The following is a 114,270-nucleotide window of genomic DNA, read 5'->3' as shown; positions in this document are numbered from 1 at the left end:
CGGGCGTCGGCTCGACCGGCGGAGTGGTCGGCTGCGGCTCCACCGGCGGCGCGGGTTCGCTCGGAGGAACCGGCTCGGGCTCGATCGGCTGCGACGGCTCCTGGTCGGGCCGGGAGTCCCGGTTGTCGGGCTCTTCGGTCTCCACAGGCAGTGCGCGCGTCACGGTGACGGGAGCGCTGACCCTCACACCGTCGCCGTTCTCCGCAGTGACGGTGTACACGGTGGCCTCGGAGCCGCACGCGAAGGGAACCGCTCGATCGGTGAGGTTGGCCGGCAGCGCCGCTGCGATCGGGAACTCGAGCGCATCGACCTGAGCGTCGCCTGCCGCGATCGCGACGCTCTCGGCATCGTCGATCTGCCAGCTCAGCAGCACCTGTGCTTCGGCTTCCTCTGAGGCGCATTCGACCGTCGCCGTGTTGGCGGTGAAGCTCTTGATCACGGGGTCCGCGGCGGGGGCCGGGGCCGAGGGGGTCGGACGCACCGAGGGCTCGGGGTCAGCGGGCGCCGCGACGCTGCTGAGGGTGCCGATGATCGCTCCGGCTGCGACCGCGAGCAGCAGCGCGACTCCGGAGAGGACCATCAGCAGCACGCTGCGCTTTCTCGTACGCTTCTCGGCGCGACGATGGCGCTCACGACGGGCGAGAGCGCGCGGCTCCTCAGCTCCGGACGAGAGTGCGGATGCGGCATGCGTTCCGCCTCCGGACCGACCGCTCTGCAGATGCTCGCCTGCGTCGAACCCGACGGCGACCGGCGCGTTCTTCGTCGCCGGCTTCGCGGCGGAGGCGGCTCCGACAGCACTCGACCCGGGGTTCTTGGTCCAGGCGACATACTCGGCGATGACATCGTCGCTGGGTCCGTCGGCGATGAGCTCGCCCTTGTGCACCCAGAGCACTCTCTCGCAGGTCTGCTTGAGCGAACCGGTCGAGTGGCTGACGATCATCACGAGGCCGGCGCTGTCACGCAGTTCGTTGATGCGCTTCTCGCTCTTCGCGCGGAATCGCCTGTCCCCCACGGCCAGCGCCTCATCGATGAGGAGGATCGAATGCGCCTTCGCCGATGCGATCGCGAACTTGAGTCGCGCCCCCATGCCTGACGAGTACGTGCGCATCGGGTGGTAGATGAAGTCGTTGAGCTCCGCGAAGTCGGCGATCTCGTCGACGCGCGCAGCCGCTTCCTCGGGGCTGAATCCCATCGCCAGCAGTCCGAGCCTGATGTTGTTCTCGCCCGAGAGCTCCGGGACGAGCGCAGCGTTCACACCGAGGAGCACGGGGCGGTCACGAGCGTAGATCGCGCCCTCGGAAGGCGGGATGAGTCCGGTCATCGCCCGGAACAGCGTGGACTTCCCCGAGCCGTTGTGGCCGACGACGCCGATCGACTCGCCCTCCGTCGCCGTGAAGCTCACTCCTCGCAGCGCCGGGACCGTGTGGAGGTCTCGACCGCCTCGGAAGGAGCGCAGACTCGTCAGCGATTCGCGCGTCGTCATCCGCTTGCCGGATGCGTACACGCGATAGTTGACGTGCACGTTGTCGGCCACGATCATCGGCCGTGGCGAGGTGTCGAGCGAGTTCGCTCGCGTGTCCGGGAGCAGAAGATCAGTCACTGAGGCCATACCTCGGCTCGCCCTGCCAGAAGAAGATCGTCCCCCCGACGATCGCCACCAGTGCCCAGATCGGCGCAGCGATCCATGCGAGGAGCGGCGCGGCATAGCCGTCCAGCATCACGTCGCGGGCCAGGGCGATGAATTCATACGTCGGCAGAAGGTGCGCGATCGTGAGCAGCACCGGGTACCCCCCGAGCGCGCCGTCGATGTTGAAGAAGATGCCGCTGGCGTAGAAGAGCACGCGGTTGATGATCGGGACGAGCTGCTGGATGTCACGCGTGCGCACCGAGATCCGCGCGACGATGAGAGCGATGCCCAGATTGAACACGCCCATGACCGCGAGGATCGGGATGATCAGGAGCCACGACCACGCCACCGGCTCGCCCAGGATGAGCAGCAGGATGCCGAGCAGCAGCACGACGGGCACCATTCGCATCGCCTGCTCCGCGATCACCGAGATCGGCAGGAGGATGCGCGGGAATCCGAAGCTCTGGACGAGCTTGGAGTTGCTCGTGATCGCCTTGGATCCGCTGCCGAAGCAGCCGGTGAAGAACTCGAAGACGAACACGCCGACGATGAGGTACGGCACGAAGTTCGCCGGCCGCGCGGCGCCGGCGAGGATGAAGTTGAAGATCGTGCCGTAGACGATCGCGAGGGAGAGCGGTTTGAGGACCACCCACAGCACACCGAGACGGTTCGGCAGCAGTCCCGCGATCAGACGGCTGCCAGCCAGCCGCAGGGCGAAGGTGCGAAGCTGCCAGGTGTCGGCGAGGTAGTCGCCGAAGCGAGGACGCGTCCCGACTTCGCTCAGACCGGAGGTCGCGGGCACAGCAGTCGCTCCCATACCGAATCCTCTACCTCTCTACCGCGTCGCACGATGCGCATGCACGAAGCCGGCATATCGGATCATGCTACCCCACCGGGTGAGTCCGTCGTCTGGACCCAGGCTCAGTCGCGACCATAGATGTCGCGGGTGTAGATCTTATGGACGACGTCGTCGAGCGCATCCGTCGAGCGGTTGGCGATGATGACATCGGCCCTGGACTTGAACTCGTCGAGATCGCGAACGACCTCGGAGTGGAAGAACTCGTCCTCCTCGAGCGAGGGCTCGTACACGACGACTTCGACGCCCTTCGCCTTGATGCGCTTCATGATGCCCTGGATCGACGACGCGCGGAAGTTGTCCGACCCGGACTTCATGACGAGGCGATAGACGCCCACGGTCCGGGGCTCTCGGGCGAGGATGTCGGAGGCGACGAAGTCCTTGCGGGTGCTGTTGGCATCGACGATCGCCGCGATGAGGTTCTGCGGCACCTTCGAGTAGTTCGCCAGCAGCTGCTTGGTGTCCTTCGGCAGGCAGTATCCGCCGTAGCCGAAGGATGGGTTGTTGTAGTGCGACCCGATGCGCGGGTCGAGTCCCACTCCCTCGATGATCTGCTTCGTGTCGAGCCCGTGCACCACTGCGTAGGTGTCGAGCTCGTTGAAGTACGCCACGCGCAATGCCAGGTAGGTGTTGGCGAAGAGCTTGATCGCCTCGGCCTCGGTCGACTCGGTGAGCAGCACGGGCACGTCGGTGGCGATCGCCCCTTCGAGCAGAAGAGCGGCGAATGCCTCGCCGACGGGGCCGCGATCGCCGACGACGATGCGCGACGGATAGAGGTTGTCGTGCAGCGCGCGTCCCTCTCGCAGGAACTCCGGAGAGAAGACGATCGTCGCCTGTCCATGCTCCGCGTTCATGCGCGCGGTGAATCCCACCGGCACCGTCGACTTGATCACGATCGCGGCGTCCGGGTTCACTGCGAGCACGGTGTCGATGACGTTCTCGACCGACGAGGTGTCGAAGTAGTTGGTCACCTCGTCGTAGTTCGTCGGCGTGGCCACGACGACGAAGTCGGCGTCCCGGTAGGCCTCCTCGGCGTCGACGGTCGCCGTGAGATCGAGCTCGTGCGTGGCGAGATAGTCCTCGAGCTCGACGTCGGCGATGGGCGAGACGCGGCGACTGAGCAGCTCGACCTTCGCAGGGTCGATGTCGACGGCGAACACCTCGTGGTGCTGGGCGAGGATGACGGCGTTGGACAGGCCGACGTATCCGGTCCCGGCGATGGCGATCTTCATGCCCTCAGGCTATCCCGGCCCGCGGATAGACTCGTGCGCGATGACACCGCGCCCTCTGCTCTCCATCGTCATACCGGTCTCGGGTGACGACGCGACTGTCGCGACGGCTCTCGAGAGCGCCCTCGCGCAGAGCCTCGTCGACATCGAGATCATCTGCGTCGATGACGCCTCGACCGACGGCACTGCCGGCGTGCTCGAGCGATTCCGCCGACGGGACCCGCGAGTGCGCGTCGTGCGACACGAACGCAACCTGTCGGCCTTCCAGGCTCGCCGCACGGGGATCCTCGCGGCGAGCGCCGATCGCGTGATGTTCCTCGACGGCGACGACGAGCTGACCCCGGATGCCGCCGCGGTCGCGGTCGCGAAGGCCGAGGAGACGGACGCGGACATCGTCGGGTTCGGTGTCACGGTGATCGAGCGCGACGGCCGCACCGGCAGCCCGTACGAGGTGCGCCTGCAGCCGCCGCAGCATCCGCACGCCGGCGATGACGTGCTGCGCGCCCTCTTCCCGGTGGGAAAGCCTGCTCAGGGTCAGCTCTGGCGATTCCTCTTCCGCACGAGCGTGCTGCGCGAGGCGTACTCCCTCGTCCCCGACGACCTCGTGCTCCCGCGCATAAACGACCTGCCGCTTCTCTTCCTCGTGGCCATACTCGCCGAGAGCTACGCGGCGGTCCCCGACAAGCTGTACCGCTATCACTTCGGTCGCGGTGGCAGCGGGCACCGGGTCGACACCCTCGAACGGGCGCGGTTCTACACGGGGGCGATCCGCTCGGTCGACGCGATCGGATCGGCTGTCGAGGCACTCGCAACCGCACATGCCGATCCGACCCTCGTCCGCGACACCTACGCGTCGGTGCGCTTCTCGATCATCGGATACGTGTGCTTCCAGCTGGTCGAGCACAGCGACGAGGGCATGCTCGACGGCGCTCTCGCACATCTGCACACGGTCGTCAGCGGCCCGGACATCATCCATGCCGCTGCGCGGTTCTATCCGGCGACTCTCAAGGCTCTCAGGTTCCACACGACGTGGCAGGGGCTGCCTGACCGGCCCGCACGCAGCATCCTGCTCGTCACGTCGACCCTCCGTACCGGCGGCGTGTCGGCCGTGCTCACCTCGCAGGCACGCTATCTGCATGAGGCGGGCTACCGGGTGACCGTCGTCGCCCGCAACGGCGGCAGCGACGCGACCGTTCTTCCCGCCGGCATCCCGTTCGTCGAGCTGACCTCACGTCGACTGCCCGCCCAGCTCACGCAGTGGGCCGAGATCTGTCGCGCCCACGAGGTCGACGTGGTCATCGACCACCAACTGCTCTACACCGACACCTGGCCCGAGTTCGCGCTCGTGGCACGAGCCGAGGGCGCGGCGACGATCGGCTGGCTGCACAACTTCGTCGCTCGACCGGTCTACGACGGCAACGATCGGCTCACCCTGATCGAGCGCTGCAGTCCGACGCTCGCTCAGCTCATCACGCTGTCACCGCTCGACGTCGCCTACTTCCGCCTGCGCGGCATCGAGAACGTGGCGTACCTGCCGAACCCGCCCTCGCCGTTGATGCTCGAGTCGGCGGCTCGCACAGGTGCGAAGACGCCGCCGTCCGACCGTCTCGAGCTGGTGTGGTGGGGGCGACTCGAGCAGCGGACCAAGCAGGTGCGGGAGCTCGTCGAGGTCGGAGTGCAGCTGCGCGCCCTCGGCGTGCCTTTCACACTGCGGATCGTCGGCCCGGACTGGGATGACGTCACCGCGAAGAAGCTCAACGCCCTCGCGCGTCGTCGCGGCGTCGGAGATGCCGTCGTCGCCGTCGGGCCTCTGCGAGGGGCTGCGCTGGTCTCGGCCATCGACTCCGCGGATGCCTTCGTCTCGACCAGCATCATCGAGGGGTATCAGCTCACGATCGCCGAAGCACAGGCCCGAGGGCTCCCGGTCTTCATGTACGAGCTCCCCTGGCTCACGCTCGTGCAGGACAACCAGGGTGTCGTCGCCGTGCCCCAGGGGGACGCCCGGGGGCTCGCCGCCCGGCTCGCCGAGACGCTCGCTGATCCGGAGGGCTATCGTCAGCTGTCTCTGGCGTCGGTGGATGCCGCGAGACGGGCGCGCGACCAGGACTTCGCGCAGCTGTATCGCGAAGTGGTCACCGGCGAGCTGTCGCCGATGTACTCGCCCGAGCCGACGCTCGACGATGCCGGTCGCCTGCTCGGTCTGCTGGTGTTCTTCGCCCAGCGCGCGGATGGCCGCTCCGTCTCGTCCGCCGATTCGTCGACCTGGGGCCAGCGCGCCTGGCAGTCCGCGGCGCCACTCGGCCGCGCGACCCTGCGGCGGATCCCGGGACTCCAGCCGCTCGCGCACCGCGCGAAAGGCTGGCTCGGCGCGCGCTGACTCTCGAAGTCGGCGTTATGCCACGGCATCCATCGCCGCGTGGATGCGCGCGGTCAGGCGGACGATGTCTTCACGGGCCGAGTGGACCGCCGGCGCGAGCGACGGCAGGTGCGACTCGAACTGCTCGGCGAATTCGCCGAGCTGTTCGTATCGACCGACGAGGTCACCGAGTCCGACGGCTGTCAGAAGGCGTGAGATCTTGTGCGGGTCGCTGCCCGAACCTATCGGGTATGCCCCCTCGGTCGCACCGATGATGAGGCCGTGCGCCCGGTCGCTGATGACGGCGAGCGACTGCCGGTACACCGCGCGCACGTAGTCGTCGAGCACGTCGTGCCGCATGCTCGAGGGCATCACGTACTCACCGCCGAGAGCCTCTGCGAGCCGAACCGCTCGAGGCGCGTCGCGCGCCACCTGGGCGACGGTGACGATCCGCGTCTGAGTCGCAGCCGCGAACGCACGGACGTCCGCGAGCCACTGCTCACCGGGCCACGCCCGGTCGAAGCGCATGGTCACCGCGATGAGCGGTCGATCGCCGGCAGCAGCCCACTCGTCGACCGCTCGCCCCTCCGAGTAGGCCCAGTCCGGCGCGAAATCGCCGAATCCCGCACCGTCACGAGAACCTCGATCGCGCCACGACATCACCGAGGCGTCGCGCATGACCGGGTCGAACACCACGCCATGCAGCGTGTCGACGTTCTTGATGCCGATGCCGGCGAAGATCAGCGCCCCGCCCGCGTCGAGCACACGTGCGCATTCGGCCGCACGGCGTGGCACCGGGAAGTGCCCCGTACGCGGATTGATCTCCCCGGCGTTGAACGCGTGCACGGGACGAGCGGCCGCGGCCTCGGCCTGGGCCCACTCCCCTCTCGCGTCATAGAACGTGAGGTCTGACGCCGGTGTGAACCCGGCCGCGAAATCACTCGTCGCCTCACCGAGATAGACGTGCACGTGCCGCCCCGCACCTCTCAAGGCTTCGAGATAGGCGAGTCGCAGTGCGGAGTCGCCGAGGTTGTCGTCCTGCCCGCTGAGATGGGCGAACACATGCTGAGTCGGTTTCACAATCACTGCACCCCACTATATGGTGGCTCTGTGTTCTCCGTGCCCCTCCCCAGGACCGGAGCAGCGACTGAACCGGGCGCGACCGAGGCTTCCGTTCCGACGGTGCTCGTCACCTCGCGCCCGCCGCGGCATCGCGTCGACTACGTCGATGAACTCGTCGGCGACGACTCGGAGGGTCGTGCTCCGACCGGCGCCGTGCTGGAGTTCCGCACCGACCCGTTTCGGGCGCACGGCGTGGATGTGATCCACCTGACCGACATCGCGACGGTCATCGGCGGCCCCCGCACTCGCGACCGAGAGCGCACACGGCGGGCGAAGCGCTTCACGAAGATGCTCCGACGCCGAGGCATCGCCCTCGTGCGCACCGTGCGCGAGACGGAGGCGGATCGGTCGCGGTCCCGAGCGGAGGCGATCGTCGATGCGGCAGCGACGACCGTGACATCGCTCGATGCCGTGACGGCGGCGGACGGCAGAGCAACGGTCGTCATCGGCCACAGCCACCTTCGCAACCGGTTCCTCGGCTTCCCTCGGGAAGAGGCCGTCGCGGGCCGCGTGCTGATCACGGCGGTCAACACCCTGCATCCGTCGTCCCGACCGGCCGTGAGCGTCTTCGGAGTCGCTGACCTGCCCGGCTGGACGCTGCGCCTCGCAGGCAAGGTGCCGATCGACCTCGAGGACTCCTACGCGCGAACGCTTGCCGACCTCACCGACACGGTGTCGCTGCGCGACGAGCTCCTCTCCGATGCAGAATGCGTCTCGGAGATCAGCCAGGCGGAGATCGTGCTTATCACAGCGCCGACGAACCACAGGTCCCAGAGCGTCCTCATGCTCGCTCTGTCGCTGGATCGGCCCGTGCTCGTCGAGGACAGCCCGCAGACGCGGGCGCTCGCTGACGAGGTCGGCCCTTCATGGGTGCGGCGCCATGCCGGTCCGCTGACCGCCCAGACACTCGAGAACGAGCTCGCCGCATTGCGAGCAGATCCGCCCACCGGTCGCCCCCGCCTCGATGCGCGCGACCCCAACCTGATCAGCGAGCAGTACTTCGCGGTGTATCGCGCCGCGGCGGCCGCGCGCTGACGCCGGACGACTCTCATGCCGACGCCTTCGACTCCTCTCGTCTCCTTCATCGTCCCCGCCGACGCAGAAGCAGACTCCGTCGCGCACAGCCTTCGATCGTGTCTCACCCAGTCACTCGCCCAGATCGAGATCGTCTGCGTGCTCCCCGACGGAACCGGACTCGTCTCCGCAGAGGCGACCTCGGATCCGCGTGTCGTCACCATCACCCGACCTTCCGATTCCGCCCGCTCGCAGCTCCGGCGGGCGGGGGTCGAAGCCGCGACGGCGCCGTACGTGCTGCTGCTCGAGCCGGGAGACACCGTGGCTCGCGGCGCCGCGATGCGGCTTCACCGCTGCGCCGTGGAATCGCAGGCGCAGCTCGTCGGATTCGCCGTCCAGACGTCGCCCGATGACCGCAAGGGCGAGACGCACCCGGCTGAGTCGGGGCCTCTCCACGGACCCGACATCCTCCGCGCCCTCGTCCCCCGGGACACCGTCGCCGAGCTCGTGCCCTCGCGACACCTGTTCCAGACCGACCTGCTGCGACGGGCTTACGCGACGTCCGCAACCGACTCCGGCCCGCTCATGGACGACCGGGGCGCCGTGCTGCTGGCCTACGCATCCGCGGAGTCGTATGGAGCGGTCAGCACGGTCGAGTACCTGCGCCGATCGCAGCAGCGCGACATCGCCGCTGACCCGGTGCGCCTCGAACAAGCGATGCACCACGTCAGGTCGTTGCAAGCCGTCGAGCCGGCCGTCCGGGAGAAGGCCCGACACAGCGCAGACCCCGAGCCACTGCTCGACGGGTACACCACGGGCTATCTCACCGCGATCGGGGAAGCACTCGACGCCTTCGCCGCGCTGCCGCCGGAGGCGCGGGCCCACGCGCACGAGACGCTGCGATCCTGCGTCGGTGACCTCGACCTGATTGCGGCGGCCGTGACCTTCGCGCCCGACGCGATCCCCGCGCTCGTCGCGCACGGGGAACGTCTCGAACTCGGCCGCGCGCCGGTGCGGAGCGTGCTGCTGACGACCAATGTGCTGACCACCGGCGGGGTCTCGGGTGTGCTGCTCACGCAGGCGCGGTTCCTTCTCAGAGCCGGATACCGGGTGACGATCGTCACGCATCGCCCCGGGAGCGCCGAATCGCTCGTTCCCGAAGGCGCCACGCTCGTTCAACTGACCGGCACGAGCCGACGTCAGCGCGTAACGCAGTGGGCGCAGTTCTGCCGACGCTTCGCCGTCGATGTGGTCATCGACCACCGCATCCTGTATTCGCGCGACTGGCCTTCGTTCGCGCTCGCGGCCCGCTCGGCAGGGTCGGCGACCATCGGGTGGATACACAACTTCGCAGGCCGCCCCACGTACAACGGGAACGACCTCCAGACGCTGCTCCAGACCCATCTGAGCGCGCTCGCGCACCTGGTGGTGCTCTCTCCGCTCGATGTGGCGTTCTGGAAGCTCCGCGGCATCCGTCACGTGAGCTACCTCCCGAACCCGCCGTCGCCGTTCCTCCTCGCCGTCGGCGAACCGCGCAGCGGGAAGCCGGCGCCGGCGGGTCGCCGGCTGGAGCTCGTCTGGTGGGGGCGGTTGGAAGAGCACACCAAGAAGGTCACGCAGCTGGTGGAGGTGGCCGCGGCGCTCCAGCGGCTCGGGATCGACTTCCGGCTGCGGATCGTCGGTCCGGACTGGGCCGACATGAGCGCGGATCGGCTGCGGGATCTGGCCGCGACCCGAGGCGTGGCCGACCGCGTCGAGCCCACCGGTCCTCGGCATGGATCGGATCTCCTCGAGGTGATCGATTCGTCGGACATCTTCGTCAACACGAGCATCATCGAGGGGTACCCTCTCACCCTCCCCGAGGCACAGTCACGCGGTCTTCCGATCGCGATGTACGACCTGCCGTGGCTGTCGCTCATCCAGGACAACGCCGGCGTCGTCACCACGGCGCAGCAGGATCCGGAGTCGCTCGCCCAGGCGATCGCGGATGTCGCCGCGGATCCGGCCCGGTATGAAGCGATGTCGAGAGCCTCCGTCCTGGCCGCGACTGACGCCACCTCGTTCGACTTCGCCCAGCTCTACGAGCAGCTGCTGCATGGTGGCCTTCCAGCGGAGCTCTCTCCCGAGCCCACGCTCGACGACGGACGCAAGGTGCTCGAACTGCTCCTCTTCTTCGCCGAGCGGAGCACCCCGCCGCCACGAGCGGCGCCCTCTCGGTCGACGGCGCTCGCGCCCGCAGCACTCCGCCCTCGGTCGCAGCCGCGTACGTTCGGGGAGCGTCTCGAGCGAAAGCTGACCCCCATCGGCCACCGCGTCATCGATGCTGCTCCGTGGCTTCGACCGGCGGCGAACAAAGTCAAGCGCGTATTGCTGCGCCGATAGCGAGAGACCACATGCAAGCGACTCCCCTCGTCTCGATCGTCGTCCCCGTCTTCAACGATGCCGACGTGATCGCCACCGCTCTCGACAGCTGTCTTCGGCAGACGCTGGCAGCGATCGAGGTCATCGTGGTCGACGACGCGTCGACCGACGACACCGCCGCGATCGTCGAACGCTACAGCGCTCAGGACTCGCGCGTGCGACTCATCCGCCAGCAGCAGAACGCGTCGGCGTACCAGGCTCGTCGCGTCGGGATCTTCGCGGCGAAGGCCGATCATCTGCTGTTCCTCGACGGAGACGATGAACTCGCGGAGACGGCTGCCCGGGCAGCTCTCGAGAAGGCGACGGAGACCGGCGCTGATCTCGTGCAGTTCGGCGTCGAGGTCGTGCGTCTCGATGGGCGCACCGGGGGGCCGTTCGAGTCACGCCTGCAGCCGAAGCACCCCACTCTCACAGGCAGCAATGTCCTGCGCGGCCTCTTCCCGCTGGATCGCCCTGCCCAAGGGCAGTTGTGGCGCTACCTGTTCCGTACCCGCCTCCTCACCGATGCCTATGCGCTCATGCCCGCAGACCTGGTGCTGCCGAGGGTCAACGACCTGCCGATCTCCTTCCTCGCTGCGGCGCTGGCCGCTCGCTTCGAATCGATCCCGGACCGCCTGTACCGTTATCACTTCGGGCGAGGCGGAAGCGGCCAGAAGGTGCGCGACCTCAGCACCGCATCGTTCTACGCAGGAGCCATCCGATCCATCGATTCGATCGAGCCGGCCGTTCTGCGGGTCGCCGGCACGAGCATCGACCCTGACCTCGTGCTCTCGACCTACGCATCCGTACGACGCGCCATCATCGGATACACCACCCACTACCTGGCAGAGCACACACGTGCGGATCTGCGCGATGCGATGTTCGCCGACCTGTACACTCGGGCGTCCGCCCACGACATCGTGCAGTCGACCGCCCTGCACTGGCCGAAGGCGATGGACACGCTGGCCGCCTACGGCGACGCGATCGAGCTCGTCGCTCGACCGGTGCACAGCATCATCCTCGCAACGAACCATCTGCGCACCGGTGGAATCTCCGGCGTCGTGATCTCTCAGGCTCGGGTGCTGCACGACTCCGGCTTCCGCGTGACGGTCGTGGCCCGCGAGCCGGGCAGTGATCTCTCGAACCTTCCGGCCGGCGTCGGCTTCGCCGAGGTGTCGGCGGACACCCTGGGCGGCTCGCTCGCCCAGTGGGCCGAGATCTGCACGCAGCACGAGGTGGATCTCGTGATCGACCACCAGTGGCAGTACTCACCGTCGTGGCAGGCCTTCGCGCTCGCGGCACGCGCTGAGGGTGTCGCCACGATCGGGTGGTCGCACAACTTCGCCGGTCGATCGCTGCTGCTCGGTCTCGATCGGCTCGAATCCGCACCGCGATACTTCGCGCTGCTCTCGCATCTCGTCGTTCTCTCGCCACTCGACGTCGCGTTCTGGAAGCTGCGAGGGATGCCGCGTGTGTCCTACCTTCCCAATCCGCCGTCGTCTAACCTGCTCGCTGCCGGAACCGCGACCGCGCCGCGGCGCGCGCCTGCGGGGCGGCGCGTCGAGCTGGTCTGGTGGGGCCGCCTGCAGCAACGCACCAAGAGGGTGAGCGAGCTGATCGACGTCGCCGAGCACCTCGAGCGGATGGGCGTCGATTTCCGGCTCCGGATCATCGGCCCCGACTGGCGCGACATGACGGCGTCACGGCTGAACGGGATGGCGAAGGCGCGACGCCTCGCGCACCGCGTCGAAGCGGTGGGACCGCTTCATGGTGCCGCCCTCAGTGCCGCCATCGACTCGTCCGATCTGTTCGTGAACACCAGCATCATCGAGGGCTACCCCCTCACGATCCCGGAGGCACAGGCGCGGGGTCTCCCGGTCGCGATGTACGACCTGCCGTGGTTGGCCGTGACCGACGGAAACGGGGGCGTCGCGAAGACAGGCTGGGGGGATGTCGAGGCTCTCGCCCGACAGATCGCCGAGGTCGTCGCCGACGCCGACGTCTACACCCGCATGTCGGCTGCGTCGCTGGCCGCAGCCGAGCGAGAGCTCTCACACGATTTCGCGGTGCTGTATCGCCGGCTGGTCGAGGGCGCGCTTCCGTCCGAGCTGTCACCCTCACCGACAGTCGACGACGTCCGGCAGCTCATCGACCTCTCCATCACCTTCGCCGAGGAGCACGCGGCGAAGCGCTCCGGGCCGCAGCGCTCTCGCGGTGTGGCCGGAAGCACGCCCGGGACGCCGGCGAGGGTCGCGACGACGTGGCGGGCGCGCGCCACGCGGCGTGCCGCTCCGGCAGCGAGAAGACTCATCGAGGTCGCTCCCTGGATGGGTCCGATCGCTCGAAGGATCAAGCGCACGCTCACGTGACACCCCGTCGCGAGAGTTCGATGATCGACATCACAGCGGGTCGGTGACGGCCATCGCGCCGGGTCGGTGACGGCGGTTGCCGATCAGCCGCGCTTGCCCGTGATGCGCGACGCTCGGTGACCGACCCGCTCGACGATCGAGTCCCTCACACGGATCATGGAGCGGTTCTTGCCCGCGCTGGCCGCCGTCAGGCGCTGGAACCGACCGGGGAAGAACCGGTTGGCCGCTTCTTCGATCTTCAGGGGCGACCGGCGCATCCCGAGTGAGTCCTCATACTCGAGCTCGATCACCCACACCCCTGCCCGAGGGAAGAGCTCGGGGGAGATCTCTGCCGACCAGGTGCGATCGTCGAAGTCGAAGTGGCGGATCGGGAACCGGACTCGATCCCGGTCTCGGTACTGTCGAGCGACGAGACGCGTGACTCCCCCGGGTCGCAGTCCCGTCATCGCGCCTGACAGCGTGGTCCGCGCCCCGCTTCTCAGCGTGGCGGCGATGCCGGCGGACGGAGGACTGATCGACTGCCGGGCGAGGTCGACGTCATCTGACTCGACGATGGCACCCGCGAGCCGTTCTTCCAGACTGTGGGGAACGACAGCAAGGGGGACGTTCGGATCCAGAAGACGTCTCCGCAGCACCGGCAGGGCCGGCGAGAAGGCATCGGTCCGCCATGACGGATCACTGATGAACCGGCGCATCAGGTATTTCAGTGAGAGGCTGTCGATCGTGGCCCGAGGGATCGTCGGCAGCGCCTCGGCAGCCGACAGCGCACGGATGAGCTGGTCGGCGTTCAGCGTGGATGCCGACTTCTCGGCGCGCAGCATGATCCGCGCCTCGTTGAATCGACCGTCCGCGGCGAGCGCCCAGACGACCTGGTTCTCTGCTTTCAGTCTGCGGAGCTCGTTGCGGGGCGCACGCGAGAGCAGCTTCGCGATCTGTTCCGCGACCCGACGGTCCTCGGCGCGGTCGCCGGAGCGACGCTCGAGGAACTTGCCGATGTTCTGCCAGGCGTCGGCGTTGAGCACCATCGCCCAGTACTCGCGGGTCACCGGCGCCGACTCTCGTTGCTGGACCAGCGCGGCGCACGTCGCCTCTTCGCTGAAGTAGCTCACCGTGTAATCCGTCGAGCCCGCGCGCGAGGTCATGGAGCCCCCGCCCGGACGGTCTCTGTAGACGTACGCCGGCAGCGGGGACACCGCGATCGATCGCGCGCTCAAGAGGACGCTCGTCATCGCGACGATGTCGTTCGATCGCGGAACCCCGGGAAAGGGGAATGCGGTCTGCTGCCAGTGCTCGCGCCGGATGAGACGGTTCCACACCGCCCGGTGCCTGACCAGCTGGGGGTGGGTCTCGATCGTGACGTTCTCGAGAGGGAGCGCATAGGCCTGATTGAATCCGGTGCCCGCGTCCCACGTCGAGGTCGTGAAGAACTTCAGATAGCTGCCGTTGATGACATCCGGATCCGACCTGCGCGCGAGCGACAGCAGGTGCGCGTACGCGCGTGGCGGGACGACGTCATCACCGTCGGCGAACGCGAGGTACTTTCCGCGGGCGAGCTCGATGCCGGCGTCGCGCGCCTGTCCGCCGCCCGCCCCGGGCGACCTCACCAGACGCACCCGGGGGTCCGCGCGCTGATGCGCGAGGACTCTGTCCTGAGTCCCGTCGGTCGACCCGTCGTCGACGACGATGATCTCGATCCTGACGCCCACGGAGGCCCGGATGCTCTCGAGGAGCTCGTCCACGTAGTGGACCACGTTGTAGGTGGGGATGATGACGGAGATGTCGATGGCATCGGAGTCGGTGTCGGGGTCCCCCGATGTCGCCCCGGGTCGCGACACGAATCGATCGATGAACGCGTCCCGGAGGTCTTCCTCCCCGCGCAGCCCGAGCGGGGCCCAGGCGTCGACGAGAAGGGGGGTCGAATCGAAGCTCGGCACGTCGTCGACCCCGATGGGGCGGCCATCGGGCCGTGCGACGTCCACCAGGGCAGCATGGCCCATCGCGATCAGCGCGAGCTGCCAGCGCTTCCAGATCGTCAGATTCGACAACGAGGTCGTCGAGAGGTCTCGCGCGAGATCGTTGACGAGCTCCTTCGCATCGGGTCGTTCCTGACCGGCGGCGAGGAGATCGAGCGCTTTCGGGTTCAGCACGTCACGAGAGATCACCTCGCGGGCATACGACTGGCGCACTGCCAGCGGAGCAGCGGCGAGCGCAGCCCAGATGCGAGATTCGTCCGTGACCCAGCGTGAGGACATCGGCGCAGCCGGGCTCTTGCTCGGACGTTCCCGGCAGAAGACGACGGAACGCGAGACGATATCGACGCGGCCCGCAGCCAGATACAGCCGGGCTACGAGAAGCTCCTCGAGCCACGGATCCTCCGCGTGCACGAGCGAACGGATCAGATCGCGCCGCATCACCTTGCCGCACAGGATGTCATCCGAGACCAGGCCGGGCCGGTCCTCCAGCAGGATGCTCGTCGCGTCCGTGTCGAGCGCGCCGTCGACCGCACGACCGATCCGGTAGCGGTGCTTGGCGATCGACTCCGCGGTTCCGACAGCCATGTCCGATCCGGACGACTGCAGGCTGGCGACCAAGGCTCGGTAGCCGCCCCGGATCGAGAGCCCGTCGGCATCCGCGACCGTCACCCAGGAGGCTGAGCAGCGCTCGAGAGCAGCGGCGAGCGCTGCGCTTCGCCCCCGTGCGCTGTCCGCGTCGATCACGTGAACACGCGCATCAGAGCGCGCCGCCGTGCGCACGACCGAGGCGACGTCCGGGCTGCTGCGCCCGTCGACGACGACGACGACGTCCAGGGTCGGGGAATCCTCTCGCAGGGTCGACCACAGGAGGTCGCTCACATGCATGGGCGATTCGGGGAAGATGACGACCACGCTCAGATCAGCGACCTCGTTCATGGCACCTCCGTGGTCTGCGTGGAAGAGTCGGTCAGGTCCTCGATGATCGACACATAGTCCCAGGCCATGTGCAGCGTCGAGTATTCGGATGCGAATCGCGTCGCCGCAGCTCGCACGTCCTCCCTCACGGGGAAGGCAGCCGCGATCGTGTCCGCCAGGGCAGACACGGGATCGCGCCGGGTGTCGTAGAAGGTCACCCACGGCTGCGCGCCGTACTCCGCGATGAGATGAGGCTCGGCGGGCAGGATGCACGGTCGCGCGAACGTCGCCGAGAGCAGGACGCTGCCGGAGTTGAGCACGCGCTCATAGGGGAAGACCAGCACGTCGCACGCCGCGAACCACGCCGAGATGTTCGCGTCGCTGATGAACGAGTGCCGTCGCACGGTCGGCACGCCCGTCGGCAGCTCCCGTTCGATCAGAGCGATCTCCTCGGGTGCCGTCTTCCCGGCGAGCACCAGAACGAGATCGTCGACGTGGGATGACGCCTTCCCCACCGCGCGCAGCAGGGTCGGGATGCCCTTGTATCCGCGGATCTGCCCGACGAATCCGACCACCGATGCGGACGACGGTATCCCGAGAAGCTCACGAGCCTGGTCCTGGGAGGGCGGGTCGGAGTAGATACCCGCATAGCTGGCGTGCCTCAGGGTGACGATCTTCTCGGGTGGGAGATCGTAGAACTCCGAGACGGCCTCGCTGGTGCTGGCGTTCAGCTGGATGATCCGATCGGCGCGCTCCGCGAGGAGGCGCGCCAGCTTGACCTCCAGGTCCGGATACGGGGTGTTGTGAGCCAGCGTGTTGTGGACGGTCCAGATGATCCGCACGCCCGCCTTGCGCAGCCTCAGGAGGATCCCCGCGAAGCGCTTGAGGGAGCGCTCTGCGATGTCACGAGTGCCGTCCGAGTTCACGATGGGACTCGTCCAGTGGATGTGGAAGATGTCGCCGTCCGTCAGGCCGGGCAGAGCGTCGACCAGCGTCTCGATGGTCTTGGACCCCTCGACGCGCCATCCTTCCGAGCGTGCCCCGACATAGAGCATGTTCAGATACGGATTCTGCGCCCAGGCGGGGAAGACGTGGATTTTTCCGCTCACGCTGTGAATGTCCCATTCTGAAGACTGATGTCGGCACCGGCTTCCCGCCACGGCACGGAGTCCGCGAGCGACGGGTACCCCACGAGGGTGCTCTGGTCCTGGGTCCCCCGCATGACGGGGATCTGCGAGGATGACCCGTCCGCGTGGGTCACGCGGACGATGACCGAATCGATCTCGACCTCCGAGCCCATGGCGACGGATGCGGTGAGGTCGATCGACCATTGGCGGTGGTACATCGCGAAGACGGGCAGGTCGGCGGTGCTCTCCCTGCCGGCGTCATCCTGACAGACCACCTCGATGGCGGACACCTCGTTGGTGGGGGTCCCCACGCGCAGGGCTATCGAGAGGACGTGCAGCCCCTCAGCCGAGCGCACAGCTCGCATCAGTGCGTGCGGCCCTTCGCGCTCGAGCCAGAGTGCGCGGAGGAATCTGTCGGGGTCCCCTCCGTCGAGCGCCGCGAGCAGGCCTGCATCGGCCGTCGACAGGTCCGTGTGCTCGAGTCCGGGCACCAGCGCGATTCGGTATGCGTGCGCTTCCGCGAAGCTGCCGTCGAATGCACGACGAGACACGGAGCGGACCGTCCCGTCATCGCCCTCGATCAGGGCGCGGCCCGCCTCGACGACATGAGGGAACACCTCCTGCACGAAGTGGTCACGGCTCCCGGATTCGTCGGGTCCCGACGCGACACCCACGTCGGCCCACGCCGCGAGAATGACGTCACGGTCGTCGAAGACGGCGGGTCGCGCTGACGACGATGCACGACCCCACAGGTCGTGTGGGAATGCGGAGAGCAGGGCGTCGAGGTCGACGTCCGGCGCCGTGTGTCCGCCGAGGTCGATGGCAGCGGAGATGTCCCCCGAGATCCTCGTGAGCGGCCGACCGGTTCCCGCCAGATAGTCGCGGTACTTGAGTGCTCCCTCGGCGGCGGACACCACGAAGCGGGCCGGGATGCCGAGCGAATCCGCGATCGCGATGGCGTGCAGCGAACTCCCCACGACGAAGCCGCTCCCGGCGATCGTCCGGAGCACTGCGTTCAACGGCGCTCTCGGATCGAGCACTGTGTAGCCGAGCGAGGTCGCGGTCTGCGACATCTCCGCGAAGTCGTTGAGGTTCGGGGCGATGAGCATCCCGCCCGCTCCGGTACGGCCCCAGCTTCTCAGCTCCGGCATGAACCGCGGGAGCAGAAGCGCAGGATCGCCGAACACGGCCGGCACCCTGCCCCCCTTGGCCGTGATGAGACGGGCGGAGTGGGGACCCCGAACGCTGCGGATGTCGAGCGTCTCGAAGTGGGGCGGCAGCTTGGATGCGAGTTTGAAGTTCACCCCGGTGCCCCAGACGACCGCGCCCTCCGGTGCGAAGTGAAGCACCGAACCGATCGTGATCAGCACCGGCGCCTCGGAGGACTCCGTCGAAGACGCCCTCATGCTCAGGTCACCGAGTATCCGCTCCACCAGCAGAGGTCCGAGCAGATCTCCGAAGTTGTTGACCAGACGGCCGCCGGGTTCGCCCTCGGCCGTTCGCAGCGGGTTCCACGAGAGGACGTCGATGCCTCCGAGACGGGTCAGCAGAGCTCCGCTCGTGGCTGTCACGATCCTGCCTTCATCGGGTCGCCACTCGCCGGCGATTGGCCCGGCTCACCGAGCCAATCGTAGAATCCGGTCGCGAGGGCGGCAGCGAAAGACCTGTTCATGTGGTAGAAATCTCCACGGGAATAGAACGAATCGGCTCCGGTGTCGGAGGGATCGCCCATCGCGTAGACGTTCTCGGTGAAACCGTCGGCGGTGAGAGTCGGGCCGGGCTGCGAGAACACCCGCACACCCTCGTCCTCGAGCCGACGCACCTGTCGCGCGAAGTCCGAGCGCACTCTGTTCCAGTCGCCGCTCGACGCCAGGCGCCCGTACAGTGCGAACTTCTCGCCGTCTCTCGAAGACACCCACTCCGCGGGAGCAGGTTGCGGAATCACGATCACCTGCGCGGCTCCGACGTCCACCAGCAGTCGGGTGAGGCGCGCCATGAAGATCTGGTCGAACGCCGCATCGACATACGCGTTCCAGACCGCATCGCTGAGCGACGGCACTCCGTAGTCTCCGACGGCGTCGACGGGAGCGAAGCTCTGCCACAGCTTGACCATCTGGACCAAGGAGAAGTTGAGGCCGACCGCGACGACGGCGTCGGCGCGTCGCACATCGATCTCCGCGCCGTATCGCGGCGGATCCTCCAGCTTGATGAAAGGGAGCTCGACCGTGCCCGAGTCGCTGACGACGACCGCATCGACAGTCCCGTACGTTCGCGAGATGAAGTGCGCGACATCTCGATCGCCCCGCGCCTTCGTCAGCGCGGGCGCGATGGTTCCCAGGTGGGAGTTCCCCACGAATTCAATCCTCATCGGCGAAAGCCTCCAGAATCGCTTCCTCGCAGAAGACGCGCTCGTCGACGGCCTCATAGTCGGCCGACTTCGGATTTCGGCCGGCGGCCTCGGGGGACGCCGGAGGGGCGACCTGGTGTCCGGCATCCGCGTCCGCCTCGGCGCCTCGCGCCACATGCTCGGACAGGAAGTAGGCCATCACCTTCTCGACAGTCTCGGGCCGCACGTTTCGCCCGGTCTCGTCGAACGGCTCATTGCCGGGCGCGTGGGAGGTGACGATCTCGTAGGACGGGAAGTAGTCGATGTCATCGAATTCCGATGCCAGCATCCCCGCCGCTGCACGCAGTACGGCTTTGGAGTAGGTGGTGGCGACCAGGACGTTGTCGTCGGTTGCGGTCGCGGCGAGCGGGACGGGCGACACCGTCAGCAGGAACTTGATGCCGGGGTTCACGGTCCGCACGAGGGTGCGGAACTCGGTGAAGTCCTGCACGATCTCGGAGACGGTGAAATTGTGGAACCGGTAACGGTCAGGATCGTAATCGCCCGCGATGGTGCCGGGAGCGGTCGGGTAGATCGTTCCGGATCGGACATCCTCCCATCCCTCCGTGAGCCCCAGAGTGAAGACGAGGACATCGGAGTCCGTGAGGACCGATCTCACTGCGACGATGTGCTCGGCGCGCTGTCGTTCCACGTGTGCAGCACTGGCGAGGCCCTCGGGCTCGACGGCAGGACGGAGTGCGTCGAACCAGCGATCGCCCCGCTGCCAGGCGATGTCCTCGCGCACGGAGCCGAAGAACGCCTCCTGGGCGAGCTGCAGCAGTTGCCGGACGAAGTAGATGTTGCCGTAGCGGGCGGAGTAGACGCCGTAGCCGTGCTCCCGCAGCAGTTCGACATCGACGTTGCCGGGTCCGGGCTCGGCGTCCACGACGTTGTAGCCGGCCCCGCGCAGGTACCGGGAGATGTGCTGTGCGAAACAGCTGCCCGCGGTAGCCACGGAGGAGCTCGGATCGATCTCGAACTTCTTCGTGTAGATGCCCTGCAGGTCGGTGACATCTCGACCCGAGATGGACTTCTTCCAGAAAGTACGACCAGGCCGCCCCCGGTAGGGCGATCGCGCGACCGGTGTGCCTGACTGTGATTCGGTGCTCATCTGATATCCATCTCCCCCGATATCCTCTACTGCCATTTCGCTCGGCCCAGGGCCGACGTCGGGATGGACCCGACCTTCGATCCTGGGCCGTGCGCGCCTCATGTCACGCGGAGCCGGAGTGCTCGACTTCCTCGATCAGCTGGTCGCGGAGACGGTTCATGAAGGCCGTGGACCTCTCGCGCAGCATAGCCACCTGCTGCGGATCGATCGGAGCGGGGCCTGTCTCACCGAAGATCTCGATCAGCTTGTCGGAGTGGTGAGCCGCGACGAGCTCGCTCCGCCCGATGCGCTCCATGAACGCGCGGTTCTTGTTCGTGGGCACCAGGACGATCGACGGCACGCCGTACATGGTCGCGACGACTGTCCCGTGGAACTTCATGCTCGCGAGCACGGTGCACTCGCCGATCGCGCGGGTCAGGACGTCGAGGTCCTCGGAGTGCACGACCTCCTTGTCCTCGACCTGAAGCGCCGGAGCGTTCGCGAAGTCGCGCTCGCCCACCGAACCCGTGCCGAGGATGATGTGACGAATGCGGAATCCACGCCGCTTCGCGTGTGCGGCCAGCTCTTCGAGCTTCGTGTAGTCGTCAGGCGTGTCGACGCGCCGCTGGCGCGTGACGATTCCGAGAATGGGCTGCCCTGCGGGCTTCGTCACCTCGGGCAGGTCGAGCGAGCAGACGATGTCCGGCTCACTCGTCACCGGTGCGGTGGGCTCGAGCTTCTCGCGGATCCAGTTCGCACCGAAATCGTCGCGCATCCCGATCAGCTGAACGTTCTCGTGGCCGAAGAAGCTCCGCAGACGGTTGATGATGTGCGGCTTCTCCTTGTGCTTCTCGGAGCCGTGATAGATCGGCACTCCCACTCCGGCCACGTAGAACGGCTTCTGGAGGTAGGTGCGATCGAAGTAGCGCGGGTCGGTGTTCCACTGCTGGACGAGATCGCCGCCGCCCATCACGATGGCATCGACCTCAGCGACCTTCTCCTCCACGGGACGGCTGAAGTAGGGCTGGCGCTCGAGGTCAGGGATGATCTGGATGTCGAACGTCGGAGCGAGGAACTGCTGGAAGACATCGACGAACAGCTCATCACCGTAGTTGCCGTGACCGAAGAATCCGACGAGTCCGATCGACTTCTTGGTCGCCGAGGTCTGGGCACTGACCTGCTTCGTGGCGACAGGGGCCGGTGCGGTGACGGCCTTCGCTGTCCGCTGCTCGCTCGCTTTCGGGAGCGCGGGCGCGGCGGACGCGACCTGCTTCTCGAGAGACTCGCACAGCGCGGCGAGCTCGCTGTGCACGCCGGCCACCTCCGACTTCACAGCTGAGAGTTCCCTCCGGCTGAGTGAGATGTCGGAGACGAGACCTCGTGCGACGTCCGCCGTCTGATCCGCTGCGGTGCGGGCCGAGCGGGAGAGCTGGCCCAGCCGGCGGATGGCGCCTCGTCGACTGGCGAACTGAAGCTGGGCGAACACGCCGATCAGTGCAGCCAGGATGGCGACCACGGCGACCGCCCAGTCGGTCAACCCCACGAGCGCGAGGGTGGCGGCGATGCTGCCCCCCACGAGGAACACGGCGGCAGACGCGATATCGCGACCCGTGTAGCGGGACATAAAACTCCTTCAGAGCCCACGGGCGCGGGCCAGCAACTTCGATCGACGGTCAGGGGGTGGCGCGGCTGCACCGGATACGGCTGTGATCAGCCTACAGTCCTGGAGAATATCGGTCAGAACGGTGACCGTCCGAGATTTCCGACGACTCGACCTGACGCCTGCTCGCGCCTCAGACAGGGATCCGCACCGTAGGAGCGTCGCCCGTCTCCCAGAAGTCCGCGTCCAAGACGCGGGTCACCGGGTCGGGCTCCTCCGCCCACACCGCAGCCTGCCGTGCGCCCTCGGACGAGCGAGCAGCCGCTCGAGCCGCATTCTGGCGCTGCAGTTCGGCGGCGGCAGCGCGACGCTCCCAGAGCTCGCGTTCGATCATGGTGCGATCTCTGGCGTGGATCATCGCCCTCAGGATCATCGCGAGCAGCAGCCCCAGGTACCCGCCGACCGTGTTCGACAGCACGTCGAGAACGGTCGACACGCGCTCGTCCAGGGCGATGCCCTGCGTGAACTCGATCGCTCCGGAGAAAGCCGGCAGCAGGAAGATCGCGAGCCACCAGGCCTTGCGCGCGAGCGCGAGTCCGAGCAGGAATCCGAGCGGCACGAACATGCCGATGTTGGCGACGAACTCCAGCTCGTTGTAGCCGAACCGCTCGGGCACCCCGAGGTTGTGCAGTGCGCGGAGCACGCGCCCGGCGATGCTGTCGAACTCGAGCTGCTCGGGCTGCGGCCACATCGTCACCAGCAGCACGAAGGCGGAGTAGACGATGAGCAGCAGCGTCGAGATCCACAGCCGCGCATGGCTTCGCGGAGGCGGCGGTCCCACGTGGATCTGTGTCATGGTCGCGTTCCTCTCATGCCCGGGGCCGGGCGACGACGCCTGCGGACAGGCTCGGGCCATGCTATCGATCGTCGATCGCATCTCGCCGCGAAGTCACCGAGAAACCGCCCCGAGGCCCACTGCCCCGGGTACGACACAGGGGCCGGACCCGAAGGCCCGACCCCTGTGCGAGAAAGCAGATGCTTACTTGATGATCTTCGTGACCGTACCGGCGCCGACGGTGCGTCCACCCTCACGGATGGCGAAGCCGAGGCCCTCCTCCATGGCGATCGGCTGGATCAGCTCGACCGTCACGTCGGTGGTGTCGCCGGGCATGACCATCTCGGTGCCCTCGGGCAGCGTGATGACGCCGGTGACGTCGGTGGTGCGGAAGTAGAACTGCGGGCGGTAGTTCGTGTAGAACGGGTTGTGACGCCCACCCTCATCCTTGGACAGGATGTACGCGGTACCGGCGAAGTCGGTGTGCGGCGTGACCGAACCCGGCTTGACGATGACCTGACCGCGCTCGACGTCCTCACGCTTCGTGCCACGGAGCAGGAGACCACAGTTCTCGCCGGCCCATGCCTCGTCGAGCTGCTTGTGGAACATCTCGATACCCGTGACCGTGGTCTTGACGGTCGGACGGAGTCCGACGATCTCGACCTCGGAGTTGATGGCCAGCGTGCCACGCTCGGCGCGGCCGGTGACGACGGTTCCACGACCGGTGATCGTGAAGACGTCCTCGACGGGCATGAGGAACGGCTTGTCCTTGTCGCGCACGGGGTCGGGAACGTTGTTGTCGACGGCCTCCATGAGGTCGAGGATGGACTGGGTCCACTTCTCGTCACCCTCGAGTGCCTTCAGAGCGGAGACGCGGACGACAGGAGCGTCCTCGGCGAAGCCCTGCGAGGCGAGCAGCTCGGAGACCTCGAGCTCGACGAGCTCCAGGATCTCCTCGTCGTCGACCATGTCGGCCTTGTTCAGTGCGACGAGCAGGTAGGGGACGCCGACCTGCTTGGCGAGCAGCACGTGCTCACGCGTCTGAGCCATCGGGCCGTCGGTGGCGGCGACCACGAGGATCGCGCCGTCCATCTGAGCAGCACCGGTGATCATGTTCTTGACGTAGTCGGCGTGGCCGGGAGCGTCAACGTGCGCGTAGTGGCGCTTCGGGGTCTCGTACTCGATGTGCGAGATGTTGATGGTGATTCCACGCTGGCGCTCTTCCGGCGCCGAGTCGATGGAAGCGAAGTCGCGCTGCACGTTCGTGTCGGAGGGGTACTTGTCAGCAAGCACCTTCGAGATCGCTGCGGAGAGCGTGGTCTTGCCGTGGTCGACGTGACCGATGGTTCCGATGTTGACGTGCGGCTTGGTCCGCTCGAACTTGGCCTTAGCCACTTGGTCCTCCTCAGGACGTCGTGTAGAGGTCACCGGGCACTGGATTGCGACCGGATCTCTACGGGTTAGGTTCTCAGTTTAGTAGAGAGGGAATGTGAAGTTGTAGGGGACCTGGGAGCCGGGCGTGAACCCGGCTCCCAGGAAAGTGTTACTCGCCGCCGCCCTGGTGCTTCTGGACGATCTCGTCGGCCACAGCGCGGGGAACCTCAGCGTAGCTGTTGAACTCCATCGAGTAGACGGCGCGGCCCGAGGTCTTCGAGCGCAGGTCGCCGATGTAGCCGAACATCTCGGACAGCGGGACGTGTGCACGGACGACCTTGACGCCTGCGGCGTCCTCCATCGACTGGATCTGGCCACGACGCGAGTTCAGGTCGCCGATGACGTCGCCCATGTACTCCTCAGGAGTACGCACCTCGACCGCCATGAGCGGCTCGAGCAGCGCCGGGTTCGCCCGACGAAGGGCTTCCTTCATGCCCATCGATCCTGCGATCTTGAACGCCATCTCCGAGGAGTCGACGTCGTGAGCAGCACCATCGACGATGGTCGCCTTGACACCCACGATGGGGTATCCGGCGAGCACGCCGACGTTCATCGCGTCCTGGAAGCCGGCATCGATCGAGCCGATGTACTCGCGCGGGATGCGACCACCGGTGACCGCGTTGACGAACTCGTACGTCTTCTCGTCGTCGAGGTCGAGCGGCTCGATGTTGAACTGGATCTTCGCGAACTGACCCGATCCACCGGTCTGCTTCTTGTGCGTGTAGTCGTACTTCTCGACGCCCTTGCGGATCGTCTCGCGGTACGCCACCTGCGGCTTGCCGACGTTGGCCTCGACGTTGAACTCGCGCTTCATGCGATCGACGAGGATGTCGAGGTGCAGCTCGCCCATTCCCTTGATGGTCGTCTGACCGGTCTCGGGGTTGAGCTCCGTGCGGAAGGTCGGGTCCTCTTCAGCGAGCTTCTGGATGGCGACACCCAGCTTCTCCTGGTCGGCCTTGGTCTTCGGCTCGATCGCGACCTCGATGACGGGCTCGGGGAACGTCATCGACTCGAGGACGACCGGCGAGGCCGGGTCGGTGAGGGTGTCACCGGTGGTGGTGTCCTTCAGACCGATGACGGCGTAGATGTTGCCGGCGGTGACCGAGGGAACCGGGATCTCCTTGTTGGCGTGCATCTGGAAGATCTTCCCGATGCGCTCCTTCTTGCCCTTGGTCGAGTTGATGACCGCAGCGCCGGAGTCGAGCTGTCCCGAGTAGACGCGGACGTAGGTCAGGCGACCGAAGAACGGGTGCACGGCGACCTTGAACGCGAGAGCCGCGAACGGGTCCTTCGCGTCGGGGTGACGCTCGATGATCGTGTCGTAGTCCTTGGGGTCGTGCGCCTCGATCGAGCCCACGTCGAGCGGGTTCGGGAGGTAGTCGACGACGGCATCCAGCATCGGCTGCACGCCACGGTTCTTGAACGCGGAACCGCAGAGGACCGGGTAGATCTCGGAAGCCACGGTGAGCTTGCGGATCGCGCCCTTGATCTCGGCGACGGTCAGCTCTTCGCCACCGAAGAACTTCTCGAGCAGCGCGTCGTCGGTCTCGGCGACGGTCTCGAGAAGCTGCTGACGGTACTCGTCGGCCTTCTCCTTGAGGTCGGCCGGGATCTCCTGGATCTCGTAGGAGGCACCCATGGTGACGTCACCCTTGGAGTCACCCGCCCAGACGAGCGCGCGCATCTCGACGAGGTCGACGACGCCGATGAAGTCGTTCTCCGCACCGATGGGCAGCTGGATGACCAGCGGCTTGGCGCCGAGGCGGTTGATGATGGTGTCGACGGTGAAGTAGAAGTCCGCGCCGAGCTTGTCCATCTTGTTGACGAAGCAGATGCGGGGGACGTTGTACTTGTCGGCCTGACGCCACACGGTCTCGGACTGGGGCTCGACGCCCTCCTTGCCGTCGAAGACGGCGACAGCACCGTCGAGGACGCGGAGCGAGCGCTCCACCTCGACCGTGAAGTCCACGTGACCGGGGGTGTCGATGATGTTGATCTGGTTCTTGTTCCAGTAGCAGGTCACGGCGGCAGACGTGATCGTGATGCCGCGCTCCTTCTCCTGCTCCATCCAGTCGGTGGTCGAGGCACCGTCGTGGGTCTCGCCGAGCTTGTGGTTGACGCCCGTGTAGAACAGGATGCGCTCGGTCGTGGTGGTCTTGCCAGCATCGATGTGAGCCATGATGCCGATGTTCCGAACCTTGCTCAGGTCGGTGAGCACGTCTTGTGCCACAGGAGTGTCCTTATCTTTTGTGCAGTCGTACTGCGAAGAGGGGGGTGCCCGCCCCCGATGTGTGATCGGGGGCGGGCGAAGCTGTTTACCAGCGGTAGTGAGCGAACGCGCGGTTCGACTCGGCCATCTTGTGCGTGTCCTCGCGGCGCTTGACCGCTGCACCGAGACCGTTCGACGCGTCGAGGATCTCGTTCTGGAGACGCTCGGTCATCGTCTTCTCACGACGACCCTTGGCGTAGCTGACGAGCCAGCGCAGCGCGAGGGTGTTCGCGCGGTGCGGCTTGACCTCGACCGGAACCTGGTAGGTCGAGCCACCGACGCGGCGGCTCTTGACCTCGAGAGTCGGGCGCACGTTGTCGAGCGCCTTCTTCAGAGTGGCGACGGCGTCCTGACCGTTCTTCGCCTCGACGCCACGGAGGGCGTTGTAGACGATCGACTCGGCGAGGGACTTCTTGCCGTCGACCAGGATCTTGTTGACCAGCTGGCTGACGATCGGAGCGCCGTATACCGGGTCGTTGACGACGGGACGCTTGGGGGCGGGACCCTTACGAGGCATTGGACTCAGCCCTTCTTTGCGCCGTAGCGGCTGCGAGCCTGCTTACGGTTCTTGACGGCCTGGGTGTCCAGGGCGCCACGGACGATCTTGTAACGGACACCGGGGAGGTCCTTGACACGGCCTCCACGGACGAGCACCAGCGAGTGCTCCTGGAGGTTGTGACCCTCACCAGGGATGTAGGCGGTGACCTCGGTGCCGTTGCGGAGCTTCACACGAGCGACCTTGCGCATCGCCGAGTTCGGCTTCTTCGGGGTGGTGGTGTAGACGCGGGTGCAGACCCCGGCCTGCTGCGGGTTCGACTTGAGTGCAGGCGCCTTGGTCTTCGAGACCTTGGGCGAGCGACCCTTGCGAACCAACTGCTGAATGGTTGGCACGTTCTCTCCTCATAATGCTGCACGGTGACAGCGTGATGGGTTTCACATCAGTGACCCACCGGCACGCCGGAATCGACGAGCCTTTGTGGTGGTGGGTATGCCGTGGGGGCGGACCGGCATGGTGCCGACGCCCAGCGCGCACGTCGAGACGTGCACACACCTGATCAAGTGTAATGCCGCGTAACGTGGTGGTCAAATGAAGGCCGCTCAGCGGCGGTCGCTAGGCCTGGTCCGAGTCGAACGGGGAGTCGAGCGAATCGGTGAGCTCGGCGAGCAGCGCCTCGATCTGCGGCTCGACATGCTGCGAGATCGCGGCCTGGATGTAGATGCGGTGGCGCAGCAGGATGCCGCAGATCTCACGGCCGACCATGTTCGCGTACTCGTCGGCGAGGGCCACCTCCTGTCGCAGCGCCACCTTCGCCTCGTCGCTCAGCGGCGGCAACGGCGGCAGATCGTCGACCGCCTCGTCCGCCAGTCCCGCGATCGTGAAGAGGAACGGCGCACCGGGGACCGGCTCAGGATCGAGCGGGAGTCCGTCGAACTCCGGATCCAGCCCGTCGGCCGGACGGTAGCTGCGCGCCCGGTTCCGTGCGGCCTGCTGGTCGAGCTCGCGCTGGAGCATCGGGAGGTTTCTTGCGGTGTACTCGGCCACGGCATGGTCGACGATCGTCTTGATCCGAGTCGAGAGGCCGTGCTGCACGCCGTGCGGCGTGTTCGAGCCGATGCCCGCCGCCGACAGGATCGGCGAGCCCAGGCAACGCCGACAGGGCGCGACCCGACCACGATGCGTCGCCGGCTCCCAGCGCGGCACCCACCGCAACCAGGCCTCGACGGCCTGGTCGACCTGCGTCTCCAACGAGCGCTCCACACGTAGAGCGTACGGCGCGTGCACCGCTGCTGCCGAGATTTCGTCTCGACGGCGGGGCGTCATTCCTCGTCGTCGCGCTCCCACGGCCACTGCGGCTGCTGCGCGCGCGTGCGGCGCAGCGCGATGCCGCCCCAGGCGGCGATGGCCCCGGCGGCCAACAGCACCGCGCTCGCCCCGCCACGGACGAGATCGCCCGCGACGACCGTCGCGACGATCAGGTCACCGCTCGCGACCGCGACCGCGATCCAGAGGACGACCAGGTGCGCGAGCGCCGTGGCCAGCGCGACGGCGGGCGCCGCGAGGAACGACGGATGCGATCGCCGCAGCGACCCCCAGAGCGACAGCGCGAACGCCACCACCGCCGCGAGCATCCCGACCGCTCCCGGCACCTGCCCCAGGCCAGGGACGGCGATGATGTCCCGGTCGGTGGCCACGCTCAGCGCGCCGAGGCCGAACACCGCCAGGGCGAAGAAGCTGATCGTGGCGAGAACCAGAGCCAGGATGGCCGAAACCCCCGGGGACGCGGGTCCACGGGGGTTCGGCGATGACATGTTCGTGATTACCTCGAGAGCGTCGGACCGGCCTCGAGCGTGCGCTCGTACTCACGCTGCGCCTCGGCGTTGAGCTCGGTCTTGCGCGCCCCGCTGCGGGCGACCCACGCGCCGAACCAGATGGTCAGCTCGCGGCCGAAGACGAACGCCGCGATGGCGAGCGGGTGGAAGAGCTGGGCTCCGATGAGCTCGCTCCCCTCCCGAGCCGTGAGCAGCCAGAACGGCGCCTCGAAGAGAGCACCGAGGATGTGTCCGCCGTAGGCGATGAGCCCGACGATGATGCCGAAGACCACCCAGAGTCCCCAGCGTCCGCGGTTGATGAACGCTCCGAGAAGCCAGAAGCCGAGGAAGAACACCACGACGGGGACCCAGAAGCCCCAGGTCATCAGCGGAGCGAGAGCCGCTTCGCCGATGTTCTCGCCCGTGATGTCACCCGCGACGGCACGAAGGCCGAGCGTCGCACCCAGGTAGAGGATCGCGAAGGCGACGGTCGCGAGCAGACCGATCGCACCGGCGGTGCCGCGGTTTCCCCGCTCGCGGGGCGGCTCGGGAGCCTGGACGAAGATCGGCTGCTGCTGGACCGGCGCGATGACCGGTTCGGCGGCGGCAGGCTCGGACGGGACGATCCGGGTCTCGGTGTGGTCGGCCGACGAGTACGCGGCTCCGGCGAGAGCGGACTGCTCGTGCGCGACCGGCGGCGTGTAGGCGGGGGGTGCGTCCGCATCCGTGCCGAACGACTTCGTCGTGTCCGCATCCGTGTTCCGCGACGTCGTCGTGTCGTCTGCGTCGAGGTACTTCGGGTCGTTGAGCTCGGGCGTCGCGAAGGTGCCGGGGTGATCCTTCTCGGCGGCTTCGAACGCGGCGAGATCCGGGTCGACGGCGGGCTGGGCAGGTGTCGGAGCCGACGTGTCGTGCGCAGCGTCCGCGGGCGTGCCATGCACGCCTGCACCCGCTGCGGCGGCGGCGTCGAGTCCAGCGTTCGCGCTGTCGACGACGTCGTTGACGTCCTTCGGCCGCTCGGGCTGGGGAACCTCGGGGTCACTCATGGGGGTGCGCCTCTCATCGGATGTGTGCATTGCGAGATTACCGCCGCCCGACCGCACCCCGAGGGAGGCGTGCCGACGTGTCGTGCAGCCCGTGATCGCTAGGGAAGCGTCGAACGGAGGGTGTCGCCGACGAACGATGCGACGACCGGCACGATCGGCATCGAGAACCAGACGAGAGCGCCGATCACGCCCGCGCACAGCACTCCGGCGACCCAGCTGATCGCCACGTTCCGCCCGGCCACACGCGTCATGTCATCACGTTACGGCCGCCGTCGTACGACGGGTGATCGCAACGCCGCGAACGCTGCGACCATGATCGCGGATCAGCCCTTCGTGGCGCCCGCGGTCAGTCCGCCGACGATGTACCGCTGCAGGAACAGGAACAGGATCATCACCGGGATGGCGGCCATCACCGCGCCGGCCGAGAAGGCCGACCAGTCCGCGTATCGCGGGTTGGCGACGAGCTTGGTGAGACCGACGACCAGGGTCTGCTGCTCGACATCGACGAGCATGACGCTCGCGATCACGTACTCGTTCACCGTGCCGATGAACGACAGCAGCGCGACGACCGCGAGGATCGGCGCGACCAGCGGCAGGATCATCGTGAAGAAGATGCGCGCGTGTCCGGCGCCGTCGATGCGGGCCGCTTCATCGAGCTCCATCGGCAGGGTGTTGAAGAACCCGTACATCAGGTAGGTGTTCACCCCGAGCGCGCCGCCGAGGTAGACGAGGATCAACCCCGTGTGCGTGTTCAGTCCGATCGCGGGGAACCAGTCCCCCAGCGTCGACATCAGCAGGAAGATCGCGACCACGGCGAGGAGCTGCGGGAACATCTGCACGACGACGATCGTGACGAGGCCGATGCGGCGACCCGCGAAGCGCATGCGCGAGAAGGCGTATGCCGCGAGGGCGCCGATGAACACCGTCACGGCTCCCGTGACCACGGCGATGACGAGCGTGTTCAGGAACCACAGCCCGTAGGGGTTCTGCGGGTCGCTCAGGATGCGCACGTAGCTGTCGAAGCCGAACGCCGAGAACAGCTGGTTCGATCCGGTCAGTGTTCCTCTCGGATTGAGCGAGGCCGAGACGACGTACAGCAGCGGGAACAGCGCGAAGGCGCTGACGACGATGGCGACCACATGGCGCCATCCGGTGTCGGCGAACCATGCGCCGAAGCTGCGGCGACGCGGCGCGAAGTTCTGTTCGACGGCGACGGTGCGGGCGGTGGTGCCGATGTCCGTGGTGCTCATGTCAGTTCAGCTCCTCGAGGGCCTTGGTCTTGCGGAAGCTGATGATCGAGATCGTCGCGACCACGATGAAGATCAGGATCGTGAACGCGGAGGCGAGGCCGTAGTCGCGGGACTGCCCCGTGAAAGCCACCTTGTAGACCATCGAGATCAGGATGTCGGTGTGCCCGACCGGGATGCTGACATCGTCGAACCGCGGCCCGCCCTTGGTCAGCATGTAGATCAGGTTGAAGTTGTTGAAGTTGAACGCGAACGACGAGATCAGCAGCGGCGCCACCGTGACGAGCAGCAGCGGAAGCTTGATGCGCCGGAAGACCTGCCACGGGTTGGCGCCGTCCATCACCGCGGCCTCGTTGACGTCTTCGGGGATGCCCTGGAGGGCGCCCATGCAGACGAGGAACATGTAGGGGAAGCCGAGCCAGAGGTTCACCAGCAGCACCGAGACCTTCGCGAGGTTCGGATCGGTGAGCCACGGGATGTCCGCTCCCCCGAAGATCACCTGGTTGATGAAGCCGAAGCTCTCGTTCATCATCCCGGCCCAGACGAGGGCGGAGAGGAACGCGGGGAATGCGTACGGGAGGATCAGGATGATCCGGTACCCGTTGCGGAATCGCATCCGTGTGTTGTTGAACACCAGCGCGAGGAGCAGGCCGAGGAAGAACGTCGTCGCCACGGAGAGCACCGCGAACACGAAGGTCCAGATCGTCACCGAGATGAGCGGGCCGCGGATGGAGTCGTCGGTGACCGCGCGCACGAAGTTGTCGAACCCGACGGTGGTCTGCCAGCCGGGGAGCAGCTCGGCGCCGTCCTCGGCGATGAACGACCCCTCCCCCGTGTCGGAGTACACCGCGCCGGTCGTGGTGTCGGTGATGGTGTCGGCATCCGCGTCGTACTCGAGCGTCGAGACGTACAGGTAGCCCTTCTGGCCGTCGGGCGCACGCAGGCTGCCGTCGTTGGGATCGTCGCTGAACGGCACCGAGAGCTTCTCCAGCTCTTCCGAGAGCGTGAACACCTTCGCGAGGGGCAGCGTGGTCCAGCCGTCGACGGCCACAGCCTGGTCGCCGTCGAACTCGGCGTCGACCTCCTCAAGGGGCTGCTCGGCCGTGCCGAGCAGCGCGTCGCCGGAGTCGGGATCGGTCACCAGCAGGCCGTAGGTGCCGAACTGCTCGACGACCGTGACCGGGTACGTCGGGGAGTCCTCCACGCGCTCCTGGGCGGAGGCGAGGAGCGACGAGATCGCCTGGTCCTTCGTGCCGTTGTGGCCGGTGCCGTAGTTGGTGAAGCCGATGTACCCGGTGTACAGCAGCGTGAACACCTGGAAGATGATCAGGAAGATGATGCCGGGCGTGAGGTACTTCGCGGGGATGCGCTTGCGCGAGAAGTAGATGTAGTTGACGAGCACGGTGACGGCCACGACCAGGCCGAGCACCAGCCACTCCTGCTGCCCGAAGAGGACGAACGCCGCATACAGCGCGATGGCGTCGACGATCGCCAGCAGCAGGATCTTCAGGAGCATCCAGCCGATCGGCCCGGATGCGGCCTCGGCGATGCCGGCGGCCTGGCGCTGGCGCTTGGTGAGTGGAGCCGTGGGCTCGGCGGTGTCTGTCATCTCGTCCCCGTCGTCGAGCTGCCGGGGCGGACGAGGTCCGCCCCGGCAGGGATGGTGCTGGGTGTCTTACTTGATCGCTGCGGTGACGTCGTCGACGAGCTTCTGCCACGTCGACGCCGGGTCGGAGCCGTTGATGATCGCGGCCTCGGCCACGCCCCAGAACTCCCAGACCGATCCCATCGCGGGGATCGCGGGCATCGGGACGGCATCCGCACCGACGGCCTGGAAGCCGGCGATGATCGGGTCGGAGGCGGCGGAATCGGCGGCGGCCGTCAGCGCGGGGAGGATGTTGCCGGCCTCGAACAGCTCGAGCTGCACCTCTTCGGTGCCGATGTAGTTCACGAGGAAGTCGTTCGCGGCGACCTTGTTCTTCGACTCGGAGCTCACGAAGAAGCCCTTGACACCGGCGAACGGCGACGCGGTCTCACCCGTGGGGCTGGGGATCGGGTCGATCGCGACGTTGATGCCGGCGTCGACTGCGGCGCCGACGTTCCACGGGCCGGTCAGCCAGAAGGACGCGGTGCCGTCGAGGAACTGCTGCTTGGCGATCTCGCCGTCGACGTCGGTGTTCAGCGTGCCTGCGGCGCCCTGAGCGGCGAGCCAGTCGGCGAAGGCCGTTCCGCCCTCGCTGCCGAGCTGCAGATCTGCGGAGTCGTAGCTGCCCGAGTCGTCGGTGCCGAAGACCGGAGCGCCGAACGCCGTCTGGAACGGGTACAGGTGGTACGGGTTGCCCTCGGTGCCCTGCTCGACGACGAACGCGCCCTTCGAGACCATGTCGTCGAAGCTCGTCGCGGCGGCGGGCACCATGTCGGCGTTGCGCAGCACGGCGATGTTCTCGACCGCGTAGGGAAGCATGTAGACGGTTCCGTCGTAGGTCGCCGCCTGAAGGGCGACGGGCAGGTAGTCGGCCGACGAGTCGCCGAGCTCGAGCGGGGCGACCACGCCGTTGGTCGAGAGCTCTCCGAGCCAGTCGTGCGCGCCCATGACCACATCGGGGCCCTTGCCGGTCGGCACCTGCTGGATGAAGTCATCCTTCATGTCGTCGACGGACTTGCCGACGAGCTCGACCTTGACTCCGGTCTTCTCCTCGTAGGAGTCGGCGGCGCTCTGCAGCGCGTCGACGCGCTCGGCGTCGACCCAGACGGTCAGCGTGCCGCCGTTCTCACCCTCGGATGCGTCGCCGCCGTCGGTCGCGGTCGAGCAACCGGCCAGGGAAAGAGTCGAAACGATCGCGATGACGCCGGCGGCGACGATGCCCCTCTTGTTCACCTTCATTGGTGTGTGCCTCTCTGAGTACTGGTGGCCTGCAAGGACTGCAAGCGCTTACAGTATGCATCGAGAACGACGGGAATCGCAATGCAAAAGCCCTTCGATATCAAGCTGTAACCGCGGATTGGTGCGTGAGAGTCGATGGAAGCGCTTCCAAGCGAGCGTGAAAACGGCGGTGTCGATACACTTTGCGTATGGCTGACAGTTCCTTTGACATCGTCTCGAAAGTGGATCACCAGGAGGCCGAGAACGCCCTGAACCAGGCGCGCAAGGAGATCGAGCAGCGCTACGACTTCAAGGGCACGGGCGCCTCCATCGCCTGGAGCGGTGAGCAGATCCTGATCATCGCCGGCACCGAGGAGCGCGCGAAGGCCGTTCTCGACGTCTTCCAGTCGAAGCTCATCAAGCGCGGCATCTCGCTCAAGAGCCTCGAGTCGGGCGAACCCTTCGCCAGCGGCAAGGAGTTCCGCATCGTCTCGACCCTCAAGGACGGCATCTCCTCGGAGAACGCGAAGAAGATCAACAAGCTCATCCGCGACGAGGGTCCGAAGGGCGTGAAGAGCCAGATCCAGGGCGACGAGCTGCGCGTGCAGTCGAAGAGCCGCGACGACCTCCAGTCGGTGATCGCGCTGCTCAAGGGCGCGGATCTCGATCTCGACCTGCAGTTCATCAACTACCGCTGATCCCACAACGCAGGGGACGGATGCCGCCGCATCCGTCCCCTTTTCTGTGCCCTCGGATCCCATTCCGATATATGGGTCGGAGTGACCGAGACTGGATGCAGTCGCGTCCCGATGCGACAGACGATGCGGCGATGCATGACGCGCTGCCGAACCACGGTTCCGCGCTTCGCGGATCGCGGTTCCCGCCTTGTGGGGACTGGGCGCAGTTCAGCTCCGTGCACGCCATCGTCTGTGGTCGGCGAGTGTCCCAACACTCGCCGACCACAGAATCACCCGTACTCAATCCTGCGACGACGCGCCGACGACAAGCGCCTGCGTGATCGTCGGAAAACTCGTCTGTGGATTATTGGCATCGCGATCCACTTCGTGATGTAGTGGCCGTCCGGGCACATCATGGGGAGCCCGGATCTGGAAAGCAACTGGGGGCAGTCCATGAACACCAACAACTCGATGACGAGTATTCGAGAAAGCAAGCAGCTCTTGGCGGAGGAGGTGTTTCAGCACATCGGCGCGCAGATCGTCGACGGTGTGCTGGAGCCGGGGTATCGCATCCGCGATGTCGACGTCGCCGAAGAACTGCATGTGTCACGGACTCCGGTGCGAGAGGCGTTACAGCGTCTCGAGCGTCTCGGGCTCGTGACGATGTACCCGAGCAGATACACCGAGGTCACCGCCGTCACGGCAGAGACCGTCGAGCAGACGCTCGAGTTCGCGGGGTATCAGGCGGGGATGGCCGCGCGGATGGGCGTCGCACGGATGAGCCAGCAGGACCGCGAGAGTCTCGCCGCACTGGTCGAGGAGATGTACACGGCGCTCGACGACGACGTGCACATCTCCAACACACGGTGGGCGGTGTTCTCGTTCCTCAGCGCGCGCAGTCGTAACGCGCAGCACCAGGTGCTGATCAACGACGCGAGCATGGCTCTCTTCCGCAATCTCCGCGGCTGGAGCGTGCCCGAGAACGACCGCGAGCGCATGCTCCAGGTCTACCGGGACTTCCACGACGCGGTGCTGCGCGGCGATGCCGACGAGGCCGAGCAGCAGGCACGTCTGATGCACTACGTCTGACCACTGGGTCGGACACACTGCGCCTGATCACTGTCGGCGCGCGGCCGTCCAGCCTCTGACCCATCGGTCGAGGCGGCGATACGCTTCCTCTCTGGCCCCATGCCGCGAGAGGAAGACGTCGTGCAGGGCTCCGTCGATGCGCTCGACAGTGACAGACGGACCGAGCTTCAGCGACGCCCGCGCGATGTCGTCGACGACCAAGACCGAGTCTGCTCGGGTGAGGTCCTCCGACCATCGCGTGGGCGTCGCTGAGCGCGCGGACAGCAGCACGCACACGGGCGCGTCGATCGTCAGCCCCGCCGCGACCTTGGCGTGTCCGGTGAGTATCGCGTGGAACCACCCCGCGTGGACGGCCATCGTCTGCGCCGGACGCCAGAGGAGGTTCACCTCGACCGGATCGTCGGGGTCGGCGACCTCCTGCTGCGCGCGGGTGTAGAAGCCGAGATCGACCTGCGGCGCGACCTCCCGAGGGGCCCACCTGGCCTGCAGCTCGGCGACCGGAGCGATGAGCGGGCGGGCGGAAGCGACCTGGAACTCGAGCCAGGGGCTGTTCAGGATCACGGCATCCGCTGTCTCGGGGTGCCGCGACGCCCACAGGCTCAGGGTGAGTCCGCCGGTCGAGTGGCCGAGCAGCACGAGCCGCCGGGGGGATGCCGCGGCTCCAGTCCCGTGCCCCATCGCGGACAGAGCCGCGGCGATGTCCTCGTCATACGCGACGAGGTCGGTGATGTAGCCGGGAGTCTGCCCATCGCGCAGACTCCGGCCGTACTTGCGCAGGTCGAGCGCGAAGAAGCGCGCCCCGCGAGACGTCCAGAAGCGAGCGAGCCGCTTCTGGAAGAAGTAGTCCGACCAGCCGTGCACATAGAGCACGTCGACATCGGCCAGCGGGAGGCTCTGCCCGCGCAGCCGGTCCCACCAGGGCCGGTCCCGCGGCACCGCACGCACGAGCGTGGCGACGAGCGGTCCCTCATCGTCCTCGCCGAGCTCGAGCGTGAGCTGCTCGAACTCGTCGCCGAGGACGTCCGGTATCCACTCAGGCATGCCGCCAGGCTATCGAAACGGTGTCGACTACTGGGGAGCGGTGTGTCCGCCCGTGAGGCTGCGCACGACCTGCTGCGCGAGTGGTGCCGGATCAGCGGCCCCGGCTCCGTTGTCGAAGGTCACCAGCCGGATCCAGTCCGGACCGACTCGCACGTCGACGATCTTCTCGCCGTTCGCACCCGTGCTCGCCGTGGCGGCATCGGCTCCCTCGAGTTCGACGGGGTCGCCGTCGATCTTCTCGAACGCCCATGCCCCGGCGGGAAGCGTCGTGAGCATCAGATAGCTGGATCCTTCGTACTCGCTCCCGGCCGACTTGAAATAGCAGATGCGCGATCCGTTGACGACCTCGTACACCTCCGCAGGGATGCCCCAGCCGCCGAAGTCCGAGAAGAGCGCGGCATCCGTCACTCCGAATTCGGCATTCACCTGCTCCGGTGTGATGAAGCGCTCGCACGGCGCACCGACGATGTCGCTCTCGACGTAGTCGACCTCGCGCAGGCTCGCAGCCGCTGAGGCGGCGATCCGACGCAGCGCCTCTTCGATCGGAGCGGTGTCATCCGCTCCCAGATCGGGGTCGACGACGGTGGCCGACAGCAGCACGTCTCCGTCGGGAAGCTCGAAGCCGCAGCGCCCGCCCTCGCAACTCGCCTGCTCACCCCAGAAGCCCTGACGCTCGGTCGCGCCGGCGATCACAGCCTGAGCATCCGGCACGATCGTGACTTCCCAGCTGCGCTCCGTGTCACCCGCGGAGCACGCGATCCCCCCTGCGCGCTGGAACATGTACTGCCCGGGGCCCGGCAGCCAGCCCATCGCAGACACCAGCGACAGCGCCGGTGCGACCGGCGTCGACGGCTCCCCCACGAGTTCGGCCATGGTGGCGGCGACGTCGTCGCACGTCACATCGAACGCCGCCGCCGGTTCGACGATGGGCGCCGGCGTCGGGGACGGTGTGCCGGTCGACGACGCCGTCACAGACGGCGACCCTGATGGCTTCGGCTCGGCGGCCGGCTCGGCAGTGCACCCTGACACCAGCAGCAGAGCGGCGGTGCCGAGGACGATCAGGGATCGCAGTCGCATCCCTTCACCCTACGGATGCCGCCCCGCAGGCGCACCGGGTGCCGACAACGATCCGGCGTCGGTCACTCTCCGCGGGAGACGCGCACCATCTCATCACGCGGCACGACCTTGACGCGCGCGCGCTCGTGCGGCGCACCGAGAGCGACCTCATGCTCGTCGAGCCGGTGCCAGCCTTCGAGGTCGGTCCACTTCACACCGCGCTCGAGCAGCAGGGCGGGGATCGCCTCTTCAGACGGGTCCTCCGGGTGCCACCACGAGCCCTGGTCGTTGATGATGTGCCGCACGGTCTCCATGGCATCCGACTTGGTGTGGCCGATCAGGCCCACCGGCCCGCGCTTGATCCACCCTGTCGCGTAGATGCCGGGCATCTGCTGGTTCGAGTCCTTGGCGAGCACCTGGCCCTCGCGGTTGGGGATGACGCCGTGCTTCTTGTCGAACGGAACGCCCGGAAGCGGCGAGCCGAAGTAGCCGATGGCGCGGTAGAGCGCCTGCAGCGGAACCTCGCGCATCTCGCCCGTGCCCACGGCTCCGCCCTGTCCGTCGGGCTTCGTGCGCTCGTAGACGAGGGCCGCGACGCGACCGGCGTCGTCCTTGCGGACCTCGACCGGGCGGGCCCAGAAGTGCAGGTGCAGACGACGCGATGCCGTGCCTCCCGCATTGTTGACCGAGTCGCGCTTGCGCCACGACTGCAGGATGCGGTCGATCACCATGACCTGCTTGTTGCTGGCCACCGCGTCTTTCGACGCCTCGTCGTAGTCGAAGTCCTCGTCGTAGACGACCATGTCGACGTCACGCAGCTCGCCGAGCTCACGCAGCTCGAGCGGGGTGAACTTGACCTGAGCGGGTCCGCGGCGTCCGAACACGTGCACATCGGTGACGGCGCTCGCCTTGAGACCCTCGTAGACGTTCTCCGGCACCTCGGTGACGAGCAGGTCTTCGGCGTGCTTCGCCAGCATGCGGGCGACGTCGAGAGCGACGTTGCCGTTGCCCAGCACACCGACGGATGCGGCGTCGAGCGGCCACTCGCGCGGCACATCGGGGTGGCCGTCGAACCAGCTCACGTAGTCTGCTGCCCCGTAGGCGCCGACCGCGTCGATACCGGGGATGTCGAGCGTCGTGTCACGGATCGCGCCGGTGGCGAAGATGACCGCGTTGTAGTGCTTCTTCAGGTCGTCGAGGGTGATGTCCTCGCCGAACCGCACGTTGCCGAACAGCCGGATGTCACCGCGGTCGAGCACATCGCGCAGCGCGTTGACGATGCCCTTGATGCGCGGGTGGTCGGGTGCGACGCCGTAGCGGACCAGGCCGTAGGGGGCGGGGAGCTGCTCGAAGAGATCGATGGAGACGTCGAACTTGCGCTCGGCCTTCAGCAGGATGTCTGCTGCGTAGATGCCGGCGGGGCCCGCTCCGACGATGGCCAGTCTGAGCTTGGTCATAAGGGGTCCTTTCGTATGCCGTCACGCCCGGCGCACGCGGCCGAGGGCCGCGATGCGATCAGCTGGAGCGTTCGACGAGGGTCTCTGCGAAACGAGTGAGCGCTTCGCGCACGGTGCCACGCGGGAGCGGGGCGAGCGCGTCGATCGCATCCTGGGTCCAGGAGTGCGCGAGCGCGAGGGTCTTCTGCGTTCCGACGTGGTCGCGGAGCTCGGTCAGCGGTCCGTCGAGGATCGCGGGGTCGGCCCCTTCGGCGATGCGCGCCACCCCGTCGTCGATGCGAGCGGCGAGACCGATCGAGGCATCATCGGCCTCGGCCTTCAGCAGCAGGTACGGCATCGTCGGAACCCCGGCCCGCAGGTCGGTGCCCGGCACCTTGCCGGTGTCCTCGGGCTTCGCCGACAGGTCGATCACGTCGTCGAGCAGCTGGAAGGCGACGCCGATCTTCTCGCCGTACACGCGCAGCGGCTCTTCGTACTCCGACGGTGCGTTGGAGAAGATCACGCCGCCCTGCGTCGCCGCGGCGATGAGAGAGCCGGTCTTGTCGGCCAGCACCTGGAGGTAGAACTCGATGGGATCATCGTCGGGCTGAGCGCCGATCGTCTCGTGCATCTGTCCGAGGACGAGGCGCTCGAAGGTGTCGGCCTGCAGCCGGATGGCCCGCTCGCCCAGACGCGACATCAGCTGGCTCGCACGGGAGAAGAGGATGTCGCCGGTCAGGATCGCGATGTTGTTGCCCCACACGGTCTGCGCCGCGGGCACTCCGCGACGGCGATCCGCACCGTCCATGACGTCGTCGTGATACAGCGAGCCGAGATGGGTGATCTCGAGCGCCTTCGCGACATCGATCACCTGATCGGTGTTGCCGTCGCCGAGCTGGGCCGCGAGCAGCGTCAGCACGGGGCGGATGCGCTTGCCCCCCGCCTCGTACAGATAGCGGCTGGCGGCATCGGCGAGCGGATCGGCCACACGCACGTCGTCGGCAAGACCGGTCTCGACGAGCTCGAGCCCGTCTTCGATCGCCTGTGCGATGCGTCGACCGGCGGTGCCGATGAAGACACGGTCGCTGAAACCGAGACGGCTCGCCAGTCGCGAACCCGGGGCTACGCGGCTCGAAGTCACGGTCTCAGCCTACCGTCGTCAGCTGGGCGGGTACGCGCGTCGCATTCACGCGGGCTTGAACGCCCGGTGCAGCGCGACGATACCGAACGAGAGGTTGCGGTATTCGACCTCGGTCCACCCGGCCTCGCGGATCCACGCGGCGAGCTTCTTCTGGTCGGGCCAGTCACGGATCGACTCGTTCAGGTAGTCGTAGGCGTCGCCGTTGGTGCCGGCGACGCGAGCCACCCGAGGAAGCACCTGCGAGTTGTAGAACCGGTACGCGGCGCGGAAGACGGAGCCCGGCGGGGTCGAGAACTCGTTGATCACCAGACGACCGCCCGGCTTCGTGACGCGCAGCAGCTCACGCAGCGCCTTCTTCGGGTCGTTGACGTTGCGCAGCGCGTACGACATGGTGACGGCGTCGAACTCGCCGTCGTCGAACGGCAGATCGGTGGCATCCGCCTGCACGAACGAGAGATTGCGGATGCTGCCGTGGCGGCGCTGCCCCTCGGCGAGCATGCCCGGCGAGAAGTCGGCGGCGACGACCTGCGCACCGCTGCGGGCGAGGGATGCCGACGAGGACGCGGTGCCCGCACCGAGGTCGAGGATCTTCTCCCCCGGCTTCGGGGCGACGGCCCTCGTCGTGGCCGCGCGCCAGAGCGCGTCGTTGCCGACCGTCATCGCCGTATTCGTCCGGTCGTAGCCCGCGGCGACCTGGTCGAACATGCCGCTGATGCGGGCGGGGTCCTTGCCGAGATCGGCGCGGTTGGCTTCGTTCGAGGTCACACGCCCAGTCTAGGCGCGAGGTGCAGCGCGTCGAGGCGGTCGAGCCACAGATCCGGCGTGGCATCGTCGAAAGGGGCGATGCGCTCGCGCACCCGCAGCTCGAGATCGAGGGCCAGAGCCTCGAGTCCGGTCATGATCTCGGCGGGGTATCCGTAGCTCACGCTGTGCTCGGCCCACTCGTCGCGGTCGTCGACCCATGTGCCGCGCGGACCCTCGACCCGCACGACGTCGAGGTCCATGTCGATGCCGACGGCGAGGAGCGGGTCGTCCGACCAGCGCACCTCCCATCCGATGTCGATGTAGATCCGCATGCCCTTCGGGTGGTCACGGTTCACGGTCAGGGCGAAGTCGGGCCGCCTCGGCACGAGCGTGACATTGGGGGCCTCGGCGATGTAGCCCGCGCCCGGTCGAGCGCTCGACCAGCCGACGGGCTGGCCGAGCCAGTCGCCCCATTCGTCGGCGCCGAGGTACACGCACTCATGACGCCAGTGCGGAGACCCGTCCCACTTGCGCCACTGGAAGATCATCTCGGTGCCGGGTGCGGGGCGGACGTCGCTCATGCACTCAGCGTAGGCGTGGCCTCTCACATCCCGGTCGACGGGTGACGAACTAGGCTGGAGGGGTGAGCAGCAGGCTGGTCGTGGAGACCCGTGAGATCGATCCGGTCGAGGATCTCCTGGCCTACGCCGACCCGTCGCGGCCTCTCGCCTGGCTGCGCCGCGGCGACGGCATCGTCGCCGTCGGCGACGCCATCGTCGAGACGGTCCGCATCCCCGCCGGCGCAGCGGCCCTGCGATCCGCTGCGATCGCTCGGGCATGGCGAGAGCTCGCGCAGGATGCCGAGATCGATGACGAGCTCGGTCTCCCCGGCTCCGGACTGGTCGCCTTCGGTGCGCTGACCTTCGACGAGGACTCCGCCGCCGACAGCATCCTCGTCGTGCCGGCGCTCGTGATCGGTCGACACCACGGGCGCACCTGGCTCACCCGCATCCGCTCGTCCTCGGCGTCGGCACCCGCGCCCGCGCCGCGGCCAGAAGCGGCGACGATCGCCTACGGCCCGCACTGGGCCGGCACCGTCGGCCCCGGTGCCCAGAGCCCGCAGGGCTATCAGGACTCGGTGCGCCAGGCACTCGAACGCATCGCCGCCGGCGAGCTCAGCAAGGTCGTGCTCGCACGCGACCTCACCGGCAGCATCCCGGTCGGTTCCGACCTGCGCCGGCTCGTGCGCGCGCTGTCGACCGGATACCCCGACACCTGGGCGTTCGCGGTCGACGGGCTGATCGGCGCGAGTCCCGAGACCCTCGTCACCGTGCAGCAGCGCACCGTCACCGCCCGCGTGCTCGCCGGAACGATCGGACGCGGAGCCGACGCGGATGCCGACACCGTCGCATCCAGCCACCTGGCCTCGAGCACCAAGGACCTCGACGAGCACGAGTACGCGGTGCAGAGCGTGCTGGCCTCGCTGCGTCCGCACACCCGCGCACTGGCGGCGAGCGAGCAGCCGTTCCTGCTCAAGCTGCCGAACCTCTTCCACCTGGCGACCGACGTCGAGGGCGAGCTGGCCGATGGCGGCTCGTCACTCGACCTGGTCGGGGCCCTGCATCCGACCGCCGCCGTGGCCGGCACCCCGACGTCTGCGGCGATCGCGGCTATCCGCGAGCTCGAGCCGTTCGACCGTGGGCGGTACGCCGGTCCAGTGGGATGGGTCGACGCGGCCGGCAACGGCGAGTGGGCGATCGCGCTGCGCTGCGCGCAGTTCACCCCCGCCGAGACCGACATCGCCGTCACCGCCTACGCGGGCGCAGGCATCGTCGCAGGCTCCGACCCCGAGTCGGAGCTGCTCGAGACCCGGGTCAAGTTCCGTCCGCTGGTCGACGCGCTCGCCTGACCCGCGCCCGGACCGCCCGCGGTCAGCTCGCCGCGAGGCGCTCCTTCTCCGCGTCGACATCGAAGTCGGCCGCCGGCCACTGCGGATCGATGCGCTGCAGCGCGTCGAGCAGCAGCTCCTGCACGGCGAGGCGGGCGAACCACTTGTGGTTCGCCGGGATCACATGCCACGGAGCCGGCTCGGTCGAGGTGCGCTCGAACATGATCTGATACGCCGCCATGTAGTCGTCCCACAGCAGTCGCTCGTCGACATCGCCCGGGTTGTACTTCCAGTGCTTGTCGGGTCGCTCGAGCCGCTCCATCAGTCTCGACTTCTGCTCGTCGGGCGAGATGTGCAGCATGACCTTGACGATGCGCGTGCCCGATGCGGCGACCGCGGCCTCGAACTCGTTGATCGCGTCGTACCGGCGCTCGATCTGGTCCGCCGGGGCCAGCGAACGCACCCGACCGATCAGCACGTCCTCGTAGTGCGAGCGGTCGAAGACGCCGATGAACCCGGGCTCCGGGAGGCGCCTGGACACACGCCACAGGAAGTCGTGCTCGAGCTCTTCGTCGGTCGGCGCCTTGAACGCCGTGAGTGCGACGCCCTGCGGATCGACCCCGCCGACCACGTGGCGCACGATGCCTCCCTTGCCCGCGGAGTCCATCGCCTGCAGGATCAGCAGCACCGAGTCCTTCGCCACGCCGACGCGGCTCTCGGCGAAGAGCCGCTCCTGCAGCTGATTGAGCTCGTCGAGGCCCGCCTCGAGATCGCGCTTGCCGTCGGCTTTCGCGCCGCTGTAGCCGGGTGTGCTCTGCGGATCGAGGTCGGAGAGGCGGAATCCGTCGCCGACCTGGAGGGCCTTGGCCCACTCATGCGCTGTCATGCGTTCATCCTGCCACTGCGCATCCGCAGCGGAGGCGAAGATCCTCAGCGGGACAGCGGGACCTCGATCAGCTGACGGCCACCGGCCGGGGTGGTGAGGGCCTGGTCGAGTGCCGTGCGGGTCGTCACGCGCTGGTACTCCCATCCGTAGGCGAGTGCCAGCTGCTCGAGCCGCACGGCATGGGGCGTGTAGAACGCGCGATCGAGATCGGCCCGATCCGCCGTGCCCGCGACCTCGAGGCCGTCGAAGATCGTGCCGCCGCCGTCGTTGCCCACGATGACCTGGATGCGAGGCTCGTGCTCGTCGGGCGGGAGCAGCAGGGCGCCGACATCGTGCAGGAAAGTCAGATCGCCGAGCAGCACGCGGGTGACCCCGGGCGCTCCCGCGGCCTGACTGGCGAGCGCGATGCCCGTGGCGGTGGCGATCGTGCCGTCGATCCCCGCGAGCCCGCGGTTGGCGTGCACCGGGACCTTCTTGCCACCGAGCACCGCATCGGCCACCCGCACGAGCCGCGACGAGCCGAAGACGAGTCGATCGTGCGGCCAGGTCGCCCGCCAGACGGCGTCGGCGAGCAACTCACGGTCGAGCGGCCGGCGCACCGCCGCCAGCTCGGCCTTCACCGCGTCGCGCCGCGCCGACGGATCGGTCGACGTGAGACCGTCCTGGTCGGGCGCCCGCTCGCTGAGATCGACGGCGTGAGCCGCGGATGCCGTGAGCCACGCACCGAGCCACTCGCGGTCGGCGACGCCGGGTGCGACCGACACGGACGCCGCGGCCGTCGTGCGGCCGTTGAGATCGAGAGCCTCGCCGCCACGTCGGACGGCGATCACGTCGACATCCGGCCGCGACAGCAGGCGAGCCACCTCACGGCTGAGCGTCGGGTGCCCGAGCACGACGGCGCGCTCGATGCGACCGCCCAGCTCGTGGTCGCCCAACAGCGCGCGATAGCCGTGCACGACCTGGCGGCCGAAGCGCGCACCGCTGACGATCTCGGCGATCAACGGCCAGGATCCGGCGTGCGCGATCTCTTCGGCATCCGGTCCCGCGTCGGCGCCGGCGATGACGACCGTGCGCGGCCCCCGCTCGAGCAGGAGCGCTTCTGCCGACACCGGTCTGGGCACGTCGCCCGGCACGATGTCGACGGTCGGGACGTCGCCCGACAGCGGCTCGCGCGACGGCAGGTTCAGGTGCACGGGGCCGGCGACACCCGCCAGACCGTGGGTGGCATCCGCGCCCATCGCCGCGGCGACGGCGCGCATCGCGAGACCCGCCCAGTCACCGTCGCCCGGCACGGGGGCATCGATCTGCTCGCGCACCCAGGAGGCGAACATGCCCAGCTGGATGGTGGCCTGATTGGCTCCCACTCCGCGCAGCTCGGGCGGCCGATCGGCCGTCAGGAGCAGCAGCGGCACCCCCGAGTGGAAGGCCTCCATCGCTGCGGGAAGGAGGTTGCCGGCAGCGGTCCCCGAAGTGCAGAGCACCGCCGCGGGCACACCCGTCTCACGCGAGAGACCGAGCGCGGTGAATCCTGCGACCCTCTCGTCGATGCGCACGTGCAGACGCAGCTGCCCCTGATTCGCGGCATGCACCGCGGCGAGCGCGAGCGCCTGAGATCGAGACCCCGGCGAGAGCACGAGATCGCGCACGCCGTGGCCGATCAGGTCGGCGATCAGGGATGCCGCAGCATCCGTCGCGGGCGATGACGTCACGGACGCGCGTCCGGCGCCGTACCGTCCGGTGCGGCTCCGTCGTCGGTCTCGTCCTCGAGACGAGCGAGCTCCTCCTCGAGACGGCGGATGCGCGCATCCTGCTCGCTCTTGCTGATGCTGCGGAGGAACTGGGGGTCGTCGTCGGGCGCGATGATCGTGATCGCTCCGCCGTTGTCGTTCGCGCGGCGTCGGCCGATCGTGAACCAGAGGATGCCCCCGATGACCGGGATGAGGATGACGATGGCGATCCAGGCGGCCTTGGGCACACCCCGGTGTCGCGTCGGCGGCTGCACTGCGCAGTCGACGATGCTGTACACCCAGAATATGGCGGCCAGGAAGCCGCCAACGATCAACAGTCTCGCCACCCCTCCAGTGTAGGCGGGTCTGTGTCGCGTGGATCTGCCTGGGCGCTCAGCGCGGGCGCCGATGCCCGATTGTTAGACTGCGCGGACCATGCCTGCCCCGTCGATGCCACTGCGTCACCAGGGCGTCGAGCGGATGCTGATCCTCCGGGTCGGTCTCGCCCTCGGCCTCGCCCTGCTGCTCGTGATCGGCGCGTGGTCGGCGTCGCACGGCAAGGCGGATGCGCACACGACGCTGTGCCTCGCTCCGGGCGCGAGCGTCGCGTCGGTCGCGGCGCACCACGACGAGACGAGCGTGGTCGAGTCCGCTCCGTCGGACGACGCCGGGATCGTCATGGTCGCGGCGCTCTGCTGCGTCCTCCTCGTGCTGCTCTCGTTGCGCTCCGTCAGAGGCGCGCCGCTGATCCGTCGCGCTGCGGTGGTGCGTGCATCGGCTCCGAGCCGCGCGGGTCCTCGTCTGCACGTCCCCGCACTCACCCTCGCTCAGCTCTCGGTCTCCCGCACCTGAATCAGGCACGCCGCTCGTCGGCGACCCCGGCCGCGCTCGTCGCGGCTCACTCACCCTGCCTGATCCGAACCGTTGGAGAACCCCATGAAGACCCCTGTCAAGGTGGCCCTGATCACCGTCGCCGCCGCGATCGTCCTCGCGATCGTCGGCGTCGCCTACGCCCTGTCGCAGCGCCCCGCAGAACCCCTGCCGCCCGAGGGCGAGAAGCGGCAGACAGTGCGCACCGACTCGCACGTCCTCGACGACGGAGGACCGGACGCCGTCACCGTCGTCGAGTTCCTCGACTTCGAATGCGAGGCCTGCGGAGCGTTCTATCCGATCGTCGAAGACCTGCGCGAGAAGTATTCGGGCGAGATCACCTACGTCGTGCGGTACTTCCCTCTGCCCGGTCACATCAACTCGACGCAGGCCGCTCTCGCCGCCGAAGCCGCGGCACAGCAGGACCGCTTCGAGGACATGTACCACCGCCTCTTCGAGACGCAGGCCCAGTGGGGCGAGAAGTCCGAGGAGACGCCCGAGGTGTTCCGGGGAATCGCGGCCGAGCTCGGACTCGACATGGCCGCCTACGATGCGGCGATCACCGACCCGGCGACGCTCGATCGCGTGCAGGCCGACAGGAGCGACGGCGAGCGGCTCGGAGTGCGCAGCACCCCCAGCTTCTTCATCGACGGCGAGCCCGTGGTGCTGGAGGCGTGGGGGGACCTCGAAGCGGCTCTGGAGAATGCCGTGGAGAAGTAGCCCGCAGAACCGTCGTCAGAGGAGTCCTCGGGCGAGGAGCGCCTCCTGGTACGCGCCCGCCTTCGCGCTGACGACCTGACGGCAGGCGATCAGCGTCTCGATCTGCGCGTCGAGAGAGCGCTCGTGCGCGCGCAGCAGGGCGAGACGCTCGGCCTCGTTGCCGCTGCCGGCGCGCACCAGGGCGGCGTACTCGCGCAGCAGGGCGATGGGTGCGCCGGATTCGCGCAGTCGCGCCAGCAGCGCGAGCCACGCGAGCGAGTCGTGCGCGTAGACCCTCCGACCGCCGGGGGTGCGCGGCACGTCGCGAGGGAAGAGCCCTTCTGCCTCGTACCAGCGCAGCGTGTGCACGCTCACGCCGGCCAGACGGGCGAGCTCGCCGATGCTGAACGTGCGCGTCGTGTCGATCACATCCTCCACGAGGACTCCTCCTTGACTTCGAGTGCACTCTAGATCGTACGGTCGGAGCATGACAGATGCACTCCCCCCTCTCGACATGATCGCCCGTCAGCAGCCCCTCGCCTCGGAGTTCGGCTACCGCTCCACTGCGGCCGAGGTGATCGCCGGGGTCGACCTCTCGGGCAAGACCGCGATCGTCTCGGGCGGATACTCGGGACTCGGACTCGAGACGGTGCGTGCGCTCGCGAATGCCGGAGTGCACGTGATCGTGCCTGCGCGTCGTCTCGACGCCGCGCAGGAGGCGCTCGCAGGGATCGACGCGGTCGACGTCCGCAGCGCCGACCTCGGCGACCTCGACTCGGTGGCAGCGTTCACCGAGACCGTCCGTCGCGACGGACGCCCGATCGATCTCGTGCTCGATGTCGCCGGCATCATGGCCACCCCGTTCGGTCACACCGCGCAGGGCTTCGAGTCGCAGTTCGGCACCAACCACCTCGGCCACTTCGCCCTGGTCAACGGAGTGGCCGACCTGCTGCCGGAGGGCGCTCGCGTCGTCTCCTACTCCTCGGGAGGGCACTTCCGTTCCCCCGTGCGATTCGAGGACATCGACTTCGAGACGACGCCATACGACCCGTGGGTCGCCTACGGGCAGTCGAAGACGGCGAACGCGCTGTTCGCCGTCGGGCTGGCCCGTCGTGGCGCGGCCCGCGGCATCCTCGCCTTCTCGGTGCACCCGGGCGGGATCATGACCGACCTGCAGCGGCACGTGCCCCGCGAGGAGCTGATCTCACGCGGCTGGATCGACGAGGACGGCACGCCGAACCCGCGCTTCAAGACTCCGGCAGAGGGAGCGTCGACGGGTCTCTGGGCCGCGACGGCTCCCGAGCTGGCCGATCGCAGCGGCGCGTACTGCGAGGACTGCTCGATCAAGGGCATCGTCCCGCCCGAGCACACGGACATGACGACCGGCGGCGTGAAGCACTGGGCGATCGATCCCGAGGCCGCCGAGCGGCTGTGGGCGCTCTCGGTCACCGCGACGGGAGTCGACGGCTTCGCCTGAGCGGCGGCCCGCGTCGGGCTACTGCCGTCAGTCGGCGGCGAGACGGAGGATGCGGTCGTCGCCGGGCGAGGGGCTTCCGCGTCCGTCGGTATTGTTCGTGAGCACCCAGAGCATGCCGTCCGGTCCGGCGACGACGTCGCGCAGCCGGCCGAGCTCCCCGACGAACCGCTCGGTGCCGGAGGTCAGGTCATCGAGTGGCACGACGCGCAGCCGCTCGCCGCGGAGCGTGGCGATCACGATGTCCGCGCCGACGACAGCGATGCCGCTCGGGCTCGCCTCGTCGGGCCTCCACTGCTGCACCGGATCGATGTGCTCGTCGTCATCGGCGATCCCCTCGACCTCGGGCCAGCCGTAGTCGCCGCCGGCCTCGATGACGTTGAGCTCGTCCCAGGTGTCCTGTCCGAACTCGCTCGCATACATCGTGCCCTCGGCATCCCAGGCGATGCCCTGCGGATTGCGGTGTCCGTAGCTGTAGACGGGCGACTGATCGAACGGGTTGTCGGGGGGCACCTCACCCGCGGGAGTGAGGCGCAGGATCTTGCCCGACAGCGCGTCGAGATCCTGCGCACTGTCGCGGTCGCCGGCATCGCCCGTCGTGACGTAGAGCATCCCGTCAGGGCCGAACGCGATGCGCCCGCCGTTGTGATTTCCCGCGGCGGGGATGCCGTCGACCACAGTGGTGGCGGGTCCGAGCGACAGCGCACCGGCGTCTCCGACGATCGGCCGCCGCTCGACCCGGTTCTCGTCGTCGGCGGTGACGTACGTGTAGAGCTCGCCGTCGTGCACCGCGAGCCCGAGCAGGCCTCCCTCGCCACCCGGCGAGACCCCGTCGATCACGTCGACCTCGCGCGCCTCGCCGTCCTCGGCGATCTCGAGCACGCGGGCGGTGTCGCGCTCGCTCACCAGGGGCACGTCGCCGTGGAATGCGATCGACCAGGGGGCGTCGAGATCCTCCGTGAACGACTCCGCCCCCGACGCCGACGTCGACGTCGGCTGCGCCACACAGGCAGCGAGCAGGGCGAGGCTCGCCGTGATCGATGCGATGGATGCGCGCCGACGTGTCGTCGAGGAGCGATCGGATCGGTGCGCGGGCATGACTCCATCCAACGCGGAATCGACGCCGAGCGACAGCGTCGATCTGGTGCGCGCCGATGAACCCATTTCGGAGAGTCGGATGCAGGAGCACAATACCGATATGAACGAGGGCGCTTCCGTGGAGCAGCCCGTGCCTGCGGAGGGGCCGGCAGGGCCGCACGACGATGTCGCGCCGCCACGGACGAGCGGGGAGTCGGATGCGGTGCTGGGCCGCCGTGCGCAGCTTCTCGCCACCGAGCACTGGGGGCTTCTCGCCGCCCGCAGCACCGCGCAGAGCGAGGTGCTGTCGCGCATCACGATCTTCCTGACCCTCGTCTCCGCCGGACTCGTGACCATCGGACTGCTGGGGCAGGCGTCGGACTTCGGCGGGTGGTTCGGCGGCGCGTCACTCGCGATCCTCGCGTTCCTCGCGGTCATCGGCTTCATGACCCAGGTGCGCGTGATGAACGTGTCGGAGGAGGACATGATGTACGTCGTCGCGATGAACCGCATCCGTGGCGCGTACGTCGACCTGGATCCTGAGGTCGCCGATGTCTTCCTCGCCTCGCCGCACGACGATGAACCGGGGATGAAGCGCACGTACTCGTTCCTCCGTCCCCGTCGCCTGAGCATCCTGCTCGGCAGCTCGGTCATGCTGCTGATCGTCGTGAACGCCTGCGTCGTGGGGATGCTGGTCGGCTCGGCCGTGATCGCGGGTGGCGGCGCTTTCGCCGGGGCGATCGCGCTCGGCATCGTCGCCGGACTGGTGCTCGCCGCCGGCTTCATGACGTTCGGCGGCGTCGGCTACCGCTGGGCATGGAGCCATCACGCGCCACGACGTTCCACTCCGGAAGGCGACGGTCGGTCGCTACGCTGAGCGCATGACCGAGGCGCGAACCCCCACATCGCATCCCGTCGCCGCCGTACTGCGGCGCATTCCTGCCACCCTCGCGATGGTGGCTGTGATCCTCGCCGTCGGCGTGATCTGGCAGGGCCTGTGGACCCCGTTCGAGAAGACCGACCTGTTCGGCACCGTCGCATACGGCCTGCCCAACCTCGCGCAGGGGATGTGGTGGACGCCGCTCACCGGCACGTTCTTCGTCAACGAGCCGTGGGTGTACCTGTTCACGATCTCGGGATTCTGGGGCATGGCGTATCTCGAATACCGACGTGGCACCAGGGTCGCCCTCGCGTACTACTGGGTCGGACAGCTCTTCGCGATCCTCGCCACCGCGCTCGTCCTGTTCGTCGCCTCGCAACTGCCCTGGGCCTGGGCTCAGGAGCAGGCCCAGGCGCTCGATGTCGGCGCCTCTGGCGGCACCATGGCGTGCATCGCCGCCGCGATCGGGCTCTTCCGCCCGCCATGGCGAGTGCGCGGCTGGCTCGTGCTGCTCGGTTTCGTGTTCATCGCGATGCTGTTCTGGGGTGCGGTCGCCGATCTCGAGCACCTGCTCGCGGTGCTGCTCATCCTCGTCGTCGACCGCACCCTGCGTGTGCAGCGGACCACGGTGCGAGAGCAGCGTCTGATCGCCGTGATCTCGCTCATGGTGCTCGGAGCGGTCGAGATCATCACGACTCTCGTCGCCACCGACGGCCCGTTCGGCCCGACCGAGCCCGCGTCGGGAGGGTTCATCGACCTCGCGCTCGACCTCGTCGTCATCGTCGTGCTCGTGAACGGACTCCTGCGCGGCCGTCGCTGGGCGTGGGTTCTCGTGATGCTGCTCGGGCTCTTCAACATCCTGGTCGCAGCTCTGGTCCTCATCCTCATCACGGTGTTCTCGCAGGCGCAGGTCGATCTGCGGTGGGACGGCGAGACGGAGCTCGCGCTCGCCAACGGCTTCCTCTGGGTGATCCTGCTCGTCTACCTGATCGCCGTGCGCCGCGCGTTCCGGGCGAAGCGCAAGTCTCTCCTCGGCATCCAGCCGGCCCCGACGGTCGACGACGTGAAGACCGAGCTGCGCGCGCACGGCGGGGGCACCCTGTCGTGGATGACGACCTGGGAGGGCAACAGCTACGCCCGCAGCGATGCCGGGATCGTCGCCTACCAGCGACGGGCCGGTGTGGCGCTCGCGCTCGCGGATCCGATCGGGCCGCCCGCATCCCGCGCGGTCGCCGTCACAGAGTTCATCCGCACGGCGGAGCTGGCAGGCCTCGTCCCGTGCTTCTTCAGCGCAGACGACGCCACCCGGGCCGCCGTGCCCGCCGGCTGGCGCAGCCTGGTCGTCGCCGACGACACCATCGTCGACCTGCCGGGTCTGGAGTTCACCGGCAAGCGCTGGAACTCGGTGCGCAGCTCGCTCAATCGGGCGGGGCGCGAGGACATGACCTTCCGGATGACGCGCCTGGCGGACGAATCGTGGGGCGTACGGCAGCAGCTGCGGGCGATCTCCGAGGCATGGGTCGGCGACAAGGACCTGCCTGAGATGCGGTTCACTCTCGGCACGCTGGATGAGGCGGAGGACCGCGAGGTGCGACTCGCTCTCGCGATCGCCCCGAACGGCGACGTCGACGGCTTCCTCTCGTGGCTGCCGGTCTATGGCGAAGGCGGCGTCGTGCGCGGCTGGACGCTCGACCTGATGCGCCGCCGCGACGGCGGCTTCGCACCCGTCATGGAGTACCTGATCGGTTCGTCCGCGAAGCAGTTCTCCGAGGAGGGTGCCGAGATCATGTCGCTCTCGGGTGCTCCGCTCGCGCACGACTATCCGCCGGACGCGGGCATCATCGCCGTCCTCAGCGAACGCCTCGCCGAAGCGCTCGAGCCCGTGTACGGCTTCGGCTCGCTGCACCGCTTCAAGCAGAAGTTCCACCCGCGGTACGAGACCATGTATCTGCTCTTCCGCGACGAGAGCGATCTCGCGGCGATCGGCACAGCGCTCACCCGCGCGTTCCTGCCGGATGCGACGCTGAGGCAGTTCGCGGGAGCGGGGCTGGAGCTGGTGCGCGGCAGCAAGGACTGAGGCCTCACCTTCCTGAGGCGATGATTCCGCGCTCGCCGAGACCGGCACCGCCAGGATGAAGCCATGACCGACACCTCCGTTCCCGTCACGTTCGCGAACTTCGCCGAGATCGAGACGGCCCGCATGTTCGCCGCGATCGCGGCGTCGGCCGACGGTTCCAACCGGTGGAACCACTATCGAGTGCCCACGCCGATCGACCAGCAGACCGTGATCAGGATGAATCGCGACACCCTCTACAGCGCTGCGATCATCGACATCTCCGAAGGGGCGACGATCACCGTGCCGGATGCCGGCGACCGGTACGTCTCGGTGATGCTGGTGAACGAGGGCCACTACATCGACAAGGTGCTGCACGACCCCGGCGTCCACTCGCTCTCGGCCGAAGACCTCGGTTCCGATTTCGTGCTCGCGGCCACTCGCATCCTGGTGGATTCCGAGGATCCTGATGATGTCTCGATCGTGAACGCCCTGCAGGACGAACTCGCTGTGAGCTCGACCGGCGCGCGAGAGTTCGCTGCGCCGGCCCACGACGAATCGAGCTTCGCCGAGACCCGCCAGGCGATCCTCACCCTCGCGAAGGGCCTCGGCGGTCTGGAGCGCTGCTTCGGTCGAGCCGAGGACGTCGACCCCGTGCGGCACCTTCTCGGGACCGCAGCCGCCTGGGGCGGTCTGCCCGAGAACGAGGCCTTCTACATCAACGTCGATCCCCGGCTCCCGGTCGGCGAGTACACGCTGCGGGTCGGCGATGTGCCGGTGGACGGCTTCTGGTCGGTCTCGCTGTACGACGCGGAAGGCTATTTCGCTCCGAACGACGCCGGTGCATACAGCGTCAACAGCGTGACGGGCGTGCGGGATCCGGACGGGTCGATCACCGTGCGCTTCGGCGGCGACCCCGCACTGCCCAACGTGCTTCCCCTCACGCAAGGGTGGAATTACCTGGTGCGTCTCTACCGACCTCGACCAGAAGTGCTGGACGGCACGTGGTCGTTCCCCGCACTCACAGCAAGCTGATCCCGAGCCCGAGGGGTGGCGCTACGGGGTCGAGCGGAGCGGCACCGAGACGTCGCCGCCCGCTTCCTCCGTCAGTCGCTCCCCCATCTGCACGAACGTCGGCTCGGCGATGAACCCCCCGGCGAAGAGGGCCTGACCCTGTGTGAAGGTCTGGGACCTGCGGATCGCCTCCTCCGGCGCGAAGCCGAACACCTCGGCCAGCTCCGCCAGGTCGCGCGGCGCGTTGACGCGCATCAGACCGAGGTTGTCGCACTGCGAGAGCACGTTCGGATGGATCTTCGTCGGCCGCTGTGTCGACAGGAACAGCCACAGCCCGAACTTGCGCCCCTCGGCGGCGATCTGAACCAGCTGCTCGGTGAGCGCCCGCTCGACCTCGGTGCGCGGGTCGGGAGGGCACAGATTGTGCGCCTCGTCGATCACGATGAGCAGGGGCTTTCGCTCCTCGCGACGAGACCACAGGTGCTCGAGCACCGCGAGGGCTGCGACCTTCGGTTCGGCGGGGTGGTCGAATCCGCCGAGGTCGAGCACCGTCACCCGCGGCCGCTGCTCGATCACGTCGACGACCGACGCCTCGCCGCGGGACCAGAGTTCCCACTCCAGCACCTGCAGGTTCTCCATGCGGTCGGCGAGTCGGTTGCGGGCGTCGTTCCCGCCGTCGCGCAGGTGGGGCACGATGCGATCCGAGCCGAGCAGCCTCGCGTTCTGATCGAGATGGAGGAGGACGTTGTACTCCTCTGCATCCTGGATCGGACTCATCCGCAGCACGGCTGCCTTGGATGCCGGCGATAGATCGATGTAGCGCACGCGCAACGGCTCGCCCTCGACGCGCCCCGAGCGGAACACCCGGATGTCGGAGTCCGCGATGCGCTCGGCGTGATGCGGGGCCGCGGACGGCCGCGTGCTCTGCAGCCGCACGAAGTCGGCGTTCGGGTCGAGGATCAGCATCGGCAGCTCGGTCTCGAGCAGGAGCTGCTCGAGCACGACGCCCAGCGCGTAGGTCTTGCCGCTGCCGCTCTGGCCGCACCAGAAGGTGTGCCGGTTGAAGCGCCGCGGATCGAGGGTGACGGTTCCGAGCCCGCTGTCGAGAGGCGTGCCGATGGTGAGTGCGGTCATGAACTCAGAGTGCCCGCAGAGGGCGGGGGGCGAAAGCGGACCTCACCTTGTCGGTGCGATGCGCGGGTCAGTCGCTCGGGCGCCTGCGCAGCTGCTTGACATCGGTGCGCCGCTGCTTCGCCTTGAGCCGCCGCTCTTTCGACCCTCGACTCGGCTTGGTCGCGCGGCGCTGCGGCGCCGGCGGACGTAGCGCCTCGGCGACGATGCTCGCGAGTCGTTCACGTGCAGCGTCGCGGTTGCGCAGCTGGGCGCGGTGCTCGGATGCGGCGATGGTCAGCACGCCGTTCACGAGACGCCCGCTCAGCCGATCGAGGAGGCGATCACGCTGGTGCGGGGTGAGCGTCGTGCTGCCCGCGGCATCCCACAGGAGTTCGACCCGCGAGTCCGCCGTGTTCACACTCTGTCCGCCGGGGCCCGACGACCGCGAGAAACGCCACGACAGCTCGGCCTCGGGGATCGTGAGACCCGACGAGACCCGCAGACCGGGGCGATGAGGACTGGGCATGTGTCCATCATCCCCCGGCTGCGGAGCCTGCGTCTCAGCTGCGGGCGTCGGTGACCGCGACCGGGACGTCCCTCGCGTCGGTCTCGACCTCGGCCCCAACATCGTGCGTCCGCGCGTCCTTCTTCGCCGTGTTCGCGATGTGCGCACGGGACACGACGATCACGGCGACGATCATCAGCGCGACGCCGAGCCAGTAGGGAGCCGCATGGCTGACCGTGACATAGAGCGCACCGGCGATCAGAGGGGCCGCCGTGTTCATCGCGGCGTTGAGCGACTGCGTCGCTCCGCCGAGCCAGCCCTGCTCGTCGTCGCCGACCGCGTTCGACATGGCTCCGTCCATCGCCGCGGTCGAGGCGCCCTGCCCTGCGGCGAGCATCAGCGCACCGACGATGAACACCCACGGCTGCGCGAAGATCGACGCGACGACAGCGAGCCCGGCCAGTCCGATCGCCTGCGCCACGATGCCGCTGATGATCACGCCCCGCTCGCCGATGCGAGGAAGCAGGATGCCGAGCAGCACGCCCTGGATGAGGATGTCGATGATGCCGACGCCTGCCGTGAGCAGACCGATCTGCGTCGGCCCCCACTGGATCGAGTCCAGCGCGAGCACGCTGAAGTTGTTGACGAAGAAGCCGAACGGAAGCGCCAGGAGGCCGAATCCGATCATCAGACCACGCAGCTCCTTGCGTCCGAACGCTTCCTTGAAGACGCCGAACGGCTGGATCTCGCGCACCGAGATGCGCTCGATCCGGTTCTCGGGCGCGAGGCTCTCGGGCAGCAGGAAGATGCTGAGGATCGCGATCACGAGGGCGACGGCTGCGGTGAGGAAGACCGGCAGCTGCAGGCTGACGGCCGCGAGCAGTCCGCCGATCGCGGGTCCGATCATCATGCCGATTCCCGAGAGCGCACCGAGCAGACCGAACCGCTGAGCGCGCTTCTCGGGCGGCGTGATGTCGGCGAGGTAGGCGAAGAGGGCAGGAAGGTCGCCGGCAGTCAGTCCCTGGATGACACGCGCGAGCACGAGCACCCAGACCGCTCCCCCGATGCCGAACAGCGCCATGGCGAACGCCGCTCCGAAGGCGGCGGCGATGATCACCGGTCGCCGCCCGAAGCGGTCGGACAGGCGACCGAGGAAGGGGGCGACCAGGAAGGCGCACAGGCCGTTGATCGCTTCGAGGATGCCGACCCAGATGGCGAGGTCGCCTTCGTGCGACACGTACTGCAGCACGACGAACGGCAGGACGGGAAGCACGACGGTCATGCCGACGACGGTGAGCATCGTCAGCACGATGAGCATGGTCCAGGCGCGCTTGTCGCTGCGCGCGAGCGATGTGTTTAGTGAAGTCACTCCGAAACTGTATCAATACCAGTTTTGTTGTCAAGCCAGTTCCGGATCGGGTTCGCGATATCGTGGACACATGACGAACGCTGAGCCGATCGGTCGCCGCGAGCGCAAGAAGGCCGCGACGCGCAAGAACATCTCCGACGTCGCGACGATGATGTTCCTTGAGCGCGGGTTCGACAACGTCAGCATCCGCGAGGTCGCGGATGCCGCCGACGTCTCCCCGACGACGGTGTTCGCGCACTTTCCGCAGAAGGAGGCGCTCGTCTTCGACGAGGACGACGAGCAGCGGGACCGGCTCGTCTCCGCGGTTCGCGACCGCGCCGCGGGCGTCACCATCAACCGCGCGATCCACGACTTCTACACGGCCGAGGTGCACGCGAACCTCGCCGAGCACGGCGCGGAGGTGTCGCAGGTCTTCTCGCGGTTCCTCAACGAGACGCCGGCGCTGCGTGAGTACGCCGCCCGGATGTGGCTGCGACACGAGGACGCGCTCGCGGATGCGATCGCGGTCGAACTGGGACTGACCCTGGCCACCCCGGAGATCCGCGTGTACTCGCGGTTCGTGCTGCAGATGCAGCTGCTCGTCAACGAGAGCGATGACCAGCTCGGGATCCTCGCCGCCGGATTCACCGTGCTCGAGAACGGATGGGCGCCGGTCGAAGCGCGGATCACCGGCGAGGACTGACTGCGTCACCGGTGAAGTGGACGCGACGGCGGGAGTCGAACCCGCAACGCCATCAGGTATGAGCTGAGGCCCGGGACCGCCCGGATCGCCGCGATGGGAATGACGCTACCCGGCCCCGACCGGGAAGACCAGGAACGTTGCGGGGATTGACAGAGTGAGTCCGCGCATGACAAGGACCGTCGCGGGGCGTCACACGTCGGCGTCGGCCCGGCGGTGTACCGTCACGATCATGGCAGCCGCAGACGCCCTCGTCACGACCGGACAGAAAACGCATCGCTACCTGCGTCTGGCGCTGGTTCTCATCGTCGTCGCGCTGATCTTCGCTGTCGTGCTGCAGAGCATCGTCGTGTCGTGGACACCCCTGATCTTCGGCTGGAACCCGCTGCCCTCGATCAGCCACGCCTTCTACACACCGGTCCGCGACATCTTCGTCGGCACGCTGATCGCGGCATCCGTGGCCCTGCTCGCGCTCTCGGGACGCAGTCGCGCGACGACCCTGCTCGACGTGTGCGCGGTGTTCGCGCCGCTCATCGCGATCGTTCCCGTGGGCATCGCCGATCCGCGCGCGGTCGACCGGATGCCGTGCCCGACGGCGCAGGAGTGCATCCCCGTCGACGCCGTCGCAAGCGCGAAAGCGGGAATCGCCGTCTACGCCGTGGTGGTCGTGGCGGTCGTGGTCACGATGGCGCTGATCCGTCGCCGCACCCGCACCCCGAATCGCTCGGCGACGCTCGTCTCGATCATCGCGCTCGTGACGGCGGTCGTGGTCGTGGCGCTCGCTTTCGCTCCGGCGGTCAACGAGCACTTCCCGTTCAACTTCTGGCCGGTCAACAGCATCCACTTCGCAGCGACCCTGTTGTTCTTCGGAGTGTTCGCAGCCGTCCCGATCCTCTACGCGGGAGGGCCGCTCGACCCGGACGAGACGCCGCCCACGCCCCGACAGCGCACGATCTATCGGTGGATCTCGGGGCTGATGATCGCCGACCTCGTGCTGCTGGTGGTGGCTCTGCTCTTCCGTCAGGCCTTCGGTGAGACTCCGGTCGTGCTGATCGGCGAGGCCGTCGCGCTGATCCTGTTCGCCACGTTCTGGTGGGTGCAGACCTTCCAGCGGTGGAACGACCCGAACCCGCCGTCGATCGCCGCGCCTCGACCGTCCGCCGCGTGAGGGCACTCAGCCGTGTGAGGGGTCGGCAGCGCCCTCAGCGCCGGATCGAGTCGTGGAAGGGGTTCGGCTCGAGCGTGAAATCGGTCGACGCGTCGGCCCAGGTGCCGCTGCCCACCGACGATCGACCCCGCCGCAGAGCGCCGAGCAGCGCCGTGGCGGGCACGCCGACGGCGAGCGCCGCGGTTCCGCGGAGTGTGCGGTCGTTCGCCCCGAGCACACTCGCGCGATGCCACGCCTCGTGCATCGCGCCACCGCGGGCCGCCGGCACGCGCTTCGCCGGGAGCCCCCCGGCGCGGCGCAGCGCGACGAGCTGTTCGACGTGCTCCCACCAGGTCGACTCGGCCGAGGGGTGGAAGTAGTTGTCACGCAGCCAGACGGGGTGCGGATGCCGGAAGCGCCCAGCCACGACCTCACTGCGCCCGCCCAGCAGACCGCTGCCGACGAACACTGTGTTCAACAGGCTCTTGCTCACTCCGAACGAGTCGAGGGCGATCACGGGCACCCCCTGCGCCACCGCCTCGACCGCCGCGGTGGAGCTGACCGTGACGAGTCCGGCCGCCGTCGACAGCGCCTGTGCCATGGATCCGTACGAGACGACGAGGTTCTCCGGACGCCTCGCAGGGAGCAGATCGAGGTACGCGTCGCGTTCGAGATGCGTCTCCGACTCACCGGGCCGCGACCGCAGCTTGACCACCACACGGCGGTTCGGGTCCGCTTCCGCCGCGCGCACGAGAGTGGCCGCGATCTCGGCCCGCTCCTCCCGGTCGGTGGGCACGAGGGCCTGGGCCGCGAACACGATGTCGGTCGCCGGCATCCGCACCGCCCGGGGCTCGGCCGGCCTCTCGGCGACGAGGGTTCCGGACGATCCTCCGGACTCGGCCGCGATCACCCGTGCCCGATCAGCCGCCACCATCCGCGATCGGGATCTCGCGAACGGCAGGGTCGCGAGCGCCGTCGGCACCTGCACGCCGATCCGGCGACCCAGCTCGGCGAACGCGCGCTCCTCCCGATGCGAGTGCACGACGAGCAGATCTGCGTTCCGCCGGTACTCGAGGGCACCGCGCTGTGCGGGAACGGCCATGCCCGGCAGTCCGGCGACGACGACCGGTCGCACGGTGAGCCCGTCGACGACCCGGCCCAACAGGCGCACGAACGGGCCGCGGCCGGCGAGCAGCACGACGTCAGGACGCTGCCCCTCGAGCCAGGCGCTCACGCGCGCGAAGGACAGGCGGGTCACATCGTCGGACAGCATCCCCGTGCCCGCCAGCGCACTCCGCTGCTGGTCGAGGCTGGCGGTCAGCGGCGTCTGCACGAGCAGCAGGTGCGGACGGATGCCGGGCACGCTGCCGAGCAGCGACGCCGACCATTTCACGAACGAGTCGGCGTCGGCGATCGCGACGACCCGCAGCGAACCGGATCCGCTCATGCCGGGATGCGGCGCAGCTTGGCCATCGGCGCCCGCTCGCTGTCGAACACGCGCTTGACGCCGTCGCCCAGGGCCATCTCGATCACGCGGATGTCGCGCACGAGGTGCTCGAGTCCGGTGGGTTCGAGGGATGCCGCATGGTCGGAGCCCCACATCGTGCGGTCGAGCGTGATGTGGCGTTCGACGGCCACCGCTCCGATCGCGACGGCGGCGAGCGAGATCTGCAGCCCCCGCTCGTGGCCCGAGTATCCGACCGGAACACCGGGGTAGCGGTCGCGCAGGGTGGCGATCGCGCGCAGGTTGGCCTCTTCGGGCTCGAGCGGATACGTCGAGGTGGCGTGCATCAGCACCACCCGGTCGGTGCCGAGGGTCGTGAGGGCGCGGTCGATCTGCTCGATCGTCGACATGCCGGTGGAGAGGATGACGGGCTTGCCGGTCTCGCGCAGCGCGACGAGCAGCTCGGTGTCGGTCAGGCTCGCGGAGGCGACCTTGTGCGCCACGACGTTGAGATCTTCGAGGAAGGCGACGCTCGGCACGTCCCACGGCGACGCGAACCAGTCGAGCCCGAGCATCGTGGCGTGATCGCCGATCGCGATGTACTCGTCACGGCCGAACTCGACGCGGCGGCGGTAGTCGAGATAGCTCATGGTGCCCCACGGCGTCTCGCGCGGAACATCGCGCATGTGCTCGGGGGTGGAGATCTCGGGGGTGCGCTTCTGGAACTTCACGGCGTCGGCTCCCGCCTTCGCCGCGACGTCGATCAGGCGCTTGGCGAGGTCGACGTCGCCGTTGTGGTTGAGGCCGATCTCCGCGATGACATAGGCGGGGTGACCGCCGCCGATCACGCGTGAGCCGATGCTGACAGTCATGGTTCCTCCGGTCGTCGAAATGGCCTTCTCTCCTGAGTACGCGCCGGGGGTGAACGCCGAACGACAGGAGGGTTACCGGCACCGGTCAGGCGGGCAACACCCGTTCGATCAGCTCGCGGACGGCGCCGTGGCCGCCCCGGCGCGTCAGCACGACCCTGGCGGCCTCGAGCACCAGCGGATGCGCGTCGGCCACCGCCACCGGCCAGCCGACGATGCGCAGCGCCGGCAGGTCGTTCACGTCGTTGCCCAGGTACGCGATGTCGGCCAGCGCGATGCCGACCTCCTCGGCCCACCCGCGCAGCGCGGACTCCTTGTCGTCGATGCCGTGCAGCACCGGAACGCGCAGCTTGTCGGCCCGAGCCCGCACCACCGCGTTGACCTCGGTGGAGAGGATCAGCATCGGGATGCCGGCCCGCCGCAGCAGCGACACCCCCATGCCGTCTTCCCGGCTCACCCGCACCCGTTCGATGCCGTCGGCGTCGACCGTCGCCGTGTCGTCGGTGTGCACGCCGTCGAAGTCGGTCACGATCGCTCGCACCGGCACCCGGTCCGGGCTCTCGTGAAGGGCGGCGAGCGCTCGGGCGATGCGGAGCTGCTGCTCGTCGTCGATCTCGATCGCCGTCCATTCGGGCACCTCGGCGACGCGGATGCGGCCGAAGAAGCGGTGCTCCGCCTCACGGAAGCCGTCAGCGCGGAAGACGTAGAACGCGCCCGTCTCGAGGTAGTGCGGCTCGCGATCCTGGCGACGCGGGCGACGCGCGGCGTCGTGGTTGAGTGCGACGGCTGCGTCGGCATCCGCGCTGCGTGCCCAGAGGAATCCGTAAGTCTCATGGGCCGCGAACACGCTGTCCGCCCGACGCGCGCTCACCTCGCGCACGGCACGAGACAGGGCCTCGCGCGGGATGAACGGCGATGTCGCCTGCAGGAAGGCCACCGCGTCAGCCCGGTCTCCCCCGGCGGCGAGCTCGTCGAGAGCATGCAGGATGGCCGACTCCGACGACGCCGTGTCGCCGGAGATCGCGGTCGGTCGCCGCACGACTCGCGCCCCGGCCGCCTCGCTCACCGCCGCGATCTCGTCGTCGTCGGTCGACACGACCACGAGGTCGATGCCCTCGGCCTCCAGCGCCGTGCGCACGGCGCGTTCGATGAGAGGCACACCGCCCACACGGCGCAGGTTCTTGCGCGGCACGCCCTTCGACCCGCCACGTGCCGGGATGATCGCGACGACCCTGCCGGCATCCGTCCTCTGCTGCTGCTGCTGCTGCTGCTGCTGCTCGATCATGCCGCTCGTCCCCTCGCCGTCATCGCCCGTCATCGTCCGTCATCGCCCTCTGAGCACGCGCCAGGCACGCGAGAGTCTGCGCCGCGCGGCGAGCACGGTGAGCCGCACCTGCTCGACTCGACCGATGCCGCCCACCGGGCGCAGCACGCGACGGATCGCCGTCTCGCGCGGCGCCCCGGGCAACCGCAGTTCGATCAGCCTCTCGGGCGCGAAGTAGCGATCGCGATCGGACGGGCGGATGCCGGAGAGCAGCTGCTCGGCACGATCGCGGAGGTGTGCGGCGGCGACGACGGGCTGCATGACGTAGCCGACCGCGTCGATCAGGAGCTGCATGCGCGCCGGATCGCGATACGGGGAGTCCGGCCTGGTCAGCGCGTCCACGATCGTCGCAGGCACCCGGTTGCTGTTCTCGTACGGGGTCAGACGTGCGAGCACGGTGTCGGTGCCCACCGCCTCGATCTCTCGACCGAACAGGGTCTGGACGGTCGGCAGCGCCGTCGAGAATCCGGCGATGACGGCCCTGGCATCGACCCGCTCGGCCAGCGCCTCTGCGGCGAGCGCGCCGCGGTACTCGCGGAAGTCGATGCCGTGGACCGCTGCTCGGTCGCGCAGCGCGTCGCTGAGCCGAGGCGGCGCCGACGGGTGCGGCTTGAAGACGATGTGCTGTGGTCGCCGGCCGGCCGCACGATCGATCATCTCCTTCTGCAGCGCGATCTCCTCGCGCTCGCCGACCAGGCCGAGGGCGGACAGGTACTGGCCGAGGACGAGCACTGTCGGCTCTCCGTCGAGCGCGCTCTCGAGCTCCGCCGTGTCGTCGACCGCCTCGGCGGTCTCGGCGAGCACCGCCCGGAACAGATCGGGTGAGACCGGCACCGGCGTCGCGACGGGCGAGCCCACCAGCGGTGTGACCCCCGGCACCACGTCGACGTGCACGACGCGGCCGATCCGAGCGGTGATCGTGTGCGGCATCCGCACCCGCATCGGCGAGTACGTCATGAGCCCGTCGCCGATGATCGTGAGATGCGCATGAGGGAAGATCTGCATCAGGACGCGCGCCGGGGCGACCTGCGGGCTCTGCACGAGCAGTTCGAGGTCGCCGGGGTCGATCCCCCATGCCCTCGTCAGCAGTCGCCGCAGCAGCGGCAGGTCGCCGGCATCCGGCTTCCAGGAGCTCGGATGCAGCGGACCGAGCAGCGCGTCGAGATCCTCGATCCGGTCGAACCGGTCGCGGAGGCTCGCGAGCGCCGGGTCGGCGACGATGCCCACGGACGTCTCGGGCACCCGCGAGGACACGAACGGCACGAGCACGCGCTCGCCATGCTCGCCGAGCAGCCCGCCGTCGAGCGCGGCGGCGACGGTGGCGAGCCCATAGGCGCTGTGCACCGCGAAGAGCTGGGTCATGCCGCACGTCCGACCGCACGCAGCAGCGGGGCGAGCACTCGGCGACGCGGCCCGTCGAGGCGCGACAGCACGGCCGTCGTCTCACTCTGGGGCAGGCGGGCCAGCAGACCGCGGAGGCCGGCGCGCATCTCGGCGCGCAGCGACGGCGTCATCCGCCTCGATCGCACCAGGTGCCGGGACGAGAGGGCCATCACGCTCCACACCGCCTTCGGGAGGAAGCGGTCAGCCTCGGCATCCGCCTCGACGATGTCGAGCACCTCGCCCATCGCCCGCACGAAGTCCAGTTGGCGGCGGTCGCGCACCTGGGTCAGCGATGTCGACACCCCCCGGCGGTAGAGCAGGGCAGGAGCGTCGACCACCGCGAACGACCGGGACAGCAGATGCAGACGCCAGATCCACGGACGATCCTCGGCGGTGAACAGGCCGGGTGTGAACCCCGCGATTCCCTCGTCGATCAGGCGACGGTGCAGGACGCCGGCCCACGCGAACGGATAGTCGACCATGGTCGGCTCGTTCTCGGGCAGGATCGCGTCGCGCGGGGAGCCGACCGCCTCGCGCCACGGGTGAGGCGCCGGCACCAGGGTGCGCACGCCGTCCTTCACCGTGACGTGATCGGTGCGGAGCATGTCGCAGCGCAGCTCATGCAGTCGGCGCACCAGCACCGAGAGCCGCCCCGGCTGCATCCAGTCGTCGCCGTCGAGAAAGCAGAATGCGTCGCCGTCGACCCGCTCGAGCCCCTGATTGCGGGCGCTCGCGAGCCCCTTCGGCCGGGCGTTGACGATGACCTCGGCGTGCGGGAAGCGCTCGGCGTATCGACGCATGAGCATGCCGGTGTCATCACGGGAGCCGTCGTCGATCGCCACCAGCTTGAGCGCGGCGGGATCGTCGAACTGCCGTGTCAGCGTCTCGAGCGTCGTGCCGATGTAGGCGCCTGCGTCCTTGGCGGGCAGGATGACGGTCACGAGCGGTGTGCGCACAGAACTCCCCCGGGTCGACGGTGTCGGAATGCTCTCAGGCGCTCCTTGCCGGTCGGCGGCCTGCGGGTGAACGCGCGGTGACGTGATCTCGGTCGACCCCGGCGTGGCGATGCCGGATTCGCACCGCGCCCGGGGATCGGCGACGATGGGAGCATGCTCTGGCCGTTCGGAACGACGTGGCGCCCGGTGCGGCAGAAGCGCCGCAGCACGGTCGACCTGCGGTGGCTGAGCGCGCGCACCTGGACCCGCCGCTGGTACCCGCAGGGCATCGACCTGGGCCTGTGGCAGGGGCGTCGGACTCTCGCCGTGAGCTGGTTCCGGCAGCAGCTCGACGGACACCACCTGGCATCGCGGGTCGCGTTCGTCGACCTCGAGCGCTCCCGACATCTCGACGTGCTGCTCGCGATCGACGAGGACGGCGAGCTCCAGCCCGCCCGGATCCACGCCGGCGGACTCGCGTGGTTCGACGACCGCCTGTTCGTCGCAGCCACCGGCCGTGGCATCTGGGAGTTCGACCTCGCCGACATCCGGCGCGTCCGCGGCCCGGAGGCGCGACGCCTCGCCGGCGCGCGGGGACGCGGTCTGCGGGCCACCGCGCTCGTCGCGGTGCGCACCCGCGTGCACCCGCTCGACCTCCGCTGCTCGTACCTCGGCCGCGTCTACGACGACGAGGGAGTGCCCCTGCGGAGGGTGCTCATCGGCGAGTACACCCGCGACGACGAGGGACGCATCGGCGAGTTCTCCGTGCCGGACGGCGATGGCGACGAGTTCCGCGAGATCAGCCGTTTCTCGCCAGGCATCACGCACATGCAGGGCGCCGTCCGCTGGGGTGACCGGCACTTCGTCTCGCAGTCGGATCACATGCGACCCGGCGTCCTGTGGACGGGGAACCGCGATTCGCTGGCACGCGACCGGGTGCCGCTGCCCGTCGGCTGCGAGGACCTCGCGCTCGACCTCGACGAGAAGCTGCTGTGGTCGCTCGGCGAGCACCCGTGGAAGCGCGTCGTTCGCGGCATCCCGTTCCGGACGCTGGGCATCGACGGCTGACAGCTGACCCCTCAGGTCGCGAACGTAGACTGGGCAGGTGAAGAACCGTGCACCTTTCCTCGTCTACACCGTGCTGCGTCTGCTGGCCTTCCTCGTGCCGCTGGCGATCATGTGGTTCTTCTTCCCGATCTTCCGCGAGTACTGGTGGCTCGCCGCGATCTTCGCCGCGCTCATCGGCGTGAGCATCTCGATGCTGTTCCTGCGCCGGCCGCTCACCGACGCCTCGGCCCGGATCGTCGAGCGCCGCGAAGGCAAGAGCTCCGCCGCGCAGAAGGACGCCGACGTCGAGGACGACGCGATCGACGGCGCCGAGAGGGCCTGACGCACAGCGCCAGCCGGTTCGATCGGCGGCTCAGCCGGCGAGGGCCCAGAAGAACGCACCGGCATAGAGGAGTGCGGTCAGCGATGTCAGCGCCAGGGCCGTGACGAGCTCCTTCGCCTGACGATAGGTCCAGACGATCAGGATGGCCGGGAGCCCGGCGAGCAGCGCGAGCAGCCCGATCCACGCGATCGGGTACAGCAGCGCGATGAACGCGAGGATGCCGAAGGGCACGATCACGAACAGCGTGAAGAGCACCTGGGTCGCGCGCTTGCCGATCAGCACCGTCAGCGTGCGCTTGCCGACCAGGCGATCCTGATCGATGTCGCGCAGGTTGTTGGCGAGGAGCACGGCGCAGGCGAAGAGGCCCGCCGCGATCGCCCCGAGCCACGCCTGCTGGGGCAGTTCGAACGCCTGCACCCACGTCGTGCCGAGCGTCGCGACGAGGCCGAAGAAGATGAAGACGAACACCTCGCCGAGAGCGTTGTACCCGTAGGGCCTCTTGCCGCCGGTGTAGAACCACGCGGCGATGATGCACGCGGCGCCGATGGCCAGCATCCACCACTGCTCGGTGCGGACCACGATCGCGACGCCGACCGCCGCAGCGAGTGCGAAGAAGACCAACGCGGCGACGAGCACGGTGCGGGGCTTCACCCGACCGGATGCCGTCAGGCGGGCCGGGCCGACGCGCACGGCATCGGTGCCCCGGATGCCGTCGCTGTAGTCGTTCGCGAAGTTGACGCCGACCTGCAGCAGCACGGCGACCGCGAGGCACGCGAGCGCGATCACCCAGTGGAACTCCGGACCGGTGCTGCGTGCGGCGCCGGTGCCGATGACGACGGGGGCGACGGCGAGCGGCAGAGTGCGCAGCCGTGCGGCGCCGATCCAGTCGCGGACTGTGACGGGCCCGGCGTCGATGGCGGTCTGGGTCGCCGGATTGCCGCTCGCCCGCTTCGCGGGATTGCCGCTCACACGGGGCTGATTCTTCTTGCGCTTCGAGGATGCTGCCACGCAGGGAATCCTACTGGGGGCGCCGATGGACGCCCCCTCCGCGCCTCAGTCTCGGCGGAAGTTCAGATGGATGACACCGCTCTCGGCCACCTCGGAATGCAGCTCGTAGTCGTTCTCGATGCCGCGCAGTCCGTCCCAGATGCGCTGCCCGCTGCCGATCACGAGCGGGTTGACCGCAAGGTGCAGCCGGTCGACCAGGCCCCTGCGCAGGAACTGCCGCACGACGTCGATGCCGCCGCCGACGCGCACGTCCCGGTCGCCGGCCACCGCTGCAGCCCGGGCGAGCGCCTCCTCCGGGGTCGTCTCGAGGAAGTGGAAGACTGTCCCGTTGGCGAACTCGATCGGCTCGCGCCGTGCATGCGTGAGCACGAAGACCGGGACCTCGAACGGCGGCTCGTCGCCCCACCATCCGCGCCACTCGGTGTCATCGGGGTTCTGGTGCAGACCGAACATCCCGGCACCCATGATCTCGGCGCCGACGCCCTCGAAGTACTCCTGGGCGTATCTCTCGTCGACGCCGGTCGTGCCGGCACCGGACGTGTCGCCGAGCACGCGGCTGCGGAACGTCCGCGTCGCGGTGTACGCCGCGACCAGGCGCGACCAGTCCTCGCCGAACGGATTCTCGGGTGATTGGTCGGTGGTCGTCGCCAATCCGTCGAGGGAGACGTTGAGATCGACGCGGACTGCCATGTGGGCTCCTCGGTGCGGTGTTCTGGGTGTTCTCGGTCGTGCGGTGGCGGGCGGGATCAGCCGTCGGGGTTGCTGTCCTTGCCGTCGAGCCAGAGGGTGTCGGACGCATCGCCGTGCGCGCCGCCCTTGCCGACGTGCTTGTCGCTGATCTTCGGCCCCTTGAGGATCACGTGGACCATCGCCTGGGCATGCCCGTGCCCGAGGCCGTAGTCCTGCTTGAGCCAGTTGAGGACGACGGTGGACTTGGTCGTCTCGTCGAAGCCCTGCTCCTTCGCCAGTTCGATGAACTGCCGCGGGGTGAGGCCGGTCTGCGTCTCGACCTTGTCGAGGTATGCCTGGAAGGACATGGGTGCTCCTGGTGTGTCGTGGGTCAGTCCTCGGAGAGGAAGGTCTGGATGATCGTGGCGGACGCATGGATGCCGATGAGGCGCAGCGTTCCGCGACCGATGTTCGTGAAGGAGTGTGGCACGAAGGCCGGGCCCGTGGCCGTGTCACCGGCGGAGGCGACGATCGTGTCCGCGCCCACCGTGATGCGCGCCGTGCCTTCGAGCACCACCCACGTCTCGGGGTAGGGATGCCAGTGCAGCCCGGGCCCGTCGCCGGGCTGATTCTCGACGTAGAAGTAGGAGATGGCCGCACCGTGATCCGCGCCGACGAAGCGTCGGCTGTTCCCGGTTCCGATGCGGATGTCCGCTGCGGCGACGGCTGCGAGAGCAGATGACGTGGTGTTCATGAGCCCAGTCTCGACAGGCCGTGACGAACGACCTAGAGTTTCGATGTGGATCGAAACTCCGTCGTCGCAGGTGCCGGCACGCCACGCGAGGGCGTCGAGCATCCCGACCACCGCGTGGAGTTCCTTCTGAGCCCCGGAGACATCCAGGCGGTGCGATTCGGCATCTCCCCCGGGCATGAGCTCGCCCACGCCGTGCGCGTGCTGCTGCGGCCGGCCCAGCATCCCCTGCAGTGGGGATGGCTGCGCGCCGTGCGCGATCGGCTGCCTCGCGAGAGCTTCCGCCTGCTCGCCGTCGTCGTCGGCGATGACGGCTATCTTCCCGACTTCTTCACGACCGCCCCCGCATGGGACATGACACCGGAGACCGAGCTGTCGGCGCTGCGCAGCGCACCCCTCGATCCACTGCGCGTCGACCTCGGCAAGATGGTCATCCGCTCGACCGGCGCTCGCCGACGCGCACTGCGCGACATGCAGCAGCAGCCCGAACGAGCGCGGGCGATGATCGCAGACGCCTGGTCGGAGATGTGGGATGCCGCACTGGCGCCGGTCTGGCCGCAGCTGGATCGGCTGCTGCGAGCCGACATCGCGGTCCGATCGCGAGTGATCGCCACGTCGGGGATCAGAGAGATGGCCGGGGGCCTCCACCCGAAGGTGACCTGGGGCGACGGGGCCGTGCGCGTCTCGCTGCGCCGCCACAGCGAGGTCGTCGACTGCCACGGAAGCGGGCTGGTGCTCGTTCCGTCGGTGATGTCGACATGGGGGTGCATGGTGCTCACCGAGCCGCCGGCGCAACCCACGCTGTTCTACCCGGCGCGCGGGGTGACCGCCGGCTGGTCGAGGGACGCCGCCGAGATCTCCGGGGCGCTGGGCGCGCTCGTCGGCCCCGCTCGCGCCGGCATCCTCCTGGGAACCGGCACGTCCCGCACGACCTCGCAGGTCGCTCAGGACGCGGGAATCGCGGTGTCGACCGCATCCCACCACCTCACCGTGCTGCGCGACGCAGGACTGATCTCGAGCGAGCGCGACGGCGCGAGGATGCTGCATCTGCGCACGCCCCTCGGCGAGGCGATGGTCGGCGCCGCACTGTGAGCACCGCGCGTCCGCGCTATGCGGATGCGTCCGGCGCGACCGAGATGATCGGCCGGTGCTCGTAGTAGGTCTGCAGCACGACCGTGGTGCGGGTGCTCACGTTCGCGGCCAGCCGGATGTCGCGCACGAGCTCTTCCAGCGCGCGGGGCGAGGCGACCCGCACGAACAGCATGTAGCTGGCGTCTCCCGCGATCGAGTGGCACGCCTCGATCGCGTCGAGGTGTTCGAGAAGCTCGGGGGCATTGTCGGGCTGCGCCGGGTCGAGCGGCGTGATCTCGATGAAGGCGGACAGGGGCGTGCCGACGAGTTCGGGGTCGAGGATCGCGCGGTAGCCGGTGATGATCCCGCGCGTCTCGAGGCGACGCAGACGTGACTGCACGGCCGACACGGAGAGGCCGACAGCATCGGACAACTGGGACAGTGTCGCACGGCCGTCTCGTGAGATCTCGGCCAGGATCGCGCGGTCGACAGAGTCATCCATAGATGTAATATTATCGTCAGGATTCCGTATATGCCGGAATCTTTCCGTCAAACTCTCCGATCGGAGGTCCCGATGTCCATCATTTCTGCCCACAGCACCGCTGTTCAGGCCATCGTCGGCGAACCCGAGGTCGTCGAGGACGCATCGATCGCCGAGCAGAGCGTCGCCTGGGCTCAGCTCAAGGACGCCGCGATCGCGATCCGCGAGATGCAGATCAAGGACGGATCGATCCCGGATGCCGCGCACCACGCCGCGGCGCGCGACCTCGTCGCCGCGATCACCGCCGGCATCCGCGCACTCGCTCCCGCCTTCCCGCACGACGCCGAGTACCTCGCCGCCTCCGTCGTCGACTTCGACCGCTGGGTCTCGGAGGGCTTCGGCGTGCCGGACTTCCTCGACTCGCTCCTGGCGTTCCAGCCGCAGCAGCACCGCGTCGACGGCATCCGCCACCTGGTCGTCTTCCCGATGTACACGCAGAACGGATCGAGCGACCGAATCGTCGAGGCGCTGATCGTCGAGACGATCTGGCCCGAGTTCATCGCCGCCCTCGAGGCCGGCGACTACGGCAACAAGCTGTTCGTCTCGCTGCGTCTGGTCGACTTCACGCCCGGCTACGACACCAACTCGGCCGTGCTGTTCCCCGAGACCGTCGCGATGCGCGAGATCCCCTCGTTCACATGGGGCGCGATCTTCCAGGACCGCGAGGCCGCACGCTACCGCCGGGTCACCCGCGCCGCTGCCGCGATCACCAACCTCGACCTGCCTGAGCGCGCGAGCGCGATGCTCGACGATCAGCAGGTGGCTGAGAAGACCTTCGTCATGTGGGACATCATCCACGACCGCACCCACATGCGCGGCGACCTGCCCTTCGACCCGTTCATGATCAAGCAGCGGATGCCGTTCTTCCTCTACTCGCTCGAGGAGATGCGCTGCGACATGACGGCGTTCCGCGAGTCGGTGAACATCGAGCGCACCCTCGCGGCCCGCATCGCCGCGGGTGAGGAGCTCACCGAGACCGAGCAGGAGATGCACGACTACGCGCACCTCGTGCAGTACGCGGTGATCTTCGACCGGATCTTCCGCTTCTCGATCACCGGCACCCGCACGCGCAACTACGACGCCGTCGGCGGACAGCTGCTGTTCGCCTGGCTGCACCAGCGCGGCGTGCTGCACTGGACCGACACGGCGCTCACCTTCGACTGGGACAACGTGCCGGATGCCGTCGTGGCTCTGGGCGACGCGATCGACGACCTGTACTGGCACTCGATCGACCGCCCGAAGGTCGCGCACTGGCTTGCCGCGTACGACCTCGTGCGCGGCACGCTCACGCCGCACCCGGCATCGCAGTGGGCCCGCGGTCTGTCGGACGAGATCCTCGCCGGCGCGCCGAAGGGTTACACGGATGCCGTGATGGACGACGAGTTCCCGCTGTCGATGTTCTTCGAGACCCTCGACAAGAAGATGAAGGCGGTCATCGAGTCGACCGTCGGCATCCGGGGCACCGACGACTGACTCGAATCGCGCATTTCTGGGGTCCGATCGTGTGGTGCGACCGGACGCAGCGTCTGCGGCCATTCCTGCCCGGGGTGGCCGCAGAACTGTTTCTTCACGAGAGTTGAGCACATGAGCGTCACCGACCGCACGATCCTCCTCGCCGGAGCCACCAGCCCGTCTGGCCTCGCCCTGGCGCGAGCACTCGTCGACGCCGGCGCGCGCGTCGTCGCCACCGGCCGATCTTCAGAACGGCTGCACGCGCTCGACGCACTCGGCGCACAGGTCGAGGTGGCCGACGCGACCTCGCTGGCGTCGATGACGGAACTCGCTTCCCGCCTGCAGGCGATCGACGCCGTGATCCCGCTGGTCGGCGGCTGGCGCGGCGGAGGGGGCCTCGCCGGGCAGACCGACGACGACCTGCACGCGCTTATGCCCGCGTTCGATGCGGTGCGCGCCACCAGCCGCGCCTTCGACTCCCTGCTGCGCGCCTCTGACGCCGGACGTTTCGCGATCGTCTCGTCGACAGCGGTCGGTCGCCCTCTGGCGGGAGGCGCGAACTACGCCGCCGTCAAGGCCGCGAGCGAGGCGTGGACGCGCGCGGTGGCGCAGGGCTTCGCGAAGGCAGCGCGGGATGCCGTCGAGCCCCTGCGCGCGGCATCGGTCGTCTTCCGCGCCAAGGCACTGGACCCGGACTCGCTCGCGCCGCAGGTGCTCGCGCTGTGGGATGCGGACGCCGCCGATCTCAACGACCGGATCATCACGCTCGACTGATCACCGCAGCCCGTTCCGCCGCCGACGCGTTCAGCTGGTGACGCCGTTCCGCTAGCGGCGCGCCTCCGGCACCTCAGGAGGGAGCCCTCGGAGCGGCGGCGGAGCATCCGCGACGCGCGCATCGACGCTGCGGTCCTCCGCGGAATCCACTCGGCCCTCGGCCACCGCGTCCGCGTTCCACTCGGCGCCGGCGCCCGTGCCGCCGCCCGTGTTCTCGCCTGCGTCGTCCGGTGCGCCGTCGCCGCCGCCGTCGGGTTCGCCGTCGCCGGGATTCTGCTCCGGCGCGTTCGCGTAGAGCTCGGTGAGCTTGCGATACGACTTCGTGAAGAAGGCCAGCGTCGCGGCGATCACCATGATGATGCCCGCGAACAGGCAGATCAGGGCGATGCCCCGAGCCTCACCCTCACCCAGCAGCCATTCCCACTGCTGCTGCCCCTCGGGCGTCCTCATGTACGGGATGATCAGGAACTCCGCGATCGGCGCGATGAGGAATGCCGTGATCGGAGCGGCTGCGGCCTCCATCGCCGCGGCGACGCCGAACACACGCCCCTGCCTGTCATAGCGGACGACCTTCTGGATGATGGTCTGCTCGGCCGCCTCGACGGGCGGCACGAGGGCCATGTAGATCCACATGCCGACGACGTAGAGCGGCCACCATTCGCGCAGCATGAACACCGACCCCAGGATGCCCATCGCGATCACGACGAGGAGCAGGGTGCGCATGGGTTTCGCCCCGAGGCCGAACTTCGCCACGAGCCCGCCGCCGATCAGGAACCCGGTCGACGCGAACGCCAGCGCGAAGCCCCACATCTGCGCGTCGAAGAGCGTGAGACCGTACGGATCCATCAGCGCCATGTACACGCCGCCGATGAGGTTGTTGAACGTCGAGAAGATGATCAGCGCGAACAGTCCGGGGGCCAGCCGGATCGCCGCCACACTGCCGCGGAAGTCGAGGGCGCTCTTCGCATCGGGGTCTGGCTGCGGCGCCCCCTCGGGGATGCGGATGAAGAGCAGGTGCACGAAGGTCAGCACCATCGCGCCGATCGCGATCGCGAGCGTCCACCCCATGCCCAGGAAGCCGATGGACAGCCCGGAGAAGACGCTGGTCACGAGGAAGGCCAGACCCTGCACCGTGCCGACCAGGCCGTTGGCGTTGGCCCGTCGATCTTCGGGGACGAGCAGCGTGACGGTCGTCGAGAGCGCGATGTTGCGGAGCTGCTCGATCACCCCGCCGAACAAGATGATCGCCGAGAACAGCCAGAACCACGGACCGCCGAGGTCGAGCAGCGCCGCCTCCGGCTGCCAGACGTAGAGAACGCCGGCGATCAGGAAGGCGACCGCCGAGATGACGCTCGAGAGCAGCATCACCGCGTGTTTGCGATTGCGGTCGACGATGGTGCCGAAGATCATCGCGAAGAAGGCGATGAACAGCATGTACGCGCCGCCGATGACGCCGGTCGCGAGCACGGACTGCGTCTCGATGTAGACCCAGAAGGTCAGCGCGAACCACAGAAAGCTCGTCGTCACGTTCGCGATGAGCGTGTTGACGAGGACGTTCGCGAAGGCGGTCTTCGCAGCGCTGCGCTCCATGAATTAGAGGGTAGGCGGGGCCTCGGACATTCGCTAGAGCGGTATGCCGGCCGGGGGACGCCGGGCTCGGCATCCGCCCGTAGGCTTGTGCGGTGACTATTCAGCATGACCCCGCGGTCCGGGGCTTCGCCAGCGACAACTATTCCGGCGTCCACCCCGAGGTCCTCGCGGCCATCGCAGCGGCGAACGGCGGCCACCAGGTCGCGTACGGCGAGGACGCCTACACCGCCCGTCTGCAGGAGGTGTTCCGCGCCCACTTCGGCGAGGGCGTCCAGGCGTTCCCGGTGTTCAACGGCACGGGTGCGAACGTCACCGGCCTGCAGTCGATGCTGCCCCGCTGGGGAGCCGTCATCGCGGCATCCTCCGCGCACATCAACGTCGACGAGGGCGGAGCGCCCGAGAAGATCGGCGGATTCAAGATCCTCGCCGTGCCGACCGACGACGGCAAGCTCACGCCGGAGCTCGTCGACCGCGAGGCCTGGGGCTGGGGCGACGAGCACCGCGCGCAGCCGCTCGTGGTCTCGATCACGCAGTCGACCGAGCTCGGCACCCTCTACTCCGTCGACGAGATCCGGGCTCTCGCCGATCACGCGCACGAACGCGGCATGACCCTGCACCTCGACGGCGCGCGCATCTCGAACGCGGCCGCAGCCCTCGACGTGCCGCTGCGCGCGTTCACCCGCGACGCCGGCGTCGACGTGCTCAGCTTCGGCGGCACGAAGAACGGCGCCATGCTCGGCGAGGCCATCGTGGTGCTGAACCCCGAGGCATCGAACGGACTGCAGTACTCCCGCAAGTTCAACATGCAGCTGTCGTCGAAGATGCGCTTCGTCTCCGCCCAGCTCATCGCGCTGCTCGAAGGAGACCTGTGGCTGCGCAACGCCCAGCACGCGAACGCCATGGCGCAGCGGCTGCGCGGGGCGATCGAGGCCGGCATCGCGGCCGGTGAGATCACCGGCGTCTCGTTCACGCAGCCGACCCAGGCGAACGGCGTGTTCGCGCAGCTGCCCGATGGCATCGCCGACCAGCTGCGCGAGAAGTTCCGCTTCTACGACTGGGATGCCGCGCGCAACGAGGTGCGGTGGATGTGCGGCTTCGACACCGAGGAGTCCGACGTCGACGAGTTCGTCGCAGAGCTCGCGCGCCTCACGACACGCTGAGCTGAGCGGAACCGAGCGGATCGGCTAGCGCAGCAGACCGAGGTTCGCGAGCGCCAGGCGGATGAGGGTGCCTCGCCCGCCCTCCATCTCGGCGGCGACGGCGTCCGATGCCGCGGCCTCGGGCGAGAACCAGGTGACCTCGAGTGCATCCTGGCGCGGCTCGCACGTGCCGGTGACCGGCACCACGAACGCGAGCGAGACGGCATGCTGACGGTCATCGTGGTAGGCGCTGACCCCCGGGATCGGGAAGTACTCGGCGACCGTGAAGGGCAGCGGCTGCGGCGGCAGCAGCGGGAACGCCATCGGGCCCAGATCGTTCTCGACATGGCGGAACAGCGCATCGCGGATCGTCTCGCCGAACCGCACTCGCCCCGAGACGATGGTGCGCGTCATCTCGCCCATGGGCGTCGAACGCAGCAGGATGCCGATCTCGGTCACCTGCCCGGAGCCATCGGTCCTCACCGGGATCGCCTCGACGTAGAGCATGGGCAGATGGCGTCTCGCCTCCGCCAGCTCGAAGTCGCTCAACCACCCCGGGTTGGAGTCACGCGAGGGCTGTGCGGCGCCGAAGCCCTCCATGCCGTCGTCGGGCTCGGGGTCGGGATCAGGTGTGCGGACGGCCATGTCTCCTTTCTACCAGCAGCGCCCTCCGGCGAACACCGACTTGAGGCCACGGCATACGATCCGATGATCGTCTCCTGCGGGTGTCGGACGGCGCTGGCAGGATGGGACCGTGAGCGAAGAACTGATGATCGACGGGCTCCTCACGCGCTGGTCGACGGAAGATCGCGCGGGGATGCCGCTGCTGGTGCTGCTGCACGGATACGGCGCCGACGAGCACGACCTGTTCGGTCTCGTCCCTTACCTGCCGGACGGCATCGTGGTCGCGTCCGTCGCCGCCCCGCTCGCTCCCCCGTGGCCGATGCCCGGGCGCTCGTGGTACGCCATCGAGGGTCTCGACGGCCGCAGCTCGGCATCCGTCACCGTCGCGGCAGAGGCGTTCCTGCGCTGGCTCGACGATGTCAGGGCCGACGCCCCTGCCGTGGCCCTTCTCGGGTTCTCGCAGGGTGCCGCCGTCGCCCTGCAGGCCATGCGACTCGCGCCCGGGAGCATCGACACCGTGGTGGCCCTCAGCGGTTACGCCGCGCCCGGCGAGCTGCCGGGCGACGATGCGCTGACCGAGGCGCGACCGCACGTCTTCTGGGGCCGAGGCACGAACGACCAGGTGATCCCCCAGGCGCTGGTCGCGCACACCGCCGAGTGGCTTCCGGCGCACTCCGAGTTGTCCGGACGCGTCTACACCGGGCTCACGCACAGCATCTCGGAGGAGGAGCTCCGAGACGTGCGCGCGTTCCTCACGAAGTGGTTGGAGCGCGCCGTCGAGGCGTGACCGCCCCCGCACGCAGCCGCGACACGCCCGGGGTTGCGAAACTCCGACACGCCCGGGTATCGTCGTTGAGTCCTGTCCGCCGTGTCTGGAAGTCCTTTGATCTGATCCGTCGCCTCCGCGCTCATTTTTCCGCGCGCTGACCCGACGATCGCCGACTCCACGGCAGACCACCGCCCGCTGTCCTTCGACAGCGACCCGCTCAGACGGGCCCATCGGGCGACCGGTGTCAGTGCACCCTCGCACTGGACAGGAGACACCATGTCAGTCCCCACTCTTCATTCATCGGTCACCCTCGATCGACTCACCTTCACCTGGCCCGACGGCACGTCAGCGCTCGACTCGGTCTCCGGATCATTCGGCTCCAGTCGCACCGGCCTCGTCGGTCGCAACGGAGCCGGCAAGTCCACGCTGCTGCGGCTGATGGCGGGCGAGCTGACCCCGACGGCCGGACACCTCACCACCACCGGCGAGGTCGCCTACCTGCCGCAGCAGCTCACACTCGACGTCGACCGCCGGGTCGCCGATCTTCTCGGAGTGGCTCCCGCCCTCGACGCTGTCCGTGCGATCGGTGCGGGCGACGTCGATCAGGTGCACTTCGACACGGTCGGCGACGAGTGGGACATCGAAGCGCGCGCCGAGATGTCCCTGGCCGACGCCGGGCTCGCCCCCGAGTTCCTCGACCGGAGGGTCGGCGAGCTGTCGGGTGGTGAGGCCGTGCTGGTCGCGATCGCCGGCATCCGTCTCCGGCGCGCGCCGATCACCCTGCTCGACGAACCGACCAACAATCTCGACCGCGACGCCCGCGCGAGACTCGCGGCGATGGTCCGCTCGTGGAAGGGCACACTCATCGTTGTCAGCCACGACCTGTCGCTGCTCGAACTGATGGACGACACCGCCGAGCTCTACGCCCAGACGCTGAGCGTGTTCGGCGGGCCGTACTCCGAATGGCGCGCCTGGTTGGACGCCGAGCAGGATGCCGCGAGGCAGGCGGAGGTGACGGCGAAACAGGAGTTCCGCAAGGAGAAGCGCCAGCGCATCGAGGCCGAGGTCAAGCTCGCCCACCGAGCGCGCACCGCCAAGAAGGCCGAGATCGAGAAGCGCGTGCCGAAGATCGTGGCCCACGGGCGCAAGATGGCGGCCGAGGTGTCGGCGGGCAGGCTGCGCACGGAGGTCGGGGCGAAGGAGGATGCCGCCCGCACCGCGCTCGACGATGCGGGGCGGCGCCTGAGGTCCGACGCGTCGATGAAGATCGAGCTGCCGGATCCGCAGGTGTCGCGCAGTCGTCGCATCGCGACGATCGGCGATGGCGAGAGGTCGTGGATCATCCAGGGTCCCGACCGGGTCGCGCTGATCGGGCGCAACGGCGCCGGAAAGACCACGCTGCTCGAACGGCTCGTGGCCGACGTCGGCCACGACTCCGGAGAAGCGCCGCCGCTCGACGCGGATCGGCCCGATCCGTCGGGTGACGGCGCGGATCTCCGGAGTTCCGGAGCGCGCCTCGTCGCGACACCTCTCACCGACCGGATCGGCTACCTGCCGCAGCGCGTCGACGGGCTCGACGAGAACCGGTCGGTGTTCGAGAACATCGCGGATGCCGCACCGCAGGTGCCCGAGAAGGAGCTGCGCAATCGCCTCGCACGGTTCCTCATCCGAGGGGCCACCGCGGAGCGACCTGTCGCCGCTCTGTCAGGCGGGGAGCGGTTCCGCGTGGCTCTGGCGAAACTGCTGCTCTCGGACCCCGCACCCCACCTCGTGGTGCTGGACGAGCCGACGAACAACCTCGACATCGACACGGTCGATCAGCTGGTCGAGGCGCTCCGGGCATACCGCGGGGCGGTGCTGGTCGTGAGTCATGACGATGCGTTCCTCGCGCGTCTCGACCTGGGGCTCACGCTCGAGATCGACGTCGACGGCTCACTGACCGCGAGGTGAGCTCACGCCCGTCGGCTCCGCATCGCCCGGGTATGGGCGATCGCGGGGTCGGCGGCGAGCAGGGTGTAGTCCTCGGATTCTCGAGGGACGAGCGCGACCCGCCCCTCGGCGTCGTGGGCGATCCCCCACCCGTAGCGTTTTCCCAGCGGTGATGAGCGCAGGCAGGGCTGCCCCTTCGAGAAGAACGCCTCGCGTGCGGCGGAGTCGTCGGGGTCGATCCCGGCACGCAGCGCATGCGTGGTGAAGATCACGTCGTCGGAGGTGCGCGCATACGGCTCCTGCGCGATCAGTCGATAGTGCAGTGCGGCGATCGTAGGCCTCTCACCCGTCGGCGGCTCTTCGGCGTGGTCGACGGGACAGTCTTCTGCGACCTCGATGAACGTGCTCGCATAGTTCGTGGTGTGCGTCGCCATGCCTACAGCATGCCCTCACCCTCGGACAATGCCGACCCCGATGTCGGTGGCACGGGTGATGATGGAGGGATGAGCGACGTGCTCGAACGCTTCACCCCTGCCACGCAAGACTGGTTCCGGGGTGCGTTTCCCGAACCCACGCCCGCCCAGTCGGGCGCCTGGAATGCGATCTCTGCCGGAAAGCACGCGCTCGTCGTCGCACCGACCGGCTCGGGCAAGACGCTCTCGGCCTTCCTCTGGGCGATCGACAGCGTGTTCCGCGAGCGCATCGAGCAGCCCACCCCTCCCGCGAAGCGCACGAAGGCCGCCGACGCCTCGCGCACGCGCATCCTCTACATCTCGCCGCTGAAGGCGCTCGGCGTCGACGTGGAGCGCAACCTGCGCTCGCCTCTCATCGGCATCGGCCAGTCGGCCAGGCGGCTCGGCGTCGAGGCCCCTTCGGTGACGGTCGGCGTGCGCTCGGGCGACACGACCTCGAGCGATCGCCGCAAGCTGGTCTCCGATCCGCCCGACATCCTCATCACGACCCCCGAGTCGCTGTATCTGATGCTCACCAGTCGCGCCGGCGAGACGCTTCGCGATGTGCACACGGTCATCATCGACGAGGTGCACGCGGTCGCCGCGACCAAGCGCGGAGCCCACCTCGCGGTGAGCCTCGAGCGTCTCGATGCGCTGCGTCGCACCCACGGCCACGACCAACCCGCACAGCGCATCGGCCTGTCGGCCACCGTGCGTCCGATCGACGAGGTCGCGCGGTTCCTCGGCGGTGCGGCCCCTGTCGAGATCGTCGCGCCGCCGGCGTCCAAGACGTTCGAGCTGGGCGTCGTGGTGCCGATGGACGACATGACCAATCCGCCACCCCCTCCCGGCGCGCCGAAGGATGCCGGAGATGCGGCGGATGCGGAGTACACCGAGGTCACCGGCTCCGTGTGGCCCCACGTCGAGGAGGCGATCGTCGATCGCATCCTGCAGAACAAGTCGACCATCGTGTTCTCCAACTCGCGTCGCCTCGCCGAGCGCCTCACCGGGCGACTCAACGAGATCTACTCCGAGCGCATCGGCGTCGCACTGCCCGAGGCCTCCGTGCCGGCAGCCATGATGGCGCAGGCAGGTGCCACCGCCGGAGCAGACCCCGTGCTCGCCAAGGCGCACCACGGGTCGGTCTCGAAAGAGCAGCGCGCCCAGGTCGAAGAAGAGCTCAAGTCCGGTGTCCTGCGCTGCGTCGTCGCGACGAGCAGCCTCGAGCTCGGCATCGACATGGGTGCGGTCGACCTGGTGATCCAGGTCGAGGCTCCGCCGTCCGCGGCCTCCGGTCTGCAGCGCGTCGGGCGAGCAGGTCACCAGGTCGGCGAGATCAGCCGGGCCGCCCTCTTCCCGAAGCACCGCGGCGACGTGCTGCACACCGCGATCGTCACCGAGCGGATGCTAGCGGGCAAGATCGAGGCGATCCAGGTGCCCCGCAATCCACTCGACATCCTCGCGCAGCAGACGGTCGCCGCCAGCGCCCTCGGCGAGATCAGCGTCGAGGAGTGGTTCGAGACCGTGCGTCGCTCGGCTCCGTTCCAGTCGCTCCCGCGATCGGCCTACGAGGCGACGCTCGACCTGCTCGCCGGACGGTTCCCCTCCGATGAGTTCGCCGAGCTCCGCCCGCGGCTGGTGTGGGACAGAGACGCCGGCACCCTGACCGGACGTCCGGGCGCGCAGCGCATCGCCGTCACGAGCGGGGGCACAATCCCCGATCGCGGACTCTTCGGGGTCTTCGTCGCCGGCGAGTCGACCGGCGCCCGCGTCGGCGAGCTCGACGAGGAGATGGTCTACGAGTCGCGAGTGGGCGACGTCTTCACGCTCGGCACGACGAGCTGGCGGATCGCCGAGATCACCCATGACCGGGTCAACGTCATCCCCGCCTACGGCCAGCCCGGCAAGGTGCCGTTCTGGCACGGAGACGGCATCGGCCGACCGTTCGAGCTCGGCGAGGCGCTGGGGAGGTTCTCGCGAGAGGTCTCCGCCGCGACTCCCGAGAAGGCCGCCCAGCGACTGATCGAAGCCGGACTCGACGCGCAGGCGCGGATGAACCTGATGGCGCACCTGACCGAGCAGCGCGAAGCGACCGGAACGCTGCCGACCGATCGCACTCTGACGGTCGAGCGCGGGCGCGACGAGGTCGGCGACTGGCGGGTCATCCTTCATTCCCCGTACGGCATGAAGGTGCATGCACCGTGGGCGCTGGCGATCAACGCCCGCATCCGCGAGCGACTCGGAGTCGAGGGCTCTGCGGTCGCGAGCGACGACGGCATCATCGTGCGCATCCCGGATGCCGAGGCCGAGCCGCCCGGGGCCGAGCTCTTCGTGTTCGACCCGGATGAACTCGAGCAGCTCGTCACCCAGGAGGTCGGCGGCTCGGCGCTGTTCGCGTCGCGCTTCCGCGAATGCGCGGCGCGCGCGCTGCTCATGCCGCGCACCAACCCCAACCGGCGCACCCCGCTGTGGCAGCAGCGTCAGCGTTCGGCGCAGCTGCTCGAGGTGGCGCGCCGGCACCCGACGTTCCCCGTGATCCTCGAGACGCTCCGTGAGGTCCTGCAGGACGTCTACGACCTGCCCTCGCTGCGCACGCTGGCGGTGTCGATCGCCGACCGGCGCATCCGGCTCGTCGAGACGCAGCCGCCTCAGCCCTCGCCCTTCGCCCGCGACCTGCTGTTCGGCTACGTCGGTGCCTTCATGTACGAAGGGGACTCCCCCCTCGCCGAGCGCCGGGCGGCCGCCCTCTCGGTCGACCCCGCGCTGCTCGGCGAGCTGCTCGGCACAATCGAGCTCCGCGAGCTGCTCGACCCCGACGTCATCGCCCAGTTCGAGAAAGAAGCGCAGCGCCTCGACCCCGAGCGACGAGCGCGAGGTCTCGAAGGCGTCGCCGATCTGCTGCGGATGCTCGGTCCGATGGATGCCGCCGAGATCGACGCACGACTCGACCCGGAGACGGGGTCCGCGTCCGACCACCTCGACGCGCTGATCGCCGCCCGCCGCGCGATCCCCGTCACCGTCGCCGGCACCACGCGCGTCGCAGCCATCGAGGACGCCGGTCGGCTGCGTGACGCACTCGGTGCCGCGCTGCCCACCGGCATCCCCGTCGCATTCCTCGAACCGCTCGCCGATCCGCTCGGCGACCTCATCGCGCGCTATGCCCGCACGCATGGTCCCTTCACGACGGATGCCGTCTCGACGCGATTCGGGCTCGGCGCCGCCGTCGCGCGGCATACCCTGCAGCGGCTCGAGCACTCGGGCAGACTGACCAGCGGTTACTTCCTGCCCGAGGCCTCGGGCACGGGGAACGAGACCGAATGGTGCGACACCGAGGTGCTGCGCCGCCTGCGGATGCGGTCGCTCGCCGCGATCCGAGGCAGCGTCGAGCCCGTGTCGCCCGAGGCGTATGCGCGCTTCCTGCCGGACTGGCAGCACCTGGGACGCCCGCTCGAGGGACTCGACGGGGTGCTCGCGGTGATCGAGCAGTTCGCCGGGGTGCCCGTGCCCGCGAGCGCGTGGGAGTCGCTCGTGCTGCCCTCTCGGGTGCGCGACTACTCCCCCGCCCTGCTCGACGAGCTCACTGCCTCGGGAGAGGTCATCTGGTCGGGCCACGGCACGCTGCCGGGGCGCGACGGCTGGGTCTCGCTGCATCCCGCAGACCTCGCGCCGTTCACGCTGCCCGAGCCCGACGACGAGATCGCCGCCGACTCGCTCGAGGCCCGAGTGCTGATCGCGCTGGATGCGGGTGGCGCGTACTTCGCCGGTCAGCTGAAGGACATGACCGGCGCCGAGAACGAGCAGTCCGTGCTCGAGGCGCTGTGGGCGCTGACGTGGGGCGGCCGGGTCACCAACGACACCTTCGCCCCGATCCGGTCGCTGCTGGCCGGTGGTTCCCAGGCGCACCGGGTCACCCGACGCGCTCCGCGCACGCGCACCTATCGGGGGATGTCGCTGGCACGGACCGCGCCCCGACCGACGTCGATCGGCGGGCGCTGGTCGCTGCTGCCCACCGTCGACACGGATGCCGCTCGTCGTGCGACCGTCACCGCAGGGCTGCTCCTCGACCGCTACGGCGTGGTCACCCGCGGAGCCGTGCAGGCCGAGGGCGTGCCGGGCGGGTTCGCGCAGACATACCGGGTCCTCGCCGGCTTCGAGGAGGCTGGGCACTGCCGCCGCGGCTATGTGATCGAGAGGCTCGGCGCGGCGCAGTTCGCGGCATCCGCCACCGTCGACCGACTTCGCACGTTCGCCGGGCTCGCCGATCCGCCTCCCCGCAATGCCGTCACGCTCGCCGCGACAGATCCCGCCAACCCCTACGGCGCGGCGCTCGGATGGCCCAAGCGCGACGAGGTCTCGCATCGCCCCGGGCGCAAGGCCGGAGGCCTGGTGGTGATCGTCGACGGATCGCTCGTCCTCTACCTCGAACGCGGGGGACGCACGGTGCTGTGCTTCACCGACGACGCCGAGGTGCTGCGCGCGGCAGCGACCGACCTCGCAGCGACCGCCCGCGCGCGGCGCCTCGACACCCTCACGGTCGAGAAGGTCAACGGCGAAGGCGTGTACGGCACCGAGCTCGCCCTCGCTCTGCAGGAGTCCGGATTCGTGGCCACCCCTCGCGGCTACACGCTGCGCAAGGCGATCTGACCGGCCCATGACCACTGCTTCTAGGCTGGACGCATGATCGGGGAGTTCATCAGCGGCGTCCGCACCCTGCTGCGCGGTTTCGGCACATGGCGGCGCCGACCGGGGCTCATGGCCCTCGGTCTCGTACCGGGCTTCATCGCCGCGCTGGTGCTGCTCGCCGGACTCGTGCCGCTCGCGCTCACTCTCGGGCCGATCTCCGACGGTCTCACCCCCTTCGCCGACGGCTGGATCCCGGCCTGGCGCTCGGTGCTGCGCGCCGCCGTGGGCATCGTGATCTTCGCCGCGGCGCTCGCACTCGCGAGCGCCGTGTTCAGCGCCCTCGCCCTGACGATCGGCGACCCTTTCTACCAGCGCATCTGGCGCGCTGTCGAGGCCGATCTCGGCGACGCCCCGCCCTCGGACGGCGGCGGATTCTGGATGGCGGTCGGCGAGGGCCTGAGACTCGTGGTCCTCGGCATCCTGATCGCGATCGCCGTGCTGCTGCTCGGTCTCGTCCCTCTCATCGGCGGATTCCTCGGTGCGGTGGGCGGCGTCGTGCTGTCGGGACGGATGCTCGCCCGCGAGCTCACCGGGCGGGCGTTCGACGCCCGCGATCTCAGCCCTGCCGACCGGGCGGTGCTGTTCCGCGGCAGCCGCGCGCGCGTGCTCGGCTTCGGTGTCGCCACGCAGCTGTGCTTTCTGATCCCCGGCGGGGCTGTCGCGGTCATGCCCGCCGCTGTCGCGGGTGCCACTGTCCTCGCGCGCACCATGCTGCAGCGCACGCCGCTGCCACAGCACACTCCGCAGCACCCGTCACAGCACACTACGCAGCACACTCCACAGCACGCTCCTCCGCCTCCCCTGCCGGGCAGCGTCTCGGCGCCGCTGCCGCCACCCCCCGGGTCAGGGCACGCCTGATGCCCGAGGGCGATACCGTCTTCCGCACCGCCAGACGTCTCGACGAGGCGCTGGTCGGCGGTGAGGTGGCGCGCTTCGACCTTCGGGTGCCGCGATTCGCGACGCTCGATCTGACGGGTCAGCCGATCCTCTCGTCGATCGCGCGCGGCAAGCATCTGCTGCTGCGGATCGGCGACAGCACGCTGCATTCCCATCTGCGCATGGACGGCGCCTGGCTCGTCTACCGGGCGGGTGAGAAGTGGCGGCATCCGGCGTTCAAGGTCCGCGCGATCGTCGGCACGGCGCAGCGCGAGGCGGTGGGCATCGACCTCGCCGAGATCGAGGTCGTTCCGACCCGCGACGAGGACGAGCTCGTCGGCCATCTCGGCCCCGATCCGCTCGGCCCGGACTGGGATGCCGTCGAGGCCGCCAGACGCGTGAGCGCCGACACCCGCAGCATCCACGTCGCCCTTCTCGACCAGCGGAACGTCGCGGGGTTCGGCAACGAATACGCCGCCGAACTCCTGTTCCTCCGCGGAATCCTGCCGACGACCCCCGCACCGGAGGTCGACGTTCCCGCACTGCTCGACCTCGGCGTGCGCACGATCCGCGCGAACCGCGATCGTCGCCATCGCACCTTCACCGGAGTCGATCGCCCCGGTCAGGGGACGTGGGTGTACGGACGTGCCGGACGCCAGTGCCGCCGCTGCGGAACCCCCATCAGACGCGGCGAGCAGGGCGCGGATCCGACCCGCGAGAGGATCACATTCTGGTGCCCCGTGTGTCAGCGATGACCCGCATCCATGCTCGGGAATGAATCCGGCACCCCCGTGGTTATTGATATATCCGGAGAACTCCGGAACACGGGAGGAATCGTGGGAAAGAACTACGTCGACATCGAGAACGACCAGGGCGCCACGCTGCGATACCGCAAGCACGCCAACGGTCGCGGTCTCGTCGCGCACGGCGCGAAGGTCCATCCGAAGGCGCACATCGAAGCGGGCGCCTACATCGAACCCGGCGCCCGTATCGGCGCGGGGGCGACCATCGCCCGCGGCGCATGGATCGAACCGGATGCCGTGATCGGCGAGGGTGCGCACGTCGACGCGCACGCACACATCGGCCAGGGTGCCGCCGTCGGAGACGGCGCGCACATCGGCGTCCGCACCGAGGTCGGCGCGGGAGCGCGGATCGTCCGCGGTGCGCGCATCGGCGACGACGAGACGGTCGCGGCCGGACTGACGGTCGCCACCGACCCGAAGGGGCTGTGGCTCGCGGCCTGATCGGCCGCGCTCTCAGAACGTCTCACCGCATCCGCCGGGTACCCTGGAGCACATGGCGACTCAGGGACGACGACCGGCAGGACGTGCCGGCAAGGGCTCGCCCGTGCGGCGCAACAAGGCCGCACCGGCTCAGCGGTTCCCGCCGCCCAAGCCTCCGAAGAAGACCGCCAAGGTCATCTTCGACGCGCCGGACACCGAACCGGAGCAGCCGCGTACATTCCGTCTCGGGGTCGTCCCCGGCGCGACACCGGGCAAGTGGATCGATGCTTGGAAGCAGCGGATGCCGCATGTGCCCATCGAGCTGGTGACGATCGAGGTCGCCGATCAGCGAGACGCCATCGGCGACCTCGATGCGGCCCTCGTGCGCCTGCCGCTGTCGGATGAGAACCTGCACATCATCACGCTGTACGACGAGGTGCCGGTGGTGGTCGCATCGATCGAGTCGCACCTTCTCGCGGCCGACGAGCTGACCGTCGCCGACCTGTCGGGCGAGACCGTGATGGTCCCGACCGACGATGCGCTCGGTCCGATCGACATCCCGGGTGCCGTCGCGCCGGCCTTCGCACCGCTGTCGGTCGCGGACGCCATCGTGACCGCCGCCACCGGGACGGGCATCGTGATCGTCCCCATGTCGCTCGCACGCCTGCACCACCGCAAGGATGTCGGCCACAGACCCCTGGCCGACGGCCCCACCTCGACGGTCGCCCTGGCTTGGCGCCGCGATCACACCACCCCCGACGTCGAGACGTTCATCGGGATCGTGCGCGGCCGCACGTCAAACTCGTCCCGATGACGCGAGCGTGCCGCCACCGCGACGGCTCCGCGGCGGCTCCGTGATGTGGTCGGAGTCGGCGGCGACGTCGACCGTGTCCCGTCGTCGTTAGACTCTCGTGGTGGTCTCGCTTCTCTACGTCTGTGTGCGCCCCGAACTCGGGGCGGCGGATGCCGAGCACGCCTCGTTCCGACGGGCGCTCGGCGTCGACGTCGTCGACCGCCTCGACCTGCTCACCGAGCGCCTCGACCCCGCGCGCCTCGCTCGATACAGCGGCGTCGTCGTCGGCGGCTCGCCGTTCAACGTCAGCGACGTCGAGAAGTCCGCCGTGCAGCTGAGGGTCGAAGCGGATCTCGAGCACATCGCGCGGCTGGCGATCGACTCGCAGGTCGCCGCCTTCTTCACCTGCTTCAGCATCGGCGTGGTGACGCGGATGCTCGGCGGCCAGGTCACGTCGGACACCCCCGAGTCGGCGAGCGCCACCGTGATCGAGACCACCGCCGCCGGCGCCGCGGACCCCGTCTTCGGTCCGAGCTCCCCCGCGCTCACCGTCTTCACCGCTCATAAGGAGAGCGCTGCGGCTCTGCCGGAGGGCGCGGTGCTGCTCGCCACGAATGACACCTGTCCCGTGCAGGCGTATCGGGTGGGCACCCACCTCTACACGGCGCAGTTCCATCCGGAGCCGACTCCGCGGGACTTCGCCGATCGGATGACGTTCTATCGCACCACCGGGTACTTCGACCCCGACGAGTTCGACGCCGTGCAGGGGCAGGTGCTGTCGGCATCCGTGACGGAGGGTGCGGCGCTGCTGCGCCGTTTCGCGCAGACGTTCGCGGCAGCCTGACGCCCGCGGGCTCAGCCTGACCCGCGGGCTCAGCCGGTCAGGCGTGCCCGTCGCCTCAGCCGCGCAGCAGCTCGACCCGTTCGCGGAGGTATGCCTCGAGCGGCATCCAACCGCCTGCCGTGCTCCATCGCACGGATGGCACCGTGTCGACCATCGCCAGAGGCCCGGATGCTCCGCCCGCGTCCACGACGGCGAGGTCGATCACCGACCATCCGACGTGCACGACATCGCCCTCGTCGAACCCGCCCCGCAGTGCCAGAGCACGTCGTTCTGCGCGCTCGCGCGCGGACTCCGCCGTGTAGCCGCGGCGCCCCGGATCGGCGGCCCTCAGCACCTCGGCGGTCGCCAGTGCGTGCGTCTCGGTGAGCAGCAGCACCCCGAGGTGCCACGCCTCGCCCACCCGCACGATGCGGCGTCCGCGCCACCGCGATTCGCGCTCTTCACCGAGTCCCTCCTTCGGAAGGCCGGCGAGCGCACGCACCGCGTCGGCGACGAGCGCGGACGCGGCCGTCACAGCTCCCCCTGCGGTGTCTCGCGGACGAGCGCCGGGTCGACGAGTCGTGCCGCCTCGCCGCGGATCAGCATCCCGATCAGGGGGAACAGCAGCACCGACAGCATCCCGGCCCCGACGAGTGCTGCCGCCGTGCCGGTGTCGATCATCTTCTGATCCACCCCGATCGCCGTCACGGCGACGATGATGGGCAGCCCGGTGGCGGCCAGCAGCCCGATCGCGGTGCGGTCCCTGGCGCTCGCGCCCGTCGGCGCGGAGAGCTGCGCGGTCGTGCCTCGGAGCACGAGCAGCGCGACGAGGAACAGCGGAAGCATCAGCATCGCCGACGACGAGCCGGTGAGCGCCTGCAGGTCGAAGTTCACGCCCGTGTAGAGGAAGAAGATCGGCACGAGGAAGCCGAACGCGATGGCCTCGAGCTTCGTCTCGACCGCCTCGGCGTCCTTCTCGGGCGCGCGCGCCATGATGATGCGCCACACCGCTCCGGCGACGAATGCACCCAGCAGCATGTCGAGGTCGAGCACGACGCTGAGACCGACCAGCGACGCGATGAGCAGCAGCACGAACCGCACGCCGAACTGGTCGGAGGTGTGCAGCGTCGCACGCACGAACGAGTGGAGGCGCCCGTGCGGCATCCTCCGAGCCATGAGCACGGCGAGCCCCGCGAGCACGACGAAGGCGAGCAGCACCGCGGTGGCGAGCGGGGTGGTGCGGGTGCTGAGGAAGAGCGAGATCGCGATCAGCGGCAGGAACTCGCCGACCGCGCCGATCACGGTGACCGCTCGCCCGAACGGGGTGTCGGTCTCCTGCGCATCCCTGAGGATCGGCATCAGCGTGCCGAGTGCGGTGGAGCTGAGGGCGATCGCGATCACGACCATCCCCTCGCCCGGGGCGAGGAGGAAGCCGATCCCGATGCCCAGCACCACGCTGATGGCCCACCCGATCGAGGCGCGGACGAGGGGCCGTCCGGCGACCGCCCGGAAGTCGATCTCGGAGCCCGCGATGAAGAACAGCATCGCGAGACCGAAATCACTGAGCTTCTCGAGGATGGGCGTCGGCTCGACCCAGCCGAGCACCGCGGGCCCCGCGAGAATCCCGAGGACGAGCTCGAACACGATGATCGGCACGCGGATGAGGGGTCGGATGCCGCGCGCCAGCAGCGGCGCTGCCACGGCGAGCAGCGGGATCAGCACCAGTCCGAGATCGCCCGCGTCCACGCTCCCAGAGTAGCGACCCGTCGTCGCGATGCGTCCGATTCGCCCGGTGGTCGCATCCACGGCAGAATCGATGCACACCCCCGAGGAGCCCTCATGTCTCAGCCCGACACCGCCCGCCTGCTGATCGCCTGCGATGATCAGCCCGGCATCGTCGCCGCCGTCGCCGGCGTGCTCTCCGTCCACGGCGCGAACATCATCTCGCTCGACCAGCACTCCACCGACTCCGAGGGCGGCCGGTTCTTCCAGCGCACGGTGATCCACCTCCCCGGGCTCTCTGCGGCGCGCACGGCTCTCGAAGCCGATCTGGCTCAGGTCGCCGAGCGGTTCGGCATGGAGTGGTCGCTGCACGACACCGCGCGGCGCAAGCGGGTCGCGATCTTCGTCTCGAAGTACGACCACTGCCTGATGGAGCTGCTGTGGCGCACGCAGCGAGGCCAGCTCGACATCGACGTCACGATGGTCGTCTCGAACCACCCCGACCTCGCCGAGTCCGTACGCTCGTTCGGGGTGCCGTTCGTGCACATCCCCTCAGGCGACAAGCAGACGATGGAACAGCGTCAGCTCGAGCTCCTGCGCGGCAACGTGGATCTGGTGGTCCTCGCCCGGTACATGCAGATCCTCACCGACGACTTCATCGAGGGTCTCGGCGCCCCGATCATCAACATCCACCATTCCTTCCTCCCCGCGTTCATCGGGGCGAACCCGTATGCGAGGGCGAAGGACCGCGGTGTGAAGCTGATCGGAGCCACCGCGCACTACGCGACGGCGGATCTCGATGAGGGACCGATCATCGAGCAGGACGTCACCCGTGTCACGCACTCGGAGTCGGCCGCCGATCTGCAGCAGCGCGGCGCCGACGTCGAACGCCTCGTTCTCGCCCGTGCCGTGCAGTGGCATGCCGAGGACCGTGTGATCGTCCACGGCCGGTCCACCGTCATCCTCTGACCCGGGGTGCTCAGAGGGGTGCGACGCCTCTAGCCGATGACGTCGCTGGCAAGCCCCCGTACCTGGCCAGCTTCACAGCCCGGATCGACAACGACCCTCACCGGGCCTCCGGCACTCCCGCCAGCAGTTCGGCGAAGGCCTCGGCGGCGGTCGCATGACCGGCCAGTGCCGCGCCCTGACCCATCCAGAGCGACTGCAACTCGCCGAGGTTCTGTTCGCCCGCTGCCGCGCGGAATCGGCCGGTGAGCCAGTTCTGCATCGGGAACGGGGCGATCGTCCCGCTCGCCTCGATCGCCCGCACCGCACGGTTGCGGGTGCCGCGGGCGAGGCGTCCGCTCATCGCCTTCGTGAGAACGGTGCCGTCGGCGGCGGTGGAGCGGATGGCGTCGCGATGCGCCTGGTTCGCCGCCGACTCCGCCGTCGCGAGGAAGGCCGTGCCGACCTGCACGGCTGACGCTCCGAGCGCGAACGCGGCGGCGACTCCGCGCCTGTCGGCGATGCCGCCGGCCGCGATGACCGGCACATCGACGGCATCCACGACCTGCGGCACGAGTGCGAAGGTCCCGACGAGCGATTCCTCGGCCGGACGGAGGAACGACACCCGATGGCCGCCGGCCTCGAAGCCGGTCGCGACGACGGCGTCGACCCCGGCGCCCGCGAGTGCGACGGCTTCGGCGACGGTCGTCGCGGTCGCCACGACACGGATGCCGCGGCGGTGCGCCTCGTCGACGACGGCCCCGGACGGAACCCCGAAGACGGTGCTCAGCACGGGTGGTGCCGCTTCGAAGATCGCGTCGAGCTGCTCGTCGAGGGGAGGCAGGTAGCGCTCGGGGCGGGCGGGCACCTCGAGTCCGACCGCGTCGTAGAACGGCTGCAGCGCCTGCGCGAACACGGTGTGCTGCGGATTCGGCTCGACCTCGTCGCCGGTCGGCAGCCAGATGTTCACCGCGAAAGGACGCGAGGTCGCCTCCCGCAGAGACGCGATCGTCGCGCCGATGCGGTCGGCGTCGTAGCCGTAGAGTCCATAGCCGCCGAGGCCGCCGGCCTCGCTGACCGCCGCCGTGAGCCCGACGGAGGAGAGCCCGCCGAACGGACCGAGGATGATGGGGTGTTCGATGCCGAGCAGTGCGCGCAGATCACTCATGCCTCGAGGCTATCTCCGCTCCCCTGCCCCGAGGCGGGCGCGCGCGACCGATGCCGCACTCGGATGCCGGTGATAATCTCGGCGTGAGGGATCAGGGAGGCGCGCATGAGCGAATGGTTCGGGCAGATGCTCGGCTTCGTCGCGGCCGCGCTCGGGGTCATCGCGGTGCCGGATGCCGCGGCACTCGGTGTCGCGATCGCGCTGATCGCCCTGACGACCCTCACGATCGCCGTGGCGCTGAGCGTCGCACCGCCCTCTCCACGCAGCGCCCCGCACCCTTTGCGGGCGATCGACGTCTCGACCCTGCTCGCCCAGAGCGATCCTGACGCCGCCGGTCACCCGCGTCCTCGTGCGCCGGGAGTCGCCGTCTCCGCGTAGTCCGCCCTCGTACGGGACTGCGCGGCTTTCGCCGACCCTTCCCGACACACGAACGGACTTCCATGGACATCTTCGCCTTTCCACCCCTGACCTTCCTGCTCGACGCGGCGTACGGCGCCCTCGCCGGGCTCTCCGCACTGCTCGAACCGCTCGCCGGAGCATCCGCCGCCGCACTCGCCGTGGTGCTCGTCACGCTTCTCGTGCGCGCCCTGCTGATTCCCGTCGGCGTCTCGCAGGCGAAGGCCGAGCAGACCAGAGCGCGCCTGGCTCCTCGGCTGCGCGAACTGCAGCGCCGGCACAAGAAGAATCCCGAGCGCCTGCAGAAGGAGATGCTCGAGCTCTACCGCTCCGAGAACACGTCTCCGTTCGCCGGGATGCTGCCGGTCCTCGCTCAGGCGCCGGTCGTCGGCATCCTGTACACGCTGTTCATCCGCCCCGACATCGCCGGGCACCCGAACGACCTGCTCACGCACGACCTGTTCGGTGCACCGCTGGGCACCAGTCTCGTCTCCGCCGTCTTCGGCGGCACGGCGACGCCGGAGACGCTGTGGGTCTTCGCTGCGCTGATCGCCGTGATGATCGTGGTGGCCGAGATCACACGACGGGTCTTCCGGCCGGCCGTGGTCGACGACGACTCGCCGCTGAACTCGCCGACGATGCTGCGTGTGACCAGCGCTCTGCACTATCTGACGGCCGTCTTCGCGATGTTCGTGCCGCTCGCCGCCGCGCTGTATCTCACCGTGACCGTGGTCTGGACGCTGGTGCAGCGGATGCTGCTGCGGCGCCGCTATCCGCTGCCCGTGCCTGCTGCGGTCAGCGCCTGACGGGTCGGCCGGTCATTCGGGCAGCGGGATCGGCGCGGTGAAGGGACCGGGCTCGTCGTTGCGGCGGGCGCCGTCGGGCGCGGTCCCGACCTCTCGGGCTGCGGCCGCATCGTCTCGACGGCGCTGACGTCGCACGCCGAGCGTCGTGCCGACGCTCGCCGCCACCACCAGGGCGATCGCGAGCATCCGCAGCGGAGTCGCCGACTGCCCGAGGATCAGCCACCCGGCGAGCGTCGCGAACGCGGGCTCGAGGCTCAGGAGCACGCCGAACACGCGTTGCGGCAGGCGACGCAGCGCGGCGAGCTCGAAGCTGTAGGGGATCACCGACGACAGCACGGCGGTGACCGCGGCGAGCAGCAGCAGCTGCATGTCGCCCGCGACGGTGACCGCGGCCGGCACACCGACCGGGATCAGCAGGATCGCGGCCACGACCAGGCCGACCGCGAGTCCGCTGCTGCCGGGGATGATGGCACCCACCCGGGCACTCATCCGGATGTACATGGCCCAGAAGCCGGCGGCGATCAGGATGAAGACGATCCCGAGCGGATCGAGGGGCTCGGCGCCGATCAGTCCGTCGACGCCGAGCAGCACCATCCCGAGCAGCGCGACCCCCACCCAGGCGGCATCGACGAGGCGCCTGGTCAGCACGGCGGCGAGGACGAGCGGCCCGAGGAACTCGATCGCGACGGCCGGACCGAGCGGGATGCGGTCGATCGCGGCATAGAAGAAGCCGTTCATCGCGGCGAGCGAGACCCCGAACAGCACGGCGGCGAGCCACTGCGACTTCGTCCACCGGAACGGTCTCGGGCGCACGATGACGACCAGCAGCAGCGCCGCGATCGCCACGCGCAGCGAGGTCACACCCCACGGGCCGAGCACCGGGAAGAGCTGGGCAGCGACCGCGGCCCCGAACGGCAGCGACAGACACGAGCAGACCACGAGCACGACGCCCACGAGCGGACGGGACGGCGTGGACTGCTTCACCCAGCCAGCCTACGGCGCGCGCGGATGCCGGCGAACCGGCCCCGTCAGAGGTGCTTGCCGCCGGTGACCGCGAGCACCGCGCCCGAGGTGTACGACGACTCCGCCGACGCGAGGTACACGTAGGCGCCGGCGAGCTCTGCGGGCTGTCCGGCCCGGCCGAGAGGCGTGTCGGATCCGAAGGTCTTCACCCGCTCGTCCGACCAGCCGGTGGCCGGGATCAGCGGCGTCCAGATGGGGCCGGGAGCGACGGCGTTCACGCGGATGCCGCGCTCTCCCGCCTCCTCGGCGAGCGCCTTGACGAACGCGACCTGCGCCGCCTTGGTCATCGCGTAGTCGATGAGGTTGGGCGACGGCTCGAAGGCCTGCACGGACGACGTGACGATGATGCTGGAGCCGGACTCCAGATGCGGGTACGCGGCCCTGGCCGAGTACAGCAGGCCGAAGAGGTTGGTCTCGAACACGCGGCGGAGGCGGTCGGTCTCGAGATTCTCGAAGCCGTCGATGTCGTGCTGGTACGCGGCGTTCAGCACCAGGATGTCGAGGCCGCCGAAGGCGCTCCGCGTCTCGGTCACCACCTCGGTGGCGAAGGCCTCGTCGCGGACGTCGCCGGCGAGGCTCAGCCCCTGGCGGCCTTCCGCGCGCACGAGGTCGATGGTCTCGTCGGCATCCGCCTGCTCCTCCGGCATGTGCACGATCGCCACGTCGGCTCCCTCGCGGGCGAAGGCGATCGCGACCGCTCGGCCGATTCCGGAATCCCCGCCAGTGATCAGGGCTCGCCGCCCCTCGAGACGCCCGTGGCCCACGTACGACTCCTCGCCGTGGTCGGGAGCCGGGCGCATGTCGTCGGTCAGTCCCGGCTGGTTCTGCTGCTGACCGGGGAATTCCTCGTCGCGGTGCTGGCTGCGGGGGTCGGGGGTGCTGTCTGCCATGGTGTCTCCTCTTCCTCGCGACTCGCCATCATCGTGCGTGGCCTGAGTCGGGCGTTCAACGAGACTCGCGGCCCGTCGGCGCCCTCGGGAGGGGGTTGACAATCGACACCTCGATCGACGATCGGAGTGCGACAGGTGAAAGGCTCGGGCCGCTCAGGCCCCGGGAGCGGCAGGCTCGTCGTCGGCCGGCGCGACGGGGCCGGACGTGTCCTGTGGCTCGGGAACGAGATACAGCCCGCTCGGCGCGTTCGCGGTGAAGGCGAGCGCCTCGATCCAGGCGCGGTTGATCGACGGCTGCCTGCTGCCGAAGTACTTGAAGACGAGCGAGCTGCCCGGCTGCACCCACACCGTCGTGCGGCCGCCGCCGACGCTCGCGTCTTCGCGCCAGCTGAACGGGAACGGCTCGGCGCGTCGCAGCTTGGCGGTCATCACGAGCTGCAGGTGGGTGAGGGCGCGATCCTCGATCTCGGTCTTCACGCTGCCCTCGTAGATGAACTTGCCCATTCGCCCTCTCCTCTGGTGTGCAGGTCTTCGTCATGCAGTTTATGGGACCGAAGGCCCTCGATGCGTCGGCCCGAGCGGGCTGTCCAGACGGGGTCGGAGCGGGCCGAAGTCAACCCCCTGCGTGCGGATCCCTTCGCCGATATCCTGGCAGGAACCGCGAGGAGACCCACCATGAACGCACGACACATCGACGACCGTTCCGATGAGGGCTACACCCCCACGACCACTCACGCCGAGTTCGGCGAGGGCAACCCGCGCCTGCGCGTCACGCGCGACGGCGAGCGCGCCGAGTTCGCCCTCGAGGTCGACGTGGTGCGCATCGGCTCCGCTGCCGACAACGAGCTGCGGCTCGACGGCGCCGACCCCGTGCACGCCACGATCACGCACGACGACCGTGACGAGTACGTCCTCGAACTCCACGGCGAGGGCGAGATGAACAGCAACCCCGACGCCACCGCCACCCACCCCGGCGATCGCACCCAGACGCTGCGCACCGGCGCACGCTTCACCGTCGGCGAGTGGGAGCTGGTCTACGCACGCGACGAGTTCGCCGACCACGGACGCCCGTACGGCGGACGCCTCGGCGGCGAGTACTCCGACCAGCCGCTGCAGCCCCCCCGGCCCGATTACTCCGACGAGGCGACCATCGAGTCCGACGCCCCGACGCACGCGGACTCCGCCGAAGAGAAGTGACAGCAGAGCAGTCACCGCTGGGCCGCGTCAGCGACGTCGCCGCTGAGCGCGGACTGCGCATCTGCGTGGTGGAATCCCTGACCTCGGGACGTCTGGCGAGCACGATCGGCGCGGGGGCCGACGCCGGTTCGTGGTTCGCCGGCGGCATCGTGGCCTACCTCACCGATGTGAAGGAGAGCCTGCTCGGACTCACGCCCGGAACGGATCCGTGTTCCCCCGAGTGCGCCGAGCATCTCGCCGCGAGCGCACTGCGGCTGTTCGACGCCGACGTCTGCATCTCGACGACGGGGGTCGGCGGGCCCGATCCTGAAGGCGGGCACGAGCCAGGCACCGTCTACGTCGGATGGGCCACGGGCGACGGGGTCGGTCACCGCAGGCTGGCGCTCAGCGGCGATCCGCAGGAGGTCCTCGACGAGACGGTCGACACCGCCATGCGGCTGCTCGCTTTCCATGCCGAGGGCATCCGCCCTGCGGGACCGCGGCGCTCGGGACCGGGGTCTTCGGCATCCGCGGCTGCCGAAGACGACGCCGAAGACGACGCCGAGGAAGGTGGCGCGGCAGAGCCCACGGCCTGAGCCCTGGCTCTTCTGCGCTCGACCCGTCTCCCGTCAGCGTCCGGGTACGACGCCGGTGCGCAACGGCGCGCCGGGAGCGGATGCCGCGGTGATGGCCTCGTCGAGGTCGGCGAGCTGCCGCACTTCGCCGACCGCGTCCACGAACGGGTAGGCGCGTCCTCGTCCTGCGAGGAATGCGACAGCCTCGGCGAGCTCCGATCCCGTGTAGTTGTGCACGCCGGTGACGGTCACCAGCCGGCGAACGATGCTCTCGGCGTCGAGGGGCACCGGCTCGGCAGGGAAGACGCTCCCGACCAGCACGACCGTGCCCCCGGTGGCGACGCCGGCGAGCGCCTCGGCCACGGCATGCCCCGAGGCCTCGATCACGACGTCCGGGTCACGATCGATCGGACCGGCACCGAAGCGTGCGGCCAGAGCCAGCCGTTCGGGTGCGGGGTCGAGCACCTCGACCGTCGCGCCGTGCTCCACCGCGATCGCCGCGGCCGAGAGCCCGACGAGTCCGGCTCCGTGGATGCGGAAGGTCGCGCCGTCGAGGTCGTGATCGCGCGCAGCCCGGGCGACGGCGGCCCAGGCGGTCGCGGTCGCGCACGATGCCGGAGCGAGCACCGCGGCCGGCAGGGACTCGGGCACCCGCACGATCGCCGTGCCCGCCCGCACCTGGACGTGCGAGCCGAACGCGCCGGTGAGGTCGCCGTGCACGCCGATGCGGTCATGACCGTACTTGCCGAGCGTGCGGCACTTCTGCGGCACACCCCGGGCGCACCTGTCGCAGGTGCCGCACGAGATCGTGACCGACCAGACGATCCGATCCCCGATGCGCACGGGGACGCCGTCGACCGTCGAGGCCCCGCCGTCGCCCAGGGCGATCACGCGTCCGACGCTCTCGTGTCCGAGCACCAGCGGCACCGGGGCGGACCGACGTCCGTGCACGGTGTGGACGTCGGACCCGCAGATCGTCGACATCTCGACGGCGACGAGCACGTCGTGCTCACCGAGCGCGACACCGGGCACGGCGATCATCTCGTGCGGGTGGCCCTCACCGATCCACACCATCGCTGTGGCCGCGGGCCGCAGGGCCACGTCGCGACGGTGGCCGGGAGGACGGATCAGCAGAGTTCCCATGTCAGGGCCTCAGACCGTGGGCACGAGAGGGAGCAGCCCGCGCTCGGTGAGCGTGCCGCGAAGATGCGTCACGTCCTCGAGCACGACGTCGGCACCGGCGAGCTCGAGCGCGCCCGCGTCGTGGGCGCCCGTCAGGACGCCGGCGACGAGACCGGCGCCTGCGCGGCGGCCCGACTCGACGTCGCTGATCGTGTCTCCGGCGACAGCGACAGCGGCGACCGACGAGGTCTGCGTGCGGATCAGCGCCGTGAGCACGAGATCGGGTGCCGGACGCCCGCGCCCGGCGTCGACCGGCGAGAGGGCGAGGTCGATGAGCCCGCGCCAGCCCAGACCGTCGATCAGCGCATCGCGGGTGACCGGCGCGAATCCGGTCGTGAGCACGACTCTCAGACCGGCGTCCTTCAGCCCCTGGATCGCATCGGCCGCCCCGGGGATCTCGGTGACCCCCTGCTCGGCCACGATCTCGGCGTAGGCGCCTTCGAATGCGGCCGTTGCGCGCTCGGCGGCGGCACGGTCTCCTGCCGCGAGATGCGTGAAGACCTCGATCTTGGACTGCCCCATGGTGGCGCGCACGTGCGCGAGCGCGTCGTCCCACGGCATCCGATCGGCGACTCCGGTGCGTTCGGCGGCGCGCTGGAACGCCGTCTCGACGACCCCGTCGTCGAGCACGGTCGTGCCGGCCATGTCGAGCACGATGAGTTCGAGCGCCGGCGCCGGAGCTGCCTCGAGCTGAGTGGTCATGGGGTTCCTTCCATTGCAGGTGTCCACCCTAAGGCGGCGGTGAGATTCTCTTCGGCGAGCCCCAGACCCGTGGTCATTCCGATGCCGGTGGTCGCGGCGAGCACCAGCACCCCCTCGTCGACCGTGTCGATGAGGAAGTCCTTCGACGCCTTCGCATACACGCCCTGCCAGCGCTCCAGCACCCGTGGGGCCGGCATCTCGAACAGCGCCTCCGCCTCGGCGAGGAACGCCGTGAACGCGGCCTCGGGTTGGAACGGCTCCGGCGCGGTCGATGTGGCGTGCGAGTCGCCGATGATGAGCGTGCCGTCCGGCAGCTGCGTGTACATCTGATTGAGATCGAGCGCGGCGAGGTCCGGACGCTCCGAATGCAGGCGATCGCGGAGCGCGGCGGTGGCGGCACCGTCGGCGAAGCGTCCGTAGCGGACGAGCGACCACCCGGTCAGCAGCGGGGCGGAGAGCGGATGCCGGAGACTCACCGCTGCACGCATCATGTCGAGAGCGCACCGGACGACGCCTGACCGTTCCGCCACCTCCGGCAGCAGCTGGTCGATGTCGTGATTCGCCGCGACGACGACCGCGCCTGTGGTGATCGCGCCTCTCGTCGTCTCGACGCGGCGTCCGGCGACGGAGGTCGCCGCCGTGCGGAAGCGGAAGTCGACGCCCAGTCCTGCGAGGTGCCGCACGATCGCCGCGGCGGCGGTGCGCGGATCGGTCTGCAGGTCGGTCTCGATGTGCGCTCCACCGAGGAGTCCCCGGCGACGGAGCGGGGCGAGGCGCAGCAGCTCATCCGCATCGAGCATCCGGATGCCGCCATCGGCCGCCGCCTGCTCGAGCACGGCGATCTCGTCGGCGTGGCGGGCGGCGACCAGTGTCCCCGACTCGCGGATCCAGAACCCCGCATCCTGAGCGAGGCGCAGCCACAGGTCTCTGGACAGGTCCGCGTAGCGCCGGGCCTCCCCCGTCTGCGCGCCGATGCAGAGGTGGCCGAAGTTGCGGATCGTCGCGCCGACGGGAGCATCCGCTCTGTCGACGACGATGACGCTCAGACCCCGCCGCACCGCCGCGTACGCGGCGCCGAGGCCGATGATCCCCGAGCCGACGACCACGAGGTCGACGGAGTCGGTCGAGTCGGTGCGGCCGCTCATCGGAACACCTTGCGCATCCACATCGCGAGCCCTTCGACGACGAGCACGGTGACGAGGATCATCAGCACGATCGCCGTCACGGTCTCATAGCGCGAACCCTGGCTGGCGTTGAGCAGGTAGTACCCGACACCGCCTCCGCCGACGATGCCGAGGATGGTCGCGGCGCGGATGTTCGTGTCGAGCATGTAGAAGCTGTGCCCGATGAGCGCCTGCATGCCCTGCGGCACGGTCGCCGAGGCGTAGGTCTGCAGCCGGGTGGCGCCGACCGCCCGCAGGGCCCGTTCGGGCCCACGGTCGACCTCCTCGAGGGAATCGGCGATCAGCTTGCCGAGCAGACCGATGCCGCCGATGGCCAGCGCGATGACTCCCGCCTGGGCGCCGAGGCCGGTGATGACGACGAGCACGATCGCGAGGATCAGCTCGGGAATGCCACGGATGCCGACGAGCAGGAAGCGCGCGATGCCCCGCGCTCCCGCTCCGGGTGCGACGTTGCTCGCGGCGAGGGAGCCGAGGATCAGCGACGGCAGCAGCGTGAGCACCGTCGCCGCGAGTGCGATCGCGACCGTGTCCCGCATGGCCGCGATCATCGCGGACGCCTCATAGCTGCCGAATGACGGCGGCCAGAACTTCGCTGCGACCTCGGGGAGCTTGGCCCAGAAGGTGAAGAAGTCCATCCAGTTGATCTGGCTGACGACGACGCTGCCGATGACGACGAGCACCGCCGTCCCGATGCCGATCGTGTTGCGCACCCGCTCCGCGGTCCACGGTCGACGCACGGCGGTCTGCGGGCTGGCCGCCCACTCCGGGCGCTCCGTCGTCGCCGCGCCCGTCGCCCCGCGCAGTCGCGGGTGGATGATGCGGTCGATCCACGACCGCGTCTGCCGCTGCTGGCCGAGCATCGCCCCGCGCACCAGGCTCGACACGATCTCCATCACGACGCACAGGATGAAGATGACCAGGGCGATGCCGAGGCCCTTGCCGTAGTTCAGCGACTTGAAGGCGTAGGACATCTCGAGTCCGAGGCCGGCCACGCCCACGTAGCCGAGCACGACGCTGCCGCGCAGGTTGATGTCGTTGCGGTGCAGCACCGTCGCGACCCAGCTCGGCAGCACCTGGGGAAGGATTCCTGAGGCGAACTCCTGCATCTTCGATCCCCCCGCGGCGCGGATCGCGAGCCGGGGGCCCTCGTCGATCTGCTCGATCGCGTCGGCGAACATCTTCGAGATCATCCCGATCGAATGGATGCCGATGGCGAGGATGCCGGGCAGGGTGCCGAGCGAGAACATGAGAACGAACGCCATCGCGAGCACGACGTCCGGCAGCGCTCGGGTGAGCACTCCCACGAACCGCGCGGCGGCACGCCATCCGTTGCCGGGGGTCGTGTTGGAGGCTGCGAGGTAGGCGATCGGCACCGACAGGGCGGCGGCGAGCAACGTGCCGACGAGCACGAGCCCGACGGTGAGGGCGATCAGCCAGGCGAGGTCGGCCGGTTCAGGGAACGAGAGGCCGCCGACTCGGGCCATGAAGTTCTCGGCGTTGCCCCAGCTCTGCACCATCGCCGGGATCGAGATGCCGACCTCGTCGACCGCGAGGATGCCGAGCACCAGGAGCGCCAGCAGCGTCAGCCCGGCGGCGATGCGCTCGGCGGAGATCGGGCGGCGAGGAGCTCGATCGGCGACACTCGTGCGTGCGGGGGTCGCGTGCGCCCGCGGCGGGTCCGAGAGGACGGTCATGAGGCCCGCGCCTTGTCGAGCTGGGCGACGTCGACCGTGATCTCGGTGAGTTCGTCCTGCACGGCGCGGATCTCTGCGGTGGTCGTGGCGACGCGGCCGTAGATCTCCATGACCTCGGCCTTGGTCAGGTCGCCGGTCGGGGTGTCGAGCACGATCTCGCCGTGGCGCAGCCCCACGATGCGGTCGGCCCACGAGATCGCGAGGTCGACCTGGTGCAGGCTGCAGACGACCGTGAGCCCCTCGTCGGCGGCGATCTCACGGATCAGCGCCATCACCTGGTCGCTGGACTCCGGGTCGAGGGATGCGACGGGCTCGTCGGCGAGCAGGATGTCGGGCTTCTGCATCAGGGCGCGGGCGATCGCCACGCGCTGCTGCTGGCCGCCGGAGAGGGTGTCGCTGCGCTGATAGGCCCGGTCGAGCAGCCCGACGCGATCGAGGTGCTCGAGGGCGCGCAGCTTCGCCGCCTTCGAGTAGCCCCAGAGGCCGAGCCGCGGGCCGCGGACCTCCGACAGAGATCCGGTGAGCACGTTCTCGAGCACCGTCAGCGAGGGCACGAGCTCGAACTGCTGGAAGATGAATCCCACCCGGCTGCGGAGGGCGCGCAGCGCCTTGCCCTTGAGCGTCGGGACCTTCGCGCCGAGCACCTCGATCTCACCCGAGGTCGGCACCTCGAGACCGTCGAGGTGGCGCAGCAGCGTCGACTTGCCCGAGCCGGAGAGCCCGAGCAGCACGACGATCTCGCCGCGTGAGACCTGCAGCGATGCGTTCTTCAGCGCGGTGGTCGAGCCGAAGGTCTTCGTCACACCGTCCAGGCGGATGAGGGCATCGGTTGCCGTGTTCATGTCAGTTCTCCAGGGTCGTGGCGTCGAGCGTGATTCTTGCGGGTGAGCGCCCCGCGCTCCGCTGCCCCGGGGTGGGAGCACACTGCGGAACGGGGGGCGCTCGGCTGACTCTGCGGTCAGCGATCGGGCGTCAGCCCTGGCACTGCTCCGCTTCGGTCTCCTTGCAGATGTCGCGGATCAGGTCGTAGTACGCGTCGTCGACGGGCTTGGTGGCGTAGAACACGCTGCGGAACGCATCAGTGTCCGCGCCCTCGATGCCGGCGGCGATGATGTCGTCGATCGTGATCTCGGAGAGTCCGTCGATGAGCTCCTGCGCGACGTCGTCCGGCAGTGTCGACGAGTAGACGAGCGGCGCTCCGGGGACCATGGTCTCGTCGATGACCTTGACGGCATCCGACTTCTCGACCTCGGAGTCCTCGGCGAATCCGACCTCGCACTCGACGCCTTCGCCGACCTTCTGCACGCTCACGTCATGCTTGCCCGCGAAGACGGGCGTGATGTCGGTCTTGGGGTCGATGCCCGCCTCGAGCAGGTTGTAGGAGGGGAAGAGGTATCCCGACGTCGACGAGGGATCGACGAAGCAGACCTTCTTGCCGGCGAAGTCCTCGATGCTCGAGATGTCGCTGTCGGCAGGCACGATGGCCTGGGAGTAGTACCCGGGCTCCTGGCCCTCCTCGGTCACGATCGAGGAGATCGGGGTGAGCTTCGCGCCGTTGTTCGTGGCGGTGACGTAGGTGAAACCCGAGAACGAGGCGACATCGACCTTGCCGGCGACCGCGGCCTCGATGAGCGCCGCGTAGTCGGTGGACTCGTGGTACTCCACCGTCTTGCCGGTGATCTCGGCGATGTAGTCCATGAGCGGCTGGTAGTTCGTCTCGGTGTCGACCGAGTCGGGCACGACGCCGAAGACGAGCGTGTTCTCGTCGACGGCGAATCCACCGGCGGCCGATGATGCGTCGGCACCGGACGCGCCGGTGGCCTCTGCGGAGCCGGAGCAGGCGGCGAGGCCGAGCGCGAGGATCGCGGCGCCGGCGAGTACGGGGAGAGCGCGGAGCTTCATGAGGACCTTTCAGAGTGGGAGGGGTGATCCACGAGCCACTCTGACAGGACAACAGCCAAGATATGTACCTAACTTGGAAGAGTTCAAGGTCCGTTCACCCGGTCTTTCCTCGGATGAACGTCGAGCGAACGCGCAACCCTTCCACCTCGATAGCGAAGTAGTATGCCTATGTGGCCGAAGCTGTATACACCCAGATCGCAGACGACCTCCGCGCGCAGATCGCGGCGGGCACCCTGCGCCCCGGCGACGACGTGCCGACCGAGGCGGAGCTCGCCGAACGGTGGCGCACCTCGCGGGGTCCGATCAGGAACGCTCTCGCCGCCCTGCGCGGAGAGGGCCTGATCGAGACGGGGCGGGGACGCCCCGCGCGGGTCGTGTCGCGCAAGGCCAGCCAGGCGGTCGATGTGTCGGTGCCGTTCACTCGCTGGGCCCGCGATCTCGGGGTGACTCCGGGCGCAAGGACGCAGGAGTTGAGCCTTCGCAGGGCCGGTGACCGCGCAGAACTGCTCGGAGTGTCACCCGATGACACGATCGTCAGCGTCGTGCGACTGCGCCTGCTCGACGGCAGGCCGACGATGCTCGAGCGGCTCTTCTACACCGAGGCAGTAGGACGACGACTGCTCGACGTCGACACGGACGAGGTCTCGATCACGGAGTACCTCGGGTCGGTGGGACACCCGATCGTCGGGCTCGAGCACCAGATCGACGCCGTCGCCGCCGACGAGCAGGATGCCGCCCTGCTGCGCGTGCCGCAGGGAACGCCGATCCTTCGACTCAGCCGCATCTCCCGTGATGCGAGCGGGCGCATCTTCGAGGCGTCCGAAGATCGCTACCTCAGCGAGGTGGTGCGGTTCACGGTCGCGGCGTCGGGGATCTCGACGGACGGGCACTACATGCGTGCAGTGGGCGGCTGAGAGCCGGCCAGTCGATCGGCATCGATTCCTCGAGGTGACTCGTCGGAGGAAGCCGATCGCGAGCGCGATGGGGATCAGATTCCAAAGACCGCGCTCGCGATCACAGCGCTGGGGATGCGCTATTTCTGGGGTATACCCAATGTAAGCGCCCGGCTACACCATGGAACACGGTCTATAGTCGAGATCTACCCTGGACTTTCGTCTAGGTTTCACTTCGAAAACCCCGGAATTCCGCGGATCTTGCTCCCAGCGTACCGGAATACCGGTACGCAATCCCCTGCCATTTTCAAGCCGGGATGCTGGGATGCCGGAAGCGTCAGACGATCGGCAGCAGCGCCGAGACGACCCAGCGGCCGTCGACTTCGCCGGCGCTGAATTCGCCGCTGGCGCCGAGAACTCGTTCGGCCATGCGGCCGATGCCCGTGCGGCTCGAGGAGAGCTCGCGACGCGGCGTGATGGAGAGCGGACTGCTCACCGCCATCTTCGCGGCGTCGTCGTCGATGTCGAATCGGATCTCGACTTCGCCCGCGCCGGCGTACTTGAGGACGTTGGTGGCGGACTCTCGCATGATGCGCGCGAGGATGATCTCGGCGGCCCGCGGGACGCGCTCATCGGAGGGGTCGCCGATGACGGCGACGGCATGGCCGGCGGCTTCGAACTCCTGCGCGGCCTCCTCGACGGAGGCCACCAGATCACCGGAGGGCATTCCCTCGGAGCGGGGTCCGTCGTCTGCGAGGTCGATCACGAAGCGGAGGTCGGTCATCGCCTTGCGTGCGGCGATGCGAATCGCCTCCTGCGAATCTCTGCTCGTGCGATCGTCGTCGAGCATCTGCACGTGCAGCGCCACCACGGTGAGGTGGTGCGCGATGCTGTCGTGCAGCTCGCCGGCGATCCAGCGCCGCTCAGCGAGTACTGCCTGGCGTTCCTGCTCGGCCTTCTCGGCCAGTTGCATCTCGAGCGTCCGCCCTCGAGCGAATGCCAGGCGAAGCGCATAGCCGACGGCTCCGGATACTGCGGCGCCGACCAGGAAGATGCCGATGTTGAACGCATCCGTCGAATCGCCCATGGCGACCAACGCGGATGCGACGAGGAAGACTCCGACATAGGACAGGACCAGTGAGGTCCACCCCAGGCGCACGATCAAGCCGGCCGCGAAAGCGGCGACGGTCAGCACCTGGGCTTCGATGCCGGGGATGAAGGATAGGGCGAACACGACGCCGAGGGCGTATGTCGCGATGAGTGGCGACCAGAGGAAAAGGCCGAGGACTGCAGTGGATGCGATCCCGATTGCCGCTGTCAGAGGCTCCAACCCCGGAGGGAGGAACAGTCCGACGATGTCGAAGATGACGATGGTCCCGACGACCGCCAAGACGGCGATGCGTTCTATCGTGCTGAGCTTCTCGCCCCTGCCGAGTCGGGTGACGTCAGAGCGGTCACCCGTCGAAAGACTTGAAGCCATACTTCAGTATCTCCTTTTCGCCATATATATTAGCGGTAGAAGCCGAAGAAGTGACCAACCTGGTTCCAGAAAGACATATACGTTCACCTCCTTTATTGCACTTTTGACTAGCGATGTACTCATCTTCTCGGTGATCTGCGAGCGGCACATCTGTCTCACGGCTACACCTCGATAGCCAAAGGTCTAATACCTCGCGCCGCAGGTAGACCCCGGTTAGGCTTCCTCCATGTCCCAAATCCGCGTCGTGATCGTCGATGACGATCCCCTGGTGCGCTCAGCGCTCTCTCACTTCGTCTCCCGCGACCCGGAGATCACGGTGATCGCCGAGGCGGAGTCCGGGCTCGAGGGCATCGAGGTCGTGGAACGCGAGCGTCCCGACGTCGTGATGATGGACGTGCAGATGCCGGAGATGAACGGCATCGAGGCGACGGCGGTGATCAGCGAACGCTGGCCTGAGATCAAGATCCTCGCGGTCACCACGCTGGACGGCAGCGACACCGTGCTTCCGATGCTCAGCGCAGGTGCGTCGGGCTATCTGCTGAAGGACTCGAGCGCGGCGAGCATTCTCGAAGGTGTGCGAGAGGTTTACAGCGGAGCGAGTTCGCTGTCGCCGCGGATCGCGTCGCTGCTGATCAAGCACGTGCGGGATACGGAGCCCGTCGGCGGCGACGACACCCTGGAGGCGCTCACGGATCGCGAGCAGGAGGTGCTGCAGCGACTCGCGCAGGGGATGTCCAACGCCGAGATCGCGCGCACACTGATCGTGTCGGAGGGAACCGTGAAGGCCCACCTCGGCCGCATCATGTCGAAGTGGCACGTGCGCGATCGCGTGCAGATCCTCGTCACGGCAGCGCACGCCGGGCTGGTCGACTTCCGCTGAGGCGAGACCGCTGACCGGCGGGATCATTGGAGTGAGACTGCTGAGGCGAGCCCGTTGAGCCGGGCACTGTGAGTCCGGCTCGCTGAGTCTGGCCGGCTGTTCGGGATCAGCAGCACTTGCCGTGAGGATGCCGCCGCGTATCACCCGGTTCGAACGAGGCGCCTTCGGTCACGGTCCGCGGGGAGGCTGTGTTGTGGGGTGCGCCAGCGTTGGTCGGGGTCCCACCAGTTCGGTCCACGGACTTCGGGGAGCCCGTTCTTCATACGGATCTCCCACTGCGAGGTGCCCAGGGATCGGTGGTGCCACCAGCACAGCGGCACACCGTTGTCGGTATGGGTCGGCCCACCGCGGGCGTGTTCGGTGACGTGATGGATCTCGCACCAGGATGCGGGCACGTGACACCCGGGGATGAGGCATTCCTTGTCGCGGGCGATGATCGCCCGGCGTTGATGCACGGTGAACACGCGGTCGGTGGTGCTGATCCCGATGATGCGCCCCTCGTCCAGGAGCACCCGCTGGATCGCCCCCGCACATGCGGTCTGCGCCGCGACGGACACAGGCACATGCGCACCGGATCCAGGGATCGTCGCCCACCCGCCGTTGCCCGCACCACCACCCGCGCCGGCGATGCCCGCACCGAAAGCAGAACCTTCCGCATGGTGGGCGAGGTCTGTCGCGTCGACGGTGACGACGAGCACCGGGGATGCGCCACCGAGCGTGGGCATGTCCTTGTGACGGGCGGCTATCGCGAGAGCGGCGGCGAGAGCATCGTGGCGTTTCTGCGACGCGGTGCGATCATCGAGCACGCTGCGCTCATCCACATTGAACGGATCAACACCCGGGTCAGCACCGGTGTCTGTGTCTGTGCCTGTGTGACCGGTGTCACCGCTGGGGGTGAAGAACACTCCCGGCATGGGCGGGCCGTCACCCTTCGGGTTCAGCATCGCGTCCAGGATCAGCTGCAACTGGGCCGCGGCATCCGGAGTCAGATACCCCCGGATCGCATGCATCCCGTCCGTGAGACGACCGATCGTGATTCCGCGCTTGCGCCGCGCGTCCTCATCCTTCGGCTCCTCCCCGTCCGGGTCGAACATCGAGGCGAGATCCTCCGCAAGAGCTTTCAGATCCTGCACCGTCGGCGCCGGACCAGAATCCGCGCCCCCGCCGATCCCGTGCCCGCGGGCGCACCCCGCCAACGCCACATCCGCCGCCAACCGCTGATCCACGCTCAACCGGTCCCACACCCGCTCGATCGGGCCCGTCGCCGCCAGAAACCCCGTGACACCCACCACACCATCCAACAAGGCCACGCGCATCTCCGACCACCGCGCCGGCATCCGCTCCCCCGCCAGACTCACCGGCCGGCGCACCAGATCGACGACCCTGTCGACCCGGGACGCACCCCGCACATCCACGCCGACCATCCGCTGCACCAGCTCGTTCACCCCGCGACACCCTGCCGCATGCGGAAACCCCGCAGGATCCCCGGTCGCCACGGTCTCCACGATCACCGCCTCGGCCCGCCGGAACACCGCCCCCGCCGCCTGCAGCACCGCGACACGCTCCGCATCGCTCAACCCCGCCAGCGCGTCATCACACAGCACCGCATCAAGGTCAGCGACGACCCGACCCAGACGCTCCACGATGCTGTTCATACCCTCGAGTCAACACGGGGCCACCGACATTCGACCCCCGAAACCAGTCCGATTTAGACCAGATCAGAGCACGTATTCCAATCTCCCGGAATGCCGCACAACGCAGGCACAAGAGGAGCGGAGAGACCAGTCAACGAGGGCAGAAGAGACAAGAGGAACGAGGAACGAGGAACGAGACACGAGGAACGAGGAACGAGGAACGAGACACGAGGAACGAGACACGAGGAACGAGACACGAGGAACGAGGAACGAGGAACGAGGAACGAGACACGAGAAACGAGGAACGAGACCCCAGACCGAGCACCCGTCACGGGGCACCCGATCAGCGCCGGAGCGGCTCGGCCTTCATGAAGACGTCGACCGCGTCTTCGCTCTCGAGCTCGAAGCCGTGCCTCTCGTACAGCCGTCGCGCCGGACTGCCCTGCAGCACATTGAGGCGGAACGGCCGGTCATCGCCCGCATGACGCGTCTCCAAGGCGTCCGCCAGCACCGCGGAGCCGAGGCCGCGGCCCTGCTGAGCGGGATCGAGGTAGAAGTGCTCGATCCACACCGCGTCGCTCTCGGGCCTCACCGCGATGAGCCCCACGTCCTGCCCGGCAACCACGATCACTCGCGTGTTCTGCGGGACGAACCCATCGAGGAACCGCTGCCGCACACGCACCGGGTCGAAGCGTCCGAGACGCTCCAGATCGGCGCGCATGACGATCGCTCGCAGCTCCGACATCCAGTGCGCATCCGACCGACTGCTCTCTCGAAGACCCCACGCGGCGCACACAGCATCCATACAATCACGCAGGCCACGCACCCGGAGCGACCACGACCACGACCACGACCACGACCACGACCACGACCACGACCACGACCACGACCACAGAACCACCGCTGCAGATCCACCGCTACAGCGCGAGCAGCACGATCCCGCCGGCGACGACCGCGGACGCGGCGAGACGCCATCCGGGCCTGCTCTCCTTCAGGGCGAAGACACCGAACAGGCTGACCAGCACGACGCTGACTTCGCGCAGCGGCGCGACCAGTGCGACCGGAGCGATCTGGATGGCCGTGAGCACCAGGATGTACGAGAGCGGCGACAGGATGCTGAACGCCACGATGCGCTTCCACTGCGTGCGGCCGAGCGCGCGAACGGCCGCCCATCGGCCTCGGACGCCGAGCGAGTAGAACGGGATCTCGAGCAGCATCGTCCCCACCATGAAGGCGACGGGCGAGAGGTTCCACGTGCGCACGGCGTTGGCGTCCCAGATCGTGTAGACCGCGATCGCGACGCCGGTGAGCAGACCGAACACGAGCCCGGGATCCAGGCGACGCGACCGGTCGGCGCGTCCGCGGTCGACGAGACCGATCGCGACGACTCCGAGGATGATCGCCGCGACGCCGGTGAGCGCGAGGGCCGATGGACGCTCCCCGAGCACCAGAACGGCGACGATCACAGAGAGGAACGGCCCGGTGCCCCGAGCCGTCGCGTAGACGGTCGAGAGGTTGCCTTCGCGATATCCGCGTTGCAGCACCGCCATGTAGGCGACGTGCAGCACACCGGAGACTCCGACGCCGAGCAGGAACGCCAGAACGTCGTCGGTGCCGAGCCCGCCGGTGAACGGCACGACCCCGATCCAGACGGCGGTTCCTCCGACGGCCCCCCACCAGAGGAACGGCGTCCCTGCGCGGCTCACGCCGTGGGCGATGATGTTCCAGGCGGCGTGCGTGACGGCTGCGGCGATGACGAGAGCGAAGGCGAGAGCGGACATCAGAGACCCTTCCGTTCTTCGCGGGCGCGACGAACAGGGTCCTCCGGGCTTTTGTCCTGTCAGATGACGGCGCTCCTGCGGAGGGGCACCGTGGCGCCGCTCGGACCAGACGGGACGAACCCCGGAACCCTAGGCGCTATCGAGATCGACCGTACCGGCCGATGGTGACGAGAAGGTGAACGACCGCCATCCGACCGTCGCGGAGATCGCGCATCGAGTCGCCGATTACGATCGAAGGACCGCCCCTGCAGGAAGGTCGCTCATGCCCGTCACCCCGGACGCTCTCGCCCACGCCGAGGATCTCGCCGACTTCGTCGCCGCCTCGCCCTCGAGCTATCACGCCGCCGCCGAGGTGGCCAGGCGCCTCGAGGATGCCGGTTTCACGCGGCTCGAAGAGGATCAGGCCTGGGATGTCGCCCCCGGCGGACGCTATGTCGTCGTGCGAGACGGTGCCGCGATCGCGTGGACGGTTCCGGGGGACGCCACCGCGACCACGCCCGCTCACATCCTGGGTGCTCACACCGACTCCCCCGGCTTCAAGCTCAAGCCGCAGCCGACGACCGGTTCGAGGGGCTGGCTGCAGGCGGCCGTCGAGGTGTACGGCGGTCCGCTGCTGAGCTCGTGGCTCGACCGCGAGCTGCGTCTCGCCGGACGGCTGGCCCTCGCCGACGGACGCGTGGTGCTCGCCGACACGGGAGCGCTGCTGCGGCTTCCCCAGCTCGCGATCCACCTCGACCGCGAGGCGAACACGGGCCTCGCGCTCGACAAGCAGTTCCAGACGCAGCCCGTCTGGGGCCTCGGCGACCCGACCCAGGAGGACATCCTGGCCGAGCTCGCCGGTTCGGCCGGCGTCTCGGCATCCGACATCCGCGGTTACGACGTCGTGATCGCCGACACAGCGCGCGGCGCGATCTTCGGCAAGGACCGCGCGTTCTTCGCTTCCGGCCGACTCGACGACCTCGCCTCGGTGCACGCCGGCGTCGTCGCGCTCGAGAAGATCGATACGGCAGTCAGCGGACCGATCGCGATCCTCGCGGGGTTCGACCATGAGGAACTGGGCTCCAACTCCCGCTCCGGCGCGGGCGGCCCCCTGCTCGAAGACATCCTCGGCCGCGTCTACGACGCGCTCGGCGCCGACGCCTCCGAGCGTCGACGCGCGTTCTCCGCGTCGTGGTGCCTGTCGAGCGACGTGGGCCACTCGGTGCACCCGAACTACGTGCACAAGCACGACCCCGTCGTGCAGCCGGTGCTCGGCTCGGGACCGATCCTCAAGCTCAACGCAAACCAGCGCTACGCGACGGATGCCGTCGGCTCCGCCGCCTGGCGCGGCTGGTGCGAGACCGCCGACGTGGTCACGCAGGAGTTCGTGTCGAACAACAACGTGCCGTGCGGCTCGACGATCGGCCCGATCACGGCCACGCGTCTCGGCATCCGCACGGTCGACGTCGGCATCCCGATCCTGTCGATGCACTCGGCGCGCGAGCTCGCCGGCGTCTCGGACCTGCACGACCTCACCCGCGTCGCCGGAGCTTTCTTCGCCGGCTGAGCCCTGCCGACGCCCTCGCGGGCCCTGCGCAGTGCCAGGATGATGGCATGACGGACATCAAGCCTGCTCTCATCGAGCGCGCGGGCATCGAGATCATCCCCGAATCCGAGCGCACCGCGAAGCCGAGCGACCTCTTCTGGCCGTGGTTCGCGGCGAACGTCTCGGTGTTCGGCATGTCGTACGGCTCGTTCGTGCTGGGCTTCGGCATCTCGTTCTGGCAGGCGACCCTCGTGTCGATCATCGGCATCGTCGTGTCGTTCCTGCTGTGCGGACTGATCGCGATCGCCGGCAAGCGCGGTTCGGCGCCTACCATGGTGCTGTCCCGTGCGGCGTTCGGCGTGCAGGGGCAGAAGGTTCCGGGCATCGTCTCGTGGCTGACGTCGATCGGCTGGGAGACGTTCCTCGCGATCATGGCCGTGCTCGCCACGGCCACCGTCATCACGCAGCTCGGAGGTGACGGCGACAGCATCGCGCTGAAGATCACCGCCACCGTGATCGTCGCCGCGCTCATCGTCGCGGCATCCGTGCTCGGCTATCACACGATCATGAAGCTGCAGTCGGTGCTCACCTGGGTCACCGGCATCGTGACGGTGCTCTACATCGTCCTCGCCGCTCCGAGCATCGACATGGCGGCCGTCCTCGCGCGTCCGGACGGCGGGATCGGACAGGTCACCGGCGCACTCGTCATGGTCATGACCGGCTTCGGCCTCGGCTGGATCAACATCGCCGCCGACTGGTCGCGATACCAGAAGCGCACGGCATCCGACGGAGCGATCGTCCTGTGGAACACGATCGGCGGCTCGGTGGCTCCTGTGATCCTCGTGATCTTCGGTCTGCTGCTCGCCGGATCCGACGACGAGCTCAGCGCGGCGATCGCCGCCGACCCGATCGGCGCGCTCGCGACGATCCTGCCCATCTGGGTGCTCGTTCCGTTCCTGCTCACCGCCGTGCTGGCGCTCGTCTCCGGCGCGGTGCTCGGCATCTACTCCTCGGGCCTCACGCTGCTGAGCCTCGGCATCCGCATCCCCCGCCCGTCCGCGGCGGCGATCGACGGCGTGATCCTCACGATCGGCACGATCTACGTGGTGTTCTTCGCGACCGACTTCCTCGGTCCGTTCCAGAGCTTCCTCATCACGCTGGGCGTGCCGCTGGCGTCATGGGCCGGCATCCTGATCGCCGACATCCTGCGCCGCAAGAAGGACTACGACGACGAGGCGCTCTTCGACAGCCGCGGCCGCTACGGCGCGTGGGACTGGATCTCGATCGGCACGATGGTGATCGCGAGCGTGATCGGCTGGGGCTTCGTGCTCAACGGATTCGCGGATGCGGCGCCGTGGAACAACTGGCAGGGCTACCTCCTCGGCCTCGTCGGGGGTGTCGACGGCGACTGGGCCTATGCCAACCTCGGGGTCTTCTTCGCCCTCGTGCTGTCGTTCGTCGTGACCTGGTTCGCCCGGGCCGGAAAGATCCGCGCGCAGGAGGCCTCGGCGTGAGCGACGGTCCCTGGCTGGTCGTGATCGACCCTCAGCGGATCTTCGCGTCGCCCGGATCTGCGTGGGGATCGCCGTTCTTCGCCGATGCGATGCCGCGCATCCGCGAGCTGGCCACGGCCTTCGGCGACCGCGTGATCGTGACGCGCTGGATGCCGACGGCAGACCGCTCGACCTCGTGGGGCGCCTACTTCGCCGCGTGGCCGTTCGCCGACCAGCCGCCGACGGATCCGCTGTTCGACCTCGTCCCCGACGCGGCCGGGCTGTCGCCGCATCCGACTCTCGACCTGCCGACCTTCGGCAAGTGGGGCGCAGAGATCGAGGCGGTCGTCGGCCGAGGGGCGCACGTCGTGCTGGCGGGTGTCGCGACCGACTGCTGCGTCATCTCGACCGCACTGGCCGCAGCGGATGCCGGAGCGCACGTCATCGTGGTCGGCGATGCCTGCGCGGGATCGACGGCGGAGAATCATGCGGCCGCGATGCAGGTGATGGGTCTCTACCCGCCGCAGATCACGATCAGCGACACCGCCTCCGTGTTGTCGGGGCTCTAGCTCCCCGCGCGCACCGCGGCCGCGATGTCGGCGGGCGACCCCCGCCACGGAGCTCCGTGCCCGGGCAGCACCCATGATGCCGACACGGCGGCCAGCCTGTCGAGAGACGCGATGGCCTCGGTCGGCTCATCCGTGAACGGCGCGGGCTGAGGACCGACCTGCCCCGTCAGCACATGGCGCGTGGTGAGGGCGTCGCCGACGAACACCGCGTCCGCTGCGGGAATGTGCACCGCGATGCTGCCCGGCGAGTGTCCCGGCATCCCGATGATGACCGGAGATCCCGGCAGGTCGAGGACCTCGCCGTCGGCGACCGTCATGACGTCGGTGACATGGCGCGTGCGCAGCCCCTTCTTGCGCACGCCATAGGCGAGAAAGCCGAGCAGTGGACCGACGCGAGCGGGTCCCATCGGGGTCTTCGGCTTCTCACCCGTGCGCACGCGGTGCGCGTCTGCGCTGTGGATGAAGATCGGCACGTCTGCTTCGCTGCGCAGCCGCTCGGCGAACCCGATGTGGTCGCTGTCGCCGTGGGTCAGGACGAGACCCCGGATGTCGGAGAGCGGGCGCCCCAGTTCTGCGAGGGTGCGCTGCAGATCGTTCCAGTGGCCGGGCAGCCCGGCGTCGACGAGCGTGATCCCCTCGGGCAGATCGATGAGGTATGACGCGACGATGTCGTTGCCGAGTCGATGCAGGTGCGGTGCGAGCTTCATGGCCGTTCCCTTCGCGGTGGCTTATGATGGCTAGACTACGTAGCTATCATAGCTAATGTCAATAGCCATGAAGGAGACCCGGATGCCGACCCCCGAACGAACCTCGCTGGCGGCAATCATCGACGCCGGTCGCGACATCCTCGAATCCGCCGGACCCGCGGGACTCACCATGCAGGCGGTCGCCGAGCGAGTGGGCGTCCGCGCACCTTCCCTCTACAAGCGGATCCGCGATCGTGACGCTCTGCTCTCCGCAGTGGCGGAGGCCTCGGCCGACGCGCTGACGGTCAGGCTCGACGCCGCAGGCGACGAGCTCCCCCTCCTCGCCACCGCATACCGCACCTTCGCGCACGAACGCCCGCACGCGTTCCGCCTGCTGTTCACCGCCTCCGCGCCCGAAGACGCCCTGCACCGGACGTCTGTTCCGGTGCTGCGCTCATGCGCCGCTCTCGTCGGGCCGGATCGGGCGCTCGATGCGGCCCGGCTCTTCACCTCCTGGGCGACAGGGTTCCTGCAGATGGAACTCGCCGGAGCCTTCCGTCTGGGCGGCGACGTCGACGAGGCGTTCGACTACGCGGTGGAGCGCATACTCGCGGGACTGACCGCCTGAGAGGTCGGAGCACCCCGCTCGGTGGCCTGCCGATCTCACCGCTCGGCGAGCGGCTGCGCCGAAGAGCAACCGGAATACTGCCAAGATGATGCGCGGAGAGGGGTTTCCATGACCGCGAGCGCGCACGACGACGGATCCGTCCACCCGACAAAGGGTCGTCGCCCCTGGCATCGCACGAAGGTGGCGGTCGG

Annotated in this window: 107 protein-coding genes, 1 tRNA gene and 1 pseudogene (2 of these 109 cut by a window edge); 42 read left to right on the top strand and 67 right to left on the bottom strand. The window is 68.7% G+C overall.

Going from position 1 to position 114,270, the window contains the following annotated elements; translation table 11 throughout:
* From BEP68_RS13770 to BEP68_RS13760, 3 genes are all read right to left on the bottom strand, one after another.
* Positions 1-1,600 carry the 5' portion of an ABC transporter ATP-binding protein gene (locus tag BEP68_RS13770; RefSeq protein ID WP_315985316.1) on the bottom strand. The gene continues 68 nt to the left of window position 1, outside the view, so only the first 1,600 of its 1,668 coding nucleotides appear in the window; its start codon is at positions 1,598-1,600; the stop codon falls past the left edge of the window.
* The gene (locus tag BEP68_RS13765; protein WP_056279731.1) at positions 1,593-2,444 is read right to left on the bottom strand and encodes an ABC transporter permease; all 852 of its coding nucleotides are present in this window, start codon (positions 2,442-2,444) and stop codon (positions 1,593-1,595) included. The genes BEP68_RS13770 and BEP68_RS13765 overlap by 8 nt, the downstream gene beginning before the upstream one ends.
* A gap of 104 nt (positions 2,445-2,548) precedes the next feature.
* The gene (locus BEP68_RS13760) at positions 2,549-3,715 is read right to left on the bottom strand and encodes a nucleotide sugar dehydrogenase (RefSeq protein ID WP_187250323.1); all 1,167 of its coding nucleotides are present in this window, start codon (positions 3,713-3,715) and stop codon (positions 2,549-2,551) included.
* A 40-nt stretch (positions 3,716-3,755) separates the two neighbouring features.
* On the opposite strand from BEP68_RS13760, the gene BEP68_RS13755 reads away from it, so the two are divergent.
* Complete coding sequence (locus BEP68_RS13755; protein ID WP_187250322.1) at positions 3,756-6,089, top strand: glycosyltransferase; 2,334 nt, start codon at positions 3,756-3,758, stop codon at positions 6,087-6,089.
* Positions 6,090-6,104: 15 nt separating this feature from the next.
* Here BEP68_RS13755 and BEP68_RS13750 read toward each other — a convergent pair whose 3' ends face one another.
* Positions 6,105-7,154, bottom strand: coding sequence for a polysaccharide pyruvyl transferase family protein (locus BEP68_RS13750; protein WP_187250321.1), 1,050 nt, complete (start codon positions 7,152-7,154; stop codon positions 6,105-6,107).
* 24 nt (positions 7,155-7,178) lie between these two features.
* On the opposite strand from BEP68_RS13750, the gene BEP68_RS13745 reads away from it, so the two are divergent.
* From BEP68_RS13745 to BEP68_RS13735, 3 genes are read left to right on the top strand one after another with little or no spacing between them, the layout of a single operon-like run.
* On the top strand, positions 7,179-8,225 hold the full coding sequence (locus BEP68_RS13745; RefSeq protein WP_072591684.1) for a hypothetical protein: 1,047 nt from the start codon (positions 7,179-7,181) through the stop codon (positions 8,223-8,225).
* A 15-nt stretch (positions 8,226-8,240) separates the two neighbouring features.
* Positions 8,241-10,586: a glycosyltransferase gene (locus BEP68_RS13740; protein WP_187250320.1), complete on the top strand. Its 2,346-nt coding sequence runs from the start codon at positions 8,241-8,243 to the stop codon at positions 10,584-10,586.
* 11 nt (positions 10,587-10,597) lie between these two features.
* Positions 10,598-12,973, top strand: coding sequence for a glycosyltransferase (locus BEP68_RS13735; protein ID WP_187250319.1), 2,376 nt, complete (start codon positions 10,598-10,600; stop codon positions 12,971-12,973).
* An 83-nt stretch (positions 12,974-13,056) separates the two neighbouring features.
* Here BEP68_RS13735 and BEP68_RS13730 read toward each other — a convergent pair whose 3' ends face one another.
* Genes BEP68_RS13730 through BEP68_RS13710 form a run of 5 tightly spaced genes read right to left on the bottom strand, consistent with a single transcriptional unit; the run spans position 13,057 to position 20,485 of the window.
* On the bottom strand, positions 13,057-15,882 hold the full coding sequence (locus BEP68_RS13730) for a glycosyltransferase family 2 protein (protein WP_187250318.1): 2,826 nt from the start codon (positions 15,880-15,882) through the stop codon (positions 13,057-13,059).
* Entirely contained in the window at positions 15,879-16,970 is a 1,092-nt protein-coding gene (locus BEP68_RS13725; protein WP_056279715.1) for a glycosyltransferase family 4 protein, read from the bottom strand. The genes BEP68_RS13730 and BEP68_RS13725 overlap by 4 nt, the downstream gene beginning before the upstream one ends.
* Complete coding sequence (locus BEP68_RS13720; RefSeq protein WP_187250317.1) at positions 16,967-18,559, bottom strand: polysaccharide pyruvyl transferase family protein; 1,593 nt, start codon at positions 18,557-18,559, stop codon at positions 16,967-16,969. The genes BEP68_RS13725 and BEP68_RS13720 overlap by 4 nt, the downstream gene beginning before the upstream one ends.
* A complete protein-coding gene (locus BEP68_RS13715) occupies positions 18,556-19,341 on the bottom strand; it encodes a hypothetical protein (RefSeq protein ID WP_187250316.1) in 786 nt (261 codons plus the stop codon). Before BEP68_RS13715 ends, BEP68_RS13720 begins: the two co-directional genes overlap by 4 nt.
* A gap of 4 nt (positions 19,342-19,345) precedes the next feature.
* A complete protein-coding gene (locus tag BEP68_RS13710; protein WP_187250315.1) occupies positions 19,346-20,485 on the bottom strand; it encodes a GSCFA domain-containing protein in 1,140 nt (379 codons plus the stop codon).
* 158 nt (positions 20,486-20,643) lie between these two features.
* Here BEP68_RS13710 and BEP68_RS18445 point away from each other — a divergent pair, with 158 nt between their 5' ends.
* Positions 20,644-20,745, top strand: coding sequence for a hypothetical protein (locus BEP68_RS18445; protein ID WP_350223955.1), 102 nt, complete (start codon positions 20,644-20,646; stop codon positions 20,743-20,745).
* Positions 20,746-20,816: 71 nt separating this feature from the next.
* On the opposite strand, the pseudogene BEP68_RS13705 reads toward BEP68_RS18445, so the two are convergent.
* The 13 genes and pseudogenes from BEP68_RS13705 to BEP68_RS13645 all read right to left on the bottom strand — a co-directional run.
* Positions 20,817-22,088: pseudogene (locus tag BEP68_RS13705) on the bottom strand (polysaccharide pyruvyl transferase family protein); the annotation flags it as partial.
* 169 nt (positions 22,089-22,257) lie between these two features.
* A complete protein-coding gene (locus tag BEP68_RS13700; protein ID WP_187250313.1) occupies positions 22,258-22,920 on the bottom strand; it encodes a VanZ family protein in 663 nt (220 codons plus the stop codon).
* Positions 22,921-23,103: 183 nt separating this feature from the next.
* The gene (gene tuf / locus BEP68_RS13695; protein ID WP_053097508.1) at positions 23,104-24,294 is read right to left on the bottom strand and encodes an elongation factor Tu; all 1,191 of its coding nucleotides are present in this window, start codon (positions 24,292-24,294) and stop codon (positions 23,104-23,106) included.
* Positions 24,295-24,442: 148 nt separating this feature from the next.
* Entirely contained in the window at positions 24,443-26,563 is a 2,121-nt protein-coding gene (gene fusA / locus BEP68_RS13690; protein WP_053097509.1) for an elongation factor G, read from the bottom strand.
* 85 nt (positions 26,564-26,648) lie between these two features.
* Complete coding sequence (rpsG, locus tag BEP68_RS13685) at positions 26,649-27,119, bottom strand: 30S ribosomal protein S7 (protein ID WP_050722490.1); 471 nt, start codon at positions 27,117-27,119, stop codon at positions 26,649-26,651.
* A 5-nt stretch (positions 27,120-27,124) separates the two neighbouring features.
* Entirely contained in the window at positions 27,125-27,493 is a 369-nt protein-coding gene (gene rpsL, locus BEP68_RS13680; RefSeq protein WP_013584051.1) for a 30S ribosomal protein S12, read from the bottom strand.
* 220 nt (positions 27,494-27,713) lie between these two features.
* A complete protein-coding gene (locus BEP68_RS13675; protein ID WP_053099216.1) occupies positions 27,714-28,361 on the bottom strand; it encodes a hypothetical protein in 648 nt (215 codons plus the stop codon).
* Positions 28,362-28,420: 59 nt separating this feature from the next.
* Positions 28,421-28,912 (bottom strand): hypothetical protein, encoded by a 492-nt coding sequence (locus BEP68_RS13670; RefSeq protein ID WP_187250312.1) that lies wholly within the window; start codon positions 28,910-28,912, stop codon positions 28,421-28,423.
* Positions 28,913-28,920: 8 nt separating this feature from the next.
* On the bottom strand, positions 28,921-29,958 hold the full coding sequence (locus tag BEP68_RS13665; RefSeq protein ID WP_053097511.1) for a hypothetical protein: 1,038 nt from the start codon (positions 29,956-29,958) through the stop codon (positions 28,921-28,923).
* A 98-nt stretch (positions 29,959-30,056) separates the two neighbouring features.
* Positions 30,057-30,209 (bottom strand): hypothetical protein, encoded by a 153-nt coding sequence (locus tag BEP68_RS13660; protein ID WP_171821933.1) that lies wholly within the window; start codon positions 30,207-30,209, stop codon positions 30,057-30,059.
* A gap of 72 nt (positions 30,210-30,281) precedes the next feature.
* Positions 30,282-31,208, bottom strand: a complete 927-nt coding sequence (locus BEP68_RS13655; protein ID WP_187250311.1) for a sugar ABC transporter permease — start codon at positions 31,206-31,208, stop codon at positions 30,282-30,284.
* Between the two features lies 1 nt (position 31,209).
* On the bottom strand, positions 31,210-32,814 hold the full coding sequence (locus BEP68_RS13650) for an ABC transporter permease subunit (protein WP_056279698.1): 1,605 nt from the start codon (positions 32,812-32,814) through the stop codon (positions 31,210-31,212).
* A 66-nt stretch (positions 32,815-32,880) separates the two neighbouring features.
* Entirely contained in the window at positions 32,881-34,089 is a 1,209-nt protein-coding gene (locus tag BEP68_RS13645) for a maltose ABC transporter substrate-binding protein (RefSeq protein ID WP_053097514.1), read from the bottom strand.
* A 188-nt stretch (positions 34,090-34,277) separates the two neighbouring features.
* Between BEP68_RS13645 and BEP68_RS13640 the strand changes: the two genes are divergently transcribed.
* Entirely contained in the window at positions 34,278-34,766 is a 489-nt protein-coding gene (locus tag BEP68_RS13640; protein ID WP_053097515.1) for a YajQ family cyclic di-GMP-binding protein, read from the top strand.
* A 432-nt stretch (positions 34,767-35,198) separates the two neighbouring features.
* Positions 35,199-35,834 carry a GntR family transcriptional regulator gene (locus BEP68_RS13635; protein ID WP_053097531.1) on the top strand — a complete coding sequence of 212 codons (636 nt, stop codon included), beginning with the start codon at positions 35,199-35,201 and terminating at the stop codon, positions 35,832-35,834.
* Positions 35,835-35,861: 27 nt separating this feature from the next.
* Here BEP68_RS13635 and BEP68_RS13630 read toward each other — a convergent pair whose 3' ends face one another.
* From BEP68_RS13630 to BEP68_RS13605, 6 genes are all read right to left on the bottom strand, one after another.
* Entirely contained in the window at positions 35,862-36,875 is a 1,014-nt protein-coding gene (locus tag BEP68_RS13630; RefSeq protein ID WP_187250310.1) for an alpha/beta hydrolase, read from the bottom strand.
* Between the two features lie 27 nt (positions 36,876-36,902).
* Positions 36,903-37,952 (bottom strand): hypothetical protein, encoded by a 1,050-nt coding sequence (locus BEP68_RS13625; RefSeq protein ID WP_187250309.1) that lies wholly within the window; start codon positions 37,950-37,952, stop codon positions 36,903-36,905.
* 62 nt (positions 37,953-38,014) lie between these two features.
* Entirely contained in the window at positions 38,015-39,388 is a 1,374-nt protein-coding gene (locus BEP68_RS13620; RefSeq protein ID WP_053097534.1) for an FAD-dependent oxidoreductase, read from the bottom strand.
* A gap of 58 nt (positions 39,389-39,446) precedes the next feature.
* Positions 39,447-40,508 carry a polyprenyl synthetase family protein gene (locus BEP68_RS13615; protein WP_053097535.1) on the bottom strand — a complete coding sequence of 354 codons (1,062 nt, stop codon included), beginning with the start codon at positions 40,506-40,508 and terminating at the stop codon, positions 39,447-39,449.
* A 45-nt stretch (positions 40,509-40,553) separates the two neighbouring features.
* A complete protein-coding gene (locus tag BEP68_RS13610; protein ID WP_222839434.1) occupies positions 40,554-41,213 on the bottom strand; it encodes a ubiquinone/menaquinone biosynthesis methyltransferase in 660 nt (219 codons plus the stop codon).
* 56 nt (positions 41,214-41,269) lie between these two features.
* Entirely contained in the window at positions 41,270-41,833 is a 564-nt protein-coding gene (locus BEP68_RS13605; protein ID WP_187250307.1) for a hypothetical protein, read from the bottom strand.
* 62 nt (positions 41,834-41,895) lie between these two features.
* Here BEP68_RS13605 and BEP68_RS13600 point away from each other — a divergent pair, with 62 nt between their 5' ends.
* Positions 41,896-43,161: an isochorismate synthase MenF gene (locus tag BEP68_RS13600; RefSeq protein ID WP_187250306.1), complete on the top strand. Its 1,266-nt coding sequence runs from the start codon at positions 41,896-41,898 to the stop codon at positions 43,159-43,161.
* A gap of 22 nt (positions 43,162-43,183) precedes the next feature.
* On the opposite strand, the gene BEP68_RS13595 is transcribed toward BEP68_RS13600, so the two are convergent.
* Genes BEP68_RS13595 through BEP68_RS13585 form a run of 3 tightly spaced genes read right to left on the bottom strand, consistent with a single transcriptional unit; the run spans position 43,184 to position 46,100 of the window.
* Positions 43,184-44,026, bottom strand: a complete 843-nt coding sequence (locus BEP68_RS13595) for a polyphosphate kinase 2 family protein (protein WP_187250305.1) — start codon at positions 44,024-44,026, stop codon at positions 43,184-43,186.
* 44 nt (positions 44,027-44,070) lie between these two features.
* Positions 44,071-45,735: a 2-succinyl-5-enolpyruvyl-6-hydroxy-3-cyclohexene-1-carboxylic-acid synthase gene (gene menD / locus BEP68_RS13590; RefSeq protein ID WP_187250304.1), complete on the bottom strand. Its 1,665-nt coding sequence runs from the start codon at positions 45,733-45,735 to the stop codon at positions 44,071-44,073.
* The gene (locus BEP68_RS13585) at positions 45,732-46,100 is read right to left on the bottom strand and encodes a PLD nuclease N-terminal domain-containing protein (RefSeq protein ID WP_053097541.1); all 369 of its coding nucleotides are present in this window, start codon (positions 46,098-46,100) and stop codon (positions 45,732-45,734) included. The genes menD and BEP68_RS13585 overlap by 4 nt, the downstream gene beginning before the upstream one ends.
* Positions 46,101-46,188: 88 nt before the next feature.
* Here BEP68_RS13585 and BEP68_RS13580 point away from each other — a divergent pair, with 88 nt between their 5' ends.
* Complete coding sequence (locus tag BEP68_RS13580; RefSeq protein WP_261987851.1) at positions 46,189-46,605, top strand: hypothetical protein; 417 nt, start codon at positions 46,189-46,191, stop codon at positions 46,603-46,605.
* Positions 46,606-46,689: 84 nt separating this feature from the next.
* On the top strand, positions 46,690-47,343 hold the full coding sequence (locus BEP68_RS13575; RefSeq protein ID WP_187250303.1) for a DsbA family protein: 654 nt from the start codon (positions 46,690-46,692) through the stop codon (positions 47,341-47,343).
* 15 nt (positions 47,344-47,358) lie between these two features.
* On the opposite strand, the gene BEP68_RS13570 is transcribed toward BEP68_RS13575, so the two are convergent.
* A complete protein-coding gene (locus BEP68_RS13570; protein ID WP_056279678.1) occupies positions 47,359-47,760 on the bottom strand; it encodes a MerR family transcriptional regulator in 402 nt (133 codons plus the stop codon).
* Positions 47,761-47,809: 49 nt separating this feature from the next.
* Between BEP68_RS13570 and BEP68_RS13565 the strand changes: the two genes are divergently transcribed.
* A complete protein-coding gene (locus BEP68_RS13565; RefSeq protein WP_187250302.1) occupies positions 47,810-48,799 on the top strand; it encodes an oxidoreductase in 990 nt (329 codons plus the stop codon).
* Between the two features lie 27 nt (positions 48,800-48,826).
* Here BEP68_RS13565 and BEP68_RS13560 read toward each other — a convergent pair whose 3' ends face one another.
* Positions 48,827-49,894, bottom strand: a complete 1,068-nt coding sequence (locus tag BEP68_RS13560; RefSeq protein ID WP_187250301.1) for a PQQ-dependent sugar dehydrogenase — start codon at positions 49,892-49,894, stop codon at positions 48,827-48,829.
* A gap of 100 nt (positions 49,895-49,994) precedes the next feature.
* On the opposite strand from BEP68_RS13560, the gene BEP68_RS13555 reads away from it, so the two are divergent.
* The 3 genes from BEP68_RS13555 (at position 49,995) to BEP68_RS13545 (ending at position 53,841) form a co-directional block, all read left to right on the top strand.
* Positions 49,995-50,750, top strand: coding sequence for a hypothetical protein (locus tag BEP68_RS13555; protein ID WP_150115106.1), 756 nt, complete (start codon positions 49,995-49,997; stop codon positions 50,748-50,750).
* Positions 50,751-50,754: 4 nt separating this feature from the next.
* Positions 50,755-52,830, top strand: coding sequence for a bifunctional lysylphosphatidylglycerol flippase/synthetase MprF (locus tag BEP68_RS13550; protein WP_187250300.1), 2,076 nt, complete (start codon positions 50,755-50,757; stop codon positions 52,828-52,830).
* Positions 52,831-52,893: 63 nt separating this feature from the next.
* The gene (locus BEP68_RS13545) at positions 52,894-53,841 is read left to right on the top strand and encodes a DUF1214 domain-containing protein (RefSeq protein ID WP_261987850.1); all 948 of its coding nucleotides are present in this window, start codon (positions 52,894-52,896) and stop codon (positions 53,839-53,841) included.
* A 21-nt stretch (positions 53,842-53,862) separates the two neighbouring features.
* On the opposite strand, the gene BEP68_RS13540 is transcribed toward BEP68_RS13545, so the two are convergent.
* From BEP68_RS13540 to BEP68_RS13530, 3 genes are all read right to left on the bottom strand, one after another.
* Positions 53,863-54,954 (bottom strand): ATP-binding protein, encoded by a 1,092-nt coding sequence (locus tag BEP68_RS13540; RefSeq protein ID WP_187250299.1) that lies wholly within the window; start codon positions 54,952-54,954, stop codon positions 53,863-53,865.
* A gap of 67 nt (positions 54,955-55,021) precedes the next feature.
* Entirely contained in the window at positions 55,022-55,459 is a 438-nt protein-coding gene (gene arfB, locus BEP68_RS13535; protein ID WP_187250298.1) for an alternative ribosome rescue aminoacyl-tRNA hydrolase ArfB, read from the bottom strand.
* A gap of 34 nt (positions 55,460-55,493) precedes the next feature.
* Positions 55,494-56,807, bottom strand: coding sequence for an MFS transporter (locus BEP68_RS13530; RefSeq protein ID WP_315985315.1), 1,314 nt, complete (start codon positions 56,805-56,807; stop codon positions 55,494-55,496).
* A gap of 70 nt (positions 56,808-56,877) precedes the next feature.
* Between BEP68_RS13530 and BEP68_RS13525 the strand changes: the two genes are divergently transcribed.
* Positions 56,878-57,489, top strand: a complete 612-nt coding sequence (locus BEP68_RS13525; protein WP_187250297.1) for a TetR/AcrR family transcriptional regulator — start codon at positions 56,878-56,880, stop codon at positions 57,487-57,489.
* 17 nt (positions 57,490-57,506) lie between these two features.
* Here the strand turns inward: BEP68_RS13525 and BEP68_RS13520 are convergent.
* A tRNA-Met gene (locus BEP68_RS13520) sits at positions 57,507-57,582 on the bottom strand.
* A gap of 136 nt (positions 57,583-57,718) precedes the next feature.
* On the opposite strand from BEP68_RS13520, the gene BEP68_RS13515 reads away from it, so the two are divergent.
* Positions 57,719-58,654 (top strand): hypothetical protein, encoded by a 936-nt coding sequence (locus tag BEP68_RS13515; protein WP_187250296.1) that lies wholly within the window; start codon positions 57,719-57,721, stop codon positions 58,652-58,654.
* 34 nt (positions 58,655-58,688) lie between these two features.
* Here the strand turns inward: BEP68_RS13515 and BEP68_RS13510 are convergent, their stop codons facing one another.
* From BEP68_RS13510 to BEP68_RS13490, 5 genes are all read right to left on the bottom strand, one after another.
* Positions 58,689-60,080 (bottom strand): DUF6716 putative glycosyltransferase, encoded by a 1,392-nt coding sequence (locus BEP68_RS13510; protein WP_187250295.1) that lies wholly within the window; start codon positions 60,078-60,080, stop codon positions 58,689-58,691.
* A complete protein-coding gene (locus BEP68_RS13505; RefSeq protein WP_056279662.1) occupies positions 60,077-60,949 on the bottom strand; it encodes an N-acetylneuraminate synthase family protein in 873 nt (290 codons plus the stop codon). Before BEP68_RS13505 ends, BEP68_RS13510 begins: the two co-directional genes overlap by 4 nt.
* 85 nt (positions 60,950-61,034) lie before the next feature.
* Positions 61,035-62,264 carry a cytidylyltransferase domain-containing protein gene (locus BEP68_RS13500; protein WP_410054841.1) on the bottom strand — a complete coding sequence of 410 codons (1,230 nt, stop codon included), beginning with the start codon at positions 62,262-62,264 and terminating at the stop codon, positions 61,035-61,037.
* A gap of 6 nt (positions 62,265-62,270) precedes the next feature.
* Positions 62,271-63,632, bottom strand: a complete 1,362-nt coding sequence (locus tag BEP68_RS13495; protein WP_187250294.1) for a polysialyltransferase family glycosyltransferase — start codon at positions 63,630-63,632, stop codon at positions 62,271-62,273.
* Complete coding sequence (locus BEP68_RS13490; RefSeq protein WP_187250293.1) at positions 63,629-64,609, bottom strand: glycosyltransferase family 2 protein; 981 nt, start codon at positions 64,607-64,609, stop codon at positions 63,629-63,631. Before BEP68_RS13490 ends, BEP68_RS13495 begins: the two co-directional genes overlap by 4 nt.
* Before the next feature lie 153 nt (positions 64,610-64,762).
* Between BEP68_RS13490 and BEP68_RS13485 the strand changes: the two genes are divergently transcribed.
* Entirely contained in the window at positions 64,763-65,656 is an 894-nt protein-coding gene (locus tag BEP68_RS13485; protein WP_056279657.1) for a hypothetical protein, read from the top strand.
* 37 nt (positions 65,657-65,693) lie between these two features.
* A complete protein-coding gene (locus BEP68_RS13480; protein ID WP_053097557.1) occupies positions 65,694-65,978 on the top strand; it encodes a DUF4229 domain-containing protein in 285 nt (94 codons plus the stop codon).
* A gap of 30 nt (positions 65,979-66,008) precedes the next feature.
* Here BEP68_RS13480 and BEP68_RS13475 read toward each other — a convergent pair whose 3' ends face one another.
* The 4 genes from BEP68_RS13475 to BEP68_RS13460 are packed head-to-tail and all read right to left on the bottom strand — an operon-like array spanning position 66,009 to position 68,409.
* On the bottom strand, positions 66,009-66,986 hold the full coding sequence (locus BEP68_RS13475; protein ID WP_053097558.1) for a 1,4-dihydroxy-2-naphthoate polyprenyltransferase: 978 nt from the start codon (positions 66,984-66,986) through the stop codon (positions 66,009-66,011).
* A gap of 45 nt (positions 66,987-67,031) precedes the next feature.
* Complete coding sequence (locus BEP68_RS13470) at positions 67,032-67,676, bottom strand: dihydrofolate reductase family protein (protein WP_187250292.1); 645 nt, start codon at positions 67,674-67,676, stop codon at positions 67,032-67,034.
* Between the two features lie 56 nt (positions 67,677-67,732).
* Positions 67,733-68,023 carry a DUF4287 domain-containing protein gene (locus BEP68_RS13465; RefSeq protein WP_187250291.1) on the bottom strand — a complete coding sequence of 97 codons (291 nt, stop codon included), beginning with the start codon at positions 68,021-68,023 and terminating at the stop codon, positions 67,733-67,735.
* A 23-nt stretch (positions 68,024-68,046) separates the two neighbouring features.
* Positions 68,047-68,409 (bottom strand): cupin domain-containing protein, encoded by a 363-nt coding sequence (locus BEP68_RS13460; protein WP_082586670.1) that lies wholly within the window; start codon positions 68,407-68,409, stop codon positions 68,047-68,049.
* Positions 68,410-68,454: 45 nt separating this feature from the next.
* Here BEP68_RS13460 and BEP68_RS13455 point away from each other — a divergent pair, with 45 nt between their 5' ends.
* Positions 68,455-69,498: an ArsR/SmtB family transcription factor gene (locus BEP68_RS13455; protein ID WP_315985314.1), complete on the top strand. Its 1,044-nt coding sequence runs from the start codon at positions 68,455-68,457 to the stop codon at positions 69,496-69,498.
* 16 nt (positions 69,499-69,514) lie between these two features.
* Here the strand turns inward: BEP68_RS13455 and BEP68_RS13450 are convergent, their stop codons facing one another.
* Entirely contained in the window at positions 69,515-69,979 is a 465-nt protein-coding gene (locus BEP68_RS13450) for an Lrp/AsnC family transcriptional regulator (RefSeq protein WP_053097561.1), read from the bottom strand.
* A gap of 72 nt (positions 69,980-70,051) precedes the next feature.
* On the opposite strand from BEP68_RS13450, the gene BEP68_RS13445 reads away from it, so the two are divergent.
* A complete protein-coding gene (locus tag BEP68_RS13445; protein ID WP_187250290.1) occupies positions 70,052-71,491 on the top strand; it encodes a DUF6421 family protein in 1,440 nt (479 codons plus the stop codon).
* Positions 71,492-71,602: 111 nt separating this feature from the next.
* Complete coding sequence (locus tag BEP68_RS13440) at positions 71,603-72,244, top strand: SDR family NAD(P)-dependent oxidoreductase (protein ID WP_187250289.1); 642 nt, start codon at positions 71,603-71,605, stop codon at positions 72,242-72,244.
* Positions 72,245-72,295: 51 nt separating this feature from the next.
* Here BEP68_RS13440 and BEP68_RS13435 read toward each other — a convergent pair whose 3' ends face one another.
* The gene (locus BEP68_RS13435; RefSeq protein WP_187250288.1) at positions 72,296-73,834 is read right to left on the bottom strand and encodes an MFS transporter; all 1,539 of its coding nucleotides are present in this window, start codon (positions 73,832-73,834) and stop codon (positions 72,296-72,298) included.
* A gap of 92 nt (positions 73,835-73,926) precedes the next feature.
* Between BEP68_RS13435 and BEP68_RS13430 the strand changes: the two genes are divergently transcribed.
* Positions 73,927-74,994, top strand: coding sequence for a threonine aldolase family protein (locus tag BEP68_RS13430; RefSeq protein WP_053097565.1), 1,068 nt, complete (start codon positions 73,927-73,929; stop codon positions 74,992-74,994).
* Positions 74,995-75,018: 24 nt separating this feature from the next.
* Here BEP68_RS13430 and BEP68_RS13425 read toward each other — a convergent pair whose 3' ends face one another.
* Positions 75,019-75,618 (bottom strand): DUF4916 domain-containing protein, encoded by a 600-nt coding sequence (locus BEP68_RS13425; RefSeq protein WP_053097566.1) that lies wholly within the window; start codon positions 75,616-75,618, stop codon positions 75,019-75,021.
* Between the two features lie 109 nt (positions 75,619-75,727).
* Between BEP68_RS13425 and BEP68_RS13420 the strand changes: the two genes are divergently transcribed.
* Together BEP68_RS13420 and BEP68_RS13415 are read left to right on the top strand one after the other, a co-directional pair.
* Positions 75,728-76,384 (top strand): alpha/beta hydrolase, encoded by a 657-nt coding sequence (locus BEP68_RS13420; RefSeq protein ID WP_285363941.1) that lies wholly within the window; start codon positions 75,728-75,730, stop codon positions 76,382-76,384.
* A 258-nt stretch (positions 76,385-76,642) separates the two neighbouring features.
* Positions 76,643-78,316, top strand: a complete 1,674-nt coding sequence (locus BEP68_RS13415) for an ABC-F family ATP-binding cassette domain-containing protein (protein WP_187250287.1) — start codon at positions 76,643-76,645, stop codon at positions 78,314-78,316.
* 2 nt (positions 78,317-78,318) lie between these two features.
* Here BEP68_RS13415 and BEP68_RS13410 read toward each other — a convergent pair whose 3' ends face one another.
* A complete protein-coding gene (locus BEP68_RS13410) occupies positions 78,319-78,729 on the bottom strand; it encodes a DUF6157 family protein (protein ID WP_056279641.1) in 411 nt (136 codons plus the stop codon).
* Positions 78,730-78,798: 69 nt separating this feature from the next.
* Here BEP68_RS13410 and BEP68_RS13405 point away from each other — a divergent pair, with 69 nt between their 5' ends.
* From BEP68_RS13405 to BEP68_RS13380, 6 genes are all read left to right on the top strand, one after another.
* Complete coding sequence (locus BEP68_RS13405) at positions 78,799-83,391, top strand: ATP-dependent helicase (protein ID WP_187250286.1); 4,593 nt, start codon at positions 78,799-78,801, stop codon at positions 83,389-83,391.
* A gap of 33 nt (positions 83,392-83,424) precedes the next feature.
* Positions 83,425-84,288, top strand: a complete 864-nt coding sequence (locus tag BEP68_RS13400; RefSeq protein WP_187250285.1) for an EI24 domain-containing protein — start codon at positions 83,425-83,427, stop codon at positions 84,286-84,288.
* Positions 84,288-85,061: a DNA-formamidopyrimidine glycosylase family protein gene (locus tag BEP68_RS13395; protein WP_056280260.1), complete on the top strand. Its 774-nt coding sequence runs from the start codon at positions 84,288-84,290 to the stop codon at positions 85,059-85,061. The genes BEP68_RS13400 and BEP68_RS13395 overlap by 1 nt, the downstream gene beginning before the upstream one ends.
* 81 nt (positions 85,062-85,142) lie before the next feature.
* Positions 85,143-85,550 carry a DapH/DapD/GlmU-related protein gene (locus BEP68_RS13390; protein ID WP_053097570.1) on the top strand — a complete coding sequence of 136 codons (408 nt, stop codon included), beginning with the start codon at positions 85,143-85,145 and terminating at the stop codon, positions 85,548-85,550.
* A 52-nt stretch (positions 85,551-85,602) separates the two neighbouring features.
* Positions 85,603-86,343: a LysR family substrate-binding domain-containing protein gene (locus BEP68_RS13385; RefSeq protein WP_187250284.1), complete on the top strand. Its 741-nt coding sequence runs from the start codon at positions 85,603-85,605 to the stop codon at positions 86,341-86,343.
* 100 nt (positions 86,344-86,443) lie between these two features.
* Entirely contained in the window at positions 86,444-87,166 is a 723-nt protein-coding gene (locus BEP68_RS13380; RefSeq protein ID WP_053099224.1) for a glutamine amidotransferase-related protein, read from the top strand.
* A gap of 55 nt (positions 87,167-87,221) precedes the next feature.
* Here BEP68_RS13380 and BEP68_RS13375 read toward each other — a convergent pair whose 3' ends face one another.
* Both BEP68_RS13375 and BEP68_RS13370 read right to left on the bottom strand, forming a co-directional pair.
* The gene (locus tag BEP68_RS13375) at positions 87,222-87,680 is read right to left on the bottom strand and encodes a hypothetical protein (protein WP_056279635.1); all 459 of its coding nucleotides are present in this window, start codon (positions 87,678-87,680) and stop codon (positions 87,222-87,224) included.
* Complete coding sequence (locus BEP68_RS13370) at positions 87,677-88,891, bottom strand: cation:proton antiporter (RefSeq protein ID WP_053099225.1); 1,215 nt, start codon at positions 88,889-88,891, stop codon at positions 87,677-87,679. Before BEP68_RS13370 ends, BEP68_RS13375 begins: the two co-directional genes overlap by 4 nt.
* Positions 88,892-88,984: 93 nt before the next feature.
* On the opposite strand from BEP68_RS13370, the gene purU reads away from it, so the two are divergent.
* A complete protein-coding gene (gene purU, locus BEP68_RS13365) occupies positions 88,985-89,836 on the top strand; it encodes a formyltetrahydrofolate deformylase (protein ID WP_056279633.1) in 852 nt (283 codons plus the stop codon).
* A 97-nt stretch (positions 89,837-89,933) separates the two neighbouring features.
* Here purU and BEP68_RS13360 read toward each other — a convergent pair whose 3' ends face one another.
* A complete protein-coding gene (locus BEP68_RS13360; RefSeq protein WP_056279631.1) occupies positions 89,934-90,980 on the bottom strand; it encodes an NAD(P)H-dependent flavin oxidoreductase in 1,047 nt (348 codons plus the stop codon).
* 105 nt (positions 90,981-91,085) lie between these two features.
* Between BEP68_RS13360 and BEP68_RS13355 the strand changes: the two genes are divergently transcribed.
* A complete protein-coding gene (locus BEP68_RS13355) occupies positions 91,086-91,358 on the top strand; it encodes a DUF6412 domain-containing protein (RefSeq protein WP_053097575.1) in 273 nt (90 codons plus the stop codon).
* Between the two features lie 62 nt (positions 91,359-91,420).
* On the top strand, positions 91,421-92,182 hold the full coding sequence (locus BEP68_RS13350; RefSeq protein WP_187250283.1) for a YidC/Oxa1 family membrane protein insertase: 762 nt from the start codon (positions 91,421-91,423) through the stop codon (positions 92,180-92,182).
* 12 nt (positions 92,183-92,194) lie between these two features.
* Here the strand turns inward: BEP68_RS13350 and BEP68_RS13345 are convergent, their stop codons facing one another.
* From BEP68_RS13345 to BEP68_RS13335, 3 genes are all read right to left on the bottom strand, one after another.
* The gene (locus tag BEP68_RS13345; protein WP_187250282.1) at positions 92,195-93,166 is read right to left on the bottom strand and encodes an EamA family transporter; all 972 of its coding nucleotides are present in this window, start codon (positions 93,164-93,166) and stop codon (positions 92,195-92,197) included.
* A 44-nt stretch (positions 93,167-93,210) separates the two neighbouring features.
* Complete coding sequence (locus BEP68_RS13340; protein ID WP_187250281.1) at positions 93,211-94,095, bottom strand: SDR family oxidoreductase; 885 nt, start codon at positions 94,093-94,095, stop codon at positions 93,211-93,213.
* A gap of 153 nt (positions 94,096-94,248) precedes the next feature.
* The gene (locus BEP68_RS13335; RefSeq protein ID WP_053097579.1) at positions 94,249-94,599 is read right to left on the bottom strand and encodes a hypothetical protein; all 351 of its coding nucleotides are present in this window, start codon (positions 94,597-94,599) and stop codon (positions 94,249-94,251) included.
* A 171-nt stretch (positions 94,600-94,770) separates the two neighbouring features.
* On the opposite strand from BEP68_RS13335, the gene BEP68_RS13330 reads away from it, so the two are divergent.
* Together BEP68_RS13330 and BEP68_RS13325 are read left to right on the top strand one after the other, a co-directional pair.
* Positions 94,771-95,292: an FHA domain-containing protein gene (locus BEP68_RS13330; protein WP_053097580.1), complete on the top strand. Its 522-nt coding sequence runs from the start codon at positions 94,771-94,773 to the stop codon at positions 95,290-95,292.
* Entirely contained in the window at positions 95,289-95,867 is a 579-nt protein-coding gene (locus BEP68_RS13325; protein ID WP_187250280.1) for a CinA family protein, read from the top strand. Before BEP68_RS13330 ends, BEP68_RS13325 begins: the two co-directional genes overlap by 4 nt.
* A gap of 33 nt (positions 95,868-95,900) precedes the next feature.
* Here the strand turns inward: BEP68_RS13325 and BEP68_RS13320 are convergent, their stop codons facing one another.
* From BEP68_RS13320 to BEP68_RS13295, 6 genes are all read right to left on the bottom strand, one after another.
* A complete protein-coding gene (locus BEP68_RS13320) occupies positions 95,901-96,989 on the bottom strand; it encodes an alcohol dehydrogenase catalytic domain-containing protein (RefSeq protein WP_187250279.1) in 1,089 nt (362 codons plus the stop codon).
* Between the two features lie 9 nt (positions 96,990-96,998).
* Positions 96,999-97,730: an HAD family hydrolase gene (locus BEP68_RS13315; RefSeq protein WP_187250278.1), complete on the bottom strand. Its 732-nt coding sequence runs from the start codon at positions 97,728-97,730 to the stop codon at positions 96,999-97,001.
* Entirely contained in the window at positions 97,727-98,875 is a 1,149-nt protein-coding gene (locus BEP68_RS13310) for a TIGR03364 family FAD-dependent oxidoreductase (protein ID WP_187250277.1), read from the bottom strand. The genes BEP68_RS13315 and BEP68_RS13310 overlap by 4 nt, the downstream gene beginning before the upstream one ends.
* Positions 98,872-100,608: a PhnE/PtxC family ABC transporter permease gene (locus tag BEP68_RS13305; protein ID WP_056279620.1), complete on the bottom strand. Its 1,737-nt coding sequence runs from the start codon at positions 100,606-100,608 to the stop codon at positions 98,872-98,874. The genes BEP68_RS13310 and BEP68_RS13305 overlap by 4 nt, the downstream gene beginning before the upstream one ends.
* The gene (gene phnC, locus BEP68_RS13300) at positions 100,605-101,450 is read right to left on the bottom strand and encodes a phosphonate ABC transporter ATP-binding protein (protein WP_053097586.1); all 846 of its coding nucleotides are present in this window, start codon (positions 101,448-101,450) and stop codon (positions 100,605-100,607) included. The genes BEP68_RS13305 and phnC overlap by 4 nt, the downstream gene beginning before the upstream one ends.
* 130 nt (positions 101,451-101,580) lie before the next feature.
* Positions 101,581-102,510, bottom strand: a complete 930-nt coding sequence (locus tag BEP68_RS13295) for a phosphate/phosphite/phosphonate ABC transporter substrate-binding protein (RefSeq protein WP_053097587.1) — start codon at positions 102,508-102,510, stop codon at positions 101,581-101,583.
* Between the two features lie 170 nt (positions 102,511-102,680).
* Here BEP68_RS13295 and BEP68_RS13290 point away from each other — a divergent pair, with 170 nt between their 5' ends.
* The gene (locus BEP68_RS13290; protein ID WP_187250276.1) at positions 102,681-103,424 is read left to right on the top strand and encodes a GntR family transcriptional regulator; all 744 of its coding nucleotides are present in this window, start codon (positions 102,681-102,683) and stop codon (positions 103,422-103,424) included.
* Positions 103,425-103,740: 316 nt separating this feature from the next.
* Here BEP68_RS13290 and BEP68_RS13285 read toward each other — a convergent pair whose 3' ends face one another.
* The gene (locus BEP68_RS13285; RefSeq protein WP_187250275.1) at positions 103,741-104,883 is read right to left on the bottom strand and encodes a sensor histidine kinase; all 1,143 of its coding nucleotides are present in this window, start codon (positions 104,881-104,883) and stop codon (positions 103,741-103,743) included.
* A gap of 226 nt (positions 104,884-105,109) precedes the next feature.
* Between BEP68_RS13285 and BEP68_RS13280 the strand changes: the two genes are divergently transcribed.
* A complete protein-coding gene (locus BEP68_RS13280; protein WP_222839407.1) occupies positions 105,110-105,763 on the top strand; it encodes a response regulator in 654 nt (217 codons plus the stop codon).
* A 140-nt stretch (positions 105,764-105,903) separates the two neighbouring features.
* Here BEP68_RS13280 and BEP68_RS13275 read toward each other — a convergent pair whose 3' ends face one another.
* The 3 genes from BEP68_RS13275 to BEP68_RS13265 form a co-directional block, all read right to left on the bottom strand.
* Positions 105,904-107,418 carry an HNH endonuclease signature motif containing protein gene (locus BEP68_RS13275; RefSeq protein WP_187250274.1) on the bottom strand — a complete coding sequence of 505 codons (1,515 nt, stop codon included), beginning with the start codon at positions 107,416-107,418 and terminating at the stop codon, positions 105,904-105,906.
* A 322-nt stretch (positions 107,419-107,740) separates the two neighbouring features.
* Positions 107,741-108,142: a GNAT family N-acetyltransferase gene (locus BEP68_RS13270; protein WP_261987849.1), complete on the bottom strand. Its 402-nt coding sequence runs from the start codon at positions 108,140-108,142 to the stop codon at positions 107,741-107,743.
* A gap of 172 nt (positions 108,143-108,314) precedes the next feature.
* Positions 108,315-109,178 (bottom strand): EamA family transporter, encoded by an 864-nt coding sequence (locus tag BEP68_RS13265; protein ID WP_187250272.1) that lies wholly within the window; start codon positions 109,176-109,178, stop codon positions 108,315-108,317.
* 262 nt (positions 109,179-109,440) lie between these two features.
* On the opposite strand from BEP68_RS13265, the gene BEP68_RS13260 reads away from it, so the two are divergent.
* The 3 genes from BEP68_RS13260 to BEP68_RS13250 are packed head-to-tail and all read left to right on the top strand — an operon-like array spanning position 109,441 to position 112,765.
* Positions 109,441-110,724, top strand: a complete 1,284-nt coding sequence (locus BEP68_RS13260; RefSeq protein ID WP_187250271.1) for a M18 family aminopeptidase — start codon at positions 109,441-109,443, stop codon at positions 110,722-110,724.
* 47 nt (positions 110,725-110,771) lie between these two features.
* A complete protein-coding gene (locus tag BEP68_RS13255) occupies positions 110,772-112,217 on the top strand; it encodes a purine-cytosine permease family protein (protein WP_056279607.1) in 1,446 nt (481 codons plus the stop codon).
* Positions 112,214-112,765: a cysteine hydrolase family protein gene (locus BEP68_RS13250; RefSeq protein ID WP_187250270.1), complete on the top strand. Its 552-nt coding sequence runs from the start codon at positions 112,214-112,216 to the stop codon at positions 112,763-112,765. Before BEP68_RS13255 ends, BEP68_RS13250 begins: the two co-directional genes overlap by 4 nt.
* Here BEP68_RS13250 and BEP68_RS13245 read toward each other — a convergent pair.
* Complete coding sequence (locus BEP68_RS13245; RefSeq protein WP_187250269.1) at positions 112,762-113,472, bottom strand: MBL fold metallo-hydrolase; 711 nt, start codon at positions 113,470-113,472, stop codon at positions 112,762-112,764. The two genes, BEP68_RS13250 and BEP68_RS13245, sit on opposite strands and share 4 nt — an antisense overlap.
* 82 nt (positions 113,473-113,554) lie before the next feature.
* Between BEP68_RS13245 and BEP68_RS13240 the strand changes: the two genes are divergently transcribed.
* Positions 113,555-114,079 (top strand): TetR/AcrR family transcriptional regulator, encoded by a 525-nt coding sequence (locus BEP68_RS13240; RefSeq protein ID WP_187250268.1) that lies wholly within the window; start codon positions 113,555-113,557, stop codon positions 114,077-114,079.
* A 108-nt stretch (positions 114,080-114,187) separates the two neighbouring features.
* Positions 114,188-114,270, top strand: the start of a protein-coding gene (locus tag BEP68_RS13235) for an alpha/beta hydrolase (protein ID WP_187250267.1). The gene runs 973 nt beyond the window's last position; 83 of the gene's 1,056 nt are visible here — the first part of the coding sequence; the start codon lies at positions 114,188-114,190; the stop codon falls past the right edge of the window.

Origin of the sequence: Microbacterium sp. 4-7, assembly GCF_014332665.1 — a bacterium.
Taxonomy (GTDB): domain Bacteria; phylum Actinomycetota; class Actinomycetes; order Actinomycetales; family Microbacteriaceae; genus Microbacterium.
Note: the sequence above shows the minus strand (reverse complement) of the source record. Positions and strands in the feature narration are given on the sequence as shown.

Coding starts and splice junctions, on each gene's coding strand:
- BEP68_RS13765 (WP_056279731.1), bottom strand. CDS start 2,444: ATGGGAGCGACTGCTGTGCCCGCGACCTCCGGTCTGAGCGAAGTCGGG.
- BEP68_RS13760 (WP_187250323.1), bottom strand. CDS start 3,715: ATGAAGATCGCCATCGCCGGGACCGGATACGTCGGCCTGTCCAACGCC.
- BEP68_RS13755 (WP_187250322.1), top strand. CDS start 3,756: ATGACACCGCGCCCTCTGCTCTCCATCGTCATACCGGTCTCGGGTGAC.
- BEP68_RS13740 (WP_187250320.1), top strand. CDS start 8,241: ATGCCGACGCCTTCGACTCCTCTCGTCTCCTTCATCGTCCCCGCCGAC.
- BEP68_RS13735 (WP_187250319.1), top strand. CDS start 10,598: ATGCAAGCGACTCCCCTCGTCTCGATCGTCGTCCCCGTCTTCAACGAT.
- BEP68_RS13730 (WP_187250318.1), bottom strand. CDS start 15,882: ATGAACGAGGTCGCTGATCTGAGCGTGGTCGTCATCTTCCCCGAATCG.
- BEP68_RS13710 (WP_187250315.1), bottom strand. CDS start 20,485: ATGAGCACCGAATCACAGTCAGGCACACCGGTCGCGCGATCGCCCTAC.
- BEP68_RS18445 (WP_350223955.1), top strand. CDS start 20,644: ATGAAGGCCGTGGACCTCTCGCGCAGCATAGCCACCTGCTGCGGATCG.
- BEP68_RS13700 (WP_187250313.1), bottom strand. CDS start 22,920: ATGACACAGATCCACGTGGGACCGCCGCCTCCGCGAAGCCATGCGCGG.
- rpsG (WP_050722490.1), bottom strand. CDS start 27,119: ATGCCTCGTAAGGGTCCCGCCCCCAAGCGTCCCGTCGTCAACGACCCG.
- BEP68_RS13670 (WP_187250312.1), bottom strand. CDS start 28,912: ATGTCATCGCCGAACCCCCGTGGACCCGCGTCCCCGGGGGTTTCGGCC.
- BEP68_RS13665 (WP_053097511.1), bottom strand. CDS start 29,958: ATGAGTGACCCCGAGGTTCCCCAGCCCGAGCGGCCGAAGGACGTCAAC.
- BEP68_RS13660 (WP_171821933.1), bottom strand. CDS start 30,209: ATGACGCGTGTGGCCGGGCGGAACGTGGCGATCAGCTGGGTCGCCGGA.
- BEP68_RS13655 (WP_187250311.1), bottom strand. CDS start 31,208: ATGAGCACCACGGACATCGGCACCACCGCCCGCACCGTCGCCGTCGAA.
- BEP68_RS13650 (WP_056279698.1), bottom strand. CDS start 32,814: ATGACAGACACCGCCGAGCCCACGGCTCCACTCACCAAGCGCCAGCGC.
- BEP68_RS13645 (WP_053097514.1), bottom strand. CDS start 34,089: ATGAAGGTGAACAAGAGGGGCATCGTCGCCGCCGGCGTCATCGCGATC.
- BEP68_RS13640 (WP_053097515.1), top strand. CDS start 34,278: ATGGCTGACAGTTCCTTTGACATCGTCTCGAAAGTGGATCACCAGGAG.
- BEP68_RS13635 (WP_053097531.1), top strand. CDS start 35,199: ATGAACACCAACAACTCGATGACGAGTATTCGAGAAAGCAAGCAGCTC.
- BEP68_RS13630 (WP_187250310.1), bottom strand. CDS start 36,875: ATGCCTGAGTGGATACCGGACGTCCTCGGCGACGAGTTCGAGCAGCTC.
- BEP68_RS13625 (WP_187250309.1), bottom strand. CDS start 37,952: ATGCGACTGCGATCCCTGATCGTCCTCGGCACCGCCGCTCTGCTGCTG.
- BEP68_RS13620 (WP_053097534.1), bottom strand. CDS start 39,388: ATGACCAAGCTCAGACTGGCCATCGTCGGAGCGGGCCCCGCCGGCATC.
- BEP68_RS13610 (WP_222839434.1), bottom strand. CDS start 41,213: ATGTTCGACCAGGTCGCCGCGGGCTACGACCGGACGAATACGGCGATG.
- BEP68_RS13605 (WP_187250307.1), bottom strand. CDS start 41,833: ATGAGCGACGTCCGCCCCGCACCCGGCACCGAGATGATCTTCCAGTGG.
- BEP68_RS13595 (WP_187250305.1), bottom strand. CDS start 44,026: ATGACAGCGCATGAGTGGGCCAAGGCCCTCCAGGTCGGCGACGGATTC.
- BEP68_RS13580 (WP_261987851.1), top strand. CDS start 46,189: ATGCCTGCCCCGTCGATGCCACTGCGTCACCAGGGCGTCGAGCGGATG.
- BEP68_RS13575 (WP_187250303.1), top strand. CDS start 46,690: ATGAAGACCCCTGTCAAGGTGGCCCTGATCACCGTCGCCGCCGCGATC.
- BEP68_RS13565 (WP_187250302.1), top strand. CDS start 47,810: ATGACAGATGCACTCCCCCCTCTCGACATGATCGCCCGTCAGCAGCCC.
- BEP68_RS13560 (WP_187250301.1), bottom strand. CDS start 49,894: ATGCCCGCGCACCGATCCGATCGCTCCTCGACGACACGTCGGCGCGCA.
- BEP68_RS13555 (WP_150115106.1), top strand. CDS start 49,995: ATGAACGAGGGCGCTTCCGTGGAGCAGCCCGTGCCTGCGGAGGGGCCG.
- BEP68_RS13550 (WP_187250300.1), top strand. CDS start 50,755: ATGACCGAGGCGCGAACCCCCACATCGCATCCCGTCGCCGCCGTACTG.
- BEP68_RS13545 (WP_261987850.1), top strand. CDS start 52,894: ATGACCGACACCTCCGTTCCCGTCACGTTCGCGAACTTCGCCGAGATC.
- BEP68_RS13540 (WP_187250299.1), bottom strand. CDS start 54,954: ATGACCGCACTCACCATCGGCACGCCTCTCGACAGCGGGCTCGGAACC.
- arfB (WP_187250298.1), bottom strand. CDS start 55,459: ATGCCCAGTCCTCATCGCCCCGGTCTGCGGGTCTCGTCGGGTCTCACG.
- BEP68_RS13525 (WP_187250297.1), top strand. CDS start 56,878: ATGACGAACGCTGAGCCGATCGGTCGCCGCGAGCGCAAGAAGGCCGCG.
- BEP68_RS13515 (WP_187250296.1), top strand. CDS start 57,719: ATGGCAGCCGCAGACGCCCTCGTCACGACCGGACAGAAAACGCATCGC.
- BEP68_RS13510 (WP_187250295.1), bottom strand. CDS start 60,080: ATGAGCGGATCCGGTTCGCTGCGGGTCGTCGCGATCGCCGACGCCGAC.
- BEP68_RS13505 (WP_056279662.1), bottom strand. CDS start 60,949: ATGACTGTCAGCATCGGCTCACGCGTGATCGGCGGCGGTCACCCCGCC.
- BEP68_RS13500 (WP_410054841.1), bottom strand. CDS start 62,264: ATGACGGGCGATGACGGCGAGGGGACGAGCGGCATGATCGAGCAGCAG.
- BEP68_RS13495 (WP_187250294.1), bottom strand. CDS start 63,632: ATGACCCAGCTCTTCGCGGTGCACAGCGCCTATGGGCTCGCCACCGTC.
- BEP68_RS13485 (WP_056279657.1), top strand. CDS start 64,763: ATGCTCTGGCCGTTCGGAACGACGTGGCGCCCGGTGCGGCAGAAGCGC.
- BEP68_RS13470 (WP_187250292.1), bottom strand. CDS start 67,676: ATGGCAGTCCGCGTCGATCTCAACGTCTCCCTCGACGGATTGGCGACG.
- BEP68_RS13465 (WP_187250291.1), bottom strand. CDS start 68,023: ATGTCCTTCCAGGCATACCTCGACAAGGTCGAGACGCAGACCGGCCTC.
- BEP68_RS13460 (WP_082586670.1), bottom strand. CDS start 68,409: ATGAACACCACGTCATCTGCTCTCGCAGCCGTCGCCGCAGCGGACATC.
- BEP68_RS13450 (WP_053097561.1), bottom strand. CDS start 69,979: ATGGATGACTCTGTCGACCGCGCGATCCTGGCCGAGATCTCACGAGAC.
- BEP68_RS13445 (WP_187250290.1), top strand. CDS start 70,052: ATGTCCATCATTTCTGCCCACAGCACCGCTGTTCAGGCCATCGTCGGC.
- BEP68_RS13440 (WP_187250289.1), top strand. CDS start 71,603: ATGAGCGTCACCGACCGCACGATCCTCCTCGCCGGAGCCACCAGCCCG.
- BEP68_RS13435 (WP_187250288.1), bottom strand. CDS start 73,834: ATGGAGCGCAGCGCTGCGAAGACCGCCTTCGCGAACGTCCTCGTCAAC.
- BEP68_RS13425 (WP_053097566.1), bottom strand. CDS start 75,618: ATGGCCGTCCGCACACCTGATCCCGACCCCGAGCCCGACGACGGCATG.
- BEP68_RS13415 (WP_187250287.1), top strand. CDS start 76,643: ATGTCAGTCCCCACTCTTCATTCATCGGTCACCCTCGATCGACTCACC.
- BEP68_RS13410 (WP_056279641.1), bottom strand. CDS start 78,729: ATGGCGACGCACACCACGAACTATGCGAGCACGTTCATCGAGGTCGCA.
- BEP68_RS13405 (WP_187250286.1), top strand. CDS start 78,799: ATGAGCGACGTGCTCGAACGCTTCACCCCTGCCACGCAAGACTGGTTC.
- BEP68_RS13400 (WP_187250285.1), top strand. CDS start 83,425: ATGATCGGGGAGTTCATCAGCGGCGTCCGCACCCTGCTGCGCGGTTTC.
- BEP68_RS13395 (WP_056280260.1), top strand. CDS start 84,288: ATGCCCGAGGGCGATACCGTCTTCCGCACCGCCAGACGTCTCGACGAG.
- BEP68_RS13385 (WP_187250284.1), top strand. CDS start 85,603: ATGGCGACTCAGGGACGACGACCGGCAGGACGTGCCGGCAAGGGCTCG.
- purU (WP_056279633.1), top strand. CDS start 88,985: ATGTCTCAGCCCGACACCGCCCGCCTGCTGATCGCCTGCGATGATCAG.
- BEP68_RS13360 (WP_056279631.1), bottom strand. CDS start 90,980: ATGAGTGATCTGCGCGCACTGCTCGGCATCGAACACCCCATCATCCTC.
- BEP68_RS13355 (WP_053097575.1), top strand. CDS start 91,086: ATGAGCGAATGGTTCGGGCAGATGCTCGGCTTCGTCGCGGCCGCGCTC.
- BEP68_RS13350 (WP_187250283.1), top strand. CDS start 91,421: ATGGACATCTTCGCCTTTCCACCCCTGACCTTCCTGCTCGACGCGGCG.
- BEP68_RS13340 (WP_187250281.1), bottom strand. CDS start 94,095: ATGGCAGACAGCACCCCCGACCCCCGCAGCCAGCACCGCGACGAGGAA.
- BEP68_RS13335 (WP_053097579.1), bottom strand. CDS start 94,599: ATGGGCAAGTTCATCTACGAGGGCAGCGTGAAGACCGAGATCGAGGAT.
- BEP68_RS13330 (WP_053097580.1), top strand. CDS start 94,771: ATGAACGCACGACACATCGACGACCGTTCCGATGAGGGCTACACCCCC.
- BEP68_RS13320 (WP_187250279.1), bottom strand. CDS start 96,989: ATGGGAACTCTGCTGATCCGTCCTCCCGGCCACCGTCGCGACGTGGCC.
- BEP68_RS13315 (WP_187250278.1), bottom strand. CDS start 97,730: ATGACCACTCAGCTCGAGGCAGCTCCGGCGCCGGCGCTCGAACTCATC.
- BEP68_RS13310 (WP_187250277.1), bottom strand. CDS start 98,875: ATGAGCGGCCGCACCGACTCGACCGACTCCGTCGACCTCGTGGTCGTC.
- BEP68_RS13305 (WP_056279620.1), bottom strand. CDS start 100,608: ATGACCGTCCTCTCGGACCCGCCGCGGGCGCACGCGACCCCCGCACGC.
- phnC (WP_053097586.1), bottom strand. CDS start 101,450: ATGAACACGGCAACCGATGCCCTCATCCGCCTGGACGGTGTGACGAAG.
- BEP68_RS13295 (WP_053097587.1), bottom strand. CDS start 102,510: ATGAAGCTCCGCGCTCTCCCCGTACTCGCCGGCGCCGCGATCCTCGCG.
- BEP68_RS13285 (WP_187250275.1), bottom strand. CDS start 104,883: ATGGCTTCAAGTCTTTCGACGGGTGACCGCTCTGACGTCACCCGACTC.
- BEP68_RS13280 (WP_222839407.1), top strand. CDS start 105,110: ATGTCCCAAATCCGCGTCGTGATCGTCGATGACGATCCCCTGGTGCGC.
- BEP68_RS13275 (WP_187250274.1), bottom strand. CDS start 107,418: ATGAACAGCATCGTGGAGCGTCTGGGTCGGGTCGTCGCTGACCTTGAT.
- BEP68_RS13270 (WP_261987849.1), bottom strand. CDS start 108,142: ATGTCGGAGCTGCGAGCGATCGTCATGCGCGCCGATCTGGAGCGTCTC.
- BEP68_RS13265 (WP_187250272.1), bottom strand. CDS start 109,178: ATGTCCGCTCTCGCCTTCGCTCTCGTCATCGCCGCAGCCGTCACGCAC.
- BEP68_RS13260 (WP_187250271.1), top strand. CDS start 109,441: ATGCCCGTCACCCCGGACGCTCTCGCCCACGCCGAGGATCTCGCCGAC.
- BEP68_RS13255 (WP_056279607.1), top strand. CDS start 110,772: ATGACGGACATCAAGCCTGCTCTCATCGAGCGCGCGGGCATCGAGATC.
- BEP68_RS13245 (WP_187250269.1), bottom strand. CDS start 113,472: ATGAAGCTCGCACCGCACCTGCATCGACTCGGCAACGACATCGTCGCG.
- BEP68_RS13240 (WP_187250268.1), top strand. CDS start 113,555: ATGCCGACCCCCGAACGAACCTCGCTGGCGGCAATCATCGACGCCGGT.